Raw genomic sequence first — 115343 nt, 5'->3', positions numbered from 1 at the left:
GTGACAATAATATGACTAGTTCTTTGCTTTGTGAAAGTTCAATTAAAAGGCGTTTTTTATTTCTTTGTATTAGTGTTTGAACATTTAAACTGGTTTGGTCATAAAAATGTTTGACAGGATTCGAGTAATTAAAATAAGGGATATTTTTTTATTAAGACGTAAAAAAGATCCATATCACTAATACTTTTCATGACAAAAGTATCTGAGAGAGTTAATTGATGATTTAAAAGTTTTAAAAAGTTGTATTCGGATTCATCCATTTGTCCATCATTCCAAAGGGCCATATTAGTGAGATCCATTAAATAAAATTTTTCATAATCATCTATTAAATAGGAAAAATCAATATTTTCTAAAGTTGTTTTAGTATTTATTCTATTAAATTTAGAATAGCGAACAGAAGAATCAAATAATTTTTGCAAAAGGTCATCATATGCTGATTTAGTAGTTTTTGTTGTTAATGCTAATGAAATTACATTTACAATTATTTCTTCTATTTTTTTTAAATATTTTTTAGGAAGATAGCCATTTTCAATATATTTTTTGAATGCCAGTACGTCTATAAATAGTAAAGCATTTGTTACTATATGAGAAAAGTTTTTACTGATTATGTTGTCATTGGTTTTGATACGATTTGAAATAATTTTTTCTAATTTACTTTCAAGTGTATCATTAGGTAAAAAGAAGTCAAAAAGACCTGAACCTTTAGGATGTAGTTCATGATAAAAATTAACAACCTCTTCTGTAAAACGGATACTATTGTTCTCTTTTTTAATGATTTGGTATATACCAAATAATGAATTGAGTAAAGCAATTTTTGAGATTTCTTCAATAGTGAGTGAGTCAATTTCAATGGGGATAGAGGTTACAAAATGGGTTGTATAACCTACTAAAAATCCTGTGTTTCTTGTAGCTAAATAAAAACCTTCAGAATCAAATATGCTAAATTGTTCTTGTGAGGATTGCTCAAAGAAAAATTTGTGGACCCAACCGTGTGCTGATGGATTTATCATGTGACAAATTAATACAAAAAAGAAATTCAAACAAATTTATATAATGTAATCTAGTTAACATTTAATTAATATTTTGAAGATTATCTTTGTTTTATTGAGTAAATGAAATTTTAAAAGTGGAATATTAATAAATTAAAAAGCTATTTAACCCAGTTTTAATAAAAATCTTAATTCAAAATAGGTCTGTTGAACTAACACATAAAATTGCTACATAGTTTTTATTTGGAATTAATTTTTTAATATCATTTATAAGACTGTAAATATTGAATAACAAATAAAATAATAAATAATACAAATAAGTATGGGTACTAAATTAAAAATTACATTATTATTACTATCAGGAATTATGGCTCAACCATTAGTGGCACAAGGTTGTAGTGATGCAGGATTTTGTTCTGTAGGAAATCCTTTTAAGACTACTAGTAAGAATATCAAAAATTATCTAGAAGTTAATGCAGGTTATGGTTTAGGTGAAAAAAATGTAGGGATTGTATCATCTCATATAGCTTATACTCATTTGTTTACAGATAGATTTGCTATGAATCTTAAAGTTACAGGTTTATCAGCTAATGGTAATTTTGGTACAAGAACAAACGTAGGAGATATATTTGTAACGGCTAATTATAAATTAAATGATTCAGAACGATTAAAATGGTCAGGATTATTAGGCGTAAAAATTCCACTAACAAATGCTAATAATAAAATTAATAATGTTTCATTGCCTATGCCTTATCAATCTAGTTTAGGAACTTATGATATAATTGGAGGAATTGAAGCAGGATTAAAAAAATGGGATTTTAATTTAGCAGCTCAGTTACCACTAAATGATAATAAAAATTCTTATTTAAGTAATTTATCTCCAACACAAGAGTTTGTTTCTACTAATTTATTTCACAGAAGACCTGATGTATTATTTAGATCTACTTATAAGATATTATTAGCTAATGACCAATTAACATTGAAACCTAATTTATTGTTTATTTATCATTTAGGAAATGATTCATATGTAGATCAATTAAATCAAAAAATTACAATAGAAAACTCAAATGGTTTAACATTAAATGGTAATATCATTGCAAATTATAAATTAGGGGCTAATAGTAGTATTGAAACTTCCTTAGCAGCTCCATTTGTAGTGCGTCAAGTTCGTCCTGACGGATTAACTAGATCCTTTACTTTTGGTGTAACATTTAAACAAGGATTTTAAGTAAAATGCGAAGTTTAATTGTTTTAGCCTGTGGTGTGGCTACCGCCAGTTTTGGACAGAAAGTAATTTCTGAAATTCCATATAAGGAAGAAAAGCAACCCTTAGATTATATTTATTTACCTAATCAAGATAAAGTTGTTTTAATTCAAGGAAAACATGTTAATAAAGTTTATCAAAATGAAATACAAGATATTTGGGCTTTTGATAAAGATGGCTTTACACAAAAATTAATTTCAAATGAAAAATTAGCTAATTGTGTTTTTTCACCTATAGAAACTGCTTTTTTAATTGGTAAAATTTCAGATAAAAATGAATTTCCTAAAGAATATAAACTTAATCTAGACGGTTCTTCAAGTAACTTTTTTAAGATTAGTGAAAATTTCAGATACTTTAATGATATTTATGGTCTGTCAATAGTCAATCAAAAAAATAATGATAAAGTAGATCTAAAAAATGATGATTTATTTTTAAAAGTAATTGATTTATTTTCAGGACAATCCACTCAAAACAAGTTGGTTAAACCTGATTTAAATAAAATTGAAAATAAAACAACAACTACATATTCTGAAGGAGTTAATTTTGATGTTCGTATAAATGAAGACAATATTAGCTTTATTACGAAATCAATAAATAAAAATTATAAATCAGCAACTATTTATAGAAGTGTATATGATTTGAATGGAACTAAAATAGGTGATTTTTCTTATTTAGTAGATGTGCCAAAGTATTATTTATTATTTGCTGATAATGGAGGAGGGAGTATTATTGATGCTAAATCAAATAAAAAACTTTCTGAGCTAGCAATCAATAATTATGTAATAGATAAAAGTACAGGACATGTATATGTGTTTGGTATTTTTGGGAATGAGCCCAAGGAATTAGGAGAAAATATTAATATACCATTAGGCGTATATGTATTTAAATTTGATTCTAAAGGGAAATTAATTTGGGAATCAGTACAAGAAGTAATTGATGTAAGAGGATTTAATCAAAGACAAGATATTTCTAAAATAAATATTTCATTACGTGTACGAAAAGAAGAGGTATTTTGTTCAGTTAATTCAAATGACTTAAATTATTCAGATGTTCTTCTAATAGATAATAATACAGGTCAAAAGAAAATAGAACATATTTTAAAATTTACTATTGATCAAAGTATTAATTCTCAAAATGGGATTCAATCTAATTGTATTATTGATCAATTTAAACGATTTAGGATAGATAAAGAAACTCTTTATTTTTTAAATACTTCTGATTCATTACAAAAATATATGAATTCATTAGATAAGACAAAACCATTATTTTTCAAAAGTTATATTGCTAAAAAAGGCTTTTGGTTAATAGAAACGGATAATGCTTCTTATAGTAAAGTGTTATTTTTTAGTTAAGTTTGTTTTGATTAGGTGCCTTGTCAGGGCACCTTTTCTTTTTTAAGAAGAATTTTTAAAACTCGAAATACTCTATTAAAAGTCTATCAGATGTAATCTAGTTTACATTTAGAAAACTACAATGTAATTACCTTTGATATATAATATTAAAAGACATTATTATGGTTAGGATTTTTAAAAAAGGACTTTTCTTTTTACTACTTATTGCGTTAAACTGTATGAATGCTCAAAATGGGAATATTAAAAATCCATACTATTCTCATACAGCTACTAATAAATTAAAGCTTACTGATAAAGAATGGAAAGCTATTTTACCTGAAGATTTATATTTAGTATCAAGAAAAGCTAATACAGAAGCTTCTTTTACTGGAAAATACTGGAATTATACAGGAAAAGGAACGTATTATTGTGCCGCTTGTGGAAATACATTATTTAGATCTGATGCTAAGTTTGCCAGTTCATGTGGATGGCCTAGTTTTTTTGAACAAATTAATAAAAAGAGTATTGTTTTTAGAAGTGACAGATCATATGGAATGGATAGGATAGAAGCTTTATGTGGTCGTTGTGAAGGACATTTGGGACATCTGTTTGATGATGGACCAGAACCAACAGGAAAGCGTTATTGTATGAATTCAATAGCTCTAGATTTTGAACCCGATTCTAAAATTAAAAAATAATAAGCAAGATGAAAAAAATAGTTATTATTCTTATAAGTTTTTTTACTACAATAGTTTCAGCTCAGAAAGTAAAACCTAAAATTGAAACAATAACGCTAGGAGGAGGTTGTTTTTGGTGTATCGAAGCTGTTTTTGATAATTTAGATGGAGTTATTTCAGCAGAGTCAGGATATTCAGGAGGTAATATTTTAAATCCAACTTATGAACAAGTCTCTACAGGAGATACAGGTTTTGCAGAAGCAGTTCAGATAAAGTATGATTCTACAAAAACAAATTTAGATGAAATTTTTAAAGTTTTCTTTACCGTACATGATCCTACTACCGTTAATCGTCAAGGAGCAGATATGGGGTCTCAGTACCGTTCAGTTATTTTTTATGCGAATGAAAATCAAAAGAAAATGGCAAAAGATCTGATTGAAGCATTAGAAAAGTCAAAAGCTTATAGATCTAAAATAGTGACTACCTTAGAGCCCTTTAAAGGTTTTACTAAAGCAGAGAATTATCATCAAAATTATTATGAAAACAATAAGATGAAAACATATTGTCAATATGTTATTCAACCTAAATTAGAAAAATTTGAAAAAGTTTTTAAAGATCGTTTAAAGAAAAAGAAATAATATTAAGTAAGCTTTTTTTTAAATAAGCTCATGTTATTTATAAAAATTATTACTATTTCATAATGATAAAAAAAGACTATCCGAAAATTCCTAAATTTATTAAGACTTCGTTCAGTCTCCTATTATAAAACTATTTATTTGATGATTATGATTTGTAGTTTATTATCGAGCACCTAATTCTATAACTTCTAATTCTTTTATAGATTCTCCTTCAATAATAAAACGTAACATTGTTCGCATTTGATGAAAACCACTTTTTCCACAAGCTCCTGGATTCATATGTAGAAGATTTAGTTTTTTATCAAATTGGACTTTTAGTATGTGAGAATGTCCACATATAAATAATTTAGGAGGGTTTTTGTATAATTCTTCTTTAATTTCTTGATTATATTTATTGGGATATCCTCCAATATGGGTAATTAAAACATCTACTTTTTCACAAAAAAAACGATTGTGTAGAGGAAATTCCATTCTAGCATTTGTACCATCTATGTTTCCATATACGGCACGTAATGGCTTATATTTTTTGATAGTATCTGTAACAATTAAATTTCCTATATCACCAGCATGCCATACCTCATCTGACCAGTTTACGTGCTTAAGTATTGATTCATCTATATGTCCGTGAGTATCAGATAGTAATAAGATTTTTTTCATATAAAGAAAGCCTAATTGCTAATGCTAAAAAATGATTAATAAATTATAAAATATTTCTTCCTTTAAAGGAAGAAATATTTTTAAGTTCAAATATATAAAATCATTAAATTTGAAATAAATATAAACACAATAATAATAAGTCTTTTTAAAAGTTTAGAATCAACTTCGTTCAATAATTTATTTTAGTTTATTATTATATGAACGCTTTAGGTGAGTGCTGAAATAACTATTCAGTTATTATATAACTCTGTAGGATAGTAAAGATGTAGTTTTTTAATTTTTTGATAGTCTTGTTTATTTGAACCATTTAAATTTTAAAATGAAAAAAGTATATTTAGATAATGCCTCAACCACTTCATTATATCCAGAAGTAATAGAGGAAATGACGCGAATATTAAGTACTCAATATGGAAATCCCTCTTCTTCACATGAGATTGGTAGACAAGCAAAAAATGAGCTTGAACTAGCTAGAAAAACGATAGCTAAAAATCTTAAATGTAATGCTCAAGAAATTATTTTTACATCTTGTGCAACAGAAGCTAATAACTTAATTCTTCGTTCAGCAATTAAAAGTTTAGGGGTAAAAAGAATTATTACCAGTAAAATTGAGCATCATGCAGTACTTCATACTGTAGAAGTTTTACAAGAAGAATTTAAGTTACCAGTTGATTTTGTTTCTATTAATTCTGATGGTACAATTGATTATAATCATTTAGAAGATTTATTACAATCAGATGTTAAAACTTTAGTTTCATTGATGCATGTTAATAATGAGATAGGAACAGTTTTAGATTTAAAAAAAGTAGCTGATTTATGTAAAAAAAGTAATACTTATTTTCATACAGATGCAGTTCAAGGTGTAGGTAAATCAGTTATTGATTTGTCTAATATTTCTATTGATTTTTTAGTAGCTAGTGCTCATAAATTTCATGGACCAAAAGGCGTTGGATTTGCATATATTAAAAAAAATATTGTTTTGCAACCCATTCTTTATGGAGGTGAACAAGAAAAGGGGCTTAGAGCAGGTACTGAAAGTATTCATAATATTGTAGGTATGGCTAAAGCTTTGGATGTATCATTAGTAAACCTACAGACTAATAGAGAATATATTAAAGGATTAAAAAAGTATTTAATTGAAGCATTACAAAATCATTTTCCGGAGAGTGTTTTGGTAGGAAATCCAGAGGTTACCCAGCATAATATTGTAAATGTTATTTTACCATTGGAAGAGACTAAATCAGGTATGGTTGTTTTTTTAATGGATATGAATGGTGTAGCTATTTCAAGAGGGAGTGCTTGTCAGTCTGGAAGCTCAAAGCCCTCGCATGTTTTAGAAGCATTTATTTCAAATGAATATTTGACTAAACCTAATATGCGAATTTCTCTTTCTAAATATAATACTTTAGAAGATATTGATTTTTTAATTGAGACTATCAAAAAAATATGAATAAAAAATTATTAATCATTTTCCTTTTGCCTTTTATGAGTCAGGCTCAAAATTTTGATATCCAAGGACATCGTGGATGCAGAGGTTTACTTCCTGAAAATACCATAGAAGCAATGAAAAAAGCAATTGATTTAGGAGTAACTACTTTAGAGATGGATGTGGTTATTAGTAAGGATAAACAAGTGTTGTTATCACACGAGCCATTTTTATCACACGAAATTTGTTTAGATAAGAATAGTGAAATTATTAGTGAAATAAAAGAGCAATCATTTAACTTATTTCAAATGAATTACGATGAAATTAAAAGATGTGATTGTGGAAGTAAGATACATCCTAGGTTTTTAGAACAACAAAAAATAAAGGTATATAAGCCTTTATTAAATGATGTAATTGATTTTACTGAAAATTATATACATGAAAAATACCCAGGTAGAAAGATTTTTTATAATATAGAAACGAAATCAGACCCAAAAGGAGATGAGGTTTATCATCCTTTACCAAAAGAATTTGTAGATTTATTAGTTAAAGTTTTAAAAACTAAAGGAATTTCTAATAGAATTTATATTCAATCTTTTGATGTTAGAACTTTGCAATACTTACATAAAAAATATCCTGAGTTTAAAACAGTTCTTTTAGTTGAGAATACACTTTCAATTAAGGAAAACTTAAAAAAATTAGGATTTAGACCTACTGTTTATAGTCCTGAATTTATTTTATTGGATAAAGAAAAAATCGATTATTTACATGCAAATAATATAAAAGTAATTCCTTGGACAGTAAACAAAAAGGAAGAAATGAAAACCCTAATTTCCTATGGAGTAGATGGACTAATTTCAGATTATCCAAATCTTTATTTTGAGTTGAAGAAATAAAAAAACTTCCAATCTAAGGTCCAAAATAAAAAATAGTTCTTTTATTTTGGACCTCTAAGGAAGCAAAAAGATATTATTTTTTATAGAAAGGTAGTTTAACTACTTTTGCGGCAATATCTTTATTTCTAATTCTAATAAAAATTTCAGAATCAGGGGTAGATAAAGCTGTTGGTACATATCCCATACCAATTCCTTTGTTTAATGAAGGCGATTGTGTACCTGATGTTACAACACCTATAACATTACCATTTGCATCTACAATTTCGTAGTCATGACGAGGAATTCCTCTTTCTATTAATTCAAAACCAACTAATTTGCGAGTTACTCCTTCTTCTTTTTGTTTTTTAAGGTTTGAAGAATTAGTAAATTCTTTATCAAATTTTGTAATCCATCCTAAACCAGCTTCAAGAGGAGATGTAGTATCATTAATATCATTTCCGTATAGACAGAAGCCCATTTCTAAACGTAAAGTATCACGAGCAGCTAATCCAATAGGTTTAATACCAAAAGGTGCACCTGCTTTAAAAACTTTATTCCAAATGGTTTCAGCATCTTCATTTTTAAAGTAAATTTCAAATCCTCCAGAACCTGTATAGCCTGTAGCTGATATAATTACATCACTTACTCCTGCAAATTCCCCAATTTGAAAAGTATAATACCCCATATTAAGTAAATCAATAGGTGTTAAGCTTTGCATAGCTTCTGCTGCTAGAGGACCTTGAATAGCTAATAAAGAATAAGCGTCAGAATGATTTTCCATTGTTACATCTAAATTATTATGAGATGAAATCCAATTCCAATCTTTTTCAATGTTAGAAGCATTAACTACCAGCATATAATGATTGTCAGCAATTTTGTAAATAATTAGGTCATCTACAATACCACCATCATTGTTAGGTAAACATGAATACTGAGCTTTACCATTTACTAGTTTTGAAGCATCGTTTGAAGTTACTTTTTGGATTAATGCTAAGGCATTTTCACCTTTGAGCATAAACTCACCCATATGAGAAACGTCAAAAACACCTACACCGTTACGAACCGTTTCATGTTCGATATTTACACCTTCGTATTGTACAGGCATATTGAATCCTGCAAATGGAACCATCTTAGCTCCTAAATTCTCGTGAATATGAGTTAATGCTGTGTTTTTCATTTTAAATTAGTTTGTGAAAAATAGATTGCAAAATTAAGATTTTTAAATAGAAGTTGAGTGTTATAATTATTTCAAATCCAGTAAAAATTGTTTTATTTCTTCATATTTGCTGATTTTAAATGCTCTTTTTTCTTTATTCAGTAAATCTTCTATCTCTTCAGGAATTGTTAGCTCTATATTTAAAGTTTTTTCTACAGTATTTAAAAATTTGATAGGATGGGCTGTTTCAGCAAATACTCCTATATAATTATCGTTTTGTTTTAGGTGTTTTAATAATCCCAAATAACCTATAGCACCGTGAGGTTCAGTTATATAATTATAATTTTTATATATAAATTTCATCATCGCTTTTGTTTCATTATCTGTAAAAGAATAAGAATAAAAATCATTTTTTAAATGTTCAAAATTATGATTATACAATTCCTCAATCCTGACGAAATTACTAGGATTACTTATATCCATAGCATTTGATAGAGTAGGAGTAGTAGGAGTAGGCTCATATCTTTTGTTAATAAATATCTAGGAATAGTATCGTTTGCATTTGTTGAAGCAATAAAATGTTTAATAGGTAATCCCATTTTTTTTGCTACAATACCAGCACATATATTCCCAAAGTTTCCACTTGGACAGGAAATAATTAATTCTTTATTATGATGTTTTAATTGTTTATATGCTAATGCGTAATAAATCATTTGGGGTAACCATCTAGCTATATTAATTGAATTAGCAGAAGTTAGGTTTATTTTATTAAGATCATCATCTAAAAAAGCTTTTTTAACAATATCTTGGCAGTCATCAAAACTTCCATCTATTTCTATTGCTGTTATGTTTTCTCCTAAAGTTGTGAGTTGACGTTCTTGAATATCAGTTACTTTTTTACTTGGATATAAAATTACAACTTTAACACCTTTTGTTTTATAAAAACCATTAGCAACAGCACCTCCAGTATCTCCTGAAGTAGCAACTAATACTGTACTTTCTTTATCTGTATCTTGATTGAAATAAGATAAACATTCGGCCATAAATCGAGCACCTACATCTTTAAAGGCTAATGTTGGACCATGAAATAATTCTAAAGAATAAAGATTCCTAGTTATATGAATAACAGGAAAATCAAAAGATAAAGTTTTAGAAATTATTTCTCTTAGTTTTTCATCAGGTATATCATTGCCTATAAAAGGCTTGATTAATTGAAAACCTATTTCTTCATTCGTTAATGAAGAAATTTTCTCCCAAAAATCTTGATCGATTTTAGGAAGTAAACTAGGGAAATATAAACTTTTATCTGGAGCAATACCTTCTAATACGGCTTCTTTAAATGATTTTTTATAAACTTTACTTAAACTATAAAATTGCATTTTCTTTTGTCGTTTTTAGTTTAACACCTTCGTTATTTATTTTAGAAAAATATACAGTAAAAGAAATTCCTGTTTTTTGGTAATAATTTTTCATTTCTTCTGCTATTTTTTGTGCATTTATTTCACCTTTAGCTAAGGCAAAAATAGAAGGACCTGAACCAGAAATACCAGCTCCTAGAGCTCCTGTTTGTCTTGCAATACTTACAGTTTCTTCAAAATAAGGAATAAGTTCTTTTCTATAAGGTTCTATAATAACATCTGTTAATGAGTTTCCTATGAGTTGATAATTATTAGTATATAGTCCAGCTATTAATCCTCCTAAATTTCCCCATTGAATAATAGCGTTTTTTAGAGGAACAGTAGGTTTTAAAACAGCCCTTGCTTCTGATGTTTTTACTTCTACATGTGGATGGAGTATTACTGTATATAATTCTTTTGGGCTTGGAATTTCTATAATATCTAATGGATTATAACTCCTAATCAGTGTGAAATTTCCTAAAATAGCAGCTGCGACATTATCAGCATGTTGACTTCCACTTGCAATAGCTTCGCCTATCATAGCATGATAAACTAATTCTTTTTTAGACAATGGATTTCCTAAAAAATAATTAATACCAAAAACAGCAGCAGCAGCACTAGCAGCACTACTTCCTATACCACTGCCAATTTCAACTTTTTTATGAATTTCAATTTCAAACCCAAAATCTACTTGTTCTTTATATAAATTGTAAACAGATTGAGCTGCTATACCTGCTACATTTTTTTCAGTTTCAAGAGGTAAAATAGCACCAGTAATATGCGTAATTTTTATTCCTTTAGTGGTAACTTTATGAATTATCATTTCCTCACATATTATATTAGTGCAAGCACCTAAAACATCAAAACCACAAGATAAGTTAGCTATCGTAGCAGGTGATAGTATATGTATTTTTTCCATATTTTTATTTTTAAAATGTATTACCTACTCTCATAATGTCTGCAAATATTCCAGATGCTGTAACATCAGCTCCAGCTCCAGCTCCTTTTATAATTAATGGTTGATTGTTATACCTGTGAGTGTAAAATAGAACAATATTATCTTTGCCTTCTAAATGATAAAAGGGATGGTTGTTAGAGATGAATTCTAAACCTACATTTGCTTTTCCATTTTTAAAAGTAGCCACGTATTTTAGTCTAGAATTAGAGGTTTTAGCTCTATTAAATAATTCTTTAAAATAGACTTCGTTTTCTTCTAATTTAACTAAAAAATCATTTACAGATGATGTCTTAATACAATCTTCTGGTAGAAATGATTGATTCTTAATTTCATTTAATTCAAAAGAATAACCACTTTCCCTAATTAAAATAACAATCTTACGCATTACATCTATACCGCTTAAATCAATTTTTGGATCAGGTTCTGTATAACCTTCTTGCATGGCTAATTTAACAACTGATGCAAATGATTTTTTTCCATCATAATTATTGAAAATAAAATTTAAACTACCAGATAATACAGCCTGAATAGTAGTTACTACATCACCAGATATTACGATGTTTTTAAGTGTGTCAATAATTGGTAATCCAGCTCCAACATTTGTTTCATATAAAAAGGGACATTGTATTTTTTAGAAATATTTTTTAATATTTGGTAGCTAGAGAAATTAGATGAACAAGCTATTTTATTACAAGTAACAACCGCTATATTTTTGCTTAATAATTTTTCATATTGATTAGCCACTAAAGTAGAGGCAGTGTTATCAATAAAAATACTATTTATTAGATTCAAATTTTTGATTTTATCAAGGAATTCATTTAGGTTTGATTGATCTCCTTTTTTTAATTCTGTATTCCAATTTTTAAAATCTATTCCATCTAAATTAAAATACATAAATTGAGTATTAGAAATACCTATTAATCGTAGATTCATCCTAAGATTTTCCTTCAAATAATTTATTTGATTACTAATTTGTTCTATTAACTTTGAACCTACATTTCCAGTCCCTATAACGAATAGGTTTAATTCTTTTTTTTGTTCTTCAAAAAAACGTTCATGTAAACAATTAAGTGCTTTAACTATATCATTATTATTAATAACTAAGGAAATGTTGCGTTCAGAGGAACCTTGTGCTATAGCTCTAATATTAACATTGTTATTACCTAGTGTGCTAAAAATTTTCCCACTAATACCTTGGTGATTTTTCATGCCTTCTCCTACAATTGCAATTATAGATAAATCATTTTCCACACTAGTAGGTTTAACTTTTGATTGGATTATTTCATTACTAAATTCAGTATCTATTAATTTTTTAACGAGGAGAGCTTCATTTTCCATTACTCCAATACAAATAGAATGTTCAGATGAAGCTTGGGTAATGAAAATAATGTTGATATTTTCTTTAGCAATAGCTTTAAATAAGCGATTTGCATTGCCAGAAATACCTATAAGACCTGAACCTTCAAGAGTGATTAATGAAATGTTTTCTATATGACTGATTCCTTTAATAACTTGTTTAGAATGTATATTTTTATCATGTATTAAAGTTCCAATAGCTTCTGGTTCAAAAGTGTTTTTAATTAATAAAGGAATTTGTTTTATTTGAACAGGTTGAATAGTAGGGGCATAAATTACTTTTGCTCCAAAATGAGATAACTCCATTGCTTCTTTATACGAAATATTAGTAATAGGAAAGGCATTCGTTACAATTTTAGGATGGCAACTATATAGACCACTTACATCTGTCCAAATTTCTAGTTGTGCTACATTTAATGCTGCTGCTATAATAGAGGCAGTATAGTCAGAACCACCACGACCTAATGTAGTTGTATTTTTATCTTTATCTTGACTTATAAATCCTGGTAAAATGGTTATTTTAGATTCATTTTTTTCAAAATAATATTGGATCAAAAAATTTGAAAGTTCAAAATCGACATTAGCTTTTCCAAAATTAGAATCCGTTTTAATTAATTCACGACTGTCCTTAAGTTTACAAGAATTATTATATTTATGTAGTTTATGATATATGATATTTGATGATAATAATTCCCCTATTGAAAGAATTTTATCTTTATTTTTTGGTGATAATTCCCCTAATAGATAAATACCATTAAGTAAATTTTTAACTTCTAATATTTTTTCATTTAAAAAAATATTAGATCCTCATCGTTTATTTTTAGTTCAACTATAACTTTTTCATGTTTTTGTCTTATTATATTTATATTTTCTATATAACTCAATTCTTTTTTAGGGCTTTTTTTATAGAGTCCTCCAATAGATCGGTTATTTCGCTAAAAGCAGATACGACAACTATTTGTTTTTTATTTGATCTATTAATTATATTTATAGATTGTAAGATACTTTGAGCACTACCAACAGAAGTACCACCAAATTTTAATACTTTCATTTTTTAATATTAAATGATGAATAAATGGAAATAGAAAAATAGTGCTTAAATTAAAAGCACCACAAAGTGGATTATATGTAGTAATTATACCCCAAGTGGGGTAATGGTAGTAGTTGTGATTGTAACAATAGCAAAACTTATCTCAACAGTAGAGATAAAAGTTAATCGATATATTTTGCTATTCGTATTCATACCAGGTTCAGCTAAATTATAAATTTTATTTTAAATAGCAAACTTCTTTTTGAATTCTAATCTTTTTTATTGAATTTTGGGCAACAAATTTTTAGAATAAAAAATGGAGACTACTCACTATATTTCTTCTGATGTATTTTCATTAGAAACATTACAGGAAATTATTTCACAAAATCAAAAATTAGCATTATCTGAAGAAGCACGATTAAATATTGTAAAATGTCGTGAATATTTAGATAGAAAAATGGAAGAACATAAAGAACCTATTTATGGGATTAATACAGGTTTTGGTTCATTATGTAATGTGAAAATTTCGAATGAAAATTTATCAAAACTTCAAGAAAATTTAATGAAATCACATGCTTGTGGAACAGGAGATGAAGTACCACAAGAAATTGTGAAAATTATGTTGTTACTAAAAGTAAAATCTTTAAGTTATGGGCATTCAGGAGTACAATTAGCCACAGTAGAGCGTTTGATAGATTTTTATAATAACGATGTTTTTCCTGTAGTTTATACACAAGGTTCCTTAGGTGCTTCAGGAGATTTAGCACCATTAGCTCATTTGTGTTTACCATTAATTGGTGAAGGAGAAGTATACGTAGATGGGTTTCGTCAGCCCGCTATCAAAGTATTAGAAAAAATGAATTGGGAACCAGTAACTTTGCAATCTAAAGAAGGATTAGCATTGTTAAATGGAACGCAATTTATGAGTGCTTATGGAAGTTATATCCTATTAAAAGCAGTAAAATATAGTTATTTAGCAGATCTAATTGGAGCTATTTCGTTAGAAGGATTTGACGGAAGAATTGAACCTTTTAATGATTTAATTCATATGGTCCGCCCACATAAAGGACAAATTGTAACCGCACAACGTTTTCAAGAATTGTTAGAAGGAAGTCAAATTATAGCACAGCCTAAAAAACATGTACAAGATCCTTATTCTTTTCGTTGTATTCCACAAGTACATGGTGCGTCAAAAGATACAATTGATTATGTAAAAAAAGTTTTTAAAACAGAAATTAATTCAGTTACAGATAATCCTAATATTTTTGCAGAAGAAGATTTAATCATTTCAGGAGGTAATTTTCATGGTCAACCTTTAGCATTAGCATTAGATTTCTTAGGTATGGCATTAGCAGAATTAGGTAATATCTCAGAAAGAAGAACCTATCAATTAATTTCAGGTTTACGTGATTTACCAGCTTTTTTAGTGAGTGATCCTGGATTAAATTCAGGATTTATGATTCCACAATATACTGCAGCTAGTATTGTTAGCCAAAATAAACAATTAACAACTCCAGCTAGTACGGATAGTATTGTGTCAAGTAATGGACAGGAAGATCATGTTTCTATGGGAGCTAATGCAGCAACTAAGTGTTTAAAAATTATGGAAAACTTAGAGCGTATTTTAGCTATTGAGTTGATGAACGCTTCACAAGCAATAGAGTTTAGAAGACCTCTGAATTCAAGTGAATTTTTAGAAAGTTTCCTTAAGTTATATCGAGAAGAAGTTCCTTTAGTAAAAGAAGATAGAATTTTACATTACGATATTGAGAAATCAATTATTTTCTTATCTAGCTTTTATATAGAAGATTTAGAATAAATATATAATATATAAAGAAAAGTCCAAAAAGAAGAATCAATATTTAATTTGTTGTTAACTAGGGAATTTTTATAATAATATGATCCTTCTTTCTTTTTGGACTTTTTTATTTAATTAAAATTTAGTATTTTAATTGAACTTTTAATTCAAATTCATCATCAATAGCTTTGTCTGCTAAAGCACCAAAGTTTTTAGAAGCATACTTAACATCATATTTCGTTCTATCTACCATTAGTGTTGCATTAGCAATACCTTTATTTGTTACTAAATCAAATTTAATAGGATTTGTAATTCCTTTTATAGTTAAATCAGCTTCTATACTGTAAGTATTAGTAGATTTTTTTCCAATTTTTTTGAATACTAAAGTTGAGTTAGGGAATTTTTCTATAGCAAAGAAATCATCATTTTTAAGATGTCCATCTAATTTATCTTTCCATTCACCTTGTAAATCTAGAGTATTAATAGTAGTCATGTCTACCGTAAAATTACCACCTTTTAATTCTTTACCATTGAAGATTAGTTGACCTTCTTTTAGTTTTATGTCTCCATTATGTTGCCCCCCAAATTTTTTAGCTAACCATAAAACTTTACTTTTTGAAGCATCTACTTTTTTTGAAGTTTGAGCATTAGTAGTTAAGCTACCTAAAGTTACCAGTATAGCTAGAGCAAAAGATTTTAAATTTTTCATTTTTAATTGAGTGTTAAATATTAATAAATAATTCTTCGTTTGATTTTCTTACTTTTTTATAATGCTGAGTAGTATCTTCTTCGTGTCTATAACCTATAGTGGCTACTAAACTTGCATTTAAATTTTGAGATTTTAGATTTAGTATTTCATTGTATTTTTCAGTTTCAAAACCTTCCATAGGTGTAACATCTATTTTTAGTTCTGCTGCTGCATTAAGTAAGTTTCCAAGAGCTAAATAAGTTTGTTTTGAAGTCCAAATATTTTGATCTGTAACACTTAATCCTAAAATTTTACTTTTCATAAAGTCACTATAACCAGCTAAATCTTCTGTTGAAATCTCTCTAATTAAACTAACTCTTTTTATGTAATTATCAATAACTGCTTCGTCTAAATTAATATAGTTAGCAAAAACTAATAAGTGAGAAGCTTCTGTTACTTGTGGTTGATTCCAAGAAACAGGTTTTAATTGTTCACGAATTTCAGGATTATCAATAATAAACACTTTATAAGGTTGAAGACCATAAGAAGAAGTACTTAATCGAATAGCTTCTTTTAGTGTATTAAAATCCGAATCATTAATTCTTTTAGAAGAATCGAATTTTTTAGTGGCATAGCGCCAATTTTGTTGTTCAATAAATTTACTCATTATTTAACTTCTATATTTTTCTAATAATTCATTAAAAATTTCTAATTCAGCAGACGTTAATTTGTCTGCAAACTCATTTTCATGTGCTAATACTAAAGGGTCTAAAGACTCTAATACCTGTAGTCCTTTTTCTGTAATTGTGATTTCCATTTTTCTTTTGTTTTCAGAACAAACTTTCCGTATAACTAGTTCTTTAATTAATAATTTGTCAACTAATCGGGTAGTATTACTCGTTTTGGCTAACATACGCTCTTGTATACACGCCATATTAGCAGGTTTTCCTTTTTGACCTCTTAAAATTCTTAATACATTATATTGTTCACTTGATAAATCGTAAGGTTTTAATATTTCTAAAAATTTATCTCCTACAACATTTCTTGTAAACGTAAGATTTAGAAGTACCCTTTTTGCTAGCGATAAGGTTACTGTACTCTTAATTTCTTCCTCTATTTTCATTTCTATAGAAATTTGATACGGCAAATGTAAAAAAAATAACATTTGTATATACAAATGTGTGATAAAAAAATGTTAATTTTATTTTATATAATAATAAGAGGATAGATTATTCTAGTTTTTAAAATATAGAATTTTGACTTCTAGCGTTTTTAATTATTATTTAAAATCTTTTTATTTTTTGTAACTTTTTTTTGAGCTAAACGTATAATCAAAGTATTTAAATTTAATCAATGTAAGAATGGCACTAAGGTGTTACTAAATTAAAATAGAGATTCTAAATATTTACTGCAGTAAGAATCTCTTTTCGTATTAAACGACAAATAAACTCCTATTTTATTTGATTGAATTTTATTGAAAATTTTTATTCAAACTAATTAATTGTTTTATCATGACATCAATTATTTCATTATGGTGGTTTTTACCATTAGTATTAACCATTGTATTTTACAAATTCGTTTTAAGAGTTTTCTTCGGTATGGTTATCGTTCCTGAAGATAGAATAGGTTTGGTAACTAAGAAATTCGTTTTATTTGGAACGGATAAATCTTTACCAGATGGTCGTATTATTGCTACTAAAGGAGAAGCTGGTTTTCAAGCACAAACTTTAGCTCCAGGTTTATATTGGGCAATGTGGATTTGGCAATATTCAGTTGATATGAGTCCATTTACTATCATTCCAGAGGGAAAAATAGGTTTAGTACTAAGTAAAGATGGTAAAGAAATTCCAACAGGTAGAATCTTAGCTCGTAAGGTAGAATGCGATAATTATCAAGATGCGACTTCTTTTTTAAATAATGGGGGACAAAAAGGTCGTCAAACGGCTTTTATAACCACTGGTTCATATCGTATTAATACTTTTTTATTTGAAATTGTAATTGCTGATCAAGTTAAAATTTTTGAAAACATGATTGGTATCGTTACAGCATTAGATGGTGAACCTATTCCACAAGGACAAATTGCTGGAAAATTTACGGAAGGGCATAATAATTTTCAAGATTTTGATACATTTTTAGTAAATGGAGGAAATAGAGGTCTTCAACCTCAAGTAATGTTGGCAGGTTCATATTATATTAATACTTGGGCACTTCAAATAGAACAAAATCCTATGACAGACGTTCCTATTGGTCAAGTAGGAGTTGTTATTTCTTATATTGGCGAAGATGGCGAAGATGTTACTGGAGAACAATTTAAGCATGGGAATATTGTTTCTAAAGGACAACGAGGTGTTTGGATGGAACCCCTTGGACCTGGTAAATACGCATTAAATAAATATACAACCAAATTAGAATTAGTACCTACAACGAACTTAGTTCTGAATTGGGCAGATGCACGTAGTGAAGCACATAATTTAGATCATAATTTATCAACTATAACTGTTCGGTCAAAAGATGGTTTCCCTTTTAATTTAGATGTATCTCAAATTATTCATGTACCAGCTAATGAAGCTCCAAAGGTTATTGCTCGTTTTGGAAGTATGACAAATTTAGTTTCTCAAGTATTAGAACCAACTATAGGTAATTATTTTCGTAATTCTGCACAAGATAGTGATGTGATTTCTTTCTTAAGTACACGTAAAGAACGTCAAGAGTCTGCTAAAACACATATAAAAACAGTATTAGATGAATATAATGTAAATGCAGTTGATACACTTATTGGAGATATAGTTCCTCCGGAATCATTAATGAAAACATTAACGGATAGAAAAATTGCAGAAGAGGAACAAAAAACGTATCAAACTCAAAAAATGGCTCAAGAACAACGTCAAGGGGTAGAAAAAGAAACGGCTATTGCAGACATGCAAAAAGAAATTGTTCGAGCAGCTCAGAGTGTAGAAATAGCACAACGTACAGCAGATGCTACTGTTAAAAAAGCAGAAGGAGACGCTGCAAGTTTAAAGTTAAATGTAAATGCAGAGGCAGAAGCTACTAAAATGCGTGCTATAGCAGAAGCAGAAGCTACTAAAGCTAAGGCAGCAGCACAAGCAGAAGCTACTAAGCTAAATGCGAGTGCTGAAGCAGAAAAAATATCTAAAACAGGTTTAGCTGAGGCAGAAAAAATTATGGCTATAGGTAAATCTACAGCAGAATCATATCAGTTACAAGTGTCTGCAATGGGTGGAGATAACTTTACAAAATATAAAATAACAGAAGAAATTGGTAAAGGAAATATTAAAGTAATTCCAGAAGTCTTAATTTCAGGATCTAATGGAACTGATGGCGGTATTAGTGGTTTATTAGGTATGAAATTAATGCAATTAATGGATACTGATAAAAATAAATCATTATAAAAAATAAATCATTAATCAGGTATTCAAAATATAAGTTTTCAAACTTTTGAATACCTGTTTTTCCTATTATTAAAAATGAAAATTAGTGTAAATAAATTTTTAGAAAGAATAAAAATAATTGACTCATTTACTATTAAACTAGCTGTTCATAAAGAGGTTTTTATTAAACGATTAGATTTGTTAGTTGATCATAATCAAATTAGTTTTTTTTCTGATTCACTTTGTATTTATACATCAATAGATAAGTAATTTAAAGGAGAAGTAAATAATTCTGGATTTAGAATAAAAAGTATAAAGCGTCTTTTTGATAAAAATATTAATACTGCTGTGGCAATAGGTAATTTTATTGAAAATAATGAAGAACTTATTGTAAAAATAAAGATTAATGGATTTGATAATTTTTTTGTTATATTCTATATTTTTTGTTTTTATTGTATGGGAGTGTTTTAATCGGTATTTTTAATTCAGAGTGTAAAATAGATTTTCTTCTCGTTTTATTTTTTCTAATTCACGCATCATTTATGTTTTCCCTACCTTATTTCTTGGTACGAAAGAGTATTAAAAAAATAAAATATGAACTAGAAAGAACATTAATTTATATTACAAAATAGTAAAAAATAATTTATGCTTTAGATAGACTTTAAGTTTAATTTATTAATTAAAATTTAAAGTCTTTTTTATTTAATGTTTTTCATTAACTTCTGTTTAACACAATGTTAACCCTTGATAACGTTAAGTTCAAGCAATTTTGAAGAAAAAAATATGCATCATTCATTTATTTTATTATTTCTGTTCTTAGGAATGAAATTAGTAGGTCAAGAGATTAAAAAGATTCAACAAAAACTATTCAAGAGATTCAAATTAGTAAAAAAAGAAAATTAATTGAAAAAAAAATAGATAGAGTAGAATTTGTAATAAGTCCAGCAAATGAAAGTAATACAGTATGGGATATTTTAAAAAAATCCCAAGGAGTTATAGCTAAAGGTGACAATTTAACCGTAAAAGGAAAAAGCGTTAAAATAACTATTAATGATAAAGTTGTAAGTCTTTCAGGAGAAGAACTTCAATCATTTTTAGAAAATATGAAAGGTGAAGAATTAAAAAAAATTGAAATCATTGAAAACCCACCTGCACGATATGATGCTCAAAATGGAGCGATAATTAATTTAAAAACCAGAAAATTATTTAATAACGGATACAAAGGAAGTATTGGTGGTACCTATACACAAGCAATTTATCATCGTAAATCTTTAAATGCAAATTTTTATTTAAAACATAATAAATGGAATTTTTCGTCTAGTTATTCAGTTGCAAATGGAAGTAATTATAGAACAAGTAATGATTACGCTATTTATGAAGAACAGAAAGTAACTTGGAAAACTAATTTAAAAAGAAGAGTTTTGTTTGATGCTAAACAAAATTTACGTTTTGTAAGTGAATATGAAATAGATTCTTTAAATACAATAAGTGCAGAGTATACAGGTTTTATTAATAATAAAAATGCAGGAATATTTATTGTACCAACTGAAATTTATGATAATCAATCAGGTTTAATTAAAGGGAATATTGTAACAGTCAACAAAACTGATTTACCAGTGATGAATCAAACAATAAATCTTTCTTTTGATAAAAAATTAAAAAACAAAGCGATTTTAAATACTTTGGTTTCTGGAACTCTTTATAAAATGAATGAATCTCAAGACGTTTCTACAGATTTTAATTTAGATAAGACTCAAACAGTAAAGAGTTATTTTGAAACAGTAAATAAAAAAGAAATAAAATTATTTTCTTTTCAAATGGATTATACACTGAATACTTTTGAAGCAGGAATTAAATATAATAAGAATAAAGCAAATACTAACCTGATATTTTTAGAAAAAGTTAACGATGATTTAGTTCTTCAGTCCACAAATAGTTCTGATTTTAAGTACAATGAAAAAAATTATGCAGGGTATATTACTTATGCTAAAAAATGGACAAAATGGGAAATAAAAGCGGGATTAAGAGCAGAAACTACTAATGTGAGTAGTAACGTTAATAATCAACAAATTCTAGATACTACTTATACCCGTATTTTTCCAACTTTATACATACAATATAAAAAAAATGATTCTAATACGATTTCCTTTTCTTACAGTAATAGAATTGATAGACCTAATTATTCTTGGTTTAATCCTGCAAAGTTATATTATAATAAATTTTCTTATTTCGTTGGAGATGCTAAATTACAGCCCTCATTTACCGATAATTTTACTTTAGGTTATAGTTATAAGGAAAAATATAATTTTGAATTTTTTTATTTTTATATAAAACAACCTTTTACAGAAATTAATTATCAATATCCAGATAACACCATAGTTTATCGTTTTACTAATATTAATAATACAAATCAAGCAGGAATTTCATTTTCTTTTGATCAAAACATATCGAATATATTAAATTCTAGTGTCTATTTGCAAGGAGAATATAAACAAGATGCGTTTTACGGAATAGATAAAAGTTTATATAAACAAGATGTGTTTACCTATTACATTAATTTAAGTAATCAAATAGTTATTTCAGAAAAAAATAATTTTAATGCAGAATTTAATTTTTGGTATACCTCAGCTAGTGTACAAGGAACACTTCGTTTAGGTTCTCAAGCAAGTTTTAATTGTAGTTTAAATAAGAAATTTTTAGATAAAAAATTAGATCTTTCTTTACATTTTAATGATTGGTTTGCTTCTGAAAAACAAATCATAAAAGTTAAATATGCTAATCAAAATAATGGTTTTACTGATTATATAGATAGTAGATTAATTCGAATAGGGATAAAGTATAATTTTGGAAATCAAAAATTAAAAAATAAAGACTCTAAAAAAGAATCAGATGAACAAAAAAGATTGTAGGTTAATACAATGTTAATCATAAAAACAAAAAAAGATTCTTATTATATTATTATTAGTTTTGAACATATTATTTTATTATGTCATCAAGAAATATTTCGATTCGACAAATTATTTCATTTTTTTTAATTGTAGCTTCAGGATTATTTCTGATGCAGATTTACCTATTAAAGCAATCATATGAACTTAAAAAAAGGAAATAATAGAATCAGTAACGCATATACTTTCTGATTTATATAATGATAGTAATGATTTATTAAAAGATAAAAAAGATTTAGTAATTACTAAAGAAGCTTCTTTAATTCAAGACTTTTATAAAAAAAAAATTAATATTACAGAATTTGAAAGAAAATTGCTTAAGAATAAAAAAAATATTTCTGATGTATTAAAGAAAAAAATGGATAGTATAGAAACTATTTATAGTTATAAAATTGCTTTAGTAAAGAAAATTTATCAGATTTATATAATTAAAAACAATAAAAAAAAAGCATTACTACGAAAAGAACTCATTGTTTATGCTAATGATTCATTAACAAAAGAGGTTTATTTATTATCAAAAGGAAATTGGCATTCAGAAACAGAATCTGTAGGAGAAAAAATAGGTAATTTTGAGAATGAAATTAATACTGATATTTCATTTTCATTACTGAATTTAAATTTTTACTTTTTAAAAAAATGATAAGTCCAGCTATTATTTCATTGTTTATGATTCTTTTTTCTATTTATCTTTTCTATTTGTCAATTAAAAGTTTAAAATTACAAGAACAAATAGCAAATAACCATAAATCTGTTATAACTAATGTAGGGCATGAATTAAAAACACCTCTTGCTACTATTTCTATGTCTCTAAAAACACTAAAATTACTAAATAATACCACTAGGAGCGATGAAATAATAGATTTGCTTTTACGTCAGCAACAAAGGCTATTTATGATCGTAAATCAAATTAATTTTGAATTAGATGATATTATTCAAAAAGAAATTCAATTTATGGATTTATCTCAATGGAGTAAAGACTATTTAGAAGATTTTAAAAGAATAAATCCTTTTATAAAGTTAAAAGTTTATATAAAATCAAATCTCTTTTTAAGAATAAATGAGTTAGATTGGCAGATTATTCATACTAATTTGTTAGATAATAGTATTCAATACGGAGCTAGTACTATAGAATATTTTTTGGAAGAATTTAAAGATGAAATACAAATAACCATTGTAGATAATGGTATTGGGGTAACAGATTTAGATAGTCATTATATTTTTGATCAGTACTACAGAGCTCAAAAAGGAAATATATATAATACGAAAGGGTTAGGTTTAGGATTGTTTTACGTAAAAAATATTTTAGATAAATATAGAGCTACTATCATTTTATCAAATAAAAAGAATCCAACGATTTTTATTATTAAATTTCCTAAAAAATGAAAACAATTTTATTAGCAGAAGATGATCTAGATTTTGGTACCATCTTAAAACAATATTTAGAGTTGTCAGGTTTTATAGTATATTGGTATAGAAATGGAAAAGAAGCGTTAATAAGTTATTCAGAAACTCAATATGATATTTGTATTTTAGACATTATGATGCCAATAATGGATGGCTTTACTTTGGCTGAAAATATTCTAAAGAAAAATTCTAGTCAAGCCTTTCTTTTTTTAACAGCTAAAAATTTAAAAGAAGATCGTATACTTGGTTTAAAAATAGGAGCTGATGATTATATAACAAAACCATGTGAAGCAGATGAGTTAGTATTAAGAATTCATAATATTTTAAAAAGAATTCATAAATCAGATTCTAAAATAGAAGATCTATTTTTTATTGGAAATTATCAATTAGATATTACTAATTTTAAATTAATTAGTCCTAAAAAACTTATTAACCTAACAGAAAAAGAAACATCTATTATTCAGTATTTAGCACAGCATCCTAATCAATTAATAAAAAGAGAAGATATATTACAAGCTATATGGTTAAATAAAGATTATTTCTCAGGGCGTAGTATGGATGTATTTTTATCAAAAATTAGGAAGTATTTTGCAGAAGATCATCGGATTCAATTAATCTCCTATCGAAATTTAGGTATTGAATTTAAAATACCTTAAAAAATCATTAAAATTAGTTTTAAATGTAATAGTCAATCGGATCATTTTTCATCTAATTGTATGTGTCATTTCACAACATAGAAAATATTTTTTGAATGTTTAAAATGGAAATGCTATAATTTAGTTTATACTTTTACAGGTTTAAGGAGATTATAGGAGGAGTGCTATTTTAGGAACTTTTATTTTGTTGAATTATCGGTTAAAATGGATATATCATTAACTAATATTCAAAATTTTTCTTGAATATATAGACTTTTATGCTTTTGTTATTTAGAGCAGTTTAAGTGTAGAAATAAAAGAAGTAGATAAAATAATTTTTATTAGTGTATTTCCGAGTTTATAAATTTCATTGTCACATTTTTGTTAATAAACACTTTTTACCAAATTTATGTATATAATCAGCTAGCCTTATTTGAAATAAGTACAAAGTAAGTTTTGTCAAATTTTTTTATAAATTGATAAGTAAAAATGAATGCTTTGTAAAGACAAAATTATATTAGTCCTTTTATTTGCTAAATAATGTTTTTTATAAATAAGACTTATTGGATTTGCTAAGTATAATTAAGTTTAACAGATCTACAATATATTTTGTTTTTATATTCAATGATTTAAAATAAAAACAAAAAAATGGCTTTTTACATCTCAGATTTATTCTTAGATTGAAAAATTAGTTAGAGTTTTCAGATTCCTTGTTTTTTTTATTGACATTCCATCTCCTTAATTTATCAAGTTCTTCTTGTTCCTTAATTTCCTCTACAGATAATACTTTTAAAAAAGAAGGATGTTGTTCTATTGCAAATTCAATTTTTTCTACGATGGATTCGATAGATTCGTTATCATAATCTATTTGTAGAGGTTCTTTAACAGTAAAGCTTTGTAAAATACCTTTTTTCTTAGTAATGAGTCCTTTTTTATCAAAGGATCTTCTAAAACCATCTATAACAATAGGAACAACAATAGGTTTATATTCTTTAATAATATGAGCTGTACCTTTTCTTACGGGTTTAAAAGATTTAGTAGTACCTTGTGGAAATGTAATAACCCAACCATCATTTAAGGCTATTTCAATACTTTTAAAATCAGATAAATTTACCTGTTTTTGTTCGTGTTTTTCTAAGTCTTTACCACCAGCTCTCCAAGTTCTTTCAACAGATATAGCTCCTACATAAGACATGATTTTAGTAAGTAAATTAGCGTTAAGTGTTTCTTTTGCTCCTATGTAATAAAGATTTAATTTAGGTCTCCATAAGTACCAAATATTTTTGATATTATTTTCACGTCCTTTTAAACTAGCATTAAAAACATGAAACATGGCCACCACATCAGCAAAATAAGTCTGATGATTTGATATAAATAATACGTTTGTGTTGGGTAAATTACGTATAATTTCTGACCCTTCAATGTTAAGTTGATTAAATCCTCGGTATCTACGATGTGTGAAAATTCCAAATAGAATGATAATCCATCTTTTTATAAATAGTATATGTCCGAAAGGATTTCGTTTAAATAATCCCATATTTTTTAATTTGAAGCAGGCAAATGTATGAAAAAAAAAATTATAAGACTTTTTTTATGATGTCTTTAAGTTCACTCATCATCATAGCAGTTGCTCCCCAAATGATGTGGTCATCTATTTTAAAAGCAGGAACCTTGATCTCATTAGCATAAGATGTTTTCATGTTTACATGAGTAATGTTGTTGTCATCTAAAAAATCATGTAAAGGTAATTCTACTATATCGGCTACTTCTTCTGGATTTAATTTAAAAATAAGTTCTTCCTGACTAATACCTAAAAAAGGTGCAACTAAATAATTGCTAGGAGGGATATACACTTCAGTGAAAGGTCTTATTATTTTGATTTTATCTTGTGAAATTCCAATTTCTTCATAAGTTTCTCTTAAAGCTGTTTCTGATAAGTTTTTATCATATAATTCCACTTTTCCTCCAGGAAAAGCTATTTGCGATGAATGAACTCCTGGGTATGAATTTCTAACGATTAAAGCTAGATGAGTTAAGTAGTTTTTAGGATAAAAAAGCATCATGACAGCCGCTTTTTTGCAAATGATATTTTGTAAACTTAATTCTTCTAAAAGTTTCGTTCGTTCAGGAGGAATCATTTTACAATGAGACTCTATTGCAGGGAGTGTTTCTTTTGCTATTTTTGGAATGTATTTTAAAAAATTAGAAAATTCCATCTTAATCAAGTTTTAACAATGTTTTTTATAGTAAGGGTACTATATAGAACTTTTAAAGTTATAACTATTTTTTGGGATACACAATTATTAAAACATTTTACCTATGTATAGTAAAGAAGAGAGTATTCAAATTAAAAAAGAATTTTGGACTAAATTTGCAGAAGCCTATCCTAGAAAATGGTTATTATATAATACAAAAATAAAAGATGTTAGCTTTAAATTTTTATAGATAATAAAAAAGCACAAGTCTTATTAGAAATAGAGCCTAGAGATGAAGAAAAAGAAAAATATATTTTGAAAAAGTAGAATCACTAAAAGCTATATTGTTGGAAGATTACTTACCAGAAGCTATTTTTGAACGAAATTATTATCTTGAAAATGGAAAAGTAGTAAGTAGAATTTGGGTAGAACTTTTAGGTATTAGTATTAATAATAAATCTACTTGGGATCATGTTTTTGATTTCTTTTATGAACAAATGGATGCTTTTGAACGATTTTTTTATGAAAATGAAGATTATATAAAAGATCTTGAAATCAATACATAAAGAAGAATTAATAGATTTTTAATAAAATTCTTATAAATAAAAGAATGTCTAAAAAGAAATAAATATTTCGTTTTTTATAAATAATAACTTTTTAGACATTCTTATTTAAAATTTATATTCCTAAATAATTGCTAGGAGTAATCGCTTTTAATTCCGTTTTAATTGAATCTGAAATATTCAATGTATCAATAAAAGCATGTATGGAGTCTTTATTGATAATTGTATTAGTTCTTGTCAGATCTTTTAATGCCTCATAAGGATTAGGGTATGCTTCTCTTCTAAGAATAGTTTGAATAGCTTCTGCTACTACTGCCCAATTTTTTTCTAAATCTTCAGCAAACTTTTCCTCGTTTAATAACAGTTTATTCAAACCTTTCAAGGTAGCTTCAAAAGCAATTAAAGAATGTCCAATAGGAACACCTACGTTTCTTAGAACAGTACTGTCTGTTAGATCTCTTTGTAATCTTGAAATAGGTAATTTTGCTGATAAATGTTCAAAAATAGCATTTGCAATACCTAAATTTCCTTCTGAGTTCTCAAAATCAATTGGATTTACTTTATGAGGCATAGCACTTGAACCAACTTCACCAGCTTTTATTTTTTGTTTAAAATAATCCATTGAAACATACGTCCAAATATCTCGATCTAAATCGATTAAAATAGTATTAATTCTTTTTAGTGCATCAAAAAAAAGCTGCAAAATGATCATAATGTTCTATTTGCGTAGTTGGAAAAGAATGTCGTAATCCTAATGTTTTTTCAACAAATTGGGAGCCAAAAGATTTCCAATCATGGTTGGGATAGGCAATTTTATGAGCATTATAATTACCTGTAGCTCCTCCAAATTTAGCTGCAAAAGGGATGTTGTATAGTAATTTTAACTGTTCTTCTAAGCGTTGAACAAAAACAAAAATTTCCTTTCCCAAGCGGGTAGGAGAGGCAGGTTGTCCATGTGTACGAGCTAACATAGAAACGTCTTTCCATTCTATGGCTAACTCTTTTAATTTTTCGATAACACGTATTAAACTTGGTAAATAAACCTCTTCAAAAGCATTTTTAGTAGAGAGAGGAATAGCCGTATTATTAATGTCTTGTGAAGTAAGACCAAAATGAATAAATTCTTTGTATTGCTCTAAACCTAGTATGTCAAATTGTTCTTTTATAAAATATTCAACAGCTTTTACATCATGATTAGTCGTTTTTTCAGTGTTCTTTATCCATAAAGCGTCTTCAGTTGAAAAATTTTGATAAATTTTTCTTAATTCAGAAAAAAATAGAAGATTTTATATCGTTAAGTTGAGGTATGCCTGCTTCTACCAGTGATATGAAGTATTCGACCTCTACTAAAACACGGTATTTAATTAAGGCTTCTTCTGAAAAATAAGGAGCAAGTCCAACGGTTTTATTTCTATAACGACCATCAATAGGTGATATAGCATTTAATTCTGTTAATAACATTGTGTGTGTTGTTTTAAAAAAGAGCAAATATAATTAGAATTCTTTTTTAGATAGAGCATATTTTTCTTTTTTGGTCCTATTAACTGATAACATTCTGAAGAGAACTATACTTGTTTGAGGTTCTCCTAAAAGTCAGTATGTTTGTTATCGATTAGAGGGATCAATTAAATGGTATTGATTATGAGACTCCTTCTTATTTGGGAGTAAGAACCCATAACGCTGATTTTTTATTTTTAGAACACCTTCGCCAATGTATTTAATCTATAATGGATATTTGTTTTAAATAAAAATAATAAAAAACGACCCATAAAGTAGCGTGTTTTTATTCTTGCCTAAAGATTTTTATAACATTAATTAAAAAAGATTTAATTAGAGTTTTAGAAGGGCTCTTTGTTGAAAGAATAATTCTTGTACTTTTTAGACCGTTTTTTGAATTTTAGTAAATTAAGAAATTATTTTTTATTAGCTTTAACAACTAAGTAAATACCTACAACTATAAAAGGAACACTTAGCCATTGTCCTGTACTCATAATTCCTAATATATTTTCAAAACCACCTTGACTTTCTTTAACAGATTCTACTATGATTCGTATAGTAAATAAGGTTATAAGAAAAGTACCAAATAGTAAACCTTGTTTGTTTCTAGCATCTGTTTTCCAATACATATAAAATAATAAAGCAAAAACAAAAATATAGCCAAAAGCCTCATACAATTGTGAAGGATGTTTAGCAGGAATACTATCAATTAAAGAAGCATATTTTGGATTAGTAGTTAACTCTTTATATGCTTCTCTATAATTCATAATACCTGTTGTATTGATGGCTTCATTTTTAGAAATAGCATCTTGTACAAACTTTATTCCGAATATTGATTGAGTTTGATCACCAACAATTTCTGAATTAAAAAAATTTCCTAATCGTACAAATACTGCTCCACTTGATACAGGAATTACTATTCGATCTAATACCCACAAAAAAGGCCTTTTAATAATGTTTTTAGAATAGAAATACATAAAAATAATTACAGATATAGCAGCTCCGTGACTTGCTAGTCCTTGAAAGCCTGTGAATTCAAATTCAGGTTTAAAACGCACAGGTAATAATATTTCTTCCAAGTGATTTCTATAATAGTCCCAGTCATAAAAGAATACATGTCCTAAACGAGCTCCTAATAATACTGAAATTACCATCCAAATAAAGAGTGAATCTAATTTTTCAATAGATTCTCCTTCTCTTATAAAAATTCTTTTCATAATGGCAATTCCTAAAGAAAATGCAATAACAAACATTAAACTATAAAAACGGATTGTAAAATTGCCTATTGAAATACCATCTACTGGATTCCAAATAATAGCTAATAAATGATTCATAAGTTATTTTTTCAAGTAAATCAAAAGTAGAATTATAAAAATAGAATTCCAAATCTACTATATAAATAGTTTTAATGTTTATACTTTAACACATTTTGAAACTACTTTGTAATTGTAATTTTATGAATCCTTTATTCTATCTTTGCGCAATGCAAAATTCAATGTTTTTTCAATCTTTTAAGAGTAATATTTCAAGTATTAAATTACCTAATAAATTTACATTTCCATTTTATTATGAACCTCATGAGTTAAGTATAATTGCAAGTCAAGAGTTGCAATCATATTTAGAAAATCAAGAAGATTTTCAACATAATTTTGGTTTACAAAAAGATCAAGAAGGACTTGTTATTGGAAAAATGTTTGGGGTTTTAGTTTGCCAAAATTTAGATGGTAAAATAGGATATTTATGGGCTTTTTCAGGAAAATTAGCAGAGCAAAATCAGCATAATTATTTTGTCCCTACAGTATATGATATGTTAGATTCTGCAAGTTTTTATAAAGAAGAAGAAGCAAAAATTAATCAATTAAATGAACAAATTTATTTAGCAGAGAATCATATTGATTATTTAGAATCAATATCTTTTTTTGAACAAGTAAATAGAGAAGCTCAAAAAGATATTCAAACACAAAAAGGTTATATAAAAGAACAGAAAAAAAGTAGGGAAAATTTACGAAATCAAGCCTTGCTTACAATGAATGAACAAGAGCAACAAACGTACTTTAAAGAATTAAATGAGCAGAGTAAAAATGAAGCTATTTTATTGAAGAAAATGACTAAATATTGGAATTTTAAAAAAATAGAAGCACAGCAAAAAGTTCAATTTTTTGAAGAGCAAATTCTAAGATTAAAGGATCAAAGAAAAAAATTATCAGCTCAAACACAGCAACGATTATTTGCAGAATATTCATTTTTAAATCAATTTAGAGAAACTAAAAGTATAGGAGAAATATTTAATGATAACCCTCCAGCAGGTGCAGGCGAGTGTGCAGCACCTAAATTGTTACATTATGCTTTTAAAAATAATTTTAAACCTTTATGTATGGCGGAGTTTTGGTGGGGACAATCACCTAAAAGCGAAGTTCGTAAACATAAACAGTTTTATCCAGCTTGTAAAGGAAAATGTGAACCCATATTATTAGGACATATGTTGCAAGGGATTGAAATGGATGAAAATCCTTTTTATAACAATCCAGCCCATGGGAAAGAAATAGAAATCATATTTGAAGATGACTCTATATTAGTAATTAATAAACCAGCAGAATTCTTATCAGTACCAGGTAAATTAGTTTCAGATTCAGTATATGAACGAATTAAAGCGAAATATCCACAAGCTACAGGTCCTTTAGTAGTTCATCGTCTCGATATGTCAACTTCAGGAATTATGTTAATTGCTAAATCAGAAGAAATCTACGTTGCATTACAAAGTCAATTTATTAAACGTACCGTGAAAAAATGTTATGAAGCAATGTTAGATGGTGTACTTAATAATGATAGTGGATTTATTGATTTACCATTACGAGTAGATTTAGAAGATCGTCCTAGACAAATGGTATGTAATGAATATGGGAAAACAGCTCAGACAATTTGGGAGAAAATTTCAGTGGAAAATAATAAAACTAGAGTTCATTTTTATCCCATAACAGGGCGCACACATCAGTTAAGAGTGCATGCTTCTCATTTTTTAGGCTTAAATGCAGCAATTACAGGAGATGATTTATATGGAACAAAAGCAAATCGTCTGCATTTACATGCTAAATCAATTACCTTTTTTCATCCTGTGACTCATCAAGAATTAACGGTAGAAGTAAAAGCAGATTTTTAATGAAGACTTTAAATCTTAATTATTCATTTTTCTTATATGTATTTATAAAATAAATCAAGTTTGCTAAGTCTAGTCTTCTGATATAATTACAAAATGATGAGTATGAAAAAGAATAAGAGTTGTTATTTTAATAAAAGGAGAAAAAAACTAAAGAATATCTAGATATGATTTCTCCTTTTATTACAGAATCAATAAGTTTTTAAAAAAATCAGCTATTTTATAAAAAGCTAAGAATGTTTAAAATTCGAACAAAGTTATTCGGAAATTTTTATTTCAAACATTTTATCCCAATTTTTACCCGTTACAAATAATGTTTTAGTTATAGGATTATAAGCTATACCATTTAAAACGTCTAAATCGGGATGTTGTGTTACTTTCATTTTTAATTCACTTAAATCTATTACAGATTCAACAGCACCTGAATTAGGATTAATGATTACGATAGCATCTTTTTGATAGATATTAGCATAAATCTTTCCATTTACCCATTCTAATTCATTAATAGCAGGTACCTTTGTGCTATTAGTATAAACATTAATATGATCTATTTCTTTAAAAGATTCAGGGTTTATAATACTAATTCTTTCAGAGCTATCAGTCATAAAAAGATTTTTACCATCTGTAGTTAAACCCCAACCTTCCATTTTTTTGAAATATTTAAAGGTTTTTTCTTTTTTTAGTGTTTTGGCATCATATACATATCCTTCATTATTTAACCATGTTAATTGGTAAATTTTATTATTTAGAAAAGTAATACCTTCCCCAAAAATGGCTTCAGGTAATTCTATTTTTTCAATTACTTTACCTGTCTTATAGTCTGTTTTTCTAAGGCTAGAAATTCCTTTTTCACCAGTAGAAACGCCTGAACCATTACCTGTTCCCTCATATAAAAATCCTTGGTAGAATTCTAAACCTTGCGTGTAAGCTTTTAAATCATGAGGATAGGTAGCCACTAGTTGATATTTTAAAAGTTTTGGTTCTTCTTTTGACACTAATTCAACTCTTGATGTTAATTCTTGAGTATCGCCTTCATAATACACAATAGCTTTCAGGTTTTGATATCCCAGTTTAGAGCTACTTAATACGTATTTAAAAGTTTTATTTCCCTTGACTGATCCAATTCTTTTCTCGTTATTAAAAAGGAAATAGAGTCAATATTCTTTTCATTTTTATTTGTTATTGCAACAGAAATTTCCTCTCCTGAGTGATAAAGAGCCTTAAATTGGGTCTCATCTATAGAAAATAAATTTTTTTTATCACCTCCGCAACTTATACTTATTGTTAGTAATGATATGATTGTTAGTAGGTTATGTTTTTTCATTTTTCGTTTTTTTTTCAATGACAATATACAAAACGTATTTTGTTTCTCAAAAGTACTTGCAAAAATATAAAAAGGTTGTATATTTGCACCGGCAAGTCCTACACGACCAGCTCCTGCAAACTCCTCCAGGGTGGGAACGCAGCAAAGGTAAGCGGTTGTAGCGGTGCGATGTAGGTCGCTTGCCTTTTTGACGAAAAAATGTTTACAACTATATGATCCCGATTTATTCGGGATTTTTTATTTTAGACAAAAATTTACTTCATGCAACTAACTTGGCAAAAAGTGCAATTACCGTTAAAAGAAACTTTTTCTATAGCATATGGAAATTATTCTTCTCGAAATGCTTTAATTGTAATTCTTAAAAAGAAGGAATTAAGGGCTATGGAGAATGTACTGAAATAGATTATTATAATATAAAAATAGACCAGTTAATTGCTGAGCTTAAAGTTATTAAAGATCTTATTGAATCACAAAGTATAGTTCATCCATTTGAATTTTATCAGTTACTTGCTAAAAGTTCACTTTCTACTTTTGTTCGTTCTGCTTTAGATTGTGCTTATTGGGACTTATTTGGAAAACTTGAAAAAAAGCATTTTTTTGAACTTACTAATATAAACGTTAGTAGAATTCCTGAATCTTCTATTACTATTAGTATTGATACTTTGCAAAAACAACAAGCAAAGATAGAAGCTTCTTCATGGACTAGATTCAAGGTAAAATGTAAAGGTATGCAAAAAGAAGCACTTTATCTTTTTTCTGAAATGCAACAAGAAATAGCGATTGATTCTAATGCTAGTTTTACAGTTGTAGATTGTAAATGGTTAGAATCTCAAGATTTTGTTTCTAAATTTACTTATCTAGAACAACCAATGCCAGTGGGCAAATATATGAGCCTAAATAAAGAAAATTATGCAAATTGGATGGCAGATGAAGATTTTCAAAATGCTACTCAATTAGAGCAGTTAGTTGGTTGTTATGGTAGTATTAATGTAAAATTAGTAAAATGTGGTGGTTTAACACCTGCTCTAACTATTATTCAGGAAGCTAGAAAATTAGGTTATAAAATTATGATAGGATGTATGACTGAATCAACCATAGGTATTTCTGCAGGTGCTGTATTAGCTCCTTTAGTAGATTATGCTGATCTAGATGGGGCAAATTTATTAGCTTCAGATATAGCATATGGTACTAAGGTAATAGAAGGAAAAATAATATTGAATGAATCGCCTGGTTTAGGGATTTCAATTAGATAATAAATCAATACTTTGATAGATAATAAAATGAATAAAAAAGTAATACTGATAACAGGAGGCTCTTCAGGAATAGGAAAAGCTATAGGTGAATTTTTGCAATCAGAAGGACATATTGTATACGGAACGAGTAGAAATCCTGAGAAAATACAAGATTCTAAAATTGAATTAGTAGCTTTAGATGTTAGAAATTCTGATACGATACGTAAGGCTGTAGCCATTATTATTGCTAAATCAGGTAGAATAGATGTGGTTATTAATAATGCTGGTATAGGGATAACAGGGCCTATAGAGGAAATTCCTACAGATGAAATGCGTGCTCATTTTGAAACAAATTTTTTTGGACCTATTGAAGTAATTAAAGCTGTATTACCTCAAATGCGTTCTCAAAAAGCAGGCTTGATTATAAATATTACTTCAATAGCAGGGTATATGGGATTACCTTACAGAGGAATTTATTCTGCATCTAAAGGAGCTTTAGAACTTGTTACAGAAGCTTTACGTATGGAAACTAAACAGTTTGGCATTGAGATGACTAATATAGCACCAGGTGATTTTGCTACTAATATAGCTGCAGGACGTTATCATGCGCCAGTTACGAAAGATTCAGCTTATGCGAAAGTATATGGGAATGCTTTAAAAGAAATGAATGCTCATGTAGATAGTGGGAATGATCCGATAGAAATGGCAAAAGCAGTTTTGAAAATTATTAATACATCTAAACCTAAAGTACATTATAAAGTAGGAGCATTTATGCAAAAATTTTCAATCTTTCTAAAAAGAATTTTACCCGATACGATGTATGAAAAAATGTTAATGAATCATTATAGACTTTAATCATTTTAATTTTAAAAAGGATTTTAACTATAATTTTGAAATTGCTTTTTGAAATTGAATTCGTAATTTTGCCTGAAACACGACTATAAATTTAATATTTAGAAAGAAGATGAAGTTTTTTATTGACACAGCCAATTTAGATCAAATTAGAGAAGCGCAAGCATTAGGAATTTTAGATGGAGTGACCACTAATCCTTCCTTGATGGCAAAAGAAGGTATTACAGGAAAAAACAATATTTTAAAGCATTATGTAGACATCTGTAATATAGTAGAAGGAGATGTAAGTGCAGAAGTGAATGCCTTGGATTTAGAAGGTATGATTAAAGAAGGTGAGGAGTTGGCAGAATTACATGAGCAGATTGTTGTGAAGCTACCAATGACTAAAGAAGGAATTAAAGCCTGTAAGTATTTCTCTGATAGAGGAATAAGAACTAATGTAACTTTGGTATTTTCAGCAGGTCAAGCACTATTAGCTGCTAAGGCAGGAGCTACTTATGTATCCCCTTTCTTAGGTCGTTTAGATGATGTATCTACAGACGGTTTGAATTTAATATCAGAAATTCGCGATATTTATGATAACTATGTGTTTGAAACACAAATTTTAGCAGCCTCTGTACGCCACACGATGCACGTAGTAAATTGCGCAAAGATAGGTGCTGATGTTATGACAGGTCCTTTGTCAGCTATTACAGGTTTGTTAAAACATCCTTTAACAGATATAGGAATTGCACAATTTATTGCTGATTATGAAAAAGGAAACAAATAGTTTCTAAACTAAAACGTATAGGTAATAAACTATAATTAAGTTAATCTAAGATAATAAACACTTATCACTATTCGGTAAAAGTTTTTTTATTAATAAAGTTTCTAAAATAGTAGTAAAATATTTTATTTTTTAAATTTTATACTGATTACTTTTTAAATGAAACGGAGGTAAGTTTATAATAAATATTATTCTACCAAAAATTACGTGAAAATAAAAAGAGAACATATTTGTATTAGAGTTGTATTAATTTTTCTTTTAATTATATTTTCAATTTATATTTACGTAATTTGGCAAATAGTTTTTCAATCTATATTATTAGTAAACTAAAAATTGAGATGAGATTATTTAATAAAATGCTTAGAATGATAATGAAATCAGATAGTTTGAAACAGAGTAAAAATACTGTTGAATGTCAAAAGGATAATACATATATAGCAATAGATAATGACGATACTGTTGGATTTAAAGTTGTTAGACCTTTGGATAACGAATTAAAAGATAAGATAGAGCAATCAAGTCTTTTGTGTAGAACCGGACAACTCTACATGCATTATTGGACAACAGATTTGATATGTACAAACAGAAATGACCCAGAATGGCAAAATAAAGTAATGTTTTTTTGGAAAGCAGAAGAACCATTTCCAAAAAAGTCACTTCCTCCATATTTTCAAGATTTTCAAACTAAATACTTCCTTTTTGGTAGCGATACCTCTAATATTTCTTTGAAGGTAGGACAGGCAATTCCTTGGTTTGGAATGCCAGGACTTGGAGAGAAGCATGTTTGTGTATTAAATGGAGAAAATATGACAGTTCCCGAATTGAACGATCTAGGTTTAGTTGATTATATAGAACAAGTTGAATTAACATTAAGTAATATGGATATATTAACAAATAGAGATGAATATTTTTTCTTGATAGATGAAAGAATAACTCCTTTTCAAAATGGAAATTTCTATTTAAAAGGAAAACCAATTCCCATTCATATTGCGTATAGTGTTGGAGGTATTCATATTGTAAAGAAAGTGTAATGAAAACAACTGTTAAAATCAAAAGATTATAAACTAAAACTATAAGTTTGGGTTAGAAGAGAAGAAATTAATGATAAAGTTTAGTAAAAACTGTTTACTAAATTTTATTGTTTTATATTTTTTAATAAATTAAGAGATTAATTTTTTTGATTTACTCATAGTTAGGGTATAATTTTTTAGATTTATGACTACTAATTATTTTTTTAGTTATTCCTGATATTACAACTGTTTGTGAAATAAGAACAGTACAACCGTTAGTTTTTTTGCAATCTCCTTCTTGTGTAGTGGTGTAATTTGAAGAAACAACAGTCCAAGTAGATTTTTTAGGATTAAAAGTTACTTGAGGAGCTAGAGAAGGAGTTGTTTTAATTTCTTTTTCTTTTAATCCGTTAGGGATGAGTAAAAGACCTTTTTCTTTTACTAATTGAATAACGGTTTCGCTATTCAGCTGATTTTTGATGTTTTTTGTTTGTGAAAAAGAAAAAATAGCTGTCATTAAGAAAAAAAAGTTTATTTGATATTGTCGTAGTTTCATTATTAGCTAGAGTTTTGTATTAAATTAAAATGAGTAAAACTTTTGGAAATATCTTTAATGTGAGTTTGACTTAATAACTATTGGTACAATTTTTTACTAATAGAAGGAAAAGACAAAGGTTTTAATCAAACTCACATTGTTAAAAAAATTACTCTTTATTAAGCTAAAAATTTTATAAAGAAGAGCTTTTTAGAAAAATTAAATGGCCAAATTACTTAATATTTTAATTATCAGTTGCTAAATAAATTTTAAGTAAAATCTTTATTAGATGAGTAATTAAAAATTAATTAGAAGCTCTTCTTTTGTTTATTTCTTTTACCAAAGAATATTTTACATTAGCTCCATCAGCTGGTGCATTTTTTATCTTTTCTTCTTTAATGATTAACTCATATTCGTTACCTCGTTCGAATTTAAAACCTTTAATACTATCATAAAAATGTTCCCATTCCTTCTGATTTTTTGTCCATTTTACTTGTAAACATTGAGTTTCCATCATACCAGCATGACAAGGTTTTGTTTCGGGACCTATGTAGATGATTTTCTCATCTTTTTTCATCGTATTGCAAGATATTAGTATAAGTGTAAAAGTTGATAAAAGGATACGTATCATTTTTATTGTTTTAAAAAATTATTAATAAAGTTTTATGTTCTAAGGGGAAGAAGCTTACTATTTTGTATAGTAATCAAAAGAATCAATCATGTCTAAATAGACTCCGTCAAAATTAGCATCTAATATCTTTTTTAGATAAGAGTTATTATTTCCGTAAATTATATTTTGCCAATTTTGATCCCAATATTTTACTTTGAAATTTCCTTTCCATTCAGGATTTTCTTCATCTAGCCAATTAGGTTTATTAAGAGCCCAATTAGATTGCCAATAATAGCGGTAGCTTTCTGCTTCTCCAATAGACATGTATGAAATAACAAGTCTTTTGCCTCCATTTTCTTTGTTTTTTAGTTGATTAATTTCGGAAGCAGTAAAGGGAATTCCTTTGAAAAATAAATCCATTATAATTAAATCGTAATTTGTTTTATTAACTGCTGCAATAAATTCACTTTTAGATTTATAATGTGTAGGATTTATAATATATAAAAAAATTTTTGCATTATCTATATTAACAACGTTTGAATCATTTTCTTGGTTTATTGGAGTAGGAGGGATAGAGTTTAAACCTATTTCAGTTGTAGCAAAAGAAGTATAATTATTATTGTTATTTTGTGAATAAGAATCAGAAATATCAGTATTTGTTGAGCAGAAATCAATAATTAAAATCTTGTTTCCAGAATTTTTAGAAATATTAAGTAATTTTTTTAAATATTCTGTTCGATCACTAGGTGTCGCTTGATTATCATTTTCTGAACTATAGAATAGATCTTCTTGTCCATTAGCATCAATAGCATCTAGATAGTTAGAATGAGGAAATCCTGAAAGATCTCCTGTTGTAGAGACTAGTTCAATACCATTTTGAGGAATTACATAAAAGTTAGGATTCATTGTTTTAGAATATTGGCTAATACCAATCACAAATTCTCTCATTTTTTGTTTAAAATCAATGGATTCAATGGATTCCTGACTTTTTGAGATTGTATCGTCATTATCGTTATAACAAGAAGATAATAGTACTACTGTTGCAATGATTAAAAATTTTATTTTCATTTTATTAGTTTATTTTTATTTAGTTTATTCCTTTTAAGATCTAATTAAGTAAAGATTAGTTTATAAGTTTTGTTGAATAAAATGTATGTTATTTTAATTTTTTAAAGTATAATTTACTTTTTTAACGCTAAATGTTAATTTTTATTATTTTATAGATGGTATTGTTGCTAAAATCTTGTTTAAAATTATACATGATTTGTACAGTACATTTTTTAGTTTTCATAGTCAAAAGATTGACTTTGTAAAATGATGTTTTGATTTTATGAGATATTCATTCCTGAATTAGAATATATTATTTTATCTATATTACACTTGATTCAAAAGGGTTAATCTGTTTAATACACTTTATAAAATTTTGATATATTATTTAATAGAGTTATTTGGATGGTAATTATTTGAAATATAGTTATATACAAGGTTTAGGTGTGGTTTTTTCATTTTAGTTTGATTGGGTTGGTTATAAGCGCCAAGATAATAAAATGATTTAATAATTAGTTACGGGAAATCCGCATAAATGAGGTACTTTGATAGATAATATTATTTTTTTAAGTTTTATTTATTAGTTAGTGAATTCTTGCTTTTTTAAGTTCTTTTTATTGAAAAATAGAATACTTGATTTTCCTTTTTGTTAAAGTTTTTAAAAAATGAATGAACGTTCATTCTTTTTGTATATTTGCAATAGTAAAAATAAAATAGCGATGAAAGCTGAGTTAAAAGACAAAGAGAAAGCAATATTGGAGGCAACTTTAGAACTAGTTAATAATAATGGTTTTCATGCTTCTTCTATGTCAAAAATTGCACAAAAAGCAAATGTGGCACCAGCAACTATTTATATTTATTTTGAAAACAAGCAAGATTTGATTGATAAGTTATATCTTCATTTGAAAGAGGAAATTAGTCATTGTATTTTTAAAGATTATACAGAAGAAATGACTATAGAAGAGGGGTTTAAAGTAATTTGGTATGCTATTGCAAATTATAAACGGACTCATATTAATGAAGCCCTTTTTCAGTCTTTGTGTGATATTACCCCTATGATTAATGAAGAAACCCGTAGTAAAGGGATTTCGTATCTACAAAAATTTATGGATTTATGTAAAAGAGGTCAAGAAGAAGGTATAATTAAGGATTGTTCTCTTTACCTAATTTATGGATTCGCAATAAATCCATTATCATTTTTAGTAGCTAAGCATCAAACTGGAGAATTGTTTTTCGATGAAAATATATTAGAAAATGCTTATAAAATGGCATGGTATAGTATAAAAAAATAAATCATTATTTTAAAAACAAAAAAGGATAGTAATATCTATCAAGATTTAAATAAAAGATTAAAATACTTAACCTATAATAAGATATTTAAAAAATTATATTACATAAAATAGAGAGAAAATGGATTTTTTAGAATTATTAAATAATCGTTATGCTTGTAAAGCAATGACAGGAGAAACGATTCCAAATGAAAAAAATAGAAAATATTTTAGAGGCTATTCGATTGACTCCAACTTCTAGTGGATTACAACCTTTTGAAGTTTTTGTAATTACAAATCCAGATATTAAGGCTGAAATTAGAAAAATAGCGTGGAATCAATCACAAGTAACAGATTGTTCTCATTTATTAGTTTTTGCTGCTTGGGATACTTATACAACAGAAAGAATAAATCATATGTTTGATTTAACAAATGAGATTAGAGGTATGAAAAATGAAGGTTGGGAAGCATATCGTCAAAAGCTTTTATCATTTTATCCTCAACAAGATCCTGAAGATAATCATAATCATGCAGCAAAACAAACTTATATAGCTCTTATGTCTGCTATGACACAGGCAGAATATGAAGGAATAGATAGTACTCCTATGGAAGGCTTTGATCGTGATGAGTTAGATAAAATTCTGAATTTAAGAGACAAAAATTTAAGAAGTACATTAATTCTTCCTTTAGGCTATAAGAATGAGTCTAATGACTGGTTGGTAAATCTTAAAAAGGTACGTAAACCTATGGATGAATTAGTAACATTAATTGATTAAATAAAAATAAAAATGAAAACATTGTATTCTACAAAAGTAACCGCAACAGGGGGGAGAGAAGGCAGTATAAAATCTGAAGATGGTGTTTTAGATTTTAAAGTAGAAATTCCAAAAGAACTAGGAGGAAAAGGAGGGGCTTTTACTAATCCTGAGCAATTGTTTGCTGCTGGTTATGCTGCTTGTTTTGATAGTGCATTAAATTTAGTTGCTCGTAATTTAAAAATTAAATTAGAAAGTAGTAGTATTACAGCAGAAGTAGGGATTGGTTCTAATGAAAATGGAGGTTTTGATTTATCAGTGAGTTTAGTTGCTGAAATTAATGGAGTAGAAAGAGAGGTAGCTGAAGATTTATTAGCTAAAACACATCAAATTTGTCCTTATTCTAATGCTACTAGAGGTAATATACAAGTAGATATATCATTAAAATAAGAACTAGTTTTACTAATAAAATAGGTAATGAAAATTAGATATTTTATAATTTTCAATGAAAAGTTATAATTTAAGACAGATTTCTAGTAAATGATAGGTTAAATTTTAATCTGAATGAATTACTTTAAAAATTAAAATTTTATTAGTTATCTATTTATATGCCCTAAAAGTATTAATCTATGTTTTATAGTACATACTTTTAGGGCTTTTTTACTAATTATTTTTCCAGTCAATATTTCTAGAAACATACATAATTAATCCTAAAATTGTAAATAATCCAATGCTTCCTACTAGTAAAGCATAGCTTTCTAGTTGTATAATAACATATATAAACGTATAAAGAGAAATTAATGAAAGGCTTATGAAAGTAGAAAATTTTAAATTTAATATAGATTTAGAATAAAGGCTAATCATTGTAACAACCGCTAAACCAGCTATAATATAGGCTAATGAAAAGCTAGAATGTTCAGTAATAGATATTAATAATGTATAGAACATAATTAGTGCTAGACCTATCATTAAATATTGGAAAATATGAATGTTTATTTTACTTATTGATTGTATTAAAAAGAAAATAAGAAAAGTTAGACCAATTACTAAAAAACCATACTTAGATGCGCGTTCATTTTGTTGATATTCATCTACAGGTTCTATTAATTTTACACCAAAAGCATACTCATTTAAGAGAGGTATTTTATTTGTATACTGTTGTGAAAAACTTCTGTTTATAGATAGTATCTTCCAATCAACGTGAAATCCTTTTTCATTGATTATTTTACTTTCATCATTTGCAGCAAAAGCACCTTCAAAACTAGGAGATTTCCAATCAGAATCTATGGTAACATTTGTTTTTTTTCCTATAGGAATATATTTTATACTATTACTCCCATTGTATTCCATCTTAAAATTAAATGAAATTATCCCGTTTTTATTAAAATTAGTATAATCAAAAGAATTAGTTTCTAATGTGCCGTAAAAATTATCATCTTCTGTTTTAGATTCAAATTTTAATGTTTTATTATTTAAGTTAATATTTAAATCACTTTTAATACTTTTTAAGTTTGTTGTTTTTACTATGATAGAGGCTTCATTCCATAATAAATCTGCTTCTTTAATATTTAGTTTTTCAAAATTAAGTTGAGAAAAATTACCTTTAAAATTCATATAAGCTGTATAAACAACATTGTTATAGATTCCCCTTTTTAATGAGGTATTCTTTTTTGCAAAAGTTTTAACATTGTAATTTTCGGGAAAGAAAAAAACATAGTTGATATTTATTTTTCTTTCAATAATATTTGTCTTGTTAGTTGGATTTGTTACTCTGACTTCTTGATATGTTTTGTAAGGAATTTTTAAAATAGGACCGTAAAAATAAATATCCTTTCCCCATAGATCTGAAACTTCATCAGAAACTTCTTGCTTTCGTATACTTCTCTCTTCTATTAAATTTTTACTTAATTGTAAAGGTATGAGTAATACTAATGTTAAGATACCGATCATAGCCATTTTTGCTGTAGTAGATTGAAAAAAAATTTTTGATTCTTGATGTTGTATTTCCATAATTTTTATTTTTTGTATTTAAAAGAACTTTGTATTTCAAAGCTTTTATTTAAAAAAATAGATTAAGTTTTAGAAATTAATTTTTCTAAAGCTTCTATATGTTCTTGAAAGGCTTTTCTTCCTTCCAGTGTAGTCTTATAACTAGTATTAGGTTTACGACCTATAAATTGTTTTTCAACTAATATATAATTTTCGTTTTCAAGTGCTTTTGTATGACTTGCTAAGTTTCCATCAGTAACTCCTAATAGCTCTTTAAGAGTGGTAAAGCCTACTCTTTCATTAACCATCAGTATAGACATGATTCCTAACCGAATTCGATGGTCAAAAACTTTGTTAATATTTTGAATAATGTTTTTCATATTGTAGTGATGCAAATTTAACTTTTATTGCCACCATTTCTTTTTTGTAAAGAACATATTTCCAATTTTTTTAGATTTAAATACATAATAAAAAGACCAAACTTCTCGATATAAGGTTGGGTTATTTTGTATAATGTGAAAATTCTTATGGTTAGTTTGAAAATCAATTTGGGGGCTATAACTTCCATTTTTAAATTTTAGAGGTTTTACAAATTTTTGTATTAAATCACCTTGATCATTATATTGATAGAAATAAAAATGGTTATTTTTTTAAATTTCAAATCAATAATGATTGTGTTACCATTGAGTTTGCTTACCAGCACATTTGTTTGTATTTATAAGATATTTGCATATAAATCATCTTGGTTGAGTTTTATTTTAGTAATAAATAGGTTTGTGTATAGATTATATAAGAGTAAAATAATAAATGGAAAACCTAAAAAAATCCTAATTCTCAATGTTTTTATTTTTTGTGATTAAAAAAATAATGCTAGAATAAAATCTATAGGAATAAAAATGAAAAGAAGTAACAAAAAAGATATATCATTTTCTATCATATTTATAATACATAATTCCTCCATATAAGATATGACATATCCCAAATCCTATGATCCAAAAGTATAATCCATAACCGATGAATTCTGCTGATAATAATCCTAGTATTATTTCAGTTAGACCTAAATAGCGTATATCTCTAAGTGTATATTTACTTGCATTCAAACAAGCTAAACCATAAAAGAGAAGCATAATAGGAGCAATTAGTCCAAAATAGCCGTGTTGCATAAGAAGTAATGAAAAGATTCCGCCTGTCATTAATGGTATGATGAAATTTATGAATAATTGTTTAGAAGAGTTATTCCAAATCTTTTCTCCTATTCTTTTTGCTTTTTTAGTGTCGTTAAAAAAGCAGTTGCGAGTGATGATATTAAAACAATAATTGCGGTAATAATAATTTTTTTAAATATTAGAGAATCTATTGTTATAGAATAAGTACAGTTCTGTAAAAGTAGATGAACATAACTAGCTCCTATTAGAGCATAAATACCAGCTAATACACCTGCTAATCCACTTAATGAAATGAATTGTGATGATTGAGACATCATTTGTTTGATGTCTTTTATGTCTTGTAAATAATTTTTTGAATCCATATTGAAAGAACTTTGTATTGCAAAGTAAATAAAATTTATTAATATGATCAAAATTAAGAAGTAAATATTTTAAAAAGAAAAAACTGTCTTTTTGGACAGTTTTGAATAAATAATAAAGAGGGAATTTATTATTATAGTTTGTATATGACACCAAAGGCAATAATACGTTGTAGAAACCAAAAATGTTGACTAGCTCTATCAGATGAATCATAGGAAGTACGAATATCAGGCATATTGATATAACCTCCTTTAAGTTCTCCTTGTATAAAGAAGTGTTTTAAGAAAGTTAAATTTAACCCAGCTTTAGCAGCTAAACCATAACCTGCTAAATGAAATTCGTCATAACGTTCTTTATTAAAAAGTTTAGTATTTGTTTTAGGTAATAATACCCCTGCTCCAATTCCTTCGGTTAAGTTTAATTGTATTTTATCTGTGTTTAAAGTAGGAATAATATATTTCGTTAGATCATCTACTCGGCTAATTTCAGCGTTAATATAATTAAGTCCATCCGTATGTTCGAAGGTCAAAAAATCTTCTGTTAGATTTATTTGATTTGAATTAAGGGGTTGTCCTAATTCATTTACATTTTCTCCATATGTACCTCTATTCGGATAAGTACCAGTATAATTTACGATTTTGTCTTGATATATAACATATTTCATATGGTCTAAACCTAATGAAACATTATAATGATCATTAATAAAGTATCCTAAACGAAAATTAGTTTGTGGAATAGTCATTCTAAGAGGATTGATGTAATCTATATGCCATCCTTTAGGCTTATCATGAGCAGGTACATCTTGAATTGTAAAATTATAATCATTTCCTTTAAAAGTAATATCTGAATTACTAAAAGTTTCGCGATTTCCACCCCAGTAAACATAGAATTTACCTTTATTGTGTGCTGTATAGCGACCCGAATCCGTTTCTTGTGCTAACGAAAGTAGGGAGATCAGTAAGCTGAATACGGATAAAAAATTTTTTTTTTCATTTTAAAATAAATATGTGATTCTTTGTGTTAAAATTACAAACAAAGATAGCTTACATTTTTAAGGTTTTTTAGATATTTTTCTATTAAATTCTAGTAAACTACAAATTTATAAATCAAAAAATGTTTTAAAGATTATTTTTTAATCGAGATTAAGAAAATGTTTAATTTATTAATGACTTATATTCTGGATTTCTATAATCATTAAATTAATAACTAAATAATGTATTAGAAAATCTCTAATTTGTGAGATGTATGTTTTTTAGATAAAAAATTTTTGAAATTACATTCGTTTTATCTTTTTTCCTTTGTAGATAGAAGTTTCATTATTTCAGTTCTTCCAAAACGTTGTGCATACTCAAGAGTTCTTTTATTTGTTTCTTCATCACACTTTTCAAGATTTATTAAATATTTTGCAATATCATCTTCACTGGCAACAATTGCTCCCATTAGGGCAGTATTACCTCTTTTATCTTTTATACATAAGTCTGCTCCTTTGGAAATTAAAAATTCAACAGCTTTTTTTTGTCCATTGTAAGCGGCAATCATTATGGCTGTATAACCATTTTCTCCTTGATAATTTACGTTTACACCTGTTTTAATAAACTCGTTTAATATTTCAATATTAGAAGTTCTTGCTCCGTAAAAAAAAGATTTTTCAAGCTCTTGTTGAGCATTAGAATTTTGAGCATGGGAAATAAAAAAAGTACTTACTAATAAAATGAACGTAAAAATTCTTTTTGTATACATGATTTTAATTTTAAAAAGAATGCTATAGATATTAGAGGAATAAAAAACTAATATTATAGCATTCTATCGAGTTAAGGGAATTTATTTATTATAACTATCTTTAGATAAGCCTAGAGCGTTACCAACTCTTGTTCCATATTCTTGATCTGCTTTATATAAAAAGCTAACAATGGTAGCCTGAATCTTTTTGTCTTTAACTTTACCTAAATTATTTGTCCAATTCTTTATTAAGTTATCTTTTTCTTGTTTAGAATAACTACGATATAAGATACCTGCTTGATAAAAGTCTTTAGAGTCTTTTATTTCTTCACGTACCATATAACCATCAAGAAGCCTTTTATCATCAGCTTTAAACTCTGTATATGTAGGATTATTATGACTAGGGAAGTAGTTCGTATCACCAGTTCTTTCCTCAAAATTCATTGCGCCATCTATGTGATAATTATTTACTTTCACCAAAGGTCTATTAGCTGGTAATAATTGATGATTTTTACCTAATCGATACATCTGAGCATCAGCATAAGAGAAATTTCTACCTTGAAGCATTTTATCAGGAGAAAAACCTATTCCAGGAACAACTCTAGAAGGAGCGAAAGCAGCACTTTCAGTATATTGGAAGAAGTTTGCAGGTATACGATCTAAAACTAATGTACCTACTTTTATTTCTTCAACATTAAACCATTGTTTAGTGTCGTCAAAAATATTAAAATCATATTTATTAATATCTTTATTAGGTATTACTTGTACGTATAGATCCCATTTAGGAAAATTTCCAGCAGCAATATTATCATATAAATCTCTAGTCATATGGCTAAAGTCTTTACCTTGTACTTGAACAACTTCTTCTGCTGTTAGGTTTTTGATTCCTTGTAAAGATTTAAAATGAAATTTTACCCAAGAAATATCACCTTTATCATTTATGAATTTAAAAGTATTTACTCCAAATCCATCCATTTCTCTATATGATTTAGGAGTACCGTTATCAGACATTAACCAAGTTAATGTTTGAGTAGCCTCTGGTGTTTTTGAAAAATAATCAAAAATTCTGTTTTCGTCTTGAAGATCTGTTATAGGAGATGGTTTGTTTGCATGTGTAAAATCAGGAAATTTAATAGCATCTCTTATGAAGAAAGTAGGGATGTGATTTCCTACTAAATCCCAGTTGCCTTCTTCTGTGTAAAATTTCACTGCAAAACCTCTAGGATCTCTTGCAGTTTCAGGAGAGCCTTTAGAATGAATAACACTAGAAAAACGAACTAAAACAGGTGTTTTTTTATCTACTTCTGAAAATATTTTAGCTTTAGTAAGATCGCTAATATTTTTAGTTAAAGTAAAATAGCCTTGAGCTCCAGTACCTCTTGGGTGCATAACTCTTTCAGGAATTCGTTCTCTACTGAAATGTTGTAATTTTTCAATTAAGTGAACATCTTCTAGTAAAACAGGGCCATTTGGACCTAAAGTTAGTGACTGTAAATCACCATTAACAGGAGCTCCCGCACTGGTTGTAAGGGGGTTTGAGCAAATGCACTTATCGAAACAATAAGTGATGCACAAGTTAAAATTGATTTTCTCATTACTATTAGTATAAAATATTTATATTAAATCTAAATCTGTTAAGCTAATTCCTAAAGCTGTAGCAACTCCTTTGCCGTAATTAGGATCTGCTTTGTAGCAATTGTGAATATGACGCTCTTGTATAAATTTTTCAGCTCCTCCTACAGAACGTGCCGTGTTTTCAAATAAGACTTGTTGTTGTTCAGGAGTCATAATTCTGAATAAATTACCTGGTTGTGTGTAATAATCATTATCATCTTCTCTAAAATCCCAATGATCAGCAGCTCCTTCTAAGGCTAAAGCAGGTTCTTTATATTCTTTTTGCTCTTGCCATTTTCCGTAACTATTAGGTTCGTAATGGACAGTGTTTCCTCCATTGCCATCAATTCTCATTGCCCCATCTTTGTGATGGTTATGGAAAGGACATTTTGGGGCATTCACAGGAATTTGATAATGATTAACACCTAAACGATAGCGTTGAGTATCTCCGTAAGAGAATAATCTACCTTGTAACATTCTATCTGGTGAAAAACCTATACCTGGGATTATATTTGCAGGATTAAATGCAGATTGTTCAACATCAGCGAAGTAATTTTCGGGATTTCTGTTTAATTCTAATACGCCTACATCAATTAATGGATAATCATTATGAGGCCAAACTTTTGTTAAGTCAAAAGGATTAAAAGGATATGTTTTTGCATCTTCTTCAGGCATTATTTGAACTTTTAAATACCATTTAGGAAAATTTCCTTCTTTAATACTATTGTATAAATCTCTTTGATGACTTTCTCGATCTTTACCTATTATTATTTCAGATTCTTGATCAGTTAAGCATTCTATCCCTTGTGCTGTTTTGAAATGAAATTTTACCCAAAAACGTTCGTTGTTTGTATTTATAAAGCTGAAAGTATGACTTCCATAACCATTCATATGACGATAGCTTTTAGGAATACCGCGTTCACTCATCGTCATTGTAATTTGATGTAAAGATTCAGGTAATAATGTCCAATAATCCCAATTATTATTAGCACTTCTAAGATTTGTACCAGGATCTCTTTTTACTGCCTTATTTAAATCAGGAAATTTATATGGGTCACGAATAAAAAAAACAGGAGTATTGTTTCCTACTAAATCCCAATTACCTTCTTCCGTATAAAATTTTACAGCAAAACCGCGAATATCTCTTTCTGCATCAGCTGCACCACGTTCTCCTGCAACTGTTGAAAATCGTAAGAATAAATCCGTCTGTTTTCCAATTTCAGAAAATATTTTTGCCTTAGTATATTTAGTAATATCATGTGTAACGGTAAAGGTTCCAAATGCAGCAGATCCTTTTGCGTGCATACGTCTTTCAGGAATTACTTCTCTATCAAAGTGAGCTAATTTTTCTAAAAACCAAATATCTTGTAAAAGCATAGGTCCTCTTTTTCCCGCAGTTAACGAGTTTTGATTATCAGCTATTGGTCTTCCAGATACTGATGTCATTTTGTTTTGTTGATTATCATTCATTTTTAATTGTTTTATATTAAACTTAAGTGTTGCTTTCAATACTTGATAAGTCTATGAATTTTAAAAACATATCTATACTAATACTTTATATGATATTGTATAAATATTTGTTTTATAGTGTTATATTTTAAAAAAATATAAAATTATTGTTTCTGTTTTTACTTATTTTTCCTTAGCAAATCTAAAGTGACTTTATTTATATGTTTTTATTTTTTAATAAATAATTCTTATAGTGTTATTGCTTGATCTTAAAAAAATAAAGTCTTTTTTATGCTATAAAGAATATTTATATTTGAATAGAAAATTAATAGGGAAGTATAGAAAATAGGAAGGATACAATTATTAATTTTGCAACCAGAAAATAATAAATTTAACACTTATAAATTATGGCTTTAGTAGGAAGAAAATTTCCAAACATTACAGTAGATGCAATTTCAGAAATGGGAGATAATTTAAGAATCAACGTTCTTGAAGAAGCAACAAAAAACAATAAAAAAGTATTATTATTTTGGTATCCAAAAGATTTTACATTTGTTTGTCCAACTGAATTACATGCTTTTCAAGCTGCATTACCAGAATTTGAGAAAAGAAATGTAATGGTAATAGGTGCTTCTTGTGATACAAATGAAGTTCATTTTGCTTGGTTAAATACCCCTAAAAATAATGGAGGAATTGAAGGTGTTACTTATCCATTATTAGCTGATACTACTCGTAATTTATCTAAAGCATTAGGTATTTTAGATGCAGAAGAAGTGTATGATGAAGAATCTGATGATATTTTATTAGAAGGCTCAAACGTTACTTTCCGTGCAACTTATTTAATTGATGAAACAGGTAAAATTTTTCATGAAAGTGTAAATGATATGCCATTAGGAAGAAATGTAGGCGAATATTTACGTTTAGTAGATGCTTATACACACGTTCAAACAAAAGGAGAAGTTTGTCCTGCAAACTGGGAAGAAGGTAAAGAAGCAATGAATGCTGATAGATTAAGTACAGCTGCTTACCTAAGCCAAAACTAATTAAATTCAATTCCGAATAACCAAAACAAAAATCAATGGCAATGCCTTATTAGTTAAAATTTGCATTGCTATTGGTTTTGTAATCTTTATAAATATGTTAATAGAATTAAACGAAGATACATTACAAAGTGTAATTAATGAAAATGAAAAGGTAGTTGTGCAATTTTCTGCATCATGGTGTGGTAATTGTAGAATTATGAAACCAAAATTTAAAAAATTATCTACTGAAAATGAAAGCCTTACTTTTGTAATTATAGATGCTGAAAATTCACCTGAATCTAGAAAACTGGCTAATGTTTCTAATTTACCTACATTTGCAACTTTTGTTAATGGAAAATTAGTAAAAGAAACGCAAACCAATAAAGCAGAAGTATTAAATGACTTAGTTGGTGAAATTCTTTAAGAAAAATAGATTATGAAATTACCTGTTATAAAACATTTAACTCAGTTTATAGAAGAAAATGATAGCGATTATTTAGTAGAAACAATTGCGGTATTAGAAAATCTTACAGAGTTAGAGTCTTTAAAAGATGAAGAAATAGATGTTATTGGAGAGTTAATTTCCAATCTTTATGGTGCTTTGGAGGTTCAAAAGTTAATCAGAGAAGGAAAAGAAAAGAAAATAGCATTAAACGAGTTTATGAAGCGCGTATTAGGATCTATTGATAAATAAAAATTGAAAGCCAGCAAATTGCCGGCTTTTTGTATTATCTGAACTGTTTCATTATTTTTTAAGCGTATCTTTATTTACCTTCGAAAAAATATAAAATAATTCAGTTGCAATTTCAAAACTTTTTTCTTCGTATTTCAGATCCATTAAGTCCGTATTATCGAACGTTTTAGGATCGTCATATTTTAATGCAATTTTTTTATCAGCTCCCATTACAATAGGACATCCTTCATCTGCACTACTACAAGTCATAATAGCAGCAAAGTTAGATTTAGGATTAAAAGGATGATCATATGTTTTAGAAAAACAAATAATTCCAGGTTTATTTTCGTCGTATTTTACACAATAAACGGGGTTATTATTAGAATTTAGCTGAATAATGTAGAAACCTTGTTTTTTTAGTGTTTCTACCACTTTGTAGAATAATGCTGTAGTCTCAGTGCCTCCAGAATAACAGTAAATATTGGGTATTCCAAAGTAATAAGCAAACGTTTGAGCCCAAATTTGAGAGAGATGACTTCTTCTAGAATTATGAGTACAAATAAAATTAAGATTAATTGGTTCTTGTTTTTCTATTTTTTCCTCAATATAATCAATTACTAATTTAAGAATTAATTTTCTTTCGTCTGAAATAGAAGAAATATTTATTTGTTCAATATAGTTAGATAGATTTAGTAACATTGTAGTTTTTTTTAAAAGAACAGTATATAAAATTTTGAATAGTTTCGAAAGGAGTTTTATGTTCTATTGCTTGTTTTTCAATAAGTGTAAAATCAGGTTCAAATACTTCTCTTAATGTAGCAGCTGTATATTGAGTTATAGGTAGTCCACTGCATTTTAAAGGGCCAGATGTTGAAAATGTACCAATAATTAATTTTCCTTTTTCTTGTATATTTTTTGTTGTAATATTTTTATACGTCGTAATATCACTAGGATCAGTTAAAAAATGAAAAGAAGCTCTGTCATGCCATAAATCAAATTTTTCTTCTGATATAAAATGTACTATATCAGTTGTTATAAAATTTACTTTTTTAGAGTTTTTTCCTAATCTTTTTTGTGTTCGCTCAATTGCTTTAGCAGAAATATCTAATAAATACAAATTAGTATAGCCTAAATCTAATAGGTGATCTATTAAGTAACTATCACCACCTCCAATATCTATTATTTTGGCATCTTTAGGTAGGTTTAATTTATTGATTAATTCAATAGAAGTTTCAGGTTTTTTCTCATACCAGCTAACCTCATTTTCTTTTTTGTGGAAAAAACATTTTCCCAATGTGCTTTTTTCTCCATAGTTTAACAACAATTAGAATCAGGGGTACAACAATTAGTGATTTCGTTTAAGTTTTTTTTGATTTTTTGTTTAGGTATTCCACATTTGTCTTTTGAAAGACAGGTCGTTTGAGTTGGTAATAATAAAAAATGACCTTCTAAAAAATCTAGTTTATATTTTCCTATCGTATTTTGGTTTTGATATTCTACTATAATTTCATAATCATTACAAATAATATTTTTTTCTATACTTTCAATGATTTGTACTGTTTTTTCACTAGTTAGTCTATGGGAAGTGTCATTAGCAAACCATAACTGAAAGGTGAAATAATTTTCTTCTCTAAATGTATTTCCGCAATCAGTATATTTTTTATTAATAACTCCCATTTCTGTAATGTGAAAATGTTTTGGAACATAAGTTCCGTCAGTTAATATGATATCAAAAGAATTACTTTTTGATAAATATTGTTTGAATTCAGATAGTTTCATTTTTTATGTAGATTTATAAGATGATAAGTATCTTTTAGTTATGGACAACAAATAGCATTTTTCGTATTTTCTAACAAAGAAAAATAAATATGTATTTTATTAAATATTTCCTTATTTATACAATAACAAATGTTTTTTCCTTTTATACTCCCTTTAACAAGGCCTACTTGTTTAAGTTCTTTTAGATGTTGTGAAATAGTGGGCTGTGCAAGAGGTAGTTCTTCTACTATATCATTACAAATACATGAATCTACTTTTATTAAATGTTCAATAATAGCTAAGCGAGCGGGGTTGCTTAAAGCTTTAAAAAGGTTAGCTAACTCATTTTGAGAATCGGTGAAAAAGGCTGATTTTGAGGCTCCCATGTTTTTTAAATTTACATATTGCAATATTACGATATTAATTATCGATATTTACGTTTTTATTAAGAAAAAATATTTGAAAAATATCCTTATTTTTGGAGCTTTAAAAAAATAAAATTATGGCACAGATAACATTTAAGGGAAATACAATAAATACAGTTGGGCAATTACCTGCGGTAGGAGTAGAGGCGAAATCTTTTGAATTAGTAGCAACAGATTTATCAGTTAAAACATTAGAAGACTTTAAAGGGCAAAAAATAGTTTTAAATATTTTTCCTAGTATTGATACAGGAATTTGTGCTGCTTCTGTTAGAAAATTTAATGAAACAGCATCTAACTTAGAAAACACAAAAGTATTATGTATTTCAAGAGACTTACCATTTGCTCAAACTCGTTTTTGTGGAGCAGAAGGTTTAGAAAATGTTGTGAATCTATCTGATTTTAAAACAGGTAGTTTTGGTGTTGATTACGGTTTAACTATAGCGGAAGGGCCTTTGGCAGGATTGCACTCGCGTTGTGTAATTGTAATAGATGAGAATGGAGTTGTAAAATACACAGAGCAAGTTGCAGAAATTGCTCAAGAACCTAATTATGAATCTGCTTTAGCTTCTCTATAATGAAATTTGAAAAAGACGAAACCTTATTTACAGGTAGATTAAAAAGTATACGATTTGCAGCGAAAGGAGCATTTAAATTAATTACAACAGAGCACAGTGTAATGGTGCAGTCTTCTTTAGCGATATTAATGTCATTAGCAGGTTATTATTTTCAAATCACTCGTGAAGAGTGGATGTTTCAAATATTTGCTTTTGGCTTAGTTTTAAGTGTTGAAGGTTTAAATACTGCAGTTGAAAAATTAGCGGATTTTGTGCATCCTGATTTTCATGAAAAAATAGGATTTATAAAAGATATTGCAGCAGGAGCAGTTTTTTTTGCAGCTATGACAGCCTGTGTTATAGGAAGCTTCATTTATTTACCTAAAATAATGTAAGTCTAAATTGGTATAAATAGATCCTTTTTTTAAAATTATAATGGCTAAATCAAAAAGAAAGAAAATACATCTGCAGAAGTAGAATCTGAAATTTTACAAAAACGCTTTTCAATAAGTCGTCAGCAAAAAATTACCTTCGGGATTTTGCTTATATTGTTTTCTATAGCATTAGCAATTTCCTTTATTTCCTATTTTGTTAATGGTAAATTTGATCAAAGTGAGGTTAATGAATTTGGAAATAGAACATCAGAGGTTCAAAACTGGCTGGGAAAATTAGGCGTATTTTTAGCTAATTTTTTTGTTTATCAAGGATTTGGTATTGCAGCATTTTTATTTGTTCGATTGTTATTTTTAACAGGATCTTATTTAGTACTTGATTTAGCGGTTTCTAAATTAAAGAAAACGTGGTTTTGGGATATTTTTGTAATAATCATTCTTTCAATTCTTTTTGGTTTTTTTAGCACTTCTCTTCCAGAATTAGGAGGAGTAGTTGGGTTTGAAATGAATTCATTTTTACAAGACTATTTAGGGAAAGCAGGTACTTTACTTACCTTACTTTTTGGAATCGTTATTTATCTTGTTTTTAAAATAAGAATATCGCCAGAAAAGATAAAAGAAGCTTTTGAAAAAACAAAATCTGAGTTAAAAGAGGATTTTAAAAATCCATTATCTAAAGAAAGTGAAACACTTTATAATTTAGAAGAATTTGCAGTTCCAGAAGAAGAAATTCAATCCGTTTCAAAAAGTAAAGAAAAAGTTTTTAAAGAAATAATAAAACCTATAGAGGAAGATTGTGAAGATGAAGAATTAGAAGGTATTATTTTAAAAACAATACCTTCTAAATTAGAAATTAACAAAGATACTTTAAAACCTACTATAGGTACTCCTTCAGAGTTGACTTTAGATGTAAATCCTACTATAAAACCATTAAATGAATCAGAATATAATTCAGATGAATTGGTGATTGAAAAAGTAGAAGAGGAGGATATTATAGAAGAAAATTTAGCGGAACGTTTAGTGGCTCATTTTGGAGAATTTGATCCTACTTTAGATCTTTCCAACTATAAGTTTCCAACTATTGATTTATTGAAGGAATATGGTTCGGCAGGAATTACTATTAATCAAGAAGAATTAGAAGAAAATAAAAATCGAATAGTAGAAACACTTCGTAACTATAAAATAGATATTGCTCAAATAAAAGCTACTGTTGGACCTTCTGTGACTTTGTATGAAATAGTACCGGAAGCAGGTGTACGTATTTCTAAAATTAAAAGCTTGGAAGATGATATTGCTCTTTCGTTAGCTGCATTGGGAATTCGTATTATAGCACCTATGCCAGGTAAAGGAACTATTGGTATTGAAGTTCCTAATAAAAATCCAACTTTAGTTCCCATGAAAGGCGTAATTGCATCAGCAAAATTTCAAGAAGCAGAAATGGAGTTGCCAATAGCTTTAGGAAAGACGATTTCTAATGAAACATTTGTAGTTGACTTAGCTAAAATGCCCCACTTATTAATGGCAGGAGCAACTGGACAAGGTAAGTCAGTAGGTTTAAATGCGGTGCTTACCTCTTTGCTGTATAAAAAACATCCTGCTGAAGTTAAATTTGTTTTAGTTGATCCTAAAAAAGTTGAATTAACTCTTTTTAATAAAATAGAAAGGCATTATTTAGCAAAATTACCAGATACAGAAGATGCTATTATAACTGATAATTCAAAAGTAATTACTACTTTAAATTCTTTATGTGTAGAGATGGATAATCGTTATTCTTTATTAAAAGATGCAATGGTCCGTAATATTAAAGAATATAATGAAAAATTTAAACAAAGGAAATTAAATCCAGAAGCAGGACATCGCTTTTTACCATATATTGTTCTAGTTGTAGATGAGTTTGCAGATTTAATTATGACAGCTGGAAAAGAGGTGGAAACACCCATTGCGCGTTTGGCACAATTAGCCCGTGCAATAGGAATACATTTAATAATAGCTACGCAAAGACCTTCCGTAAATGTAATTACAGGTATTATTAAAGCTAATTTCCCTGCCCGTATAGCTTTTAGAGTTACTTCTAAGATTGATTCCAGAACAATTTTAGATCAACAAGGAGCTGATCAGTTAATAGGTAGAGGAGATTTGTTGTATACAAATGGTAATGATTTAGTACGTGTTCAATGTGCTTTTGTAGATACTCCAGAAGTGGAAAAAATTACTGAATTTATTGGTGCCCAGAAAGCTTATCCAAATGCTTATTTGCTTCCTGAGTTTATTGGTGAAGAAGGAAGCGGTACAAGTCTTGATATAGATATTTCAGAACGAGATCCTCTTTTTAGAGATGCTGCTGAAGTAATTGTTACAGCTCAGCAAGGATCAGCATCTTTAATCCAGCGAAAACTAAAATTAGGCTATAATCGTGCGGGTAGATTAATAGATCAGTTAGAAGCAGCAGGTATTGTGGGACCTTTTGAAGGGAAGTAAAGCGCGTAGCGTAAATGTACCTGATTTAGTAGCTCTTGAACATTTTTTAAATAATGAGAAAAACAATTAATATAAAATGAAAAAAATAATAGTAGTATTATTAACCTTAATTTCGTTTAGTTTTCAGGCTCAAAATGATCCTAAAGCAAAAGCTATATTAGATAAAGTAGCAGCAAAAGTTAAGTCTTTTAAAACTATTCAAGTAGATTTTAAATATAATTTGCAAAATACGAAAGAAGGAATTAACCAAGATAATAAAGGAAACGTAACTCTATCAGGAAATAAATACCTTTTGAATTTTTTAGGTCTTACTAAAATTTGTGATGGAACAAAAGTATATACTATATCAAAAGAAGATGAAGAGGTTTCTATAGCAAAAGTAGGAAATGAAGAGGAAGCAGATACTCCTGCTAAAATGTTAACTTTCTTTAATAAAGGATTTAAATATACTTGGGATATAAATCAAACAATTAAAGGTAAAAAAATTCAATATATAAAGTTAGTTCCAATAAGTTCTAAAGATGATCGTAAACAAATTTTAGTAGGAGTTGATACAGCAACTCAGTTAATTTATAATACGATTACTCTAAATAAAAATGGCACAAAAGTAACCCTAACAGTTAATTCTTTAAAAACGAATGGGACTTTGCCTAAAAACTATTTTACATTTGTAAAATCAAAGTACCCAAATTATTACATCAATAACCTGGATTAATCTTACTAATGAAAATCCTAGACCGATATTTACTTAAGTCCTTCCTGATTACATTTACTTCGGTATTTGTAATCTTGTTTTTTATATTCATTTTACAAACTGTATGGTTGTTTATATCTGAATTAGCAGGAAAAGATCTTGATTTTATTATGATTATCAAGTTTTTAATTTTTGCTACGCCTAAACTAATGCCTATGGTAGTGCCTCTAACGGTATTGTTAGCTTCTATTATGACATTTGGAGATTTAGCAGAGCATTATGAATTTGCAGCTATGAAATCAGCAGGAGTTTCTTTTTTAGAAGCTTGAAAATTTTATTAGTTTTTATTTTTGGATTAAGTATAATAGCATTTTTCTTTGCTAATAATATTATACCATATTCAGAATATAAGTTTACTAATTTTAGACGAAATTTAGCTCAAGTAAAACCTGCTTTAGCAATTGCAGAAGGACAATTTTGTGATATAGGGGAATTTAATATTAAAGTTGAAAAGAAAACAGGGGAAAAGGGAGAGATTCTAAAAGCAGTTACGATACATAAAAAATCTACTACAGGGGAAGGGGTAAGAACCGTTATAAAATCAAAAGAAGGTGTTCTTGTATCTTCTGAAGCTAGTAATTTATTGCAATTAGTATTAAAAGAGGGATATTATTATGAAGATATTAGCCCTGTTGATTATGAACAACGTCAAAAATTACCTTTCGTAAAAGTATTTTTTAAACAATATACAATTAATATTGATTTATCTAAATTAAATACAAATGATGCACTGAAAGATGAATTAAAAAATTCAGATGCAATGCTAAAAATAAATGATTTAAGATATACGGCAGATTCTTTAAGAACTAATTATAATAAAGAATTAATTGCTCTTGCAGATAATAATTATCAACGCCTTGGAGTTACGAATAACTATAATGTAGATACAGTTAAAATTAAGAATACCAAAAAAACAGATTTACTGAGTATTATTAAAGATAAATCCTCTAAGATTAATGTTTTAAATGTAGCTGAAAGTGATTTGATAAGTTCTAAAAGTAATTTAGAAATGTATGAGTTTGCCATGTTATCAAAAGAAAAAGAAATAAATGGTTATTTGAATGCTATTTTTGAAAAGTTTACTTTTAGCTATGCCTGTATATTAATGTTTTTTATAGGTGCACCACTAGGAGCTATTATTCGTAAGGGAGGATTAGGCTTACCTATTGTATTTGCTATGCTTATTTTTATTTCTTTTCATTTTATGAATACATTTAGTAAAAAGATGGCACAAGAATCTCAAATTCCTGTTTTTTTAGGAGCATCTTTAGCTTCAATAGTATTAACTCCATTAGCCATTTATTTAACTAAAAAAGCAATAAATGATAATGGTAATATTAATTTTGATTTTATTACAGAACCATTTACAAAAATATATACAAAACTAACACAACTCAAAAAAAATAAAGATGGAGACACAAACCATTAAATTAAATACCATAGAAGAAGCTATTGAAGATATTCGCCAAGGAAAAGTAATTATTGTGGTTGATGATGAAGACCGAGAAAATGAAGGCGATTTTCTTGCAGCTGCTGAAAAAATAACACCAGAAATGGTTAATTTTATGGCTACTCATGGTAGAGGGCTTATTTGTGCACCACTAACAGAAACACGTTGTAGAGAACTAGGCTTAAACCCAATGGTGACTAATAATACAGATCATATGGAAACAGCTTTTACTGTTTCTGTTGATTTAAAAGGACATGGAGTTACTACTGGAATATCAGCGTCTGATAGAGCTAAAACTATTCAAGCATTAGTTAATCCTGATACAAAACCATTTGATTTAGCTCGTCCTGGTCATATTTTTCCTTTAATAGCTAAAAAAGGAGGTGTTTTGAGACGTACAGGTCATACAGAAGCCGCTATAGATTTTGCTCGTTTAGCAGGTCTAAAGCCAGCAGGAGTTATTGTAGAAATCATGAATGAAGATGGAACAATGGCCAGACTCCCACAACTTGTAGAAGTAGCTCAGAAATTTAGTTTAAAATTAGTTTCTATAGAAGATTTAGTAGCTTACAGAATGCAGCATGACAGTTTAATTGTAAAAAAAGAAGACTTTGATATACAGACTCGTTTTGGTGTTTTTCGTTTAAGAGCGTATGAACAAATTACTAATAAACAAATTCATATCGCTTTAACAAAAGGAACTTGGAATTCAGGAGAGCCTGTTTTAACAAGAATTAATTCTTCTCAGGTTAATAATGATTTATTAGGTACTTTAACAAATAATGTTGATAAGCAATTAGATGATATGTTTAAAGTTATTAACGAACAAGGAAAAGGAGCTGTTATTTTTATTAATCAAGATATTCAAGCAATAAGTTTATTAAATCGTATCACAGAATTAAGAGAATTACAACAACAAGGTGAAATGAAAGCACCAAAAATAGTAATTGATAGTAAAGATTATGGAATAGGAGCTCAGATTTTGCATGATATAGATATTACTAAAATCCGTTTAGTTTCTAATACAGAAGTAGGTAAACGAGTAGGAATGATAGGTTATGGATTAGAAATTGTAGAATATGTAAATTATTAAATTATATTTTTTAAGTAAAAAGTTTGCAGAAATAAAAAAACATCTTATATTTGCACTCGCAATACGGAAGTATTGTTTTTTACTGGAGAAATGGCAGAGTGGTCGAATGCGGCAGTCTTGAAAACTGTTGACTGTAACAGGTCCGGGGTTCGAATCCCTCTTTCTCCGCCGAAAGGATAAAGGTCTGAGTAATCAGACCTTTTTTTTGTATTGTGGAGGGATGTTTTGGTTTAAGTAAGATTTCTGTGGTGTACTAATTAAATCTGTAAATTTAGGATCAAAACAAAAAGATATAAGGAAAATGTATAACTATCATAAATTTCTTTATTTTTATAAAACATTTGCTTAATTTTGGTATTAAAAATGCTTGGGTGGAACTTTTTAGAGTTTAATAAAGATTTTTTCTTAACCAATGATAATGAGCGTTTTTATTGATTTTGATACAATTACATATCTTTTCAACAGGATAAATATTCTTGTTTTTAAAAATGAATTCATATTTTATCTATCGTTTTTGTAAAACATGTTTTCTGCTTATTTTAGGATATCATGTTCTAGTTAACATCTTCTAATTCCGCCCTGAATTGTTTTAATTCTATTTCTAAAACAGATAGTTCCGTCTTTTAGAAAAATCACCCAATTTTAAATGAAATCCTTTTCTCCATCTTCGTAACATACTATTATTTAAAAGATATTCTTGACTAACTTCTTTTGTTGATTGGTCTAACTTTAACAATTCTACAATCATAATTTTAAAGTCATTCTTATAAATTTCCTCATAATTAAAATATAACTATTTATGTGCTTAATTATTATCTCAAAACAAAGATAGGTGCTCTAAATAGGATGTGGTAAAACATTTCTTATACGTTTGTTAAAACCTTTTGTAAAACAGTAGTATAATATAAAAAAATGTTGATAAATTTCTTTTTAACCCAGATTGCACATTAGGATAAATTTGAATTTTAGAAATATTTTTTTGACAAAAATCAAATCATAAAAAATGGATTTATTTGAAAACATTCAGTAGAACATTCGTTTTTATGAAAATTATAAAATGAATTTTATTAAAAAATTTCTAACGTGTAATCTGGGTTTAATTCAAAAAATATGGATACAAAGTATTATGGTCTTATATTAAAAAATGAAATTTTAAACAATGACTAACAAGATATTGCTTTGACGGTTTAGGAAGGGAATAGTGAATTAAGCATTTTGAGAATGACTGTAATAGTTAAAATACTCATTACTGGCTATGAGTATTTTATTGAAAACAATTCTATAGCATCATATATTAGAACAAATATATCAGTTGTAGAAATTGAAAATTTGTATGATAATCGTTTGTGTTCTAGAATGAGAGAAATGTTTAATTTGATAATCTTTAATAGTTTTTCTTATGAGAAAAATGATGTTTGGTGAAAACGCAATAATTTATGTTAAAATTTGAGTTTTATTAGGGTTTTTAGTTTTTTTATCTATTTTTATTAATAATAAAAATTTATTGTTTATTTGTGAATTTAATTTTATTTTTTAAAAAAATATTGTTTTAAAATAAGTATTTTTTATTTTTTATCACAATAAAAATTATTATTTCTCGTTTTTGTAAAACAACAAACAACTAAACTAAATGACAACAACACAAACTTCTAGAATAATTAGGTTTTATACTAATTTCATTACTCTTATGAATAAAATTGCACTCTTCTAGTTTGTGATTTTCAAAAAGAACTAAAAAACAGTATAAATTCTATATTGCTTTTTTCTACTCATTTTTTAAAAAGAAAATTCTTAATAATTTAATGGATAAAATATTTCATTCTCCACTTAAAAGAAGAGATCTAGTTCATATATATGAGTTTAATAGTATTAATCAAAATATTAATTCCATAATAATTCTCAATGAAGAATTAGAGTATTTTTTAAAGTATCAAAAAACAACTCATTAGCTAAGTTTTCAATCTTAGCTAGTGTGATCTCTTTTTGTGTAAAAGTACTTTTATGATTTTCAATCAATAATTAAGGTTTCTGCATCACATGATCTAAATTTAGAGGAAGATATATTACTCGATTTAAATGGCAAAAAAGAAATAACTTTTAAAGAAAACATTCAATCCGTTTCATTAGCTTTTAAAGAAGCCATACTTCAGAATAATTATAAAAGCGAAAGAGTTTTATTACAAGATTATTCTAATCTTACTATTCAATACAATAAAACAAGTGTTGAAGGAGAAAAAAATTTAACATTCATAATTTTAGAAGAAGAGGAAAATATAGTTTTAGAAGTAACCTTCCCAAAAGATTACCCTGTTTATCTGATAGAAAACCTTTTAGTGAATTGCAAACAAATTCTGCTCTCGTTAGAGCATTTGTTAAATAATAAATTAAGTGATTACAATCTTGTTAATGAAAATGACTTCCAAAAAATACTTTACGATTTTAATGATACTAAAGTAAGTTGTCCTAACAATAAGACAATAGTAGATCTTTTTGAAGAACAAGTAATTAAATCGTCCGAAAAAGTAGCCGTTTATTTTGATAATAAACAATTTACCTACAAGGAACTTAATGGAAAGGTCAATCAATTTGCACGTTATTTAAACTCTAATTATAATATCCAATCAAGGAAAGTAGTGGCTTGTTTGCTACCCAAATCCTATGATTTGCTTGTAGCTTTCCTTGCAATTGAAAAACTAGGCTGTGTCTATTTGCCAATAGACCCTCATTATCCTTCTAATCGAATAGAATTCATACTAAATGATAGTCAAAGTGATATTCTAATAAGTACAGATGAAATTATTAAAAATCTTAATATTGAGAAAGATTATGCAAGCTTAGAATATGAAAAGATTAAGAATGAGTCTGTCAATAATTTAGATAGAGATATTTCGCCTAATGATCTTGCTTACTTAATTTATACTTCTGGCTCTACAGGAAATCCTAAAGGGGTGTTAATTGAACATACAAGTAATATTAACATGTCTTTTGACCAAATTAAGACATTTGATATCACTTCAAATGACAAAATTGTTTGGTTTGCCTCTATTGCTTTTGATGCATCAATCTCAGAAATGATGATGAGTTTATACTCAGGGGCTACTTTATGTATTCCTTCAGAATATGAAATAAAAGATACAAAACAATTCACTGATTTTATCAATTCTACGCAATCTACAGTTGTAACTTTTCCTCCAAGTTACTTAGAGAAACTCAATATTGATGAACTCACCAGTTTAAGAGTTATAATTACTGCTGGGGAATCTGCAAATCCATTTATAGCAAAAAAAGTATTGAATAATAATAAAAAATACTTTAATGCCTATGGACCTACTGAATATTCTGTATGTACAAGTATTTTTCAACTCGAGTCAAATGAAGAATATAAAATACTTCCCATCGGTCGCCCCATTTCCAACACCCAAGTTTACATTTTAGATCAAGACAAGAAGGTGGTTCCAATTGGCGTAACTGGAAAGTTGTATATATCTGGCGCAGGCTTATCAAGAGGCTATTTAAACAAACCTGAATTAACGGCAGAGAAGTTTATAGTAAATCCATTTGAAGAAGGAACCAAGATGTATGACACGGGAGACTTAGCTAGATGGTTGCCTGACGGGAATATAGAGTTTTTAGGTAGAGCCGATTTTCAGGTTAAAATACGTGGGTATCGTATAGAATTTGGAGAGATTGAAACAAGTTTATCACAATTTAGTGAAGACATTGCTCAAGTAGTGGTAGAAGCAAAAGAAATCAACTCCGAAAAAGTATTAGTTGCCTACTATACCACAAGAGAAAACAAAGAAATAGATAAAACTAATTTACGTGAATACCTACAAAGTAAACTTCCAGAGTATATGGTACCCAGTTACTTTGTTGAGCTTGAAACGATACCATTAACCCCTAATGGAAAAATAGACCGCAAAGGGTTACCAAGTGTTAGTGGAGAGGACTTAATACGTAGAGAATACATAGCGCCAAGGAATGCGACAGAAGAACAATTAGTTACAATATGGCAAGAAGTATTAGGAGTAGAAAATATAGGTATAACCGATAGTTTCTTTGAATTAGGCGGTCATAGTTTAATGGCAGCTCAAGTGCTTAATAAAATTCACCAACGATTATCCCTGCAAATAAGTTTCAAAGATTTTTTTGCCACTCCTACTATTAAAGGAATTTCAAAAAATCTAAGTCATAAGAACTATGTAGCCATTCCTAAAGCAGCAGAACAAGAAAACTATCCTTTAACCCCATCACAACAAAGATTATGGGTATTGAGTCAGTTAGAAGGTGGTTCGCAGGCTTATAATATGCCAGCGGTAGTTCGACTAAAAGGAGAATTAGATATTACTAATTTTGAAAAAGCTTTCCAAGAATTAATAGCAAGACACGAGATTCTACGTACGTGTTTTAGATCGGATAAAAACACAGGAGAAATCCGTCAACATATAAAAACACAAGAAGATATAACATTTAATCTAACAGTTTTAGATTTTCAAGATGCTGATAGTGTTGCTATAGAAAACTATTTACAACAAACCAATGCAGAAGCTTTTGATTTAGAACAAGGTCCTTTATTACGAGCAAGCCTATTACAAAAAGGAGCAAACGAGTATGTGTTTTTCCTATCAATGCACCACATTATTGGTGATGGTTGGTCAACCGAGTTGTTGATTTCAGAAGTAGTGAATAATTACAATTCATTGTTACAAGACGGAGTAATAACAGCAACAGAACTTCCTATTCAATACAAAGACTATGCGGTATGGTTACAAGAAGAAATCAAAGGCGAGAAATATGAAAAGGCGGAGAAGTATTGGCTAGCACAATTCTCAGGCGAACTACCAGTATTGGATCTACCAAGTTACAAGACACGTCCACTAATTCAAACCTATAATGGAGACAATGTAAGTCAGTTATTTTCAAAGGAATTTACCAGTAAATTAAAACAGTATTCAGAAGATAAAGGAGTTACCCTTTTTATGACTTTAATGGCGGGTATAAAAGCCTTGTTATATCGTTATACAGGTCAAACCGATTTGGTCATAGGAACCCCAATAGCAGGAAGAGAACATCCCGATTTAGAAAATCAAATAGGATTGTACTTAAATACCCTAGCTATCCGAACACAATTAGAAGAAGATGCTAATAGTTTTGCTTCTCTATTACAAAAGGAGAAAGAAATTTTATTGAGAGCTTATGAACATCAATTATATCCATTTGATGAATTAGTAGGGAAACTCAATTTAAAACGCGATACCAGTCGTTCAGTTCTATTTGATGTTTTAGTGGTATTACAAAACCAAAATCAACTTCGATTAGGAGGTACTACTAATGATATAAAGAGTTTAAAAGTTGAGGAATATGATTATCATAGAAAGACATCACAATTTGATGTGAGTTATACTTTTGCGGAAGAAGCAGATCAATTAGGTCTTACTATTGAGTATAATACCGATATCTATGATTTGTTCTTAATAGAGAGAATGTTTGCACATTTAGAGAGTTTATTAACCCAAGCTATCGAAAATGATACGCAACTAATTGAAACCATTGACTTTTTAACTACTAAAGAGCGTCATCAATTATTGTATGATTTTAATGATACCAAGGTAGATTATCCAAAGGATAAGACTATCGTGGAATTGTTCGAAGAACAAGTAGTTAAAACACCTGATAATGTAGCAGTTGTTTTTGATAATGTCGAGTTAACGTATCAAGAACTTAATGAACAAGCCAATCAATTAGGAGCGTATCTAAGAGAAAATTATCAAATACAGCCCGATGACTTAATAGCTATAAAGCTAGAAAGAAGCGAGAAGATGATTGTGGTTATCCTAGGAATATTAAAATCAGGAGCAGCGTATGTCCCTATTGATCCAGCATACCCACAAGATCGTATTGATTATATAGAACAAGATACTCAAGCGAAAGTTACCATCAATGAAGAGTTTTTAACAGAATTCAATAATGCTAAAAGCAATTACGATAATTCTAATCTAGAAATTATTAGTAAACCAGATAATTTAGCTTATATCATTTACACTTCAGGAACCACAGGACAACCTAAAGGGGTGATGATTGAGAATAGAAGTGTAGCTAATATCTATGAATCTTGGAAAAAAGAGTATCAATTAGAAAAAAATCGAAATTAATTTACTTCAATTAGCAAGTATTTCATTTGACGTTTTTGTGGGAGATATATGCCGTTCTATTCTTAATGGTGGAAAAATGGTAATCTGTCCAAATAATGTTAAATTAGATTATCAATCTCTGTATGAGTTGCTAAAGAAACATAAAATTTCAATTTTAGAAGGAACCCCTTCTTTATTATTAGGCCTGTGTGATTTGATAATAACGAAAAAATTAGATTTTTCATTTTTAAAAATTTTCATTTTCGGTTCAGACAGTTTTAATAATCAAGACTTTTTATCTATTAGAAATAAATTTGGGAATTCTATTAAAGTGATTAATAGCTACGGTGTAACAGAAGTAACAATAGATTCCACATATTTTGATGAAGCTTTAATTGAATTTAGAGGTACTACACCTATTGGAAAACCTTTTTCAAATACTCAAATTTATATAGGAAACAAAAATAGATTAGCTCCCATTGGTGTTTACGATAGATTGTATATATCTGGATCAGGCTTATCGCGAGGCTATTTAAACAAACCTGAATTAACGGCAGAGAAGTTTATAGTAAATCCATTTGAAGAAGGAACCAAGATGTATGACACGGGAGACTTAGCTAGATGGTTGCCTGACGGGAATATAGAGTTTTTAGGTAGAGCCGATTTTCAGGTTAAAATACGTGGGTATCGTATAGAATTGGGAGAGATTGAAACAAGTTTATCACAATTTAGTGAAGACATTGCTCAAGTAGTGGTAGAAGCAAAAGAAATCAACTCCGAAAAAGTATTAGTTGCCTACTATACCACAAGAGAAAACAAAGAAATAGATAAAACTAATTTACGTGAATACCTACAAAGTAAACTTCCAGAGTATATGGTACCCAGTTACTTTGTTGAGCTTGAAACGATACCATTAACCCCTAATGGAAAAATAGACCGCAAAGGGTTACCAAGTGTTAGTGGAGAGGACTTAATACGTAGAGAATACATAGCGCCAAGGAATGCGACAGAAGAACAATTAGTTACAATATGGCAAGAAGTATTAGGAGTAGAAAATATAGGTATAACCGATAGTTTCTTTGAATTAGGCGGTCATAGTTTAATGGCAGCTCAAGTGCTTAATAAAATTCACCAACGATTATCCCTGCAAATAAGTTTCAAAGATTTTTTTGCCACTCCTACTATTAAAGGAATTTCAAAAAATCTAAGTCATAAGAACTATGTAGCCATTCCTAAAGCAGCAGAACAAGAAAACTATCCTTTAACCCCATCACAACAAAGATTATGGGTATTGAGTCAGTTAGAAGGTGGTTCGCAGGCTTATAATATGCCAGCGGTAGTTCGACTAAAAGGAGAATTAGATATTACTAATTTTGAAAAAGCTTTCCAAGAATTAATAGCAAGACACGAGATTCTACGTACGTGTTTTAGATCGGATAAAAACACAGGAGAAATCCGTCAACATATAAAAACACAAGAAGATATAACATTTAATCTAACAGTTTTAGATTTTCAAGATGCTGATAGTGTTGCTATAGAAAACTATTTACAACAAACCAATGCAGAAGCTTTTGATTTAGAACAAGGTCCTTTATTACGAGCAAGCCTATTACAAAAAGGAGCAAACGAGTATGTGTTTTTCCTATCAATGCACCACATTATTGGTGATGGTTGGTCAACCGAGTTGTTGATTTCAGAAGTAGTGAATAATTACAATTCATTGTTACAAGACGGAGTAATAACAGCAACAGAACTTCCTATTCAATACAAAGACTATGCGGTATGGTTACAAGAAGAAATCAAAGGCGAGAAATATGAAAAGGCGGAGAAGTATTGGCTAGCACAATTCTCAGGCGAACTACCAGTATTGGATCTACCAAGTTACAAGACACGTCCACTAATTCAAACCTATAATGGAGACAATGTAAGTCAGTTATTTTCAAAGGAATTTACCAGTAAATTAAAACAGTATTCAGAAGATAAAGGAGTTACCCTTTTTATGACTTTAATGGCGGGTATAAAAGCCTTGTTATATCGTTATACAGGTCAAACCGATTTGGTCATAGGAACCCCAATAGCAGGAAGAGAACATCCCGATTTAGAAAATCAAATAGGATTGTACTTAAATACTCTAGCTATCCGAACACAATTAGAAGATGATGAAAATAGTTTTGCTTCGCTTTTACAAAAGGAAAAAGAAGTTCTATTAGGAGCTTACGAGCATCAATTATATCCATTTGATGAATTAGTAGGGAAACTTAATTTAAAACGTGATACCAGTCGTTCAGTTCTATTTGATGTTTTAGTGGTATTACAAAACCAAAATCAACTTCGATTAGGTAGCAGTACAAATGATATAAAGAGTTTAGAAGTAGCAGAATATGATTATCATAGAAAGACATCACAATTTGATGTAAGTTATACTTTTGCGGAAGAAGCAGATCAATTAGGTCTTACTATTGAGTATAATACCGATATCTATGATTTGTTCTTAATAGAGAGAATGTTTGCACATTTAGAGAGTTTATTAACCCAAGCTATCGAAAATGATACGCAACTAATTGAAACCATTGACTTTTTAACTACTAAAGAGTGTCATCAATTATTGTATGACTTTAATGATACCAAGGTATATTATCCAAAGAATAAAACGATTGTAGAGTTATTTGAAGAACAAGTAGCAAAAACACCTGATAATGTAGCAGTTCAAGATTCCTTGATAAGCTTTACCTACAAAGAGTTACAATTAAAATCAAATGCTGTTGCAACTTATTTAACTTCAAAATTTGGATTGGATAAAGAACCTATCGGGATTATTGTTAATCGTTCGGCTGATTTAATTGTTTTATTACTAGGTATTTTAAAATCGGGTAAAAGTTACATTCCTATAGATCCCTTATTACCAAAAGAAAGAATAGAATACATCATCAATCAAAGTAATTCAAGAGTATTGATAATTGAAGATGACTTGATGAATGATTTTAATTTAACTGAAAAGCCATCAGACAAAGTTAGTTTAATCAGTAAAAAAGAGATTTTAGAATTTGAAGGAAATACCAGTTTTAATTCAAATTCAATTAAAGTTGAAGACACTGCTTATATCATTTATACTTCAGGCTCAACAGGTAATCCAAAGGGAGTTGGAATACCACACAAAGCCTTGTGTAATTTTTTAGTAAGTATTCAAAAACAACCAGGAATTGAATCTCAGGATACACTTTTTTCTGTAACTACTTATTCTTTTGATATTTCTATTTTAGAATTTTTTGCACCTCTTATAAGTGGCGCTTGTGTGTATGTAGCGAGTAAAGAGGTGTTAGGAAATATAGATGTTTTAAAAGAAATTTTAGCAAAAGTTAATCCTTCCGTTATACAAGCCACGCCAAGTTTTTATCAAATGCTATTCAATGCAGATTGGGAAGGAAACAAGAAATTAAAAGTGTTATGTGGAGGAGATAGTTTAAATGAATCACTAAGCAAACAACTTTTGGATTCTTGTCAAGAAGTTTGGAATATGTATGGTCCAACAGAAACAACCATTTGGTCGAGTTGTAAAAAAATAGAAAAACCTTCAGATGCATCGAATATTGGTAAACCTATTGCCAATACACAAATTTATATTGTGGATGCTAATTTGAATGTGTTACCATCAAATACGGTAGGACGAATATTCATTGCAGGCGATGGTTTAGCAAAAGGCTATTACAATAATCCAGATTTGACTTCTGAAAAATTCATTAACAATCCATTCGAACAAGGAACATTGATGTATGAAGTAGGTGATCTAGGAAAATGGAATGAAAAAGGAGAAATAGAGTTTTTAGGTAGAAATGATTTTCAAGTAAAAATACGAGGTTTCCGAATCGAATTAGGAGAAATTGAATCGAAATTGCAAGAAAATGAGCAAATTATTCAAGCGGTAGTAGACGCAAAAGAAATCAACGGGCAAAAATATTTAGTAGCTTATTATACTGAAAAGGGGGAGTCTGAATTAGATACAACAGCTGTTAAATCGTATTTACAAGAAAGATTGCCTGATTATATGGTGCCTAATTTCTTTGTAAAATTAATGAGTATTCCACTCACACCAAATGGTAAAGTAAATCGTAAAGCCTTACCTGAAATTTCTGAGGACAATATAGTAAAGAAAGCTTATATAGCTCCGCAAACAACTATTGAGGTGGCATTAGTTTCCATTTGGCAAGAGATATTAAATGTTGAAAATATTGGTATAACTGATAATTTTTTTGAACTAGGAGGGCATAGTTTATTGGCTATTAAGACAATTCACAGAATAAATGAACTATATGAAATTAATATAAATCTTAATCAATTTTTTGATTTAGTCACTATACAAGAATTAGGAAGAAAAATAAATAATCTGCAATTACTAAAAGATATAACTAAAAAGAATATGAAAATTCAGAATCAGAAACCTTTACAATTTAAATTGAAACAAATTTTATTTACTATTAGTTTACTGTTTTGCTTGACGAATGTTTTAGCACAACACAATATCACTGGGAAATTAGAGCAATCTGATAAAAGTAAAAATCAATTTACGGAGGTATCCTTAATAAATAAGGATTCAATAATTGTGAAGAATGATCTAATAAACGAAGACGGAACTTTTAGTTTAAAAGTGGAACAGTCTGGTACGTATGTTTTCAAAGTTAAACAATTAGGTGAAATTTTATTTAATAAGCAATTGCAGGTTAATTCTGATATTAATTTAGGAATAATACAGTTAGAAGGTGTTAAAAAACTTGAAGAAGTAGTAGTGTCTTCTAAAAGGAAAGTGGTAGAAAGAAAAATTGATAGAGTTGTATTTAATGTAGAAAAATCTATTGCAACAACTGGGGGAGATGCCTTAGATGCACTAAAAATTACACCAGGTGTAAAAGTACAAAATGATAATATTTCTATAATAGGAAAAGGTGTAGTTAGCGTAATGATAGATGATAAAATTATACAACTTAAACAAGAAGAGTTAGGTAATTTTTTGAAGTCTATTTCTGCTGATAATATAAAAAGTATAGAAGTTATTACCACACCACCTGCAAAATATGATGCGGCTGGTAATAGTGGAATGATTAATATTAAAACGAAAACGGCTAAAAAGATTCTTGGAATTCAAATTTTGGAATTGGTTATTTACAAAGAAGTAGACCAGATGGTTCTAGTTTTTTGAATTTTAATATGAATAAGAATAAATTCACATTAACAACTGCTTTAAATTATAGACAAGGAAAGAGACTGACTGATCAAGATGATTATGCTTATTTTACGGATGCTTTATGGTATACAAAATCTCCTTTTTTATCTAATTATAAAAGATTTGGAGGGAAAATAGGAATTGATTATCAAATAAATAAATTTTGGAAATCAGGTATTCAGTATATGATAAATAATAATAGAACCACTATTACCGACAGTCCCTATACATCTTCAACAAATTCTTCTACTAAATTAATTGAGAAAGAACTTTTTTCAGTAGGTAATCAATCAAATAAACCAAAGTTTAATTCTATTAATTTTCATAATGAATTTAAGTTGGATACTTTAAATCGAAAAATTAGCTTTGATATAGACTATTTTAATTTTTCAAATCAAGATAATAAGTACTATGATGGAAAATCGGTAAGTTATTCTTCAAATCAACTTCAATATTTTAAAGGAGAAAATCTAAATAAACAAGATATAAACAATTATTCAGCAAAAATTGATATTGATTATCCAATAAAGGGCTACAATTTGAGTTTTGGAGGAAAATTGAGTTTTTCAAATGCAACAAATGAAATGAATCAATTTAATAGTGGACTTGTTAATTTACCAATCTCTCAATATACTTTAAATCCTTCAAATTTTGAATACAAAGAGTATATCCAAGCACTATATGTTTCTGTTAATAAAAATTTAATGAAAAATGGGAAACTCAGTTAGGTTTAAGGTATGAATCCACTATTTTGGAAAATAATTCAAATAGTTTAAATACAAAATTCAAATCTGATTATGCAAAATTATTTCCTAGTTTGAATGTAAATTATAGTTATTCTGAAAACAGTACGTTTTCTTTAAATTATAGCAGAAGAATAGAAAGACCCACTTTTATGGAATTAAATCCTAATGAATGGTACGTGAGTCCTTTTCAAAAAATTGGAGGAAATCCTTTTCTACTACCTGCTTTTATTGATAATATTGACTTTGTATATAATTATAAAACACTTGAAAGTAAGATTTATTTTGCTTACGAAGATAATCTTTATGGACAAGTTTCTATTCCTAATTCTTTTACAAAAGATATAGTTTTTACAAATAAAAATTATGTTAAAACCAGTAGAATTGGATTTTCAGAAAGTTACATTTTTGAAAAATATAAGTGGTGGACTTCTACCAATAGTTTAGACATAAATTATGTACAATCAAAATCGTTTATTTCCCTAATTGATAGGTCTCAGACCGGATGGAATAGCCGATTTTCAACCAATAATGACTTCATAATTGATAAAAATAAATCTTGGGTGTATAATATTAACTTTTGGTACAGTTCAAAAGGAGTTGATGGTAAGTTTTATAATATTGCATCAATGAGTAATTTATCAATGTCATTACAATATTCATTGAAAAATCACCCTCTTAAAATTACTCTAAAAGCTAATGATTTATTTAAAAGCGATAAGATTGATGTGAATTCTTATTTTAATAGTATTCATCAGAATGGTATTTATTATTCAGACAATCAATATATACAGTTGAATATAAGTTATAAAATTGGAAATCAAAAACTCAAATCTGTAAAAAGACCTGTAGGTAACGAAGAAGAAAGAAATAGAACAGGAAACTAAATAATGCTTTTATAATAATCTCATGAATCAGTTATTAGAAAAATTAAATTCTCTTGATATAAAAATCGGGCTTAAAGGAGAGAATCTTGATATACAAGCACCTAAAGGAGTTATTACTACCGAAATTTTAGAAGAAATTAGAGGTAAAAAGGTTGAATTAATTAACTTTTTGAAGGATTTTAATGTAAAACCTATAATTACTAAAGTAGCAGAAAATGAGTTTTATCCGCTTTCTTCCACACAAAAAGAATGTGGTTACTACATCAAATGAACCCTGATAATGTAGCCTACCATATTCCTATGGTATTTGAAATAGAAGGGAGTTTTTCATTAGATAAGTTACAAAAAGCGTTGCAATTTCTATTAAAAAGACACGAGTCTTTAAGAACAAAATTTAGCATTGATTCTCAAGGTAATCCTGTGCAAGTAATACAGCATTATACCGATGATTTATTTAATTTAATAACCAAAGATTCTGAAAAACCTGAAGAAATACAGAAATCTATCGAAGAAATAATTAATACTCCTTTTGATTTATCTAAAGATCTATTATTTAAAGCAAATGTATTTAAAGAATCTGATGATAAGCATATCTTATTAATTATAATGCATCACATTATTAGTGATGGATGGTCGTTAGAAGTTTTTGCTAAAGATTTCTTTGCTATTTACAATAATGAAAATTCACATCATTTAGATGGATTATCAATTCAATACAAAGATTACGCTGTTTGGCAACAAAATAGAATAGGTTCTAATGGATTAAAAGAGGATAAAGAGTACTGGCTGGCTGTTTTTTCTGAGGAAATTCCTGTGCTACAATTACCTTCTTTTAAACCTAGACCTAAGGTGAAAAATGGAAACGGTAGTACAATTTTGACTCAATTTTCATCTTCTAGTTTATCAAAATTTCAAAAAGTATGTCAAGATAATCACGCCACTTTATTCATGGGGCTAAAGACTCTAGTGGATGTATTACTATTTAAATATACCAATCAAAAAGACATAATTATAGGAACTCCTATTGCAAATAGGGAATTACAAGAATTAGAAAATCAAATAGGTTTTTATGCTAATACTTTAGCTTTACGAACAAAAGTTGAAAAGAATCAGTCATTTTTAAGTTTATTGCAATCCAATAAGACTCAATTACTAGAAGCATACAAACACCAAGAATATCCTTTTGATGAATTAGTTTCAAATTTAAAATTCCCATACGATTCTTCAAGAAATCCATTATTTGATGTTATGATTTCTTTACAAGAGAAGTCCGATTCTGGTGTAATTGCTCTTGAAAATACAACCATAAAGAAAATCATCCCACAAGATGAAACAAGTAAATTTGATTTAACGTTTAGTTTTCATCTAGAAGAAGACAAATTAAATCTTGAACTTAATTATGATTCTGACATTTATGAGGAATTCTTTATAAAGAACTTAATAGCACATTTTAGCAATATTCTTGAGAAAGTAGCTAAAAATACAGATCAGCTAATTTCTGAAATTGAAATTACTACAGATGAGGAACGTCATCAATTAGTATATGACTTTAACGATACCAAGGTAGATTATCCAAAGGATAAAACGATTGTTGAGTTGTTTGAAGAACAAGTGCTTAAAACACCTGATAATGTAGCGGTTGTTTTTGAGAATGTAGAGTTAACCTACCAAGAACTTAATGAACAAGCCAATCAATTAGGAGCATATCTAAGAGAAAATTATCAAATACAACCTGATGACTTAATAGCGATTAAGCTAGAAAGAAGCGAGAAGATGATTGTGGCTATCCTAGGAATATTAAAATCAGGAGCAGCGTATGTCCCTATTGATCCAGCATACCCACAAGATCGTATTGATTATATAGAACAAGATACGCAAGCAAAAGTTACCATCACTGAAGAGTTTTTGTTAGAATTCAATAACGTTAAAAACAATTACGATAATTCTAATTTAGAAATCATCAGTAAACCAGATAGTCTAGCTTATGTAATTTATACTTCTGGGACGACAGGACAGCCTAAAGGGGTGATGATTGAGAATAGAAGTGCTGTTGAGTTGATTAATTGGAGCAAACAAGAATTTGATAATACTCAATTTAATGTAGTCTATTCAGCTACTTCATATTGTTTTGATTTGTCTATTTACGAAATGTTCTATAGTTTATCAATTGGCAAGAAAGTAAGAATTCTTAAAAATGGATTGAGTATAAAAGATTATGTGAATACAGAAGAAAGTATTCTTATTAATACAGTTCCATCAGTAGTTAATAAATTATTAACAGATAAAATTAGTTTAGAAGGCGTAAGTATTTTAAATATGGCAGGCGAGCCTATTCCAGTAGATTTAACAAACAAATTACCTTTATTTAAATTATCAGTTTATAATTTATATGGTCCATCGGAAGATACCACATATAGTACATATTACAAAGTTATGGATAGAGACTATGTTACTCTTCCCATCGGTCGCCCCATTTCCAACACCCAAGTTTACATTTTAGATCAAGACAAGAAGGTGGTTCCAATTGGCGTAACAGGAAAGTTATATGTGGCTGGATCAGGCTTATCGCGAGGTTATTTAAACAAACCCGAATTAACGGCAGAGAAGTTTATAGTAAATCCATTTGTAGAAGGAACCAAGATGTATGACACGGGAGACTTAGCTAGATGGTTGCCTGACGGGAATATAGAGTTTTTAGGTAGAGCCGATTTTCAGGTTAAAATACGTGGGTATCGTATAGAATTTGGAGAGATTGAAACAAGTTTATCACAATTTAGTGAAGACATTGCTCAAGTAGTGGTAGAAGCAAAAGAAATCAACTCCGAAAAAGTATTAGTTGCCTACTATACCACAAGAGAAAACAAAGAAATAGATAAAACTAATTTACGTGAATACCTACAAAGTAAACTTCCAGAGTATATGGTACCCAGTTACTTTGTTGAGCTTGAAACGATACCATTAACCCCTAATGGAAAAATAGACCGCAAAGGGTTACCAAGTGTTAGTGGAGAGGACTTAATACGTAGAGAATACATAGCGCCAAGGAATGCGACAGAAGAACAATTAGTTACAATATGGCAAGAAGTATTAGGAGTAGAAAATATAGGTATAACCGATAGTTTCTTTGAATTAGGCGGTCATAGTTTAATGGCAGCTCAAGTGCTTAATAAAATTCACCAACGATTATCCCTGCAAATAAGTTTCAAAGATTTTTTTGCCACTCCTACTATTAAAGGAATTTCAAAAAATCTAAGTCATAAGAACTATGTAGCCATTCCTAAAGCAGCAGAACAAGAAAACTATCCTTTAACCCCATCACAACAAAGATTATGGGTATTGAGTCAGTTAGAAGGTGGTTCGCAGGCTTATAATATGCCAGCGGTAGTTCGACTAAAAGGAGAATTAGATATTACTAATTTTGAAAAAGCTTTCCAAGAATTAATAGCAAGACACGAGATTCTACGTACGTGTTTTAGATCGGATAAAAACACAGGAGAAATCCGTCAACATATAAAAACACAAGAAGATATAACATTTAATCTAACAGTTTTAGATTTTCAAGATGCTGATAGTGTTGCTATAGAAAACTATTTACAACAAACCAATGCAGAAGCTTTTGATTTAGAACAAGGTCCTTTATTACGAGCAAGCCTATTACAAAAAGGAGCAAACGAGTATGTGTTTTTCCTATCAATGCACCACATTATTGGTGATGGTTGGTCAACCGAGTTGTTGATTTCAGAAGTAGTGAATAATTACAATTCATTGTTACAAGACGGAGTAATAACAGCAACAGAACTTCCTATTCAATACAAAGACTATGCGGTATGGTTACAAGAAGAAATCAAAGGCGAGAAATATGAAAAGGCGGAGAAGTATTGGCTAGCACAATTCTCAGGCGAACTACCAGTATTGGATCTACCAAGTTACAAGACACGTCCACTAATTCAAACCTATAATGGAGACAATGTAAGTCAGTTATTTTCAAAGGAATTTACCAGTAAATTAAAACAGTATTCAGAAGATAAAGGAGTTACCCTTTTTATGACTTTAATGGCGGGTATAAAAGCCTTGTTATATCGTTATACAGGTCAAACCGATTTGGTCATAGGAACCCCAATAGCAGGAAGAGAACATCCCGATTTAGAAAATCAAATAGGATTGTACTTAAATACCCTAGCTATCCGAACACAATTAGAAGAAGATGCTAATAGTTTTGCTTCTCTATTACAAAAGGAGAAAGAAATTTTATTGAGAGCTTATGAACATCAATTATATCCATTTGATGAATTAGTAGGGAAACTCAATTTAAAACGCGATACCAGTCGTTCAGTTCTATTTGATGTTTTAGTGGTATTACAAAACCAAAATCAACTTCGATTAGGAGGTACTACTAATGATATAAAGAGTTTAAAAGTTGAGGAATATGATTATCATAGAAAGACATCACAATTTGATGTGAGTTATACTTTTGCGGAAGAAGCAGATCAATTAGGTCTTACTATTGAGTATAATACCGATATCTATGATTTGTTCTTAATAGAGAGAATGTTTGCACATTTAGAGAGTTTATTAACCCAAGCTATCGAAAATGATACGCAACTAATTGAAACCATTGATTTTTTAACGACTCAAGAACGTCATCAATTATTGTATGACTTTAACAATACGAAGGTAGATTATCCAAAGGATAAAACGATTGTTGAGTTGTTTGAAGAACAAGTAACTCAAACACCTGATAATGTAGCAGTTGTTTTTGATAATGTCGAGCTAACGTATCAAGAACTTAATGAACAAGCCAATCAATTAGGAGCATATCTAAGAGAAAATTATCAAATACAGCCCGATGATTTAATAGCTATAAAGCTAGAAAGAAGCGAGAAGATGATTGTGGTTATCCTAGGAATATTAAAATCAGGAGCAGCGTATGTTCCTATTGATCCAGCATACCCACAAGATCGTATTGATTATATAGAACAAGATACGCAAGCGAAAGTTACCATCAATGAAGAGTTTTTGTTAGAATTCAATAACACTAAAAGTAATTACGATAATTCTAATCTAGAAATTATTAGTAAACCAGATAATTTAGCTTATATCATTTACACTTCAGGAACCACAGGACAACCTAAAGGGGTGATGATTGAGAATAAAGGAGTAATTAATCTAATACAATCTCAAATAGAACAATTTCAAATAGAAAAAGATGAAAAAATACTTTTATTTTCTAATTATTCTTTCGATGCTTCTGTTGAGCAAATATTTCTGACCATTTTAAATGGATGTAGCTTATTTATTTTGTCTAAAGAGACGTTGTTGGATGAAACGTTGTTAGAAAATTTTATTTATAAAAATGAAATTACTCATCTACATGCTGTACCGTCATTATTAAATAAAATAAGACCAGATAATAGGTTTTCTTTAGAGAGAGTAATAGCAGGAGGTGATATTTGTTCCATAGAATTAGCCAAATCATGGAGTTCAATTTGTGATTTTTATAATGAGTACGGTCCAACAGAAACCACAGTGACTTCAGTTGAATTTTGTTATAAACAAAATGAGATTTTATCTATCGGTCGTCCTATTTCCAACACCCAAGTTTACATTTTAGATCAAGACAAGAAGGTGGTTCCAATTGGTGTAACTGGAAAGTTGTATATATCTGGCGCAGGCTTATCAAGAGGCTATTTAAACAAACCTGAATTAACAGCAGAGAAGTTTATAGTAAATCCATTTGAAGCAGGAACCAAGATGTATGACACGGGAGACTTAGCTAGATGGTTACCTGACGGGAATATAGAGTTTTTAGGTAGAGCCGATTTTCAGGTTAAAATACGTGGGTATCGTATAGAATTGGGAGAGATTGAAACAAGCTTATCACAATTTAGCCAAGACATTACTCAAGTAGTGGTAGAAGTAAAAGAAATCAACTCCGAAAAAGTATTAGTTTCCTATTATACCACAAGAGAAGATAAAGAAATAGATAAAACCCTTTTACGCGAGTACCTACAAAGTAAGTTGCCAGAATATATGGTACCCAGTTACTTTGTTGAGCTAGAAACGATACCATTAACCCCTAATGGAAAAATAGACCGTAAAGGGTTACCAAGTGTTAGTGGAGAGGACTTAATTCGCAGAGAATACATAGCGCCAAGAAATGAGACAGAAAAACAATTAGTTACAATCTGGCAAGAAGTATTAGGAGTAGAAAATATAGGTATAACCGATAGTTTTTTTGAATTAGGAGGGAACTCTTTGAAAATCATTTCCGTTATTAATAAGATAGAAGAAAAATGGAGTGTAGAGGTCAAAATAAAAGATTTTTTTAAATTCAGTACACCGCTTGCACTTGCCGGATTTATAGAACAAAATAATGATGTAGCGGGGATTGTTCACGAAAAGATTGAACCTTTAGTAAAACAGGAATTTTATCCTATTACAGCCACTCAATTCGGTATTTGGTTTGAATGCCAGAAAAGTAATGATTTACTGAAATCGTACAATATGGTACATGGTTTGTTGATTCATGGTGTTTTGGACAAGAAACTGGTCGAAAACTCCATACACATGTTAGTGAAAAGACATGAAATACTACGAACTGTTTTCACCATAGAAGAAACTGGTGTGATGCAGAAAGTAATTGATATTGTAGATCTTAATTTTTATTTTGAAGTAGAAGAAGTAAGTCTGAACGAAAATGAAATTACGACTTATGGAGATTGTTTATTAAAAAAGAAAAAGAAAGAATCTTTGATCTTGAAAATGGACCTTTAATCTATTTCAAATATGTAATTGTTAATAATAAATCTTTTTTCATTTTCAATATTCATCACATTGTTTGTGACGGTTCTTCCATTAAAGTGATTATAGATGACTTTTTTGATTATTATGAAAATTTGCAAACGAATATCGACTATAAAAAAGAGTCACTCTACATCCAATATAAAGAATATGCAAGTTGGTTGAATGCAAAAACTGAAATAAACGAGTCTATTTACAAGGATTATTGGGTCAATCAGTTATTACCTTTACCAAAACCATCATTTATAATCAATCAAAATCAAAATTCCTATAAAGGGAAAAAGATTTCGGTCAATTCTAGCCCGGAATTGGTAGATAGAGTACGTAGTTTTATTCTCAAAAATAACAGCACAGATTATATTTTATATAGTTCTATAGCGGCTCTCTTAATTTATGAATGGACAGGAAACAATAAAGTAGTGCTTTTGTCTCCTTTTTCAGTAAGACCAAATATTGTTTTTGAAAATCAAATTGGTTTGTATTTGAATACTGTTCCATTATGTATGAATGTAGGGGAAAACAAATCATTTATAGAAATTATTGATCAAACGAAAGACACAGTATTAAAAAATTTTTCAAACTATTACTATCCTTTTGCAAGTATTGTAGATGCCTTGATGGAACAAGGTGCAGTTATCGAAAACATATTTAATGTGATGTTCACACTTCAAAACCAGGATACAGGAGAGGAAAATCTTAATAAATCAATCAAGTTTAATAAAACGTCTCTGATTTTAAGTTCCAATTCTTTATCAAAATTGAATCTTACATTTAGTTTGGCTGTTTCTAACTTACTCCATCTGGAAATAGAATACAACGAAAACTTGTTTAATGATCAAGAAGTTGCATCGTTTGCCTTAAGATATCTTGAATTAATTGATCAAAATATTAAATAAATAGCATAAGAAAACAAAATGAATTTAACTTATAGAGAAGGTACTAAAAATGACCTTGAAGGACTTAAAGCTCTCGGAATTTTAAGTTATGGGCAATTTAAAGACGATTTGTCTGAAAAAAACTGGAACAAAATGGATTCCATTCTAAGACTGGATGAAAATTATTTAAAACTACTTGATATTTCAACCTGCTTTATCTGCTTAGATGGAGAACAGTTGGTAGGGATGGCTTATTTGGTACATAACGGAAATCCTACTGATATTTTTCAGGCAGATTGGTCTTACATACGTATGGTGGGGGTAAATCCTAATTATGCTGGGCAGGGTATAGGGAAAAAACTCACGCAAATGTGTATTGATTTAGCAAAAAAAACGGATGAAAAAATTATAGCTCTACATACTTCCGAATTTATGCATGCTGCCAGACATATATATGAAAGTTTGGGTTTTGAAATTGTCAAGGAAATTGAACCTCTCTTCGAAAAAAAATATTGGCTATATCATTTAAATATTAATTGATTATTATAAAAATAGAGTACTACGATATTTTAAACAACAAATACAATGAGTGAAATTAAAAATTATGACAGGGAGAGAGCCAGTCAATATGACAACGAGTCCGAGTTCGATAAAGGAAATAGAAGTATCCACGTTTTATTGTTGAAAGATATATTCAGTTTCTATAAAATGAATCCGGTTCATTGTATAGAATTAGGTTGTGGTACAGGTTTTTTTACAAAGGTACTGGTAGAATCGTTTCCGGAGATGAAGTGTATACTTGTAGATGGTTCTGTAGATATGTTAAATGTAGCAAAAAGTAAGTTTTTAGAAAAACCGAATATCTACTATCGACAGGCTTGGCTTCAAAATATAGATTGGCAATCCATTCCAAGCAATGATCTTGTTTTCTCGGCTTTAACCATCCATCATTTAAAAGATACCGAAAAATTTGATCTGTATAAAAAAATCTATGAGAATATGACTATTGGCGGGAAGTTTATCTATTTCGATCAGTTTAAAATCGATCATGGCGAAGGGGATTTGTTAATCGAATACCTAGCTTGCCGAGATATTCAAGCTCGATTGATAGCTGAAATGCAGTTAGATTTTATGATTGATGAATTAGAAATAGACACCATTATTGCAAACGACCGTAGAGCTAAAGCTAGTGAAAACGACAAAGAAGCTTTGATTAGTACCACCATAGATCAGCTCAAAACACTAGGATTCAAATCGGTTAACATAGTATACCAAGAATTTCGATTCTTCTCAATAATAGCCATTAAATAATAAATCCATATGAAAGAACAAACAATCAGTTCGCGTTTAACAACAGTCTGCAAGAAGTATAAGGATAAAATTGCAGTAAAAACAGATACTGCTGCTATAAGTTATAGTCAACTAGATACTTTGTCAGACCAGCTTGCAAAAAATATTTTTGCGAATACCGGACAATCCAATATAGTTGCAACGTTATTAGCTCCTAGCTTAGAGTACATACTTTCGATCACAGGAATCAATAAAAGTGGTAACGCTTTCTTGCCAATTGATACCGCTCATCCATTAAATAAAATAGAAGAACAACTTCATTTTTCAAAGCCTTCAGTTATTCTTGTAAGTAAGGAGTGGACTCACTTAATAGAAAATATAAGTGAAGATATACTCGTACTCCGGATAGAGTTGGACGCAAACACACTTCATATTTCAAAAAAAGTAGTTGGAGATTGGGTCGAGCTCGAAAAGCCTACTAACGAGGTATTAGAGATCGAAATGGACAAAAAATCAAATTCCTATGTTTTATATACTTCCGGTAGTACAGGAAAACCAAAAGCAATTTTGGGAAGGAATGATTCTCTTTGTCACTTCATTGAATGGCAAATAGATGAGTTCAAACTAAGCGAAGTAAAGGGGGCTTTGCTTACTAATTTAGGTTTTGATGTCAGTTTAAGAGATATTTTTACACCACTACTTTCAGGAGGAGAATTAATTATTCCGTCTCGCAGTGTTAGAGAAGATATTTTTTATATTCTGGATTTGATCAAAACAGAAAAAATAGAATTGCTACACGTAGTACCGTCTATGCTAAAAGTATTTACCCAACAGGATGCCGCTTATTTTGCTTCCATAAAATTCGTTTTTACAGCAGGAGAAGCACTTTTTTGGAAAGATGTCTATCAATGGAAAGAGAAAATTAATAGTACGGCATTAATAACAAATTTATATGGTCCTTCTGAGACCACACTCGCCAAATTCTTTTATACAATTACAGAACCTATAGAAAAGAACTGGGAGCAGATAGTACCACTTGGAAAACCTTTGCCAGATACACAAGTATATATTTATGCAAACAACCAAATTTGCAAAGAAGGAGAAACAGGGGAAATAATGATAAGTACCGACTATCGATCTAATGGGTATTTATTTAACGATGAATTAAATAATGAAAAATTTGTAACCATCAAAATAGAAGAGAAAACGGTCAACGTATATGCAACTGGTGATTTAGGCTTTCTTAAAAATGGCTATCTTCATTTTGCTGGCAGAAAAGACAGACAGGTAAAGATATACGGCAACCGGGTTGAATTGCTGGAAGTAGAAACAGTCTTAGCTGGCATTAAAGAAATAGAGGAATGTGCTGTTTTATTTATTGAAAACGCTGATAATCAAATTCTTATTGCCTTTTATACTGCAAAAAGCGGGCTGCAAGAGGAAACCGTCACAAATTATCTGAAAAGCTTTTTGCCAAACTACATGATTCCCCATTCTATAGTCTATATCCATGAAATACCTTTGAATACCAATGGGAAAAAGGATTATAGAAAATTACTTGAGATTTACAATCAAAAAAATCATAAGAGTGCTGTTAGTACCGATAGCCAAACTGATTTAAAAAACAAAGTATATGCTATTATACAGAAATATGCTTTTGTAACAACTATAAAAGAAGACGATACTTTTATGAAACTAGGGGTCAGCTCGCTGAAATCCATACAGATTCTTTCGAATTTCTATAAGGAATTCAAAGTGAAAATACCACTAGTATTTATTTTGAATAATAAAATTAAGGACATCGTTAATTTCATAAGCGATTCTCTTTCCACTAATACCACAGTAGAGGTAGAAGATAAAAAGGAAGATTATTCTTTTCTTGTGAGCCCTAATCAAAGACAAATGTTGATTGCCACGATGTATAGCAAAGAATCAAATTTGGCTTATAATGTTTTACTTGCTTTCAGAATAAAAGGCAATCTTGATGAGGTGAAATTAACAAACTACGTCAATCACTTGGTACAATCTAATGAAATATTCCGAACAACTTATACTTATTCAAATAATTCATTCCAGCAAAAAATATTGCCTAAGGAAGGGAAATACCAAGTATACGAAAAAATAGAAATAAATGAAACGAATATTGAGGATTATTTAAAAGAGGAGTTGAATACAGAATTTGAATTATTTAACGATTCGCTTCCCTTAAAAATTTCCCTATTACAAGTAGGTCAAAATGACTTCGTACTGGTATTTAAAACTCATCACGTTACTGTTGATATACAGGCATTGGCACAGATCAAAAATGACTTTATGAATTATTATCATAACGGAGTTATGAAAACGACCAATCCCACACTTGAATACATTCATTTTACACAACACTATAACCATCTGTTAAATAGTCAGGTTGCCTCTAAAACTAAAGATTTTTGGAAAGGTAAATTTATGAACAAATTCAATTTCGAATTGCCATCCGATTTTAAAAGAATGAACGCAAGGGATTTTGGAGGAAAGAACGTATCACTTGATCTTGGAGAATCGCTCAGTAAAAAAATACTGGCTTTTAACAAGGAAAACAGTGTTTCCCTTTTCATGCTTTATTCAAGTACACTTTCCTTGTTTTTCAGAAACTATTCCAAATCAAATGAGATTATATTCGGTATACCTATGACATTGCGGGATATGGGAGAGACCTACAATGATACCGTTGGTTTTTTTGTCAATACTCTTCCTGTTAAATTTATTATTGATGAAAATAAGCAATTTAAAGAGTATTTGCAGGACAGGATTAATGATTTGCTCGACTACTACGAAAATAAATTCTATCCTTTTTCACAGATCGTTGAAGACATTAATTATCGCCACGAATTGAATCGGAATCCTGTATTTAACTATATGGTGGTTGGAATTGAAAGTGAATCCTATAGCAAAAATGAGAAAGATGAAACAGATCTCGAAATTGAAGCTTTAGAATCAAACGACTATACAACCAAATTTGATTTAACCTTTATGGTCATTCGCCATGACGATACCATTTCATTAAAAATGGAATATGATGTATCGCTTTATAAAGAAGAAACTGCAGTATTCTTTTTGGAACAAATTAAAAATGCAATGGCTCAAGCAGTAGAAAATAGTAACTTGTCTATCAACGATATAAAGTTTGACCATCGGGAATTTGCACATTCGGCACTACGTTCGGAAATGCCTGCGGTAACTGTACCTGCAGAAGTAAAAACGATAATTCAAACCGCCATGAGCAGTATCGAAACCTTATTATATTTGATATGGAAAAAGATTCTTGAACATGGGGATATAGAAATTACGCAGGATTTCTTTGAAGTAGGAGGGACTTCCATAAAAGCAATCAGTATTATTACTCAAATTAATGAAGAATTCAAAACCAAATTCACTTTGGTAGATTTTTATTTACATCCAACCATAAAAGAATTTGCAGAACTTCTGAATACCAAAGGGCAATCAAATAAAGATTATCAGCTCGACCTAGAAAAAGAAGCTATTTTTACAAAAACGTATGATTTTCCAACACAAGAATTTGTGGCTACTAAAGCCCCTAATATTTTATTGACTGGAGCAACGGGTTATGTAGGTTGCTATTTGATACGTGAATTGTTCAACTATGATCTGGGCAAATTATACTGCTTGGTGCGTTGCGATTCTGAAAAAGAAGGTTTTGTTAGACTAAAGCAGAATTTAGCAGGTAAGGGATTATGGCAGGATAGTTATGAAAATCGTATTGTAATTGTTAAAGGTGATATTTCCCAACCAAGATTGGGTATAGATAGTGCTATCTACGAAGAGTTGTCTAATGATGTAAATCTTGTACTACATAATGCAACTTTTATGAACCACGTTTTACACTACGATGTATTAAAACGTGCTAATGTGAATGGAATGGAGGAAATATTTCAATTTTGTTTGAATAAAAAGAAAAAGAAATTGCATTATGTTTCCACAACCTCTGTATTTAACATGCTGACCTACAACAAGGAAGTAATTGTCGATGAATCCAGTAGTATTGCCAATGAGAAACACTATAATTCCCTTGGTTATAAAGCCAGTAAATGGGTAGCAGAAAGACTTGTAGAAAAAGCAGTAGAAAAATTTGACATTCCCATTGTTACTCATCGTGTAGGTCTGGTATTATGGGATTCTGAAAACAAAACACACGATGGTTCAAATCAGTGGTTGAAACAGTATTTGGAAAGTTGTGCCATTTTGGGTATCTATCCTGATTATGACAGGGTGAAATACTTAACTATCTCAGTAAATGTGTTGGTTAAAAATATGTGCTATTTTTTAAATAAGGATTATATCTCCGGGATAGATAAATACACTGTTTTGCATCATTTCACAAAACAACAATCGCCAAAAGATTTAGTAATTGATTATTACGGAGAAGATATTGATAAATTGACTTGTGTAGATGAGGAAGAGTGGTTAAATACAGCAAGAAAAGAAGTGTTACCTATTTCGTGGAGGTTACCGTTTTTTGATATTGATCAAGATGATATTGTTGATTTAGGAGACAAGGTTCGTATTATATTGAATGAAAAAACTCTAGAATTACTAAAAAGAGAAGATATAATTTTACAAGAAAATTAATTATCATGATAAAATATTTAGATTACTATATACCTAAGGAAAGGATTTCAATAGAAGAAATTTTTACGAAGGTGGCAGAATCAAAAAAAATACCGAAGGCGTTTACGACTGCTAATGAAGCAATAAATTTTTTTAAAACCAGCATTAATTTGACGGAAGTAGCTTATGCTGATACGATGAAAGAGGAGACGATGTTCGATATACTCTTAAATAATTTTTTGAAAAAAAATAATCGATAAGCAAAAAATCGATTTGCTCATTTTAATCAACGATGACTTAGGTAGAAATCAACGAATGAAAAATTTAGGACATTATTTAATTCACAAACACGAACTGGATAATGCCGAATTTTTATCTATATCAGGAAACCAATGTGCAAATACCGAATTTGTTGTTAGTTATGCCGAGGGGCTTTTACAATCAGGAATGGTCAAAAATTTGATTATCCTTGCTGCAAACAAAATTATTGATATAGGAGAACGAACCGTAGGAACCTATGCGATTCATGGCGATGGTGCCGGAATAATCTATATGAATACCGATGAGAAAGAAGGTTTTACTATAGTAGCCAAACATTCATATACTAACGGACTTTTGTATAATGCTGATCAGGATACAAATAATTCTTTATTGCTTTGTAAAAACTACCTGAAATGTATCTCAGAATGTATTGCAATTCATCAGCTAGTACCTGAAGATTATATGTATGTTAATATCCAAAATGCCAATCCGATTTTGGTTACCCAATGCCTTTCCAGTTTGGGTTTTAAAGAGTCTCAGTTCTTTAAGGAAAATATATATAAATACGGCCATTTGGATTGTGTCGATTTCATCATAAACCTAAAGACTATAGCAGAAAAAATGTTGCCCCAGGCCTCTAAAATATTTTCGTTTGCTACAGGTTCTTCGGGTTCAAATATCTGTTTGTTATTAGAAGTGAAATAGCATGCAAAAAGCTCAAATAAATAATTTGATCGATGAAATCGAATCAAATAAAGAAGGTAAAATAATTTCCTTTTATAAAGACAAACGTATTGAGATTAGTTTTGAGGAACTATATCCCAAGATCAGACACGTTGTATCATTCTTGTGTCAAAAAGGGTACAATGCAACCACAACCATTGGGATACTCGGGAGAAATAATTTAGAATGGGTTATTATGGATTTCGCTTGTATTTACTGTGGGATTAAACTTGTACCGTTAGAACCCAATACAGACGTGAATTATCTGCAAGAATACGGTTTTAACTTAAACTGTATTCTGGTCGATAAATACTACATGGACAAGCTTGACAAGCTAAATCTGTCAAACTTGGAATGTATTTGTATGAACGACCTTATCGATAGCAAAATAACTCCAATAGAGATTAAGCAAAAAAGACATCAGTACGCATCTGAAGAAGTAATATCGTATAAAATGACTTCGGGTAGCACAGGAAAACCAAAAATCATAGGACATGCTGTAGAAGGGATTGAAAATACGATAAACGGAGTACAGAATCTCTTTAAACACAATCATCAGGAGCGATTACTCATATTTCTTCCACTTAATTTATTGCAACAAAGGTATTGGCTCTATTCTGCTGTATTTTTCAGGTTTACCATTATTATTGTACCTAAAGAGTATTTATTTGTTTCGCTTAAAACAGAAAAACCCACCGTGCTGATGGGGGTGCCCTATATCTACGAGCTATTGTACCGGGATTTTACATCAATACTGCAAAAAAATATTGAAATAAAACGGGCATACCGGCAATTTATAGAATCGGATGCAGCTACTAGAGGCATTTTTTTACCTTTTATGGACTATCTAGGCGGTCATATTAATTATTTATGGACAGGTTCTTCTCCCATTCCGAAAGAGGTACTTCAATTCTATTTTTCAATGAATATTCCATTATACCAAGGATATGGGATGAATGAAACATGTATTATTGCTAAAAACTATCCTGATAATAATAAAATAGGTAGTGTAGGTAAGATATTTCCGAATATTGAACTGCGTTTTGATGAAAACGATCAAATTCTTATTAAAAATAAATACCCGATATGCCGCAGTTATTTTGTAGCACCTGTAGAAGATCAAAATAATACCTTTTTAAAAGATGGTTATATAGCCACCGGCGATCAGGGCTATATGGATGAAGAAGGCTATTTATTTATCACTAACAGGGTAAAAGAAATGATTGCTTTATCTAGTTCTAAGAAAATTATGCCACGTAGTATCGAAGAAAAAATAGGTGTTGATCCACAAGTCAAGTTTTGCATTGTATATGGAGATAATCGGCCTTATTTAACTGCTCTGATTATACCGCATTCAGAAGACGTAACTTATTCAGAAATAGAACCATTGGTTAAAAGATATAATACCACTTGTCATCCTGAAGAGTATATTTATAAATTTTTTGTAACACATGATGATTTTACGGAAGAAAATGATCTTATATCCAATCAAAACAAAATCAAACGTAAAAATATTTATGAAAAATACAAAACCCAATTTGAAGAACTGTATGATGTGTAGCACATAGCCAATGCTAAAAGATTACTAATATTTTATAAATAAATGGAAAATAGACAATAATGGAAAATTTAATAATTAAAAACGAAATTTATAATCTAGTTGTGGAAGAGTTGTTAAACCAAGTAGGTTGTCCTATGACTATAGCACCAGGTATGTTGATAAAAGAAGATTTGGGTTTACCCTCAATGAAAATAGTTTTTTTTCTCACCTCTATTACGCAAAAGTTAAATATAAGTATTCTCGATTTTGCCGATTATGAACTTCTCAATGCAAAAAGTGTTCAGGATATGTATGAATTATTAACCCAAAAAATAAAATAATGGTATCAGCAATAGAGACTTTATTCAATCCGGATTTTATCATTGAGAATGAGCTAATCAAACTAAGAATTGTTTCACCCGGTGATTTATCGCAACTGGAAGAAATAGCATCCGACCCGTCGATTTGGAAATACTACACAGTAGAACTTTATACAGAAGAAGACTTGAAGTTGTACGTACAAAAATGTTTGGCAGATTTTTCAACAAAAAGCCTGGTACCTTTTGTTATTATCGACAAACAAATTAATAAAATAGTGGGTATGTCTGCTTATGGAAATATTTCGGTTCCAGATAGAAGAATTGAGATAGGCTGGAGCTGGATAGGAAGTTCTTTTCAGGGTACAGGCGTGAATGGCAGCTACAAAAAATTATTATTAAAGTTTGCTTTTGAATACTTGGACTTTTTAAGGGTGGAATTTAAAACAGATGTTTTGAACGGGAAAGCCAGAAAGGCTTTGTTAAAAATAGGAGCTACAGAAGAAGGAATATTGAGATCGCATACTTTAATGCATCATGATCGGAGAAGAGATACCATATATTACTCCATACTAAAAGAAGAATGGCTAAAACAGAGTAACTGAAATGAAAGAAATACAGTTAAGCGGTACTTATTATGAAATGGGGAAGCAACATGGTTCTTTCCTAAAAGAGGATATTCATCGCTTTTTGGAAGATGGTTATTTTCAAATTAATAGGTTATGCAATAAACCGATTAATGGAAAAAATGTAAAAGCATATACAGAGGTGTATCAGCAATCTATTCAAAGGTATTTACCGGAAATTTATGAAGAAATAAAAGGACTTTCTGAAGGAGCTGGAATTACGCTGGAGGATGCAATTTTGCTTCAAATCAGGAGAGAAATAATAGGATCTAATGCATTTACTCTGGCTGGAGATTGTAGCTCAATAGGAATACATCGGCCTAATAATTTACTAGCCGGCCAAACCATTGACCTGAATGGAGACATGACATCATTAGGACAGGTATTTAAATTGAAGCCTTTCGGTAAGGATAAGCCTGAAATATTGCAATATTCTTTTTCAGGATTATTAGGTTATATGGGAATGAATAACTTTGGATTAAGCGTATGCATCAACCTAGTCGTTTCAAATGGATGGCAGGCAGGTATACCACCTTATCTTTTAGTAAGAAAATTTTTAGAATGTAAACAGATCGACGAGTGTCTCGATTGTATCAAAAGTTTACCCATAGCAAGTTCGAGGAGTTTTATCATTCAGGACAAACACAAGCAAATAATCTTGGAAATAACGCCTAGTAAGTATCGTGTTATCGAGTCGGATATATTGCTACACACTAATCATTACTTGCATGAAGATCTTCAAAAAGACGATGTGGTTAATATTTTCAGTAAAAACTCTTCTAGAAAAAGGTTAGAAGTATTGCAGGCACAGATTGCCGAAAAGCAGGAATTGGAAGATATTAAAACGATGTTTCGGGATCACTCGGTATATCCGGTTGGTACTTGCGCCCATAACGAATCTAATTTTAATTGGTCTGAAACAGTTGCCGCAGTAATCATGCAACCCAAAGAAGGAATATTTCATGCACTAAAGGGTAAACCTTGTAAAGAGAATTATTCAGTATTTAAATTTTAACATATCATGCAGTTCAATATTTCAAAAGAAAAAAATTCTTTCTGTTACCAGCAAGCCCAACTCCAAATGGTAGAATGCATTTAGGACATATTGCAGGACCTTATTTAAAAATGGATGTGCTAAAGCGAAAAATTCAAAGAGGAGGTGGTACAGCGCTACTCGTTTCCGGTTCGGATGTTTATGAATCACATATGGAGTCGAAGGCCTTACAGTTAGGTATTTCTACCGATGAAGCCTGTAATAAATTTCATAAACTAATCTTGAAAGATTTTGAAGCACTGGATATAGAATTCGATTTTTTTATCAACCCGTTAGATGATGAATTTCGGGAAAGTTTTGCAACACGAGAAAAAGAGCTCTTACAAAACCTCGTAGATTCGGGTAAGGTCATTAAAAAAGACGAAATCTTTATCTTCGATTCTGTTCAAAAAAAATACCTTGCAGGATGTTGGATAAAAGGAAATTGCCCTAATTGCAAAGCGACTACAAGTAGTTACTTATGCGAAAATTGCGGCATGCATTATCGACCCATAGATATTTTTGATCAAAAAAATTATCCAGATGCTAACCTTTATGATGCAGCTTCGCTTTATTTAAAATTGGATTTCGAAAATTTGTTGGAACTTATCAATAAGGTAAATAACGGCTCTTTTACTGAATTATTTAAACAATATATTCAAATTCAGGGACCTTACATTCGGCTTACCACTCCACAGGAAACTGGAATAGAATGGCCCGTAAACGATTCTGAGAAACAGGTTATCTTTAGCTATACAGCTAACTTGCTGGCTTATGTTTTTTTTGCTGATATCTGTAAAGAAAAAATGAAATTAAAAGAACATCCTTTGGCAAAAGACTCTGCCTACACTTCTATTGTTAGTTTTGGTGTAGATACTGTTTTACCGTTTACAGCAGGTTTGATGGGTATTGGCGAAACGCTTGACCATTACAAATCCTTCGACTATTATATTTCGAACTACCTTTACCATCTGAATGGGGAAAAATTTTCTACCAGTAGAGGAAATGTGATTTGGGGCAACGATATTGTTTCCATTTCGGGAATTCAGCCAGATGTTGTACGGTATTACTTAACAAAACAAAATCCAGAAAAAGAAACGAAAAATTTTGACATTAATGATTTTATCGATCTAGTAAATACGGAATTGTGCGGTAAACATAATAAAGCCATTAAAGAAGCAATAGTATCTTCCAGCAATAGTCCTCATGTTTTATGTCAGGATTTGTTTAATAACTTACAAGAAATGCTTGTTCAACAAAACAACTACATAGAACCTCCTGAGTTTGCTTTTTCCAAATTGTTGCTGCCTGTTGAACTTTGGGTTAGTTCTTATCTAAAAATGTCCAAAGAAGCAAAGAAAAATAATTCATATTGGTGGCTTAAAGGATATGCTTTATTAGTTTATCCTGTTATGCCAAATATTTCTAAAAAACTTTGGAGAAGTCTATGTTTTGAAAATGAAATTAACTTCGAAAATTTCTTCATTGGTAATCAGTTACAAGAAAACATAGCTCCCGATGTTTATTTTAGAGAAATAAGCTATGAAATTCTTGAAAAATGCCTGCCTGGAAAATTACAAGATTTAACAAATTAAAAATCACATAGTAAAAAACAACATGAAAAATACAGCAAAAGAATTGCAATCAATACCCATTGAATCAACCGATATAAATACTATTCGGGAAGTATATAATTTCACCCGGACAATAGAGGGGAAGGAACTCTCTAGTTTTAACCTGATCCGTTTTATCGTAAATCCTGATAGCCTTTCTGATCTAGACCGGCATGAAGCAAAGGAATACTGGTATTTTGCAAAAGGAAATGGTCTTCTATATATCAACGGAAACGAAGTTCAGGCAAAAGAAGGAGAAGTTTATTTTTTTGATTCTTTGGTAACTCATCAGGTTAAGAATCTCTCACACGAAACCAATCTTGAAATTTTATCCATATGGTGGTAGATAAAACAGATATCGCCATAATAGGTGGAGGTGTACAAGGGATTTTTCTTGCTTATTATGCCAAGCTTCTGCATCCGAATAAAAGGGTTAGTCTTTATGAAGCTGAGGTTATTGGAAATGGGATATCTGCCTATTCCGGACATTTGCATACCCATTATGGTAGCGGATATAAGCATTCACTAGCTGAAATAAGCATAAATCTGTATAAAAATTTAGTATCGGAATATACGAATTTTCCTATGGAAGAACGTGATTTTATTGGGGTTTGTCATAAAGAAAAATTAGAAGCTGTTCTTGCTGATTTGACACAAAAAAATGTTTTGATTAATAAAGCGAATTATCCTTTCGCCGAATTTTCAAACGATCACGTTACTATTTCCGAATAAAAGCCTATGCTACAAAAAGGAATTTACTTCCTTATTTACATGAACTGATTGCTTCAAAAGGAGTTAAAGTGTTTGAAGGTACTCGAATTAAAGATATTCAAAAAGAAAGTGAGGGTTATAGTCTTATCAACCAAGTAAATAAAAAAAATTTGGCATCAGTAGTGTTAAATGCTTCAGGGAAAAACTTATTTGAGATATTAAAAACCAAAAATAGAGATGTTAGAACTAAAAAAGTAGTGGCTTTTCATATTGATAAATGGCAGAATTTAGATTCATCTATCTATTATTTTTTCGATGACGATGCATTTCTTTTACCACAACCTTATTTTAACAGATATTTATTTAGTTACCGGTGTGAAGAATGGGATATAAATAAGAATACAGAAAAATTTGTGATAACTGAAACCGATTTGAATGTTGCAAAAGGAGTATTAAAAAAATATACTTCTGATTTTTCGGAGCATATCTTGGGCGGTCAGGTGTACATAGACATATACAATACTCCTAACTCGTTACCAATAATATGTGAAATAGATAAAAATTATTTTGTTATAGGAGCCACCGGAGGATCGGGTATCCGTTTAGCACCAGCTTTGGCAATTGAAACTATAAAACAGATAAATCTGTAATATAGCAATCAACTAGAGGTTTTTTAGTAAATACGGGAATCAAAAAGATAAAAGAAATTCTATACTATAATAAAAAAATGTAGCTATTCATTTTAATAAAAAATATGCTTGAGATGTACAGATGATATGCTAATCAGTTGAATAGTGTATACTTTGAACAGAATATTTCATTGATTGCTTAATGGTAAAATAATGGATTGTAGTCACTGGAACGAGTAGTGTTAGCTACCTAAAGGTTAAGCCTGAATAGTAATAAAAAAATAAAATTACACATGAAAAAATATGATTTAATAGGAGTAGGAATTGGTCCATCAAATTTGAGCACAGCGGCTCTTTTAAAACCTATTTCAGATAGTTTTCAGTCGGTTTTTTTTGATGATAAAAAATTATTTAATTGGCATCCAGGATTAATGTTCCCTGATGCAAAATTGCAAGTTTCCATTTTGAAAGATTTAGTTTCAATGCTAGATCCAACCAGTCAATTCTCATTTCTTAATTATTTGAAAGAAAAAAAGAAACTTTACATGTTTGCTGCAAGGAATGGATTTAATAATGTAAAAAGAAAAGAATTTGAAGACTATTTGTTGTGGGTCTCTTCAAAACTTGAAAATTTGAAGTTTGGACAAACTGTTAGGGAAATTAGTTATGACAACGATTGTTTTAAGGTAGCCGTTAATGACGAAATATTATATGCTAAGAATATAATTATGGGGGCAGGTTTAACCGGAGTTATCCCGGATTTTTGTAAAAAACTATTAGGATCTACTTGTTTCCATAGTTCACAGTTTCTAAAAGAATATAATAATTATTCAAGCAAAATAGTTACCATAATAGGAGGCGGACAAAGTAGTTGTGAAATTTTAAAATTTATTTTAGAGTTAGAAAAAGATGAACAACCTGCACATATTAATTGGGTATTTAAAAATCATAAATTAGATGTATTAGAGGATACTCCATTTTCAAATGAGCTGTATACGCCTAATTATAGCCAGTATATATTTAATTCAGATGTGGCCAAACGTAATGACATAATAAACAGACAAAAATTTACATCGGATGGTGTTTCAAGTGAAACACTAGATCAGATTTATGATTTATTATATCACAATGAAATAGGAAATTATTTATCTATTAAAATTTTTAATGAATCTAAGTTGACAAATGTAAAATCAACTGATAAAACTTATGAATTAGAAATTAATAATAATTCAAGTTTTAAATCAGATGTAATAATTTTAGGAACTGGGTATAAATATGGCATTCCAAAATGTATTCTAGATTTATCAGCTAACTACGAAAAGGTAGACGAAATGTTTATAGTAGATGAGGAGTATAGATTAGTACCTAAAAATAAAGACTTAAAAGGGAATATTTATATACATAATGGAGCAAGACATATTAGGGGGTTGCTGATCCTAATTTGAGCTTATTAGCATGGAGAAGCGGTGTTATTATTAATTCCTTAATGAATAAGGAAGTTTACGATGTTACTAATGAAAAATCAATTTTAAGTTGGAGTTGATGAAACTTTTTACAATCCATTTTGCTGGAGGAAATAAATACTCTTTCAATAAGATATTTAATCAAACTAGTTGTTCCCTTCCTATTGAAATAAATAGGAGTAACTCTGATTTAAATACTACCATTGAAGAAATTTTAAACAATTTAAAATTAGATAACATTAAATCTGACTATATAATTTACGGTCACAGTATGGGAGCTCTATTGGCTTATCTATTATGTCATCGACTTCAAGAAGAAGGTTTGCCTATGCCTCAACAATTAATCGTAAGCGGTAAAAAAGCACCATCCATTCCAAGAGAAAATAAAATTTCCCATTTACCTGATCGGGAATTTTGGAAAGAGATAGTTGCTTTAGGCGGAATTCCAGAAGAAATGCAAAACTACCCAGAATTGATAGATTATTATTTACCTATTTTAAGACATGATTTTAAATTAGTAGAAAGTTATGAATACGAAAAGAAACCTAAACTAAACATTCCTATTGATGTTTTTTATGGTTCTGAAGAAGCTACTGAGGAGGAGATGTTAGGATGGAAAGAAGAAACAACAGGAAAAATTACTATAACTAAATTGGAAGGTAATCATTTTTTTATCTTTAATCACATAGAATATTTTCAAAACTATTTTAACAGTTTATCACAAGAGAGCACCAATGTTGAAAATATCATTTAAGAATATCATTTCTTTAATCGCTTTTGCCTTACCTAATACAGTATTAAGTTTTGGCATACTTTTTATCATAAACAATGTAATATCTAACTCAAAAGGCTATGATGAACCTTACTTATCTTGGGGCTTTTTATGTATCATTGTTTTTACATATTTACTAAACATTATTTTTCAAAAAAGATTAAATCAGTACGCCTACTTCATTTTGTATGAAAATGAAAAGAAAATTTTCAATAGAATATTAAATACAAAACTCATTACTTTAGAGAAATTTGGTACACAGCGTTTTTATACTGTTATAGAAGATGTAAGAGTGTTTTCATCATTACCCGAAGTAGTAACACATTCGATTAATTCGTTGTTAATGCTAGTCTTATGTTTAGTGTATATGTTCACATTGTCTTTATATTCTGGGTTAGCCGTATTGGGATTAATTATTTTAATAGCGGTAGTTTATTTTGTAGTAATGAATACTATGACTGGAAAAGTAGAGGTTTTAAGAAAATACAACGAAAATTACTTTAAATATGTGAATGATGTTATTAAGGGATTTAAAAACCTTAAAATTAATTCAGTATTAGCTAAGAACTTAATAAATAATAATCTAAATCCTAATCGAGATCAAGCTAGAGATTTAAATTATACGATTAATTACATTTTTTTATCCATTAATTTAATAAGTCAATATGGATTGTATCTTATCATTGGGGCAATTCTTTTTGTTTTACCTAATCTAAATTTATTGCCAAAGGAAGATATAACATCTTATGTGGTTATTTTACTTTTCATTACAGGTCCAATAACGAACTTAATCAATATGCAAAGTATATATGTTCGTTTTGCGGTAGCAAATAAGCGTATTAATGATTTTATGAAAGACTTTGTTTTAGAAGATAATCATTCAGAATCTTTAATCCGTGAAAAAGTAAACGATTTTGATACTTTAGAATTTAAAAATATTTCATTTACCTATGGTGAGAGTTTAGAAGAAAAATCATTCGCTTTGGATAAAGTAAATTTTAATGTAAAAAAAGGCGAAGTCATCTTTATAATTGGTGGTAATGGTAGTGGTAAAAGTACATTTATAAACGTATTGACAGGTTTATATGATAGAGTTTCAGGTGACATTACTCTAGATGGTAAAGATTTGGGTTCTAAATCCGATTTACAATCTTTAATGGCTCCTGTTTTTACTGATAATTATGTCTTTTCTCATAATTATGATCATTATAAATTAGAAAACAATCCAGAGTATCATTCATTATTAAAGTTGATGGAAATGGATAAAGTGGTTACGGATGATAAAGAAGATTCGGCTAGACGAAATTTCTCTAAAGGACAAAGTAAGAGAATGTCCTTAATTTTTGCATTATTAGAGGAGAGACCTATTTTAGTTTTAGATGAATGGGCAGCAGATCAAGATCCGTATTTTAGAAAATATTTCTATGAAGAATTAGTTCCTAAATTTAAACGAGAAGGGAAAACAATTATTGCGGTTACCCATGATGATGCTTATTTTGACCAAGCAGATAGAATTGTGAAATTTGACTATGGACAAATCGTTCAAGACATAGAAGTAAATTCAAAAATGAGTCTTCCTATTATTAGTTAAGTAAATTATGAAACTAACACTTCCGCAATTGGATATATATTTTGAGCAACTTATATATCCTGAAGAAGCCATTTACAATATTGGTGCAAAAATTTCAATCGAAGGGATTTTAAATTTTGAAGTATTTGAAAAAGCATATATTCAATTAATTAAGCAGCATGATACGTATCGAAGCTGTTTAAAAGTGGAATCCAATCAAGTAGATTTTGTTGTTATAGAAGAAGTTCGCCCTTTAGAGTATATTGACTTTACAGAAGAAATATATGAAGAAGAATCTGTTTTAGACTTTATGCAAAAAGAGTTTAAAAAACCTTTTGATATTGAAAATGATAAATTTTTATACCGATTTGTGTTAATTAAAGTAGCAGAAAATAAACATTTTTTATTTTCTGTATATCATCACATTATTACTGATGGTTGGGGTACATCATTGATGTTTACAAGATTGGTTAAGAACTATAATGAAATTTTAGAATTAGGGGAAGTTACAAGTGAATATCCTTTTACTTATCAAAACTTCGTAGAAGACGATAAAAAATATTTCGAATCTCCACAGTTTTCTACAGATAAAAAATACTGGGTTGATAAATTTAGTACGTTGCCTGAATCTTTGTTTGAAAAAAATAGATCCAGCTAATAAAACCAATATAAGTTCTCGCGAAAAACTGGTGTTAAAGCGTGATACTTATAACCAGTTAATCGATTTAGCAGTAAAAACAAAGTCATCGAGTTTTCACATCATACTTTCTTTACTTTACACTTATTTTGGTAAAAGATACCAAAAAGAGTTTATTTCAATAGGACTTCCTGTTTTAAATCGATCTAGTACCGCATTTAAAAAGACAGTTGGTTTGTTTATGGGAGTAAATCCATTAGTAATCGAGATAAATCAAGAAAGTACTTTTGCTGAGTTGGTCGAAACAACTAAAATACAATTACGTCAAGATTATAGATACCAACGTTTGCCTTTAGGACAACTAGTGAAAGAATTGGGTACTTTTAATGAGAAAGAAAGAATTTTTAATATGACACTTTCTTATGAAAAGCAAGACTATTCATCACATTTTCAGGATACTATTACAAAGGTTGTTCCACTCTCTCACGAAGCTGAAAGAGTCGCATTAGCGCTTTATATTAGAGAATTTGATGCTAACGAAGATGTAGAAATAGACTTTGATTATCACACTAACTATTTTACAGAGAGTGAGATTAAAAAAGTGGTTTCGCATTTTCAAATTCTTTTGCAAAATGTTTTAAAAAACCCAGATTTCAAACTTAAAGAGCTAGAATATATTCCTAAAAATGAACGTCACCAATTAGTATATGACTTTAATGACACCAAGGTAGATTATCCAAAAGATAAAACGATTGTTGAGTTGTTTGAAGTACAAGCGGCTAAAACACCTGATAATGTAGCAGTTCAAGATTCCTTGATAAGCTTTACATACAAAGAGTTACAATTTAAATCAAATGCAGTTGCAACTTATTTAACTTCAAAATTTGGATTGGATAAAGAACCTATCGGGATTATAGTTAATCGATCAGCAGATTTAATTGTTTTATTACTGGGTATTTTAAAATCGGGTAAAAGTTACATTCCTATTGATCCATTATTACCAAAAGAAAGAATAAAATACATCATCCATCAAAGTAATTCAAGAGTATTGATAATTGAAGATGAATTGTTAAATGATTTTAAGTCCACAAAGGAATCTTCAGACAAAGTTAGTTTAATCAGCAAAAAGAGATTTTAGAATTTGAAGGAAATACCAGTTTTAATTCAAATTCAATTAAAGTTGAAGATACGGCTTATATCATTTATACTTCAGGCTCAACAGGTAATCCAAAGGGAGTTGAAATACGACACAAAGCGTTGTGTAATTTTCTGGTAAGTATGCAAAATCAACCAGGAATTGAATCTCAGGATACACTTTTTTCTGTAACTACCTATTCTTTTGATATTTCAATTTTAGAATTTTTTGTGCCCCTTATAAGTGGTGCTCGTGTGTATGTAGTAAGTAAAGAGGTGTTAGGAAATATAGATGTTTTAAAAGAAACTTTAACAAAAGTTAATCCTTCCATTATACAAGCCACGCCAAGTTTTTATCAAATGCTATTCAATGCAAATTGGGAAGGAAGCAAGAAATTAAAAGTATTATGTGGTGGAGATAGTTTAAATGAATCATTAACCAAACAACTTTTGGAATCTTGCCAAGAAGTTTGGAATATGTATGGTCCAACAGAAACAACAATCTGGTCGAGTTGCAAAAAAATAGAAAAACCTTCAGATGCATCCAATATTGGTAAACCTATTGCTAATACACAAATTTATATTTTGGATGCTAATTTGAATTTGTTACCATCAAATACGGTGGGACGAATATTCATAGCAGGCGATGGTTTAGCAAAAGGCTATTACAATAATCCTGAATTAACGGCAGAAAGATTCATTAATAATCCATTCGAACAAGGAGTATTGATGTATGAAGTTGGTGATCTAGGAAAATGGAATGAAAAAGGCGAAATAGAATTTTTAGGTAGAAATGATTTTCAAGTAAAAATACGAGGATTCCGAATCGAATTAGGGGAAATTGAATCGAAATTGCAAGAAAACAAACAAATTATTCAAGCAGTTGTAGACGCAAAAGAAATCAACGGGCAAAAATATTTAGTAGCTTATTATACTGAAAAGGGGGAGTCTGAATTAGATACAACAGCTGTTAAATCGTATTTACAAGAAAGATTGCCTGATTATATGGTTCCCAATTTCTTTGTAAAATTAATGAGTATTCCACTCACACCAAATGGTAAAGTAAATCGTAAAGCCTTACCCGAAATTTCAGAGGAGAATATAGTAAAGAAGATTTATATAGCCCCGCAAACAGCCATCGAGGCAGCATTAGTTTCCATTTGGCAAGAGATATTAAATGTTGAAAAAATTGGTGTAACCGATAATTTCTTTGAATTAGGGGGGCATAGTTTATTGGCTGTAAAAATAGTAAATGAAATTTCAAAAAAATTAAACAAAAACCTTACTCTAAAGTATATTTTTCAGAATCAAACAATTCAAGAGTTGGCGAAATCTTTAGAAATAGTAACAACTGAAAATATTGTAATACCTAAAGCAATTTTAAAGGAAGCCTATCCTATAACTAAAGATCAAGAAAACATTTGGCTAGCCACTCAAATGGAAGATTTTTCTAACGCATATAATATGTATTCCATTTTTTCTATAAAGGGAATTATTGACAATCAATTGTTAGAAAATGCTATTAACCAAGTTATAGAAGAAAATGAAATTTTAAGAACCAATTTTATTGAATCACGAGGTGAAGTATTACAATTAATAAATCAAAAAGTTGATTTCAAAATAGATATTCATAAAATAGACAAAGAAGAATTATTAAAATCAATTACAGAATTTGTTTCGTATGATTTTAATCTAAATACAGATCTTTTATTAAAAGTAGCCATTTTTGAAGTGGATGATAATGAAAAACATCTTGCCTTTTTAACACACCATATTATTGTGGATGGAATCTCATTAGAATTGTTGTTGGCTAAGTTGATTTCTTTATATAAAATTGAAGAAGGCAATACGATAAACAAAGATTTCCAATTTAAAGATTATACAGAATGGGTAAGGGAAGAACAGAATTCTAAAAGTTTTGCATCTTTCTTTAATTCAAAAGTTGCAAAAACCAAAGCTCTAATAAGTGATACTTCACTTGGTTATACAAAATCAAAGATTAAAGTGTTTGATAAAGAGCAGCATTCAACTTTAAAAGAAATATCAAATACAAATAGAACATCCGTTTTTACGGTTATTGCGACTTCTTTGAATGTAGTATTAAGTAAAATTCTTCAACAACAAGAAATTACTTTAGCAACTATAGTTAGTGGTAGGGATCATACAGATTTAGAAAGTCAAATTGGGATGTTTGTTAAGACATTACCCCTTCAATTGAATATAGATCAAGAAAGTTCATTGCATCAATTACTCAAAATCTGTAATGATCAATTACTATTAATCAACGAAAACAATAATGCACCAATACAAATTAATCTAAATCAACTCACCGACTTTATGATTGTTTATCAAAAAGGGAATAAGGCGATGGAAAACAAGATTAATTTTGGTGAATTTATATTGGAAAGAAACAATGTAATCAAAACTAAATCTAGATTCCCAATCGTATTTAATTTCTTTGAAAATGATACATTACGATGTGAAATAGAATATAGTGAATTTATTGATGAAATTTATCTGCAATTAATTTTAGATAAATTGGAGATTTTGATTGATTTATTAGGAACTAATTCATCTGCTAAAATAAGCTCTTTAGATTTGAGAACTATTGAAGAGAAAAAGATTTTGGGTTCAGTTGAAATTGATTTTGATTTTTGATGATTGTATATTATTCATACATAAACGAAGAAAATCATTGTTTTTTGCTTGAAAATTATATTGATAGTTTTTCTAGTGAATTTAAACAAAGAGTGTTACGTTATAGAAGATGGCAAGACGCTCAGTTATCTTTACTAGGGCGATTACTTTTAAAGAAAGGTCTTGAAGAATGTTTTGGTATTAATCATTTTGAAATTGGCTATGCAAACAATAAAAAACCTTTTTTAAAAGAATTAGACATTCAATTTAATATTTCACATGCTAATGATGTAGTAGTATGTGTCTTGTCCAAATCAAATATTGGAATTGATATTGAGTTTATAGATAAAAATATAGATATTGAAATGTTTAAGTCTCAAATGACTGGTAATGAGTTTGAAAAGGTGATAACCTCTGTAAACACGCAGCAAAGTTTTTTTACTTATTGGACAGAAAAAGAAGCAGTCATAAAATCACATGGTAATGGTTTATTTATTCCTTTAAAGTCATTTGAAATTATTGAAGATGTTGCCGTTATAGACAGTCAAAAGTTTTATGTAAAAAAAATAGATATAGATTCAAGATATAAATGCTGCATCGCAACTTCTGATGAAAAATCAGATTTAGAAAAAATAAAATTGCAAGAAATAGATATAAATAAATTATAAAAATGAAGTTATTACGTTTGTTAACCTGTTTAATACTGTTTTTCTCAACAGCAATTAATGCCCAAATTAAATTAGAAAAAACAAAAACGTTCTTTCCTGATAATAAAGAACTGAAAGAAGAAAAGATAGATTGGTTTTATTTTTCCGTTCCAGAAAACTGGAATTCAACGCAAGGAAGAAAAGTAAAACTGGCAGTGGCAGTTTTGAAAAATACAAATAAAATAAAATCAGAACCTGTGGTTTTTATTCAAGGAGGACCAGGTGGTAATACTATTGAAACAACAATGTTTTGGGTCAATCATCCTTTAAGAAAGAATCATGATATTGTATTGCTTGATTTACGTGGAACTGGATTTTCAGAGCCTAAATTATGTCCAGATTTAGGTAAAAAGTTCTTTGAAATCCTTTCAAAAAATCAATCAAATGAAAAAGACATTTCAGATAAAGTTAAAGTTTCTTTAGAATGCAAACAAGATATGATAAATCAAGGTATTGATTTATCAGCTTACAATAGTAATTCAGTATCGATGGATTTGAATGCTTTGAAAAAGGCTTTAAAGTATCAAAAATGGAATGTATTAGGAGTTTCTTATGGGACCCATATCAGTCAAACGTATGCAAATTTATTCCCTGATGATATAAATTCACTTATATTGGATTCATCAATACCTGAAATTGGCAACTATTATGTAAACAATACAAAAAATTATGAGTTGAGTTTACAAAAATTATTCGATGATTGTAGAAATAATCCTGACTGTAATGCTAGTTTTCCAAATTTAGAGCAAGTATATTACAACAATATTTCAGCTTTACAAAAGAAACCAATCACTGTTAAAGTGAATAAATCAATTGTACCTTCTGGAACTTTTACTTACAATGCTGAAGATTATAAAATTGCAATCCAACAATCATTATATGACAAAAAGCTAGTTGAGGTTTTGCCACTTTTAATTTATCAATTTAAAAATAGAAATGAGACCACTTTAGCTGGGCTAGTTCAGGCTTTTTCAGGAGCTTTATCTTTAAATTATGGTAATTATTTTTGCTTCACTTGTAATGAAGTAATTCCTTTTAATAATTTAAATGAATATAATACAGTTTCTAGAAGCACAAAACTAAAAGAAGGTCTCTCTTTTTATAAATCAGATTTTGAGGTATGTAAAAAATGGAATAGTGTTTCCAAATTAAATACTAAAAAAAATGATTTTAAACCAAATAATAATAAATATAAAGTTCTTGTTTTATCTGGAGGTTTTGATCCAATAACACCAACATATTTTGGTTACGAAACTGCAAAAAAATTTAATAATTCATTCGTTATTGAAGGTTATACTTATGGTCATGGTCTAGGTTATACCAAATCTGGAAGAGAAATTATAAATAATTTTATTGAAAATAAACCAATTACAGATTCTTTAAAGCAATATTTTAATAAGAAAAGAGTCGAGTTTAAATCTGATATTGAAATAAATAAAACAGTTGTTAAGTTAGGTGGAGAAGTTTCCTCAAAACAATGGTATTATTTTATTCCCTTACTATTATCAATGTTTGTTTTGTTTTCTAGTTTATGTTACACAACTTATGCGGTTATAAAAAATAAATTGAATACAAATTTAAATACGTGGCTATTGTTTAGTGCAAGTTTGATAAGTATAGTTTTTTTAATTTTCTTGACATTAAGCATTAATTCTGTGATGAATGACAATTTTTATATCCTTGCTTTTGGATTACCTAAAGAGTGGAGTTTCGTTAATTATTTATACCTAATTTCCTTATTCCTTTCTTTAAGTTTTGTTATTCATTCGTTAATTAAGAGAATGAAATCAAATATTCCATTATACTCGATGTTGATACTTTCATTTTTTCTGTTACATTTTTATTTCTTTAAATGGTATGTAGATTAGACTCTTATCAAGATTAGAGAAATTAATAATTTTCATCTTATACAATTTTGTTATTTAATTTAGAAAGTTTGGAAGTATAGATTTATTTTAGATAACATAGCCAGAAATAGTTACTAATTTTTTATTCGATTACAAAAAGAGTTAGCTGATGTAAAACTGGAACGAGGTATATTAAAAAAGGCAGTTGCATCTTCTTTAAGAGTGACAGATAAGATATGAATTTACGCATCATTATAAATGTAAATTTCCAGTTGAGAAGAAGTGTCAAGTTTTTAAGGTCAGTATTGACTTGATCCGTAATCTGGTTTGAAAATATAGGAAATAAAAAAAACCGATAAATTTAATTTATCGGTTTTTTCGTGGGGAGAGCAGGATTCGAACCTGCGAAGGTTTCCCAACGGATTTACAGTCCGTCCTCGTTGGCCGCTTGAGTATCTCCCCTCACATGACCGTGATTGCTTGATTGCGATGCAAAAGTACAGTTCTTTTTGGATAAACAAGCTTTTTTGTAAGTTTTTTTATTATTTTTTGTAAGTATCTGTTTTTTAGTTAGATGATTTTTAAGATAATCTGAATTTTTAGATATTTTTGTCTTTTATGATCAGAAATTTGAAAGGCTTTTATGAATCGTAAAAAAAAATAAAGAAGATGTTCTAAAAGTAAAAAGGGCTCTATGAGAATTGCTTATTTGAAAACTATATTAAAGAGGTGTCAAATATTTTATTAAATAATAAGGCCATCCTTTTGGACAGCCTATTATTTTTTATTTTAAGTGGATAGTTTTTATATATGTAATGCTCTTTTACCAGTAGCATCTAAAGCAGCTTCTTTGATTGCTTCTGAAAAAGTAGGGTGAGCATGTGACATTCTTGATATGTCTTCTGCACTTGCGCGGAATTCCATAGCAGTAACAGCTTCTGCTATTAAATCAGCAGCACGAGCTCCAATCATGTGTATACCTAATACTTCATCTGTATTAGCATCAGCTAAAATTTTAACAAAACCATCAGTATCAGCACTTGCGCGAGCACGTCCTAAAGCTTTGAATGGGAAGGTTCCAACTTTATAGTTTTTACCTTCAGTTTTTAATTGTTCTTCTGTTTTTCCTACAGCAGAAACTTCAGGCCAAGTATAAACCACTCCAGGGATTAAATTGTAATCAATATGAGGTTTTTGACCTGCTAGGTATTCTGCTACCATAACACCTTCTTCTTCTGCTTTGTGAGCTAACATTGCTCCTCGAACGACATCACCAATAGCATATATGTTAGGAGTAGAGGTTTGTAGATGGTCATTTACTTCTATTTGTCCTCTTTCTGTAAGTTTTATACCTGCTTTTTCAGAATTTAATCCATCAGTATAAGGGCGGCGTCCTACTGCTACTAAGGCGTAATCTCCTTCAAGTACAATTTCTTGTCCTTTTGCATTATCTGCTTTTACAACTACTTCATTTCCATTACGAGAAACTTCTTTTACTTTATGTGAAGTATAGAATTTCATTCCTTGTTTTTTTAATACTTTAGTCAGTTCTTTTGATAAAGCACCATCCATACCAGGAATAATTCTGTCCATAAATTCAACTACTGATACTTGAGCTCCTAATCGTAGATAGACTTGACCTAGTTCTAGGCCAATTACACCACCACCAATAATGATTAAATGCTTAGGGACTTCAGGTAATTTTAATGCTTCAGTAGAGGTAATGATTCTTTCTTTGTCAATTTTAATAAATGGCAAACTTGATGGTTTTGAGCCTGTAGCAACGATTGTGTTTTTTGCTTCAATTTTTTCAATAGAACCATCTTCTTTTGTTATGTTTAAAGTAGTTGCATTTTCAAATGATCCAACACCTTGAAATACAGTAATGTTGTTTTTGTCCATTAAAAATTTAACCCCACCACAAGTCTGATCAACTACAGATTGTTTACGTTCGATCATTTTTTGAAGGTTAATCTTGATATCACCTGATACTTCAATTCCATGATCTGTAAAGTGTTGTAATTCTTCATAATGATGTGAAGAAGCTAATAATGCTTTTGAAGGTATACAGCCTACGTTTAGACAGGTACCTCCAAGAGTGGCATATTTTTCAATAATAGCCGTTTTCATTCCTAATTGTGCACAACGAATTGCTGCTACATATCCTCCAGGGCCTGAACCTATTACAACTACGTCAAATGAGCTCATAATATATATTTTATGTTGTTTTAAAAAAGTTGGTTACAAAATTAACAATTTATAATAGAAAAAAATCAGATAATTTGTGATATTTAATTTTAATCTAAGTAGTGAGTGATTATGTTTTTATGTATGAAAACTTCATATTAACAAGGTTTCATGATTTTTAGAATCATTTTATCTTGAATTAACTAGTTATAAAATTGTTTGTTCTTTATTGTATTACTGCATTGTTTGATTAAAGTAAATTAAAAAATGATACTGTTTTTAATTATAAAATTTCAAACTGATTGCAGTTTGAATATTGAATCTTTTTTAATTAACTGTAAGTAAATAGTATAGGGTTCTTTTAAATATCATAAACAGTTGTACTTTTTACTTCTCCAATCATAAATGAAGAATGGGTACTTCCAATATGTTTAATAGAAGTAAGTTTCGTTACCATAAATTCTCTATATTCCTCCATATCTGCAACGCAAATTTTTAAAATATAATCATAATCACCGCTGACATGAAAGCATTCTAATACTTCATCTAACTTTAATATTGCATTTTCAAAATCAGCAATAAATTCGTGATTATGTTGTACTAATTTAATATGACAAAAAACAACATAGCTTTTGTTTATTTTTTTTCGATCTACTAATGCAACGTATTTTTTGATAGTACCATCTTTTTCTAATTTCTTTATACGTTCATAAACAGCGGTAACTGATAAATTAAGTTTTCCAGAAAGTTCCTTTGTTGTTTGTTTACTATCTTCTTGAAGTAATTTCAATAATTTTTTATCTATGACATCCATTTGTTTAAAAATTTTCGTTAAAATTATTGTTTTATATTGATATGCCGAAAAAAAAACTAAAACTTTTAAATAATATTTTAACTTATTAAGTATTCTTATTTTTGGAAATAATTTAAAAAAGAAATAATTAATGAAAAAATACACTTTTAGTTTGCTTTTGATTGGAGGTATGACATTTGCGCAAAAGTTAACTATTGAGGAGACTGTTACAGGGGGAAGAAAGTTTGCACCCACTACACAATTAGCACAACAATGGCGTAAAAATTCCGAAAGCAATTACTTATTTAAGTTCAGATTTTTCAAGCTTATTAGAAAAAAATAGTTCTAATGGGTGGAAAGAAGCAGTTTTAGCTACAAAAGCTGAATTTGAAACAGCCTTAAAGACTAATATAAATTCAGATGAGTTTTCATTAAGAAGTTTCCCAGTCGTTATAGAATGGAAATCTATTGATACATTTGAAACAGAAATAGCAGGTAAAAAAAATAACTATAAGGTTACTTATAATGTTATTACTAAAAATATTGTAAATGTTATTACCTATAGTAATGAAGGTAATCAAGCAAAATTTGCTTCTAATGGCAATGTAGCTTGGTTAAAAGAAAATAATATAAAAATTACAACTCCTTCAGGAAATATAGTAGATGTTACTAATGATATAGATAAAGGGATTGTAAATGGTTCTGATTATGTACATCGTCAGGAATTTGGTATAGATACTGGTATGTGGTGGAATCAATCAGGAACACAATTAGCTTATTATCGTAAAGATGAAACGATGGTAGCTAATTATCCTTTAACTAATTGGAACGAACCAGAAGCCGTTAATAAAGATATTAAATATCCAATGGCGGGTATGACAAGTGAAAATGTAACCTTAGTTGTTTTTGATGTAGCTACTGGTAAAAAAGTAGTAGTTAAAACGGGTGAACCAAAAGATCAATATTTAACCATGGTTTCTTGGGAACCAACAGGCAAGTACATATTTATAGGTGTTTTGAATCGAGAGCAAAATCATTTAAAATTTAATAAATATGATGTACAGACAGGTAATTTTGTGAAGACCTTGTTTGAAGAAAAAGCTTCTACTTGGATAGAACCACAACATCCATTAATTTTTGTGCCTAATAATTTTTCTCAGTTTATTTATCAAACGGATTTTAATGGATTTAATCAAATGTATTTGTATGATACGGATGGTAATTTGTTAAAAAACTTAGGTTATAATGATGTAGTCGTTAAAGAATTTTTAGGTTTTGACTCTAAATCAGAAAAGATTAACTATATTGGAACAGCTAATAATGGTTTAGATCGTCAGTTATATCAAGTTGATTTAAAATCAGGGAAAACGATACAATTAACTACTATATCGGGAACTCATACAGCTTCTGTTTCTTCGGATGGAACTATGGTTTTAGATCAATACAGTAATATTAAAACTCCTAATGAAATTTCAGTTATTGATATTAAATCAAAAAAAGAAGTCGAATTGCTAAAAGCAAATGATCCTTTTCAAGGAAAAATGGATATGCCAAAAATGGAGTTAGTGACAATTACTTCTGCTGATGGAAAAACACCTTTAAATGGAAGAATTATTTATCCAGCCAATTTTGATGCTACTAAAAAATATCCTGTGATGATATATGTTTATGGAGGTTCACATGCTCAATTAGTTAATAATCGTTGGTTAGGAGGCGCAGGTTATTTTGATTATTATATGGCACAAAATGGTTATGTAGTATTTACACTTGATAACAGAGGTAGTGATTCTCGCGGAAAAAAATTCTGTGATGTAAACCATCGTCAGTTAGGAGTAAATGAAATGGCTGATCAAATGGAAGGGGTTAAATTCTTAAAATCAAAATCATTTGTAGATAAAGAAAGGATAGGCGTTTTTGGATGGAGCTTTGGCGGATTTATGACAACAAGTTTGATGACGAGTCAAGTTGATACCTTTAAAGTAGGTGTTGCAGGTGGACCAGTTATTGATTGGAAATATTATGAAGTTATGTATGGTGAACGATATATGGATACCCCACAAGAGAATCCTGAAGGTTATGCAAAAACTTCTTTATTAGATAAAGCTAAAAATTTAAAAGGACGTTTGTTAATTATTCATGGAGCGCAAGACCCTGTTGTTGTACAGCAAAATAGTATGAATTTTATTGAAGCATGTATTAAAGCAGGAAAACAGGTAGATTATTTTTTATATCCTAATCATGAGCATAATGTAGGAGGAAGGGATCGAATTCATATGTATGCTAAAATTGCTGATTATTTTGATGTATATTTGAAAAAAATAAAACAAATAAATCATGCAACAAAAAACTTCAATTGCTTTTATAGCTGCTTCTTGGGCGGCTTTAGGAGTAGGTATGACGGGGTATCTAGTAGGACTTGCTAGAGCTCAAATGCAATTAAATGAAAAAGGATATTATTTTTCAATTTTAATGTTTGGAATATTTGCCGTTATATCTTTACAAAAAGCTGTTAGAGATAGATTAGAAAATATACCAGTAACGAATATTTATTATGGACTTTGCTGGTTTACTACACTTCTGGCTATTTTGTTACTTGCTGTAGGTTTGTGGAATGCAACTCTTTTACCAAGTGAAAAAGGATTTTATGTCTTCGGTTTTTTACTAGCTATTTTTGGTGCAATTTCAGTTCAAAAAAACACTCGTGATAATGCTAGTTTTTCTAGATAGTTAGCAATTTTAACGTTAAAATACATCGTCCCGAAAGGAAGTTAAAATTCTTTTCGGGATTTTGTTTTAAGCCATCATTTAAATGTATTATTGCTATTTATTGTAAACTATTTCAGAAATTTTAGAGTTATAAATAAGGCACTGCTAATTCTGTAAACCAAGTACCTGTTTGTTTTCCACTAATTCCTAGTTCATCTACTAAAGTCATAACTAGTAATACTCTTTTTTGTTTTTGTATAACATGTTGCTATTTATTTAATTATTAATTTTTATTATTTTCTTAATCGTTCTTTTAGTGTTTCAGCTAATGGAGCTGCCGATGCAGGACTTTGTCCAGTCATTAACGGACCATCTACTACTACATTTGGCTGCCAGTTTGCAACACTTTTATAGTTTGCACCTCTTCTTTTTAATTCTTGTTCAAGGGAGAATAATAAATGTCTGTCAAGTTCAATTTCAGCATCCTCAGCATCTTTGAATCCAGTTAGGTTTTTACCTTCAACTAAATATTTTCCATTTGTTAATTTTACATCTCTTAAAATAGCTGGTGCATGACAAACCATAGCTATAGGACGTCCAGACTCATAAAAATCTCTAATTAGTTTAATTACATATTGATCAGAAGCTAAGTCTGTTAATAAACCATAACCGCCTGGGAAGAAAACTGCGTCAAAAGTGTTATAATCTATATTGCGAAGTTTTCTAGTTGTTTTAGCTGCAAACATCGCTACAGGGTCGTTCAAAAATTTATCTGTGTATGGCGTGGTAAATGGAGCTTTCATACTTAGTAAATCGATAGGTGCTGCACCACCATTAGGAGAGGCAAGAACTACTTCATAACCTGCATCAGTAAGAATGTAATAAGGTGCTGCTAGTTCAGTAAACCATGAGCCTGTTTGTTTTCCACTAATTCCCATATCATCATAAGAACTCATGATTAACAATACTCTTTTTTGTTTGTTAACTTTATAAGAAGTGTTTTGAGCTTGGATAGATAATCCTAAGAAGATAAAAGCTAATAAGGTTATTTTTTTTAATAATGTTTTCATTTTTTTTGAAATTTTAATTGTTATTTTTTTAAGTATTTTTTTGAAAAACAAGTGTTACTAAATCTTGTTCTTGGGTATTATATAAGAAATGTCTTATCGTTTTTACGTGTCTAAGAAGTGTTTTTAATTTCCATTTTTCTTTGTTTTAATATTACATTACAAAGGTCTTGAGTTTATGAATCCTGTAAAATGGACAAAATCGAAAAAGAATGGTAATTTTAAGAAATGGGCATTTACTTGTCTTATAAGATGTTTTGAAGGGAAGTAAAATATAAGGGTTTAGTACTACTAGAATTAGAAGCTAACTCATTGTAAACTATTTTAAGACAATTATGTGTAAGATTTTGTGATGAAGCTTAAAATAGCAAAGAAGTTGAAAATACATTGAAATTTTTTCCCACAGCTGTATTTTAGTACTTCGAGGACAACAAAAATACTTTTTTAAACTAAAAGCATTTTTAGCGGTAAAAATTCTAAAGGTTGCTTTGGTTGTAACTATTCAGGTATTTTTTTATTAGTTGGTTTAAGAAAATTATCTAACAAATAATATCTTAACTTAAGCATAGCTATTAATGATTTTTACCATTTAGAATTAAGGCTATAAAAGCTTTGTGCTTAGCTAATGACATTATAAGAAAATTAAGTAGTGCTCAACGCAATTTTCACATAACAACTTAAAAAAACTTAATTCTTAATGGTTTATTTATTTGTGGCGTAAAAAATCTATTTGGCTAAATAGTTACCTTTGGTTTAACTTGTTGTTATAGATTTTCTAAACTCAGAAGGGGACATATTTGCATGTTTTTTAAAAAACTTAACAAAATAAGAAGGATCTTCAAAACCTAATCGATACCCTATTTGGGTTACATTGAGTTCTGAGTGAAGTAATAAACGTTGAGATTCAAGTATAATTCGTTCTTGAATGATTTGTAAAGGCGTTTTATTAATTAGTTGTTGTGTAAGATCAGATAATGTTCTAGATGATATCATTAACAAGGATGCATATTCAGAAACAGAAAGCCCTTTGGTATAATTTTGGTCAACAAGATTGATGAATTTTATAAACTGAACACGTTTATCATCAAGGATAAAAGGTGTTTCTTTTCGTGTTTTTTCGCAAATGTTTTTTTTACGTTGAATTTGAATAAGAAATGACTTTAAATAAGCTCTTAAAATTTCTTCTTTACCAAAATCTTCTTGATCTGCTGCTTCTTTCTGTATTAATTGGATATAATCGCTTAGTAAAACATTGGTTTGGTCTGAAATAGTACAATAAGGATTCTGGTAAGGGTTGTTAAACAAATTGTATTTTAAAAAGAAATCGGTTTCACTTTCTTTTTGTACTAAAAAGTCTTCATTGAAATGTAGTAAAATTCCTTTATAATCAACATTGTCATCAAAATAATGCACCTGATTTTTAGCAATAAAAAAAACAGTGTCATTTACCACTTTATGTGATTTGAAATCTACAAAATGTTCTCCTTGACCCTCTTGAAACCAAATAATTTGATAATAACTATGAATATGAGGCTTTGTGGTATGTTCTTTATGTTTATTGATATATTCGTGAAGATCATAAGTGGCAAATTGGGGTTTGTTTGGTTGATGCCTGTTTAAATGATATTCGTTGATGATATTTTGATTGTCTTCGTTATTCATAACGACAAAGTTTAAAAAACTAATTTTAATAGATTTTGTAAATATTAGATAGTTGTTTTTTTTAAAGTTTTTATGAAACGAATTATTTTGAAGAAATTAGGAGGAGTGAAAGTTTACTTTTTAAAGATAGAAGTTAGTTTATTTAACTTAAAAGAGGGGATCCCAAAAGTAAAAAATCAAGGTAAAATCTATGATTTATATTAAACTAAGAGTTTTATAATCAGTATTATATAAAATCTTACTTTAAAAGAAATAATAAGATTATAGACTTTTAGGACCTCCTCTGTAATGATTTGTATATTTTATTTATTAGTAGTAGGTGTATCAACAGGCATTTTGTCTAATAACTCTAGCTCAAAAACTAAATTAGTATTAGGCGGAATTACTCCACCAGCTCCTTGTGCACCATAACCTAGGTTAGAAGGAATAAATAAAACAGCTTTGTCTCCAATATTCATTTTTTCTAATCCTTCTAAGAAACCAGGTATTAAGCCTTCTTTTTTTCCTGCTTGAAAAGGAAATGGTTGATATGCTTTAGCTGCTGCTCTACGTTCATCTAATTTTCCAAAATCTTTTGCTACTTTTTCATAGCTAGTATCAAATAAGGTTCCATCTTCAAAATAACCTGCGTAGTGCACATATACTGTAGATCCTGTTTCAGGTTTTTTACCAGTTCCTTTAGAAATTATGTTATATAATAATCCTGTATCTGATTTGCTAGCGTTTGCTTTTGTTTGAGCAAAGTAAGCTGTTTTGTCAGCTTTAACTTTTAATAGTTTAGCTTCTATTTCTTTTTGCGCTTTTATTTGTTTATCTACACTTTCTTTAAAAACTTTTGCTGCATCAAATTTTTTAGCATTAGTTCCTTTTCTTATGATGGTTATTTTGTTTATTGTATCATCTTGAGCAATTTTATTTACTATATCTTGTCCTGTTATAACATGGCCAAATACGGTATGACGACCGTCTAACCATGGAGTTGCTTTATGAGTGATGAAAAATTGGCTACCATTTGTACCAGGTCCAGCATTAGCCATAGAAAGTATTCCAGGGCCTGTATGTTTTAAATCAGGTACTATTTCATCTTTAAATTTGTATCCAGGTCCACCACTTCCGTTTCCATCAGGATCACCACCTTGAATCATAAAGTCTTGAATTACACGATGAAATTTTAGACCGTTATAAAAAGGTTTTCCTGCGTATTTTGTATTCACCATAGGGTTTTTACCCTCTACTAAAGAAACAAAATTAGCTACAGTAATAGGCGTTTTTTCAAATTCTAATTGTACTACAATTTTGCCTTTATTTGTTTCTATTTCAGCAAATAATCCTTCTCCTGTTTGTTTTTCACCTTTTGAATTGCAAGATGAGAAAGAAAATAAAAAAGTAAAAAGACTTAAAAATAAACTTATCATTTTTTTCATTTTAGTTAATAATTGGTTTTAGTTATTATTTTTATTTATATCTGATGGAGTAACTGTTTTATTATTTTGTTCTTTTTTGATGTCATTAAGTGTAACGGTACAAATTAAAGGTTGATTAATTCCTATTTTATTATTGTCACCATGATATCCAAAAGCTAAATGGGATGGTAATAAGAAAGTCACTTTTTCACCTTTTTGCATTAATTTTATTCCATCTTGAAGACCTTTTATGAAATCTTGTTGATCTACTTTATAGGTTTGTGGTTTTAACTCAGTTTGAGTATAAATTATTTTTCCTTTTATATCTTTTATTTCATAGTCAAAAAAAGCAATGTCACCTTTAATAGGTTTAGGTTGCTCTGTTGTATTTTTAGTGTTATAAAAGTACCAATAGCCTTTTTTAGAGGTAGTATATTCGTG

Annotated in this window: 89 protein-coding genes, 2 tRNA genes, 1 other RNA gene and 9 pseudogenes (2 of these 101 cut by a window edge); 64 read left to right on the top strand and 37 right to left on the bottom strand. The window is 29.0% G+C overall.

Annotated elements, in window-relative coordinates; all coding sequences use genetic code 11:
* Together JJC03_RS18445 and JJC03_RS16940 are read right to left on the bottom strand one after the other, a co-directional pair.
* Positions 1-7, bottom strand: partial view of an LETM1 domain-containing protein gene (locus JJC03_RS18445; RefSeq protein WP_258932024.1) — the 5' end (the start) only. The gene continues 191 nt to the left of window position 1, outside the view; the window shows 7 of its 198 coding nt (coding positions 1-7); the start codon lies at positions 5-7; its stop codon lies beyond the left edge, outside the window.
* A gap of 121 nt (positions 8-128) precedes the next feature.
* The gene (locus tag JJC03_RS16940) at positions 129-1010 is read right to left on the bottom strand and encodes an LETM1-related biofilm-associated protein (RefSeq protein WP_258932023.1); all 882 of its coding nucleotides are present in this window, start codon (positions 1008-1010) and stop codon (positions 129-131) included.
* A 301-nt stretch (positions 1011-1311) separates the two neighbouring features.
* Here JJC03_RS16940 and JJC03_RS16935 point away from each other — a divergent pair, with 301 nt between their 5' ends.
* From JJC03_RS16935 to msrA, 4 genes are all read left to right on the top strand, one after another.
* On the top strand, positions 1312-2217 hold the full coding sequence (locus tag JJC03_RS16935) for a hypothetical protein (protein WP_103715321.1): 906 nt from the start codon (positions 1312-1314) through the stop codon (positions 2215-2217).
* Positions 2218-2222: 5 nt separating this feature from the next.
* Positions 2223-3605 (top strand): hypothetical protein, encoded by a 1383-nt coding sequence (locus JJC03_RS16930; RefSeq protein ID WP_235873756.1) that lies wholly within the window; start codon positions 2223-2225, stop codon positions 3603-3605.
* A 161-nt stretch (positions 3606-3766) separates the two neighbouring features.
* Positions 3767-4282, top strand: a complete 516-nt coding sequence (msrB, locus tag JJC03_RS16925; protein ID WP_088399936.1) for a peptide-methionine (R)-S-oxide reductase MsrB — start codon at positions 3767-3769, stop codon at positions 4280-4282.
* An 8-nt stretch (positions 4283-4290) separates the two neighbouring features.
* Positions 4291-4899 carry a peptide-methionine (S)-S-oxide reductase MsrA gene (msrA, locus tag JJC03_RS16920; protein ID WP_088399934.1) on the top strand — a complete coding sequence of 203 codons (609 nt, stop codon included), beginning with the start codon at positions 4291-4293 and terminating at the stop codon, positions 4897-4899.
* A gap of 162 nt (positions 4900-5061) precedes the next feature.
* Here the strand turns inward: msrA and JJC03_RS16915 are convergent, their stop codons facing one another.
* A complete protein-coding gene (locus JJC03_RS16915; RefSeq protein WP_088399932.1) occupies positions 5062-5556 on the bottom strand; it encodes a metallophosphoesterase family protein in 495 nt (164 codons plus the stop codon).
* A 319-nt stretch (positions 5557-5875) separates the two neighbouring features.
* On the opposite strand from JJC03_RS16915, the gene JJC03_RS16910 reads away from it, so the two are divergent.
* Complete coding sequence (locus tag JJC03_RS16910) at positions 5876-7003, top strand: cysteine desulfurase family protein (RefSeq protein ID WP_088399930.1); 1128 nt, start codon at positions 5876-5878, stop codon at positions 7001-7003.
* Positions 7000-7875: a glycerophosphodiester phosphodiesterase gene (locus JJC03_RS16905; protein WP_088445146.1), complete on the top strand. Its 876-nt coding sequence runs from the start codon at positions 7000-7002 to the stop codon at positions 7873-7875. The genes JJC03_RS16910 and JJC03_RS16905 overlap by 4 nt, the downstream gene beginning before the upstream one ends.
* Before the next feature lie 73 nt (positions 7876-7948).
* On the opposite strand, the gene gcvT is transcribed toward JJC03_RS16905, so the two are convergent.
* The 4 genes and pseudogenes from gcvT to thrA form a co-directional block, all read right to left on the bottom strand.
* Positions 7949-9031, bottom strand: coding sequence for a glycine cleavage system aminomethyltransferase GcvT (gene gcvT / locus JJC03_RS16900; RefSeq protein WP_088399926.1), 1083 nt, complete (start codon positions 9029-9031; stop codon positions 7949-7951).
* 66 nt (positions 9032-9097) lie between these two features.
* Positions 9098-10389 (bottom strand): annotated as a pseudogene (gene thrC / locus JJC03_RS16895) (threonine synthase).
* The gene (locus JJC03_RS16890; protein WP_235873755.1) at positions 10376-11326 is read right to left on the bottom strand and encodes a homoserine kinase; all 951 of its coding nucleotides are present in this window, start codon (positions 11324-11326) and stop codon (positions 10376-10378) included. Before JJC03_RS16890 ends, thrC begins: the two are co-directional and overlap by 14 nt.
* A 10-nt stretch (positions 11327-11336) precedes the next feature.
* A pseudogene (gene thrA, locus JJC03_RS19350) lies at positions 11337-13772 on the bottom strand (bifunctional aspartate kinase/homoserine dehydrogenase I).
* Positions 13773-14067: 295 nt separating this feature from the next.
* Between thrA and hutH the strand changes: the two are divergent.
* Positions 14068-15570, top strand: a complete 1503-nt coding sequence (hutH, locus tag JJC03_RS16875) for a histidine ammonia-lyase (RefSeq protein WP_235873753.1) — start codon at positions 14068-14070, stop codon at positions 15568-15570.
* Between the two features lie 121 nt (positions 15571-15691).
* Here the strand turns inward: hutH and JJC03_RS16870 are convergent, their stop codons facing one another.
* Genes JJC03_RS16870 through JJC03_RS16860 form a run of 3 tightly spaced genes read right to left on the bottom strand, consistent with a single transcriptional unit; the run spans position 15692 to position 17360 of the window.
* Positions 15692-16258, bottom strand: a complete 567-nt coding sequence (locus JJC03_RS16870) for a YceI family protein (RefSeq protein WP_088399916.1) — start codon at positions 16256-16258, stop codon at positions 15692-15694.
* A gap of 13 nt (positions 16259-16271) precedes the next feature.
* A complete protein-coding gene (locus JJC03_RS16865) occupies positions 16272-16904 on the bottom strand; it encodes an NAD(P)H-dependent oxidoreductase (RefSeq protein WP_088399914.1) in 633 nt (210 codons plus the stop codon).
* Positions 16905-16907: 3 nt separating this feature from the next.
* Complete coding sequence (locus JJC03_RS16860; RefSeq protein WP_088399912.1) at positions 16908-17360, bottom strand: MarR family winged helix-turn-helix transcriptional regulator; 453 nt, start codon at positions 17358-17360, stop codon at positions 16908-16910.
* A gap of 388 nt (positions 17361-17748) precedes the next feature.
* Between JJC03_RS16860 and JJC03_RS16855 the strand changes: the two genes are divergently transcribed.
* The 6 genes from JJC03_RS16855 (at position 17749) to JJC03_RS16830 (ending at position 24631) form a co-directional block, all read left to right on the top strand.
* On the top strand, positions 17749-19647 hold the full coding sequence (locus tag JJC03_RS16855) for an SPFH domain-containing protein (protein ID WP_235873752.1): 1899 nt from the start codon (positions 17749-17751) through the stop codon (positions 19645-19647).
* A gap of 75 nt (positions 19648-19722) precedes the next feature.
* The gene (locus JJC03_RS16850; RefSeq protein WP_165624257.1) at positions 19723-19896 is read left to right on the top strand and encodes a hypothetical protein; all 174 of its coding nucleotides are present in this window, start codon (positions 19723-19725) and stop codon (positions 19894-19896) included.
* 833 nt (positions 19897-20729) lie between these two features.
* Entirely contained in the window at positions 20730-22535 is a 1806-nt protein-coding gene (locus JJC03_RS16845; protein ID WP_235873751.1) for an outer membrane beta-barrel family protein, read from the top strand.
* Between the two features lie 394 nt (positions 22536-22929).
* A complete protein-coding gene (locus JJC03_RS16840) occupies positions 22930-23211 on the top strand; it encodes a hypothetical protein (protein WP_235873750.1) in 282 nt (93 codons plus the stop codon).
* Entirely contained in the window at positions 23208-23954 is a 747-nt protein-coding gene (locus JJC03_RS16835) for a sensor histidine kinase (protein ID WP_235873749.1), read from the top strand. Before JJC03_RS16840 ends, JJC03_RS16835 begins: the two co-directional genes overlap by 4 nt.
* Complete coding sequence (locus JJC03_RS16830) at positions 23951-24631, top strand: response regulator transcription factor (RefSeq protein ID WP_235873748.1); 681 nt, start codon at positions 23951-23953, stop codon at positions 24629-24631. The genes JJC03_RS16835 and JJC03_RS16830 overlap by 4 nt, the downstream gene beginning before the upstream one ends.
* A gap of 667 nt (positions 24632-25298) precedes the next feature.
* Here the strand turns inward: JJC03_RS16830 and JJC03_RS16825 are convergent.
* On the bottom strand, positions 25299-26147 hold the full coding sequence (locus JJC03_RS16825) for a lysophospholipid acyltransferase family protein (RefSeq protein ID WP_088399641.1): 849 nt from the start codon (positions 26145-26147) through the stop codon (positions 25299-25301).
* A 40-nt stretch (positions 26148-26187) separates the two neighbouring features.
* Complete coding sequence (locus tag JJC03_RS16820; protein WP_088399639.1) at positions 26188-26826, bottom strand: NUDIX hydrolase; 639 nt, start codon at positions 26824-26826, stop codon at positions 26188-26190.
* A 103-nt stretch (positions 26827-26929) separates the two neighbouring features.
* Between JJC03_RS16820 and JJC03_RS16815 the strand changes: the two are divergent.
* Positions 26930-27371 (top strand): annotated as a pseudogene (locus JJC03_RS16815) (DUF4268 domain-containing protein).
* A 112-nt stretch (positions 27372-27483) separates the two neighbouring features.
* Here JJC03_RS16815 and purB read toward each other — a convergent pair.
* Both purB and lgt read right to left on the bottom strand, forming a co-directional pair.
* A pseudogene (purB, locus tag JJC03_RS16810) lies at positions 27484-28829 on the bottom strand (adenylosuccinate lyase).
* A gap of 452 nt (positions 28830-29281) precedes the next feature.
* Entirely contained in the window at positions 29282-30199 is a 918-nt protein-coding gene (gene lgt / locus JJC03_RS16805) for a prolipoprotein diacylglyceryl transferase (protein ID WP_088399633.1), read from the bottom strand.
* 161 nt (positions 30200-30360) lie between these two features.
* Between lgt and JJC03_RS16800 the strand changes: the two genes are divergently transcribed.
* Positions 30361-32022, top strand: a complete 1662-nt coding sequence (locus JJC03_RS16800) for an RluA family pseudouridine synthase (RefSeq protein ID WP_258932021.1) — start codon at positions 30361-30363, stop codon at positions 32020-32022.
* Between the two features lie 254 nt (positions 32023-32276).
* Here JJC03_RS16800 and JJC03_RS16795 read toward each other — a convergent pair whose 3' ends face one another.
* Positions 32277-33062: a glutaminyl-peptide cyclotransferase gene (locus JJC03_RS16795; RefSeq protein ID WP_309597699.1), complete on the bottom strand. Its 786-nt coding sequence runs from the start codon at positions 33060-33062 to the stop codon at positions 32277-32279.
* Between the two features lie 38 nt (positions 33063-33100).
* Positions 33101-33343, bottom strand: a complete 243-nt coding sequence (locus tag JJC03_RS19035; protein ID WP_309597698.1) for a hypothetical protein — start codon at positions 33341-33343, stop codon at positions 33101-33103.
* An 89-nt stretch (positions 33344-33432) separates the two neighbouring features.
* Here JJC03_RS19035 and ffs point away from each other — a divergent pair.
* From ffs to JJC03_RS16770, 6 genes are all read left to right on the top strand, one after another.
* An RNA gene (ffs, locus tag JJC03_RS16790) (signal recognition particle sRNA small type) lies at positions 33433-33531 on the top strand.
* 73 nt (positions 33532-33604) lie between these two features.
* A complete protein-coding gene (locus JJC03_RS18435) occupies positions 33605-33745 on the top strand; it encodes a hypothetical protein (RefSeq protein ID WP_258932020.1) in 141 nt (46 codons plus the stop codon).
* A 326-nt stretch (positions 33746-34071) separates the two neighbouring features.
* Positions 34072-34596, top strand: coding sequence for an enolase C-terminal domain-like protein (locus tag JJC03_RS18430; RefSeq protein WP_258932019.1), 525 nt, complete (start codon positions 34072-34074; stop codon positions 34594-34596).
* A 27-nt stretch (positions 34597-34623) separates the two neighbouring features.
* Positions 34624-35430, top strand: a complete 807-nt coding sequence (locus tag JJC03_RS16780) for an SDR family oxidoreductase (RefSeq protein ID WP_088399626.1) — start codon at positions 34624-34626, stop codon at positions 35428-35430.
* Between the two features lie 109 nt (positions 35431-35539).
* On the top strand, positions 35540-36196 hold the full coding sequence (fsa, locus tag JJC03_RS16775) for a fructose-6-phosphate aldolase (protein ID WP_088399624.1): 657 nt from the start codon (positions 35540-35542) through the stop codon (positions 36194-36196).
* Positions 36197-36564: 368 nt separating this feature from the next.
* Entirely contained in the window at positions 36565-37224 is a 660-nt protein-coding gene (locus tag JJC03_RS16770) for a hypothetical protein (protein WP_258932018.1), read from the top strand.
* Between the two features lie 151 nt (positions 37225-37375).
* Here the strand turns inward: JJC03_RS16770 and JJC03_RS16765 are convergent, their stop codons facing one another.
* From JJC03_RS16765 to JJC03_RS16755, 3 genes are all read right to left on the bottom strand, one after another.
* Positions 37376-37759: a hypothetical protein gene (locus JJC03_RS16765; protein ID WP_235873747.1), complete on the bottom strand. Its 384-nt coding sequence runs from the start codon at positions 37757-37759 to the stop codon at positions 37376-37378.
* A 283-nt stretch (positions 37760-38042) separates the two neighbouring features.
* Positions 38043-38369, bottom strand: coding sequence for a DUF4377 domain-containing protein (locus JJC03_RS16760; protein ID WP_088399618.1), 327 nt, complete (start codon positions 38367-38369; stop codon positions 38043-38045).
* A gap of 57 nt (positions 38370-38426) precedes the next feature.
* Positions 38427-39416 (bottom strand): endo alpha-1,4 polygalactosaminidase, encoded by a 990-nt coding sequence (locus JJC03_RS16755; RefSeq protein WP_235873746.1) that lies wholly within the window; start codon positions 39414-39416, stop codon positions 38427-38429.
* A gap of 644 nt (positions 39417-40060) precedes the next feature.
* Here JJC03_RS16755 and JJC03_RS16750 point away from each other — a divergent pair.
* From JJC03_RS16750 to JJC03_RS16740, 3 genes and pseudogenes are all read left to right on the top strand, one after another.
* Entirely contained in the window at positions 40061-40687 is a 627-nt protein-coding gene (locus JJC03_RS16750) for a TetR/AcrR family transcriptional regulator (protein ID WP_258932016.1), read from the top strand.
* Positions 40688-40805: 118 nt separating this feature from the next.
* Positions 40806-41439, top strand: a pseudogene (locus JJC03_RS16745) (NAD(P)H-dependent oxidoreductase).
* A 12-nt stretch (positions 41440-41451) separates the two neighbouring features.
* On the top strand, positions 41452-41868 hold the full coding sequence (locus JJC03_RS16740; RefSeq protein ID WP_235873745.1) for an organic hydroperoxide resistance protein: 417 nt from the start codon (positions 41452-41454) through the stop codon (positions 41866-41868).
* 213 nt (positions 41869-42081) lie between these two features.
* Here JJC03_RS16740 and creD read toward each other — a convergent pair whose 3' ends face one another.
* The 7 genes and pseudogenes from creD to JJC03_RS16705 form a co-directional block, all read right to left on the bottom strand.
* Positions 42082-43428 (bottom strand): cell envelope integrity protein CreD, encoded by a 1347-nt coding sequence (creD, locus tag JJC03_RS16735; RefSeq protein WP_235873744.1) that lies wholly within the window; start codon positions 43426-43428, stop codon positions 42082-42084.
* A 62-nt stretch (positions 43429-43490) separates the two neighbouring features.
* A complete protein-coding gene (locus JJC03_RS16730) occupies positions 43491-43787 on the bottom strand; it encodes a winged helix-turn-helix domain-containing protein (RefSeq protein WP_088399606.1) in 297 nt (98 codons plus the stop codon).
* Positions 43788-44330: 543 nt separating this feature from the next.
* Positions 44331-44935, bottom strand: a pseudogene (locus tag JJC03_RS16725) (hypothetical protein).
* Between the two features lie 131 nt (positions 44936-45066).
* Positions 45067-45891 (bottom strand): hypothetical protein, encoded by an 825-nt coding sequence (locus JJC03_RS16720; RefSeq protein WP_235874408.1) that lies wholly within the window; start codon positions 45889-45891, stop codon positions 45067-45069.
* 326 nt (positions 45892-46217) lie between these two features.
* Positions 46218-46673 (bottom strand): ankyrin repeat domain-containing protein, encoded by a 456-nt coding sequence (locus tag JJC03_RS16715; RefSeq protein WP_088399600.1) that lies wholly within the window; start codon positions 46671-46673, stop codon positions 46218-46220.
* Positions 46674-46754: 81 nt separating this feature from the next.
* A complete protein-coding gene (locus JJC03_RS16710) occupies positions 46755-48227 on the bottom strand; it encodes a catalase (RefSeq protein ID WP_258932014.1) in 1473 nt (490 codons plus the stop codon).
* A gap of 39 nt (positions 48228-48266) precedes the next feature.
* Positions 48267-49736 carry a catalase gene (locus JJC03_RS16705; RefSeq protein WP_165624249.1) on the bottom strand — a complete coding sequence of 490 codons (1470 nt, stop codon included), beginning with the start codon at positions 49734-49736 and terminating at the stop codon, positions 48267-48269.
* A 386-nt stretch (positions 49737-50122) separates the two neighbouring features.
* On the opposite strand from JJC03_RS16705, the gene JJC03_RS16700 reads away from it, so the two are divergent.
* The 3 genes from JJC03_RS16700 (at position 50123) to JJC03_RS16690 (ending at position 51431) form a co-directional block, all read left to right on the top strand.
* Positions 50123-50758, top strand: a complete 636-nt coding sequence (locus JJC03_RS16700; RefSeq protein ID WP_088399594.1) for a peroxiredoxin — start codon at positions 50123-50125, stop codon at positions 50756-50758.
* Positions 50759-50852: 94 nt separating this feature from the next.
* Positions 50853-51161: a thioredoxin family protein gene (locus JJC03_RS16695; protein WP_088399592.1), complete on the top strand. Its 309-nt coding sequence runs from the start codon at positions 50853-50855 to the stop codon at positions 51159-51161.
* Between the two features lie 12 nt (positions 51162-51173).
* Complete coding sequence (locus tag JJC03_RS16690; protein ID WP_088399590.1) at positions 51174-51431, top strand: DUF6952 family protein; 258 nt, start codon at positions 51174-51176, stop codon at positions 51429-51431.
* Between the two features lie 51 nt (positions 51432-51482).
* Here the strand turns inward: JJC03_RS16690 and JJC03_RS16685 are convergent, their stop codons facing one another.
* Genes JJC03_RS16685 through JJC03_RS16670 form a run of 4 tightly spaced genes read right to left on the bottom strand, consistent with a single transcriptional unit; the run spans position 51483 to position 53554 of the window.
* Complete coding sequence (locus JJC03_RS16685) at positions 51483-52109, bottom strand: low molecular weight phosphatase family protein (protein ID WP_088399588.1); 627 nt, start codon at positions 52107-52109, stop codon at positions 51483-51485.
* On the bottom strand, positions 52090-52704 hold the full coding sequence (locus tag JJC03_RS16680; protein WP_309597697.1) for a class I SAM-dependent methyltransferase: 615 nt from the start codon (positions 52702-52704) through the stop codon (positions 52090-52092). The genes JJC03_RS16685 and JJC03_RS16680 overlap by 20 nt, the downstream gene beginning before the upstream one ends.
* A 20-nt stretch (positions 52705-52724) precedes the next feature.
* Complete coding sequence (locus JJC03_RS16675; RefSeq protein WP_088399584.1) at positions 52725-53189, bottom strand: DUF6428 family protein; 465 nt, start codon at positions 53187-53189, stop codon at positions 52725-52727.
* Between the two features lie 38 nt (positions 53190-53227).
* Positions 53228-53554, bottom strand: a complete 327-nt coding sequence (locus JJC03_RS16670; RefSeq protein WP_103715488.1) for an ArsR/SmtB family transcription factor — start codon at positions 53552-53554, stop codon at positions 53228-53230.
* Between the two features lie 116 nt (positions 53555-53670).
* Here JJC03_RS16670 and tpx point away from each other — a divergent pair, with 116 nt between their 5' ends.
* The 34 genes and pseudogenes from tpx to JJC03_RS16495 all read left to right on the top strand — a co-directional run bounded on the left by tpx (position 53671) and on the right by JJC03_RS16495 (position 105105).
* Positions 53671-54168 carry a thiol peroxidase gene (gene tpx / locus JJC03_RS16665; protein WP_088399580.1) on the top strand — a complete coding sequence of 166 codons (498 nt, stop codon included), beginning with the start codon at positions 53671-53673 and terminating at the stop codon, positions 54166-54168.
* Complete coding sequence (locus JJC03_RS16660; protein WP_088399578.1) at positions 54168-54542, top strand: diacylglycerol kinase family protein; 375 nt, start codon at positions 54168-54170, stop codon at positions 54540-54542. The genes tpx and JJC03_RS16660 overlap by 1 nt, the downstream gene beginning before the upstream one ends.
* A gap of 48 nt (positions 54543-54590) precedes the next feature.
* Positions 54591-57087: pseudogene (locus tag JJC03_RS16655) on the top strand (DNA translocase FtsK).
* A gap of 6 nt (positions 57088-57093) precedes the next feature.
* Positions 57094-57732 (top strand): outer membrane lipoprotein periplasmic chaperone LolA1, encoded by a 639-nt coding sequence (lolA1, locus tag JJC03_RS16650; RefSeq protein WP_088399574.1) that lies wholly within the window; start codon positions 57094-57096, stop codon positions 57730-57732.
* Between the two features lie 8 nt (positions 57733-57740).
* Entirely contained in the window at positions 57741-58040 is a 300-nt protein-coding gene (locus JJC03_RS19030) for an LptF/LptG family permease (RefSeq protein WP_309597696.1), read from the top strand.
* Positions 58037-59200 (top strand): LptF/LptG family permease, encoded by a 1164-nt coding sequence (locus JJC03_RS16645; RefSeq protein WP_309597695.1) that lies wholly within the window; start codon positions 58037-58039, stop codon positions 59198-59200. The genes JJC03_RS19030 and JJC03_RS16645 overlap by 4 nt, the downstream gene beginning before the upstream one ends.
* Positions 59181-60314, top strand: coding sequence for a 3,4-dihydroxy-2-butanone-4-phosphate synthase (gene ribB / locus JJC03_RS16640; RefSeq protein WP_088399571.1), 1134 nt, complete (start codon positions 59181-59183; stop codon positions 60312-60314). Before JJC03_RS16645 ends, ribB begins: the two co-directional genes overlap by 20 nt.
* Before the next feature lie 84 nt (positions 60315-60398).
* Positions 60399-60482: transfer RNA gene (locus tag JJC03_RS16635), tRNA-Ser, on the top strand.
* A 1053-nt stretch (positions 60483-61535) separates the two neighbouring features.
* Positions 61536-61736, top strand: coding sequence for a hypothetical protein (locus JJC03_RS16630; protein WP_235873743.1), 201 nt, complete (start codon positions 61536-61538; stop codon positions 61734-61736).
* A 911-nt stretch (positions 61737-62647) separates the two neighbouring features.
* Entirely contained in the window at positions 62648-66466 is a 3819-nt protein-coding gene (locus JJC03_RS16625) for a non-ribosomal peptide synthetase (RefSeq protein ID WP_235873742.1), read from the top strand.
* Positions 66456-71636 carry a non-ribosomal peptide synthetase gene (locus JJC03_RS16620; RefSeq protein WP_309597818.1) on the top strand — a complete coding sequence of 1727 codons (5181 nt, stop codon included), beginning with the start codon at positions 66456-66458 and terminating at the stop codon, positions 71634-71636. Before JJC03_RS16625 ends, JJC03_RS16620 begins: the two co-directional genes overlap by 11 nt.
* An 8-nt stretch (positions 71637-71644) precedes the next feature.
* Positions 71645-73290: pseudogene (locus JJC03_RS19345) on the top strand (outer membrane beta-barrel family protein).
* Positions 73291-73312: 22 nt separating this feature from the next.
* The gene (locus JJC03_RS16605) at positions 73313-73561 is read left to right on the top strand and encodes a TubC N-terminal docking domain-related protein (RefSeq protein WP_235873739.1); all 249 of its coding nucleotides are present in this window, start codon (positions 73313-73315) and stop codon (positions 73559-73561) included.
* A pseudogene (locus JJC03_RS16600) lies at positions 73540-80987 on the top strand (amino acid adenylation domain-containing protein). Before JJC03_RS16605 ends, JJC03_RS16600 begins: the two are co-directional and overlap by 22 nt.
* Positions 80988-81005: 18 nt before the next feature.
* Entirely contained in the window at positions 81006-81506 is a 501-nt protein-coding gene (locus JJC03_RS16590; protein ID WP_088399010.1) for a GNAT family N-acetyltransferase, read from the top strand.
* Between the two features lie 45 nt (positions 81507-81551).
* Entirely contained in the window at positions 81552-82277 is a 726-nt protein-coding gene (locus JJC03_RS16585; RefSeq protein WP_088399008.1) for a class I SAM-dependent methyltransferase, read from the top strand.
* A gap of 9 nt (positions 82278-82286) precedes the next feature.
* On the top strand, positions 82287-86885 hold the full coding sequence (locus JJC03_RS16580; protein ID WP_235873736.1) for a thioester reductase domain-containing protein: 4599 nt from the start codon (positions 82287-82289) through the stop codon (positions 86883-86885).
* Between the two features lie 294 nt (positions 86886-87179).
* On the top strand, positions 87180-87830 hold the full coding sequence (locus JJC03_RS16575) for a beta-ketoacyl-[acyl-carrier-protein] synthase family protein (protein ID WP_235873735.1): 651 nt from the start codon (positions 87180-87182) through the stop codon (positions 87828-87830).
* Between the two features lie 25 nt (positions 87831-87855).
* Positions 87856-89409, top strand: coding sequence for an AMP-binding protein (locus JJC03_RS16570; protein WP_235873734.1), 1554 nt, complete (start codon positions 87856-87858; stop codon positions 89407-89409).
* A 59-nt stretch (positions 89410-89468) separates the two neighbouring features.
* A complete protein-coding gene (locus JJC03_RS16565) occupies positions 89469-89729 on the top strand; it encodes a hypothetical protein (protein ID WP_088445279.1) in 261 nt (86 codons plus the stop codon).
* Entirely contained in the window at positions 89729-90310 is a 582-nt protein-coding gene (locus tag JJC03_RS16560; RefSeq protein WP_235873733.1) for a GNAT family N-acetyltransferase, read from the top strand. The genes JJC03_RS16565 and JJC03_RS16560 overlap by 1 nt, the downstream gene beginning before the upstream one ends.
* 1 nt (position 90311) lies before the next feature.
* Positions 90312-91346, top strand: coding sequence for a C45 family autoproteolytic acyltransferase/hydrolase (locus JJC03_RS16555; protein ID WP_088398996.1), 1035 nt, complete (start codon positions 90312-90314; stop codon positions 91344-91346).
* The gene (locus tag JJC03_RS16550; RefSeq protein ID WP_309597817.1) at positions 91340-92959 is read left to right on the top strand and encodes a class I tRNA ligase family protein; all 1620 of its coding nucleotides are present in this window, start codon (positions 91340-91342) and stop codon (positions 92957-92959) included. Before JJC03_RS16555 ends, JJC03_RS16550 begins: the two co-directional genes overlap by 7 nt.
* Positions 92960-92981: 22 nt before the next feature.
* The gene (locus JJC03_RS16545; protein WP_088398992.1) at positions 92982-93323 is read left to right on the top strand and encodes a cupin domain-containing protein; all 342 of its coding nucleotides are present in this window, start codon (positions 92982-92984) and stop codon (positions 93321-93323) included.
* Entirely contained in the window at positions 93314-93709 is a 396-nt protein-coding gene (locus JJC03_RS16540; RefSeq protein WP_235873731.1) for an FAD-dependent oxidoreductase, read from the top strand. The genes JJC03_RS16545 and JJC03_RS16540 overlap by 10 nt, the downstream gene beginning before the upstream one ends.
* Complete coding sequence (locus JJC03_RS16535) at positions 93676-94338, top strand: FAD-dependent oxidoreductase (protein ID WP_235874405.1); 663 nt, start codon at positions 93676-93678, stop codon at positions 94336-94338. Before JJC03_RS16540 ends, JJC03_RS16535 begins: the two co-directional genes overlap by 34 nt.
* A gap of 272 nt (positions 94339-94610) precedes the next feature.
* Positions 94611-95762, top strand: coding sequence for a SidA/IucD/PvdA family monooxygenase (locus tag JJC03_RS16530; protein ID WP_235873730.1), 1152 nt, complete (start codon positions 94611-94613; stop codon positions 95760-95762).
* A gap of 97 nt (positions 95763-95859) precedes the next feature.
* Positions 95860-96534, top strand: coding sequence for a thioesterase II family protein (locus JJC03_RS16525; protein ID WP_235873729.1), 675 nt, complete (start codon positions 95860-95862; stop codon positions 96532-96534).
* On the top strand, positions 96515-98143 hold the full coding sequence (locus JJC03_RS16520; protein WP_235873728.1) for a cyclic peptide export ABC transporter: 1629 nt from the start codon (positions 96515-96517) through the stop codon (positions 98141-98143). Before JJC03_RS16525 ends, JJC03_RS16520 begins: the two co-directional genes overlap by 20 nt.
* 7 nt (positions 98144-98150) lie before the next feature.
* Positions 98151-98780, top strand: a complete 630-nt coding sequence (locus tag JJC03_RS16515) for a condensation domain-containing protein (RefSeq protein ID WP_235873727.1) — start codon at positions 98151-98153, stop codon at positions 98778-98780.
* Positions 98758-99897 (top strand): condensation domain-containing protein, encoded by a 1140-nt coding sequence (locus JJC03_RS16510; protein WP_235873726.1) that lies wholly within the window; start codon positions 98758-98760, stop codon positions 99895-99897. Before JJC03_RS16515 ends, JJC03_RS16510 begins: the two co-directional genes overlap by 23 nt.
* Positions 99891-102551 carry a condensation domain-containing protein gene (locus JJC03_RS16505; RefSeq protein WP_309597816.1) on the top strand — a complete coding sequence of 887 codons (2661 nt, stop codon included), beginning with the start codon at positions 99891-99893 and terminating at the stop codon, positions 102549-102551. The genes JJC03_RS16510 and JJC03_RS16505 overlap by 7 nt, the downstream gene beginning before the upstream one ends.
* Before the next feature lie 44 nt (positions 102552-102595).
* Positions 102596-103198, top strand: coding sequence for a 4'-phosphopantetheinyl transferase family protein (locus JJC03_RS16500; protein WP_258932012.1), 603 nt, complete (start codon positions 102596-102598; stop codon positions 103196-103198).
* A 2-nt stretch (positions 103199-103200) separates the two neighbouring features.
* Positions 103201-105105: an alpha/beta fold hydrolase gene (locus JJC03_RS16495; protein ID WP_235873723.1), complete on the top strand. Its 1905-nt coding sequence runs from the start codon at positions 103201-103203 to the stop codon at positions 105103-105105.
* Between the two features lie 360 nt (positions 105106-105465).
* Here the strand turns inward: JJC03_RS16495 and JJC03_RS16490 are convergent.
* The 3 genes from JJC03_RS16490 to JJC03_RS16480 all read right to left on the bottom strand — a co-directional run bounded on the left by JJC03_RS16490 (position 105466) and on the right by JJC03_RS16480 (position 108085).
* Positions 105466-105546 (bottom strand) — tRNA-Tyr (locus tag JJC03_RS16490).
* A gap of 342 nt (positions 105547-105888) precedes the next feature.
* A complete protein-coding gene (lpdA, locus tag JJC03_RS16485; protein ID WP_088398976.1) occupies positions 105889-107292 on the bottom strand; it encodes a dihydrolipoyl dehydrogenase in 1404 nt (467 codons plus the stop codon).
* 340 nt (positions 107293-107632) lie between these two features.
* A complete protein-coding gene (locus JJC03_RS16480; protein ID WP_088398974.1) occupies positions 107633-108085 on the bottom strand; it encodes an Lrp/AsnC family transcriptional regulator in 453 nt (150 codons plus the stop codon).
* A 130-nt stretch (positions 108086-108215) separates the two neighbouring features.
* On the opposite strand from JJC03_RS16480, the gene JJC03_RS18425 reads away from it, so the two are divergent.
* From JJC03_RS18425 to yiaA, 3 genes are read left to right on the top strand one after another with little or no spacing between them, the layout of a single operon-like run.
* Positions 108216-108407 (top strand): hypothetical protein, encoded by a 192-nt coding sequence (locus tag JJC03_RS18425; RefSeq protein ID WP_258932011.1) that lies wholly within the window; start codon positions 108216-108218, stop codon positions 108405-108407.
* Positions 108349-110487: a S9 family peptidase gene (locus tag JJC03_RS16475; protein ID WP_309597815.1), complete on the top strand. Its 2139-nt coding sequence runs from the start codon at positions 108349-108351 to the stop codon at positions 110485-110487. Before JJC03_RS18425 ends, JJC03_RS16475 begins: the two co-directional genes overlap by 59 nt.
* The gene (gene yiaA, locus JJC03_RS16470; protein WP_088398969.1) at positions 110399-110791 is read left to right on the top strand and encodes an inner membrane protein YiaA; all 393 of its coding nucleotides are present in this window, start codon (positions 110399-110401) and stop codon (positions 110789-110791) included. The genes JJC03_RS16475 and yiaA overlap by 89 nt, the downstream gene beginning before the upstream one ends.
* 272 nt (positions 110792-111063) lie before the next feature.
* On the opposite strand, the gene JJC03_RS16465 is transcribed toward yiaA, so the two are convergent.
* From JJC03_RS16465 to gldI, 4 genes are all read right to left on the bottom strand, one after another.
* The gene (locus tag JJC03_RS16465; RefSeq protein WP_103715539.1) at positions 111064-111840 is read right to left on the bottom strand and encodes a type 1 glutamine amidotransferase domain-containing protein; all 777 of its coding nucleotides are present in this window, start codon (positions 111838-111840) and stop codon (positions 111064-111066) included.
* A gap of 750 nt (positions 111841-112590) precedes the next feature.
* Complete coding sequence (locus JJC03_RS16460) at positions 112591-113499, bottom strand: AraC family transcriptional regulator (protein ID WP_235873722.1); 909 nt, start codon at positions 113497-113499, stop codon at positions 112591-112593.
* Between the two features lie 302 nt (positions 113500-113801).
* Positions 113802-114923 carry a peptidylprolyl isomerase gene (locus tag JJC03_RS16455; protein WP_235873721.1) on the bottom strand — a complete coding sequence of 374 codons (1122 nt, stop codon included), beginning with the start codon at positions 114921-114923 and terminating at the stop codon, positions 113802-113804.
* Positions 114924-114941: 18 nt separating this feature from the next.
* Positions 114942-115343: the 3' portion of a gliding motility-associated peptidyl-prolyl isomerase GldI gene (gldI, locus tag JJC03_RS16450; RefSeq protein WP_088398962.1), read on the bottom strand. The gene runs 195 nt beyond the window's last position; 402 of the gene's 597 nt are visible here — the last part of the coding sequence; its start codon lies beyond the right edge, outside the window — the gene reads right to left on this strand; the stop codon is at positions 114942-114944.

The organism is Flavobacterium oreochromis, assembly GCF_019565455.1.
Taxonomy (GTDB): Bacteria; Bacteroidota; Bacteroidia; order Flavobacteriales; family Flavobacteriaceae; genus Flavobacterium; species Flavobacterium oreochromis.
Note: the sequence above shows the minus strand (reverse complement) of the source record. Positions and strands in the feature narration are given on the sequence as shown.

Excerpts from the sequence above, each read along its gene's own strand:
- JJC03_RS16940 (WP_258932023.1), bottom strand. The coding sequence starts at position 1,010 with ATGATAAATCCATCAGCACACGGTTGGGTCCACAAATTTTTCTTTGAG.
- JJC03_RS16935 (WP_103715321.1), top strand. The coding sequence starts at position 1,312 with ATGGGTACTAAATTAAAAATTACATTATTATTACTATCAGGAATTATG.
- JJC03_RS16930 (WP_235873756.1), top strand. The coding sequence starts at position 2,223 with ATGCGAAGTTTAATTGTTTTAGCCTGTGGTGTGGCTACCGCCAGTTTT.
- msrB (WP_088399936.1), top strand. The coding sequence starts at position 3,767 with ATGGTTAGGATTTTTAAAAAAGGACTTTTCTTTTTACTACTTATTGCG.
- msrA (WP_088399934.1), top strand. The coding sequence starts at position 4,291 with ATGAAAAAAATAGTTATTATTCTTATAAGTTTTTTTACTACAATAGTT.
- JJC03_RS16915 (WP_088399932.1), bottom strand. The coding sequence starts at position 5,556 with ATGAAAAAAATCTTATTACTATCTGATACTCACGGACATATAGATGAA.
- JJC03_RS16910 (WP_088399930.1), top strand. The coding sequence starts at position 5,876 with ATGAAAAAAGTATATTTAGATAATGCCTCAACCACTTCATTATATCCA.
- JJC03_RS16905 (WP_088445146.1), top strand. The coding sequence starts at position 7,000 with ATGAATAAAAAATTATTAATCATTTTCCTTTTGCCTTTTATGAGTCAG.
- gcvT (WP_088399926.1), bottom strand. The coding sequence starts at position 9,031 with ATGAAAAACACAGCATTAACTCATATTCACGAGAATTTAGGAGCTAAG.
- JJC03_RS16890 (WP_235873755.1), bottom strand. The coding sequence starts at position 11,326 with ATGGAAAAAATACATATACTATCACCTGCTACGATAGCTAACTTATCT.
- hutH (WP_235873753.1), top strand. The coding sequence starts at position 14,068 with ATGGAGACTACTCACTATATTTCTTCTGATGTATTTTCATTAGAAACA.
- JJC03_RS16870 (WP_088399916.1), bottom strand. The coding sequence starts at position 16,258 with ATGAAAAATTTAAAATCTTTTGCTCTAGCTATACTGGTAACTTTAGGT.
- JJC03_RS16865 (WP_088399914.1), bottom strand. The coding sequence starts at position 16,904 with ATGAGTAAATTTATTGAACAACAAAATTGGCGCTATGCCACTAAAAAA.
- JJC03_RS16860 (WP_088399912.1), bottom strand. The coding sequence starts at position 17,360 with ATGAAAATAGAGGAAGAAATTAAGAGTACAGTAACCTTATCGCTAGCA.
- JJC03_RS16855 (WP_235873752.1), top strand. The coding sequence starts at position 17,749 with ATGACATCAATTATTTCATTATGGTGGTTTTTACCATTAGTATTAACC.
- JJC03_RS16850 (WP_165624257.1), top strand. The coding sequence starts at position 19,723 with ATGAAAATTAGTGTAAATAAATTTTTAGAAAGAATAAAAATAATTGAC.
- JJC03_RS16845 (WP_235873751.1), top strand. The coding sequence starts at position 20,730 with ATGAAAGGTGAAGAATTAAAAAAAATTGAAATCATTGAAAACCCACCT.
- JJC03_RS16840 (WP_235873750.1), top strand. The coding sequence starts at position 22,930 with ATGGATAGTATAGAAACTATTTATAGTTATAAAATTGCTTTAGTAAAG.
- JJC03_RS16835 (WP_235873749.1), top strand. The coding sequence starts at position 23,208 with ATGATAAGTCCAGCTATTATTTCATTGTTTATGATTCTTTTTTCTATT.
- JJC03_RS16830 (WP_235873748.1), top strand. The coding sequence starts at position 23,951 with ATGAAAACAATTTTATTAGCAGAAGATGATCTAGATTTTGGTACCATC.
- JJC03_RS16825 (WP_088399641.1), bottom strand. The coding sequence starts at position 26,147 with ATGGGATTATTTAAACGAAATCCTTTCGGACATATACTATTTATAAAA.
- JJC03_RS16820 (WP_088399639.1), bottom strand. The coding sequence starts at position 26,826 with ATGGAATTTTCTAATTTTTTAAAATACATTCCAAAAATAGCAAAAGAA.
- lgt (WP_088399633.1), bottom strand. The coding sequence starts at position 30,199 with ATGAATCATTTATTAGCTATTATTTGGAATCCAGTAGATGGTATTTCA.
- JJC03_RS16800 (WP_258932021.1), top strand. The coding sequence starts at position 30,361 with ATGTTTTTTCAATCTTTTAAGAGTAATATTTCAAGTATTAAATTACCT.
- JJC03_RS19035 (WP_309597698.1), bottom strand. The coding sequence starts at position 33,343 with ATGAAAAAACATAACCTACTAACAATCATATCATTACTAACAATAAGT.
- JJC03_RS18435 (WP_258932020.1), top strand. The coding sequence starts at position 33,605 with ATGCAACTAACTTGGCAAAAAGTGCAATTACCGTTAAAAGAAACTTTT.
- JJC03_RS18430 (WP_258932019.1), top strand. The coding sequence starts at position 34,072 with ATGCAAAAAGAAGCACTTTATCTTTTTTCTGAAATGCAACAAGAAATA.
- JJC03_RS16780 (WP_088399626.1), top strand. The coding sequence starts at position 34,624 with ATGAATAAAAAAGTAATACTGATAACAGGAGGCTCTTCAGGAATAGGA.
- fsa (WP_088399624.1), top strand. The coding sequence starts at position 35,540 with ATGAAGTTTTTTATTGACACAGCCAATTTAGATCAAATTAGAGAAGCG.
- JJC03_RS16770 (WP_258932018.1), top strand. The coding sequence starts at position 36,565 with ATGAAATCAGATAGTTTGAAACAGAGTAAAAATACTGTTGAATGTCAA.
- JJC03_RS16765 (WP_235873747.1), bottom strand. The coding sequence starts at position 37,759 with ATGAAACTACGACAATATCAAATAAACTTTTTTTTCTTAATGACAGCT.
- JJC03_RS16760 (WP_088399618.1), bottom strand. The coding sequence starts at position 38,369 with ATGATACGTATCCTTTTATCAACTTTTACACTTATACTAATATCTTGC.
- JJC03_RS16755 (WP_235873746.1), bottom strand. The coding sequence starts at position 39,416 with ATGAAAATAAAATTTTTAATCATTGCAACAGTAGTACTATTATCTTCT.
- JJC03_RS16750 (WP_258932016.1), top strand. The coding sequence starts at position 40,061 with ATGAATGAACGTTCATTCTTTTTGTATATTTGCAATAGTAAAAATAAA.
- JJC03_RS16740 (WP_235873745.1), top strand. The coding sequence starts at position 41,452 with ATGAAAACATTGTATTCTACAAAAGTAACCGCAACAGGGGGGAGAGAA.
- creD (WP_235873744.1), bottom strand. The coding sequence starts at position 43,428 with ATGGAAATACAACATCAAGAATCAAAAATTTTTTTTCAATCTACTACA.
- JJC03_RS16730 (WP_088399606.1), bottom strand. The coding sequence starts at position 43,787 with ATGAAAAACATTATTCAAAATATTAACAAAGTTTTTGACCATCGAATT.
- JJC03_RS16715 (WP_088399600.1), bottom strand. The coding sequence starts at position 46,673 with ATGTATACAAAAAGAATTTTTACGTTCATTTTATTAGTAAGTACTTTT.
- JJC03_RS16705 (WP_165624249.1), bottom strand. The coding sequence starts at position 49,736 with ATGAATGATAATCAACAAAACAAAATGACATCAGTATCTGGAAGACCA.
- JJC03_RS16700 (WP_088399594.1), top strand. The coding sequence starts at position 50,123 with ATGGCTTTAGTAGGAAGAAAATTTCCAAACATTACAGTAGATGCAATT.
- JJC03_RS16695 (WP_088399592.1), top strand. The coding sequence starts at position 50,853 with ATGTTAATAGAATTAAACGAAGATACATTACAAAGTGTAATTAATGAA.
- JJC03_RS16690 (WP_088399590.1), top strand. The coding sequence starts at position 51,174 with ATGAAATTACCTGTTATAAAACATTTAACTCAGTTTATAGAAGAAAAT.
- JJC03_RS16685 (WP_088399588.1), bottom strand. The coding sequence starts at position 52,109 with ATGTTACTAAATCTATCTAACTATATTGAACAAATAAATATTTCTTCT.
- JJC03_RS16675 (WP_088399584.1), bottom strand. The coding sequence starts at position 53,189 with ATGAAACTATCTGAATTCAAACAATATTTATCAAAAAGTAATTCTTTT.
- JJC03_RS16670 (WP_103715488.1), bottom strand. The coding sequence starts at position 53,554 with ATGGGAGCCTCAAAATCAGCCTTTTTCACCGATTCTCAAAATGAGTTA.
- tpx (WP_088399580.1), top strand. The coding sequence starts at position 53,671 with ATGGCACAGATAACATTTAAGGGAAATACAATAAATACAGTTGGGCAA.
- JJC03_RS16660 (WP_088399578.1), top strand. The coding sequence starts at position 54,168 with ATGAAATTTGAAAAAGACGAAACCTTATTTACAGGTAGATTAAAAAGT.
- lolA1 (WP_088399574.1), top strand. The coding sequence starts at position 57,094 with ATGAAAAAAATAATAGTAGTATTATTAACCTTAATTTCGTTTAGTTTT.
- JJC03_RS19030 (WP_309597696.1), top strand. The coding sequence starts at position 57,741 with ATGAAAATCCTAGACCGATATTTACTTAAGTCCTTCCTGATTACATTT.
- ribB (WP_088399571.1), top strand. The coding sequence starts at position 59,181 with ATGGAGACACAAACCATTAAATTAAATACCATAGAAGAAGCTATTGAA.
- JJC03_RS16630 (WP_235873743.1), top strand. The coding sequence starts at position 61,536 with ATGACTGTAATAGTTAAAATACTCATTACTGGCTATGAGTATTTTATT.
- JJC03_RS16605 (WP_235873739.1), top strand. The coding sequence starts at position 73,313 with ATGAATCAGTTATTAGAAAAATTAAATTCTCTTGATATAAAAATCGGG.
- JJC03_RS16590 (WP_088399010.1), top strand. The coding sequence starts at position 81,006 with ATGAATTTAACTTATAGAGAAGGTACTAAAAATGACCTTGAAGGACTT.
- JJC03_RS16585 (WP_088399008.1), top strand. The coding sequence starts at position 81,552 with ATGAGTGAAATTAAAAATTATGACAGGGAGAGAGCCAGTCAATATGAC.
- JJC03_RS16580 (WP_235873736.1), top strand. The coding sequence starts at position 82,287 with ATGAAAGAACAAACAATCAGTTCGCGTTTAACAACAGTCTGCAAGAAG.
- JJC03_RS16575 (WP_235873735.1), top strand. The coding sequence starts at position 87,180 with ATGAAAAATTTAGGACATTATTTAATTCACAAACACGAACTGGATAAT.
- JJC03_RS16565 (WP_088445279.1), top strand. The coding sequence starts at position 89,469 with ATGGAAAATTTAATAATTAAAAACGAAATTTATAATCTAGTTGTGGAA.
- JJC03_RS16560 (WP_235873733.1), top strand. The coding sequence starts at position 89,729 with ATGGTATCAGCAATAGAGACTTTATTCAATCCGGATTTTATCATTGAG.
- JJC03_RS16555 (WP_088398996.1), top strand. The coding sequence starts at position 90,312 with ATGAAAGAAATACAGTTAAGCGGTACTTATTATGAAATGGGGAAGCAA.
- JJC03_RS16545 (WP_088398992.1), top strand. The coding sequence starts at position 92,982 with ATGAAAAATACAGCAAAAGAATTGCAATCAATACCCATTGAATCAACC.
- JJC03_RS16540 (WP_235873731.1), top strand. The coding sequence starts at position 93,314 with ATGGTGGTAGATAAAACAGATATCGCCATAATAGGTGGAGGTGTACAA.
- JJC03_RS16530 (WP_235873730.1), top strand. The coding sequence starts at position 94,611 with ATGAAAAAATATGATTTAATAGGAGTAGGAATTGGTCCATCAAATTTG.
- JJC03_RS16525 (WP_235873729.1), top strand. The coding sequence starts at position 95,860 with ATGAAACTTTTTACAATCCATTTTGCTGGAGGAAATAAATACTCTTTC.
- JJC03_RS16520 (WP_235873728.1), top strand. The coding sequence starts at position 96,515 with ATGTTGAAAATATCATTTAAGAATATCATTTCTTTAATCGCTTTTGCC.
- JJC03_RS16515 (WP_235873727.1), top strand. The coding sequence starts at position 98,151 with ATGAAACTAACACTTCCGCAATTGGATATATATTTTGAGCAACTTATA.
- JJC03_RS16495 (WP_235873723.1), top strand. The coding sequence starts at position 103,201 with ATGAAGTTATTACGTTTGTTAACCTGTTTAATACTGTTTTTCTCAACA.
- lpdA (WP_088398976.1), bottom strand. The coding sequence starts at position 107,292 with ATGAGCTCATTTGACGTAGTTGTAATAGGTTCAGGCCCTGGAGGATAT.
- JJC03_RS16480 (WP_088398974.1), bottom strand. The coding sequence starts at position 108,085 with ATGGATGTCATAGATAAAAAATTATTGAAATTACTTCAAGAAGATAGT.
- JJC03_RS18425 (WP_258932011.1), top strand. The coding sequence starts at position 108,216 with ATGAAAAAATACACTTTTAGTTTGCTTTTGATTGGAGGTATGACATTT.
- yiaA (WP_088398969.1), top strand. The coding sequence starts at position 110,399 with ATGCAACAAAAAACTTCAATTGCTTTTATAGCTGCTTCTTGGGCGGCT.
- JJC03_RS16465 (WP_103715539.1), bottom strand. The coding sequence starts at position 111,840 with ATGAAAACATTATTAAAAAAAATAACCTTATTAGCTTTTATCTTCTTA.
- JJC03_RS16460 (WP_235873722.1), bottom strand. The coding sequence starts at position 113,499 with ATGAATAACGAAGACAATCAAAATATCATCAACGAATATCATTTAAAC.
- JJC03_RS16455 (WP_235873721.1), bottom strand. The coding sequence starts at position 114,923 with ATGAAAAAAATGATAAGTTTATTTTTAAGTCTTTTTACTTTTTTATTT.